The organism is Glycomyces mayteni, assembly GCF_042428885.1.
GTDB classification, from domain to species: domain Bacteria; phylum Actinomycetota; class Actinomycetes; order Mycobacteriales; family Micromonosporaceae; genus Glycomyces; species Glycomyces mayteni.
The window spans coordinates 56435-169543 of the sequence record NZ_JBHMBP010000003.1; the positions used below are offsets into that span (position 1 = coordinate 56435).

104 protein-coding genes and 2 tRNA genes (2 of these 106 only partly in view) are annotated in these 113109 nt (G+C 71.1%); 53 read left to right on the forward strand and 53 right to left on the reverse strand.

Features of this window, described 5'->3' with window-relative positions; translation table 11 throughout:
- Positions 1 to 313 carry the 5' portion of an oxidoreductase gene (locus tag ACFFXY_RS12810; RefSeq protein WP_382350782.1) on the reverse strand. 20 nt of this gene lie to the left of the window's left edge, so 313 of the gene's 333 nt are visible here — the first part of the coding sequence; it begins with the start codon at positions 311 to 313; its stop codon lies off the left edge, out of view.
- A gap of 220 nt (positions 314 to 533) precedes the next feature.
- On the opposite strand from ACFFXY_RS12810, the gene lpdA reads away from it, so the two are divergent.
- The 7 genes from lpdA (at position 534) to ACFFXY_RS12845 (ending at position 8534) form a co-directional block, all read left to right on the forward strand.
- Positions 534 to 1922 (forward strand): dihydrolipoyl dehydrogenase, encoded by a 1389-nt coding sequence (lpdA, locus tag ACFFXY_RS12815; RefSeq protein WP_382350785.1) that lies wholly within the window; start codon positions 534 to 536, stop codon positions 1920 to 1922.
- 27 nt (positions 1923 to 1949) lie between these two features.
- Positions 1950 to 3680 (forward strand): 2-oxoglutarate dehydrogenase, E2 component, dihydrolipoamide succinyltransferase, encoded by a 1731-nt coding sequence (sucB, locus tag ACFFXY_RS12820; RefSeq protein WP_382350788.1) that lies wholly within the window; start codon positions 1950 to 1952, stop codon positions 3678 to 3680.
- 193 nt (positions 3681 to 3873) lie between these two features.
- Complete coding sequence (locus tag ACFFXY_RS12825) at positions 3874 to 4305, forward strand: hypothetical protein (RefSeq protein WP_382350791.1); 432 nt, start codon at positions 3874 to 3876, stop codon at positions 4303 to 4305.
- Between the two features lie 101 nt (positions 4306 to 4406).
- On the forward strand, positions 4407 to 5375 hold the full coding sequence (locus ACFFXY_RS12830; RefSeq protein WP_382350794.1) for a phosphotransferase family protein: 969 nt from the start codon (positions 4407 to 4409) through the stop codon (positions 5373 to 5375).
- Positions 5376 to 5431: 56 nt separating this feature from the next.
- Positions 5432 to 6247 (forward strand): class I SAM-dependent methyltransferase, encoded by an 816-nt coding sequence (locus ACFFXY_RS12835; protein ID WP_382350796.1) that lies wholly within the window; start codon positions 5432 to 5434, stop codon positions 6245 to 6247.
- A gap of 206 nt (positions 6248 to 6453) precedes the next feature.
- Positions 6454 to 8085, forward strand: a complete 1632-nt coding sequence (locus ACFFXY_RS12840; RefSeq protein ID WP_382350799.1) for a carbohydrate-binding protein — start codon at positions 6454 to 6456, stop codon at positions 8083 to 8085.
- A gap of 167 nt (positions 8086 to 8252) precedes the next feature.
- Positions 8253 to 8534 (forward strand): hypothetical protein, encoded by a 282-nt coding sequence (locus ACFFXY_RS12845; RefSeq protein WP_382350801.1) that lies wholly within the window; start codon positions 8253 to 8255, stop codon positions 8532 to 8534.
- A gap of 13 nt (positions 8535 to 8547) precedes the next feature.
- Here the strand turns inward: ACFFXY_RS12845 and ACFFXY_RS12850 are convergent, their stop codons facing one another.
- Entirely contained in the window at positions 8548 to 9537 is a 990-nt protein-coding gene (locus ACFFXY_RS12850; protein ID WP_382350804.1) for an SRA domain-containing endonuclease, read from the reverse strand.
- An 81-nt stretch (positions 9538 to 9618) separates the two neighbouring features.
- Between ACFFXY_RS12850 and ACFFXY_RS12855 the strand changes: the two genes are divergently transcribed.
- A complete protein-coding gene (locus tag ACFFXY_RS12855; protein WP_382350807.1) occupies positions 9619 to 11259 on the forward strand; it encodes an FAD-binding dehydrogenase in 1641 nt (546 codons plus the stop codon).
- Between the two features lie 568 nt (positions 11260 to 11827).
- Positions 11828 to 14401 (forward strand): transglycosylase domain-containing protein, encoded by a 2574-nt coding sequence (locus tag ACFFXY_RS12860; RefSeq protein ID WP_382350809.1) that lies wholly within the window; start codon positions 11828 to 11830, stop codon positions 14399 to 14401.
- A 55-nt stretch (positions 14402 to 14456) separates the two neighbouring features.
- Here ACFFXY_RS12860 and ACFFXY_RS12865 read toward each other — a convergent pair whose 3' ends face one another.
- A complete protein-coding gene (locus ACFFXY_RS12865; RefSeq protein ID WP_382350812.1) occupies positions 14457 to 15713 on the reverse strand; it encodes an amino acid deaminase/aldolase in 1257 nt (418 codons plus the stop codon).
- A gap of 92 nt (positions 15714 to 15805) precedes the next feature.
- Between ACFFXY_RS12865 and ACFFXY_RS12870 the strand changes: the two genes are divergently transcribed.
- On the forward strand, positions 15806 to 17128 hold the full coding sequence (locus ACFFXY_RS12870; protein WP_382350815.1) for a D-arabinono-1,4-lactone oxidase: 1323 nt from the start codon (positions 15806 to 15808) through the stop codon (positions 17126 to 17128).
- On the opposite strand, the gene ACFFXY_RS12875 is transcribed toward ACFFXY_RS12870, so the two are convergent.
- The gene (locus ACFFXY_RS12875; protein WP_382350818.1) at positions 17125 to 17565 is read right to left on the reverse strand and encodes a type II toxin-antitoxin system VapC family toxin; all 441 of its coding nucleotides are present in this window, start codon (positions 17563 to 17565) and stop codon (positions 17125 to 17127) included. The two genes, ACFFXY_RS12870 and ACFFXY_RS12875, sit on opposite strands and share 4 nt — an antisense overlap.
- Positions 17562 to 17810: a ribbon-helix-helix domain-containing protein gene (locus tag ACFFXY_RS12880; RefSeq protein WP_382350821.1), complete on the reverse strand. Its 249-nt coding sequence runs from the start codon at positions 17808 to 17810 to the stop codon at positions 17562 to 17564. The genes ACFFXY_RS12875 and ACFFXY_RS12880 overlap by 4 nt, the downstream gene beginning before the upstream one ends.
- A gap of 67 nt (positions 17811 to 17877) precedes the next feature.
- Between ACFFXY_RS12880 and ACFFXY_RS12885 the strand changes: the two genes are divergently transcribed.
- The 7 genes from ACFFXY_RS12885 to ACFFXY_RS12915 all read left to right on the forward strand — a co-directional run bounded on the left by ACFFXY_RS12885 (position 17878) and on the right by ACFFXY_RS12915 (position 26372).
- A complete protein-coding gene (locus ACFFXY_RS12885; RefSeq protein ID WP_382350823.1) occupies positions 17878 to 18621 on the forward strand; it encodes a pyrimidine reductase family protein in 744 nt (247 codons plus the stop codon).
- A complete protein-coding gene (locus ACFFXY_RS12890; RefSeq protein ID WP_382350826.1) occupies positions 18614 to 20326 on the forward strand; it encodes an ATP-binding protein in 1713 nt (570 codons plus the stop codon). Before ACFFXY_RS12885 ends, ACFFXY_RS12890 begins: the two co-directional genes overlap by 8 nt.
- 8 nt (positions 20327 to 20334) lie before the next feature.
- Positions 20335 to 21489 carry an exonuclease SbcCD subunit D gene (locus ACFFXY_RS12895; protein WP_382350829.1) on the forward strand — a complete coding sequence of 385 codons (1155 nt, stop codon included), beginning with the start codon at positions 20335 to 20337 and terminating at the stop codon, positions 21487 to 21489.
- Positions 21489 to 23921, forward strand: a complete 2433-nt coding sequence (locus ACFFXY_RS12900) for an AAA family ATPase (protein WP_382350832.1) — start codon at positions 21489 to 21491, stop codon at positions 23919 to 23921. Before ACFFXY_RS12895 ends, ACFFXY_RS12900 begins: the two co-directional genes overlap by 1 nt.
- An 87-nt stretch (positions 23922 to 24008) precedes the next feature.
- Positions 24009 to 24788 carry a carbonic anhydrase gene (locus ACFFXY_RS12905; RefSeq protein ID WP_382350835.1) on the forward strand — a complete coding sequence of 260 codons (780 nt, stop codon included), beginning with the start codon at positions 24009 to 24011 and terminating at the stop codon, positions 24786 to 24788.
- A 104-nt stretch (positions 24789 to 24892) separates the two neighbouring features.
- Positions 24893 to 25822 carry a hypothetical protein gene (locus tag ACFFXY_RS12910; protein ID WP_382350838.1) on the forward strand — a complete coding sequence of 310 codons (930 nt, stop codon included), beginning with the start codon at positions 24893 to 24895 and terminating at the stop codon, positions 25820 to 25822.
- Between the two features lie 40 nt (positions 25823 to 25862).
- Positions 25863 to 26372, forward strand: a complete 510-nt coding sequence (locus ACFFXY_RS12915) for an SRPBCC domain-containing protein (protein WP_382350840.1) — start codon at positions 25863 to 25865, stop codon at positions 26370 to 26372.
- A gap of 57 nt (positions 26373 to 26429) precedes the next feature.
- On the opposite strand, the gene ACFFXY_RS12920 is transcribed toward ACFFXY_RS12915, so the two are convergent.
- The 6 genes from ACFFXY_RS12920 to ACFFXY_RS12945 all read right to left on the reverse strand — a co-directional run bounded on the left by ACFFXY_RS12920 (position 26430) and on the right by ACFFXY_RS12945 (position 31583).
- Entirely contained in the window at positions 26430 to 27128 is a 699-nt protein-coding gene (locus ACFFXY_RS12920; RefSeq protein ID WP_382350843.1) for an aggregation-promoting factor C-terminal-like domain-containing protein, read from the reverse strand.
- Positions 27129 to 27438: 310 nt separating this feature from the next.
- Entirely contained in the window at positions 27439 to 28467 is a 1029-nt protein-coding gene (locus ACFFXY_RS12925; RefSeq protein ID WP_382350846.1) for a DUF1700 domain-containing protein, read from the reverse strand.
- A gap of 2 nt (positions 28468 to 28469) precedes the next feature.
- Entirely contained in the window at positions 28470 to 28799 is a 330-nt protein-coding gene (locus tag ACFFXY_RS12930) for a PadR family transcriptional regulator (RefSeq protein WP_106362076.1), read from the reverse strand.
- Between the two features lie 103 nt (positions 28800 to 28902).
- Entirely contained in the window at positions 28903 to 30369 is a 1467-nt protein-coding gene (gene gltX, locus ACFFXY_RS12935; RefSeq protein WP_382350849.1) for a glutamate--tRNA ligase, read from the reverse strand.
- The gene (locus ACFFXY_RS12940) at positions 30362 to 31138 is read right to left on the reverse strand and encodes a fumarylacetoacetate hydrolase family protein (protein ID WP_382350852.1); all 777 of its coding nucleotides are present in this window, start codon (positions 31136 to 31138) and stop codon (positions 30362 to 30364) included. The genes gltX and ACFFXY_RS12940 overlap by 8 nt, the downstream gene beginning before the upstream one ends.
- Positions 31139 to 31241: 103 nt before the next feature.
- Complete coding sequence (locus ACFFXY_RS12945) at positions 31242 to 31583, reverse strand: hypothetical protein (RefSeq protein ID WP_382350855.1); 342 nt, start codon at positions 31581 to 31583, stop codon at positions 31242 to 31244.
- A 114-nt stretch (positions 31584 to 31697) separates the two neighbouring features.
- On the opposite strand from ACFFXY_RS12945, the gene ACFFXY_RS12950 reads away from it, so the two are divergent.
- On the forward strand, positions 31698 to 32840 hold the full coding sequence (locus ACFFXY_RS12950) for a PQQ-binding-like beta-propeller repeat protein (RefSeq protein ID WP_382350857.1): 1143 nt from the start codon (positions 31698 to 31700) through the stop codon (positions 32838 to 32840).
- A gap of 134 nt (positions 32841 to 32974) precedes the next feature.
- Here ACFFXY_RS12950 and cimA read toward each other — a convergent pair whose 3' ends face one another.
- The 7 genes from cimA to rimO all read right to left on the reverse strand — a co-directional run bounded on the left by cimA (position 32975) and on the right by rimO (position 39982).
- Positions 32975 to 34597 carry a citramalate synthase gene (gene cimA, locus ACFFXY_RS12955; protein WP_382350860.1) on the reverse strand — a complete coding sequence of 541 codons (1623 nt, stop codon included), beginning with the start codon at positions 34595 to 34597 and terminating at the stop codon, positions 32975 to 32977.
- Between the two features lie 285 nt (positions 34598 to 34882).
- Positions 34883 to 35596, reverse strand: a complete 714-nt coding sequence (locus tag ACFFXY_RS12960; protein ID WP_382350863.1) for an RICIN domain-containing protein — start codon at positions 35594 to 35596, stop codon at positions 34883 to 34885.
- A gap of 41 nt (positions 35597 to 35637) precedes the next feature.
- Positions 35638 to 36429, reverse strand: a complete 792-nt coding sequence (gene pspM, locus ACFFXY_RS12965; protein ID WP_382350866.1) for a phage shock envelope stress response protein PspM — start codon at positions 36427 to 36429, stop codon at positions 35638 to 35640.
- 9 nt (positions 36430 to 36438) lie between these two features.
- Positions 36439 to 37287, reverse strand: a complete 849-nt coding sequence (locus ACFFXY_RS12970) for a PspA/IM30 family protein (RefSeq protein ID WP_106362069.1) — start codon at positions 37285 to 37287, stop codon at positions 36439 to 36441.
- 166 nt (positions 37288 to 37453) lie between these two features.
- Positions 37454 to 37867 (reverse strand): helix-turn-helix domain-containing protein, encoded by a 414-nt coding sequence (locus ACFFXY_RS12975; RefSeq protein WP_382350869.1) that lies wholly within the window; start codon positions 37865 to 37867, stop codon positions 37454 to 37456.
- Positions 37868 to 37922: 55 nt separating this feature from the next.
- Complete coding sequence (pgsA, locus tag ACFFXY_RS12980) at positions 37923 to 38504, reverse strand: CDP-diacylglycerol--glycerol-3-phosphate 3-phosphatidyltransferase (RefSeq protein WP_382350872.1); 582 nt, start codon at positions 38502 to 38504, stop codon at positions 37923 to 37925.
- On the reverse strand, positions 38498 to 39982 hold the full coding sequence (gene rimO, locus ACFFXY_RS12985) for a 30S ribosomal protein S12 methylthiotransferase RimO (RefSeq protein WP_382350874.1): 1485 nt from the start codon (positions 39980 to 39982) through the stop codon (positions 38498 to 38500). The genes pgsA and rimO overlap by 7 nt, the downstream gene beginning before the upstream one ends.
- 223 nt (positions 39983 to 40205) lie before the next feature.
- Between rimO and ACFFXY_RS12990 the strand changes: the two genes are divergently transcribed.
- Positions 40206 to 41306, forward strand: coding sequence for a hypothetical protein (locus ACFFXY_RS12990; protein ID WP_382350876.1), 1101 nt, complete (start codon positions 40206 to 40208; stop codon positions 41304 to 41306).
- 16 nt (positions 41307 to 41322) lie between these two features.
- On the opposite strand, the gene ACFFXY_RS12995 is transcribed toward ACFFXY_RS12990, so the two are convergent.
- Positions 41323 to 43905, reverse strand: a complete 2583-nt coding sequence (locus ACFFXY_RS12995) for an FtsK/SpoIIIE family DNA translocase (protein ID WP_382350879.1) — start codon at positions 43903 to 43905, stop codon at positions 41323 to 41325.
- A 74-nt stretch (positions 43906 to 43979) separates the two neighbouring features.
- On the opposite strand from ACFFXY_RS12995, the gene ACFFXY_RS13000 reads away from it, so the two are divergent.
- The gene (locus tag ACFFXY_RS13000) at positions 43980 to 44681 is read left to right on the forward strand and encodes an SDR family oxidoreductase (protein ID WP_382350882.1); all 702 of its coding nucleotides are present in this window, start codon (positions 43980 to 43982) and stop codon (positions 44679 to 44681) included.
- Between the two features lie 286 nt (positions 44682 to 44967).
- On the opposite strand, the gene ACFFXY_RS13005 is transcribed toward ACFFXY_RS13000, so the two are convergent.
- The 3 genes from ACFFXY_RS13005 to thyX form a co-directional block, all read right to left on the reverse strand.
- A complete protein-coding gene (locus tag ACFFXY_RS13005; protein ID WP_382350885.1) occupies positions 44968 to 46659 on the reverse strand; it encodes a ribonuclease J in 1692 nt (563 codons plus the stop codon).
- On the reverse strand, positions 46650 to 47549 hold the full coding sequence (dapA, locus tag ACFFXY_RS13010) for a 4-hydroxy-tetrahydrodipicolinate synthase (protein WP_382350888.1): 900 nt from the start codon (positions 47547 to 47549) through the stop codon (positions 46650 to 46652). The genes ACFFXY_RS13005 and dapA overlap by 10 nt, the downstream gene beginning before the upstream one ends.
- Positions 47550 to 47699: 150 nt before the next feature.
- A complete protein-coding gene (gene thyX / locus ACFFXY_RS13015) occupies positions 47700 to 48452 on the reverse strand; it encodes an FAD-dependent thymidylate synthase (protein ID WP_382350891.1) in 753 nt (250 codons plus the stop codon).
- Positions 48453 to 48655: 203 nt separating this feature from the next.
- Between thyX and ACFFXY_RS13020 the strand changes: the two genes are divergently transcribed.
- Both ACFFXY_RS13020 and ACFFXY_RS13025 read left to right on the forward strand, forming a co-directional pair.
- Positions 48656 to 49147, forward strand: coding sequence for a hypothetical protein (locus ACFFXY_RS13020; protein WP_359953272.1), 492 nt, complete (start codon positions 48656 to 48658; stop codon positions 49145 to 49147).
- An 11-nt stretch (positions 49148 to 49158) separates the two neighbouring features.
- Positions 49159 to 49980, forward strand: coding sequence for a DUF4097 family beta strand repeat-containing protein (locus tag ACFFXY_RS13025; protein ID WP_382350894.1), 822 nt, complete (start codon positions 49159 to 49161; stop codon positions 49978 to 49980).
- Positions 49981 to 50039: 59 nt separating this feature from the next.
- Here ACFFXY_RS13025 and ACFFXY_RS13030 read toward each other — a convergent pair whose 3' ends face one another.
- The gene (locus ACFFXY_RS13030) at positions 50040 to 50549 is read right to left on the reverse strand and encodes a DUF2752 domain-containing protein (protein WP_382350896.1); all 510 of its coding nucleotides are present in this window, start codon (positions 50547 to 50549) and stop codon (positions 50040 to 50042) included.
- 243 nt (positions 50550 to 50792) lie between these two features.
- Between ACFFXY_RS13030 and ACFFXY_RS13035 the strand changes: the two genes are divergently transcribed.
- Both ACFFXY_RS13035 and ACFFXY_RS13040 read left to right on the forward strand, forming a co-directional pair.
- On the forward strand, positions 50793 to 51473 hold the full coding sequence (locus tag ACFFXY_RS13035; RefSeq protein ID WP_382350899.1) for an LppM family (lipo)protein: 681 nt from the start codon (positions 50793 to 50795) through the stop codon (positions 51471 to 51473).
- Between the two features lie 111 nt (positions 51474 to 51584).
- On the forward strand, positions 51585 to 52421 hold the full coding sequence (locus ACFFXY_RS13040; RefSeq protein ID WP_382350901.1) for a hypothetical protein: 837 nt from the start codon (positions 51585 to 51587) through the stop codon (positions 52419 to 52421).
- A gap of 63 nt (positions 52422 to 52484) precedes the next feature.
- Here ACFFXY_RS13040 and dapB read toward each other — a convergent pair whose 3' ends face one another.
- The 6 genes from dapB to ACFFXY_RS13070 all read right to left on the reverse strand — a co-directional run bounded on the left by dapB (position 52485) and on the right by ACFFXY_RS13070 (position 58904).
- A complete protein-coding gene (dapB, locus tag ACFFXY_RS13045) occupies positions 52485 to 53219 on the reverse strand; it encodes a 4-hydroxy-tetrahydrodipicolinate reductase (RefSeq protein ID WP_382350904.1) in 735 nt (244 codons plus the stop codon).
- The gene (locus ACFFXY_RS13050) at positions 53216 to 54514 is read right to left on the reverse strand and encodes a M16 family metallopeptidase (protein ID WP_382350907.1); all 1299 of its coding nucleotides are present in this window, start codon (positions 54512 to 54514) and stop codon (positions 53216 to 53218) included. The genes dapB and ACFFXY_RS13050 overlap by 4 nt, the downstream gene beginning before the upstream one ends.
- Positions 54515 to 56962: a polyribonucleotide nucleotidyltransferase gene (locus tag ACFFXY_RS13055; RefSeq protein ID WP_382350910.1), complete on the reverse strand. Its 2448-nt coding sequence runs from the start codon at positions 56960 to 56962 to the stop codon at positions 54515 to 54517.
- Between the two features lie 333 nt (positions 56963 to 57295).
- Entirely contained in the window at positions 57296 to 57571 is a 276-nt protein-coding gene (gene rpsO, locus ACFFXY_RS13060) for a 30S ribosomal protein S15 (protein ID WP_382350912.1), read from the reverse strand.
- An 87-nt stretch (positions 57572 to 57658) separates the two neighbouring features.
- Positions 57659 to 58588 carry a bifunctional riboflavin kinase/FAD synthetase gene (locus ACFFXY_RS13065; protein WP_382350915.1) on the reverse strand — a complete coding sequence of 310 codons (930 nt, stop codon included), beginning with the start codon at positions 58586 to 58588 and terminating at the stop codon, positions 57659 to 57661.
- A 76-nt stretch (positions 58589 to 58664) separates the two neighbouring features.
- The gene (locus ACFFXY_RS13070; protein WP_382350918.1) at positions 58665 to 58904 is read right to left on the reverse strand and encodes a hypothetical protein; all 240 of its coding nucleotides are present in this window, start codon (positions 58902 to 58904) and stop codon (positions 58665 to 58667) included.
- A 231-nt stretch (positions 58905 to 59135) separates the two neighbouring features.
- Between ACFFXY_RS13070 and ACFFXY_RS13075 the strand changes: the two genes are divergently transcribed.
- Positions 59136 to 60242 carry a phospholipase D-like domain-containing protein gene (locus ACFFXY_RS13075; RefSeq protein ID WP_382350920.1) on the forward strand — a complete coding sequence of 369 codons (1107 nt, stop codon included), beginning with the start codon at positions 59136 to 59138 and terminating at the stop codon, positions 60240 to 60242.
- Positions 60243 to 60287: 45 nt separating this feature from the next.
- Here the strand turns inward: ACFFXY_RS13075 and ACFFXY_RS13080 are convergent, their stop codons facing one another.
- The 3 genes from ACFFXY_RS13080 to ACFFXY_RS13090 form a co-directional block, all read right to left on the reverse strand.
- Positions 60288 to 61247, reverse strand: coding sequence for a carbohydrate ABC transporter permease (locus ACFFXY_RS13080; RefSeq protein ID WP_382350923.1), 960 nt, complete (start codon positions 61245 to 61247; stop codon positions 60288 to 60290).
- Complete coding sequence (locus ACFFXY_RS13085) at positions 61244 to 62221, reverse strand: carbohydrate ABC transporter permease (RefSeq protein WP_382350925.1); 978 nt, start codon at positions 62219 to 62221, stop codon at positions 61244 to 61246. The genes ACFFXY_RS13080 and ACFFXY_RS13085 overlap by 4 nt, the downstream gene beginning before the upstream one ends.
- A gap of 86 nt (positions 62222 to 62307) precedes the next feature.
- On the reverse strand, positions 62308 to 63639 hold the full coding sequence (locus ACFFXY_RS13090; RefSeq protein ID WP_382350928.1) for an ABC transporter substrate-binding protein: 1332 nt from the start codon (positions 63637 to 63639) through the stop codon (positions 62308 to 62310).
- Between the two features lie 336 nt (positions 63640 to 63975).
- Between ACFFXY_RS13090 and ACFFXY_RS13095 the strand changes: the two genes are divergently transcribed.
- Complete coding sequence (locus ACFFXY_RS13095) at positions 63976 to 65322, forward strand: GH1 family beta-glucosidase (protein WP_382350931.1); 1347 nt, start codon at positions 63976 to 63978, stop codon at positions 65320 to 65322.
- A gap of 18 nt (positions 65323 to 65340) precedes the next feature.
- Here the strand turns inward: ACFFXY_RS13095 and ACFFXY_RS13100 are convergent, their stop codons facing one another.
- Positions 65341 to 65910 (reverse strand): thiamine phosphate synthase, encoded by a 570-nt coding sequence (locus ACFFXY_RS13100; RefSeq protein WP_382350934.1) that lies wholly within the window; start codon positions 65908 to 65910, stop codon positions 65341 to 65343.
- Positions 65911 to 66068: 158 nt separating this feature from the next.
- On the opposite strand from ACFFXY_RS13100, the gene ACFFXY_RS13105 reads away from it, so the two are divergent.
- Both ACFFXY_RS13105 and ACFFXY_RS13110 read left to right on the forward strand, forming a co-directional pair.
- Entirely contained in the window at positions 66069 to 66851 is a 783-nt protein-coding gene (locus ACFFXY_RS13105; RefSeq protein ID WP_382350937.1) for a maleylpyruvate isomerase family mycothiol-dependent enzyme, read from the forward strand.
- A gap of 154 nt (positions 66852 to 67005) precedes the next feature.
- On the forward strand, positions 67006 to 68289 hold the full coding sequence (locus tag ACFFXY_RS13110) for a YibE/F family protein (RefSeq protein ID WP_382350940.1): 1284 nt from the start codon (positions 67006 to 67008) through the stop codon (positions 68287 to 68289).
- On the opposite strand, the gene ACFFXY_RS13115 is transcribed toward ACFFXY_RS13110, so the two are convergent.
- Positions 68286 to 69206 (reverse strand): LysR family transcriptional regulator, encoded by a 921-nt coding sequence (locus tag ACFFXY_RS13115; protein WP_382350943.1) that lies wholly within the window; start codon positions 69204 to 69206, stop codon positions 68286 to 68288. The two genes, ACFFXY_RS13110 and ACFFXY_RS13115, sit on opposite strands and share 4 nt — an antisense overlap.
- A 101-nt stretch (positions 69207 to 69307) precedes the next feature.
- On the opposite strand from ACFFXY_RS13115, the gene ACFFXY_RS13120 reads away from it, so the two are divergent.
- Complete coding sequence (locus ACFFXY_RS13120; RefSeq protein WP_382350945.1) at positions 69308 to 70561, forward strand: pyridoxal phosphate-dependent aminotransferase; 1254 nt, start codon at positions 69308 to 69310, stop codon at positions 70559 to 70561.
- Positions 70562 to 70621: 60 nt separating this feature from the next.
- On the opposite strand, the gene ACFFXY_RS13125 is transcribed toward ACFFXY_RS13120, so the two are convergent.
- The 3 genes from ACFFXY_RS13125 to ACFFXY_RS13135 all read right to left on the reverse strand — a co-directional run bounded on the left by ACFFXY_RS13125 (position 70622) and on the right by ACFFXY_RS13135 (position 72076).
- A complete protein-coding gene (locus tag ACFFXY_RS13125) occupies positions 70622 to 70981 on the reverse strand; it encodes a DUF1707 domain-containing protein (protein ID WP_382350947.1) in 360 nt (119 codons plus the stop codon).
- A 166-nt stretch (positions 70982 to 71147) separates the two neighbouring features.
- Complete coding sequence (locus ACFFXY_RS13130; RefSeq protein WP_382350949.1) at positions 71148 to 71438, reverse strand: 4a-hydroxytetrahydrobiopterin dehydratase; 291 nt, start codon at positions 71436 to 71438, stop codon at positions 71148 to 71150.
- A 26-nt stretch (positions 71439 to 71464) separates the two neighbouring features.
- Positions 71465 to 72076 carry a carbonic anhydrase gene (locus ACFFXY_RS13135; protein ID WP_382350952.1) on the reverse strand — a complete coding sequence of 204 codons (612 nt, stop codon included), beginning with the start codon at positions 72074 to 72076 and terminating at the stop codon, positions 71465 to 71467.
- A gap of 203 nt (positions 72077 to 72279) precedes the next feature.
- Between ACFFXY_RS13135 and ACFFXY_RS13140 the strand changes: the two genes are divergently transcribed.
- Positions 72280 to 72954, forward strand: coding sequence for a winged helix-turn-helix transcriptional regulator (locus ACFFXY_RS13140; protein WP_359953225.1), 675 nt, complete (start codon positions 72280 to 72282; stop codon positions 72952 to 72954).
- Between the two features lie 12 nt (positions 72955 to 72966).
- On the opposite strand, the gene ACFFXY_RS13145 is transcribed toward ACFFXY_RS13140, so the two are convergent.
- Positions 72967 to 73782 (reverse strand): putative hydro-lyase, encoded by an 816-nt coding sequence (locus ACFFXY_RS13145; protein ID WP_382350955.1) that lies wholly within the window; start codon positions 73780 to 73782, stop codon positions 72967 to 72969.
- 234 nt (positions 73783 to 74016) lie between these two features.
- Here ACFFXY_RS13145 and ACFFXY_RS13150 point away from each other — a divergent pair, with 234 nt between their 5' ends.
- Positions 74017 to 77049, forward strand: coding sequence for an AfsR/SARP family transcriptional regulator (locus ACFFXY_RS13150; RefSeq protein ID WP_382350958.1), 3033 nt, complete (start codon positions 74017 to 74019; stop codon positions 77047 to 77049).
- 86 nt (positions 77050 to 77135) lie between these two features.
- On the forward strand, positions 77136 to 78116 hold the full coding sequence (locus tag ACFFXY_RS13155; RefSeq protein ID WP_382350961.1) for a zinc-binding dehydrogenase: 981 nt from the start codon (positions 77136 to 77138) through the stop codon (positions 78114 to 78116).
- Between the two features lie 48 nt (positions 78117 to 78164).
- Here the strand turns inward: ACFFXY_RS13155 and ACFFXY_RS13160 are convergent, their stop codons facing one another.
- Positions 78165 to 79355, reverse strand: coding sequence for an MFS transporter (locus ACFFXY_RS13160; RefSeq protein ID WP_382350964.1), 1191 nt, complete (start codon positions 79353 to 79355; stop codon positions 78165 to 78167).
- Between the two features lie 187 nt (positions 79356 to 79542).
- Positions 79543 to 80391 carry a helix-turn-helix transcriptional regulator gene (locus tag ACFFXY_RS13165; protein ID WP_382350967.1) on the reverse strand — a complete coding sequence of 283 codons (849 nt, stop codon included), beginning with the start codon at positions 80389 to 80391 and terminating at the stop codon, positions 79543 to 79545.
- A 101-nt stretch (positions 80392 to 80492) separates the two neighbouring features.
- Here ACFFXY_RS13165 and ACFFXY_RS13170 point away from each other — a divergent pair, with 101 nt between their 5' ends.
- Positions 80493 to 81224: an SDR family oxidoreductase gene (locus ACFFXY_RS13170; protein WP_382350970.1), complete on the forward strand. Its 732-nt coding sequence runs from the start codon at positions 80493 to 80495 to the stop codon at positions 81222 to 81224.
- 67 nt (positions 81225 to 81291) lie between these two features.
- Here the strand turns inward: ACFFXY_RS13170 and ACFFXY_RS13175 are convergent.
- A tRNA-Ile gene (locus tag ACFFXY_RS13175) sits at positions 81292 to 81365 on the reverse strand.
- 380 nt (positions 81366 to 81745) lie between these two features.
- Between ACFFXY_RS13175 and ACFFXY_RS13180 the strand changes: the two genes are divergently transcribed.
- Genes ACFFXY_RS13180 through ACFFXY_RS13195 form a run of 4 tightly spaced genes read left to right on the forward strand, consistent with a single transcriptional unit; the run spans position 81746 to position 85824 of the window.
- On the forward strand, positions 81746 to 83080 hold the full coding sequence (locus ACFFXY_RS13180) for a branched-chain amino acid ABC transporter permease (protein WP_382350973.1): 1335 nt from the start codon (positions 81746 to 81748) through the stop codon (positions 83078 to 83080).
- A gap of 11 nt (positions 83081 to 83091) precedes the next feature.
- On the forward strand, positions 83092 to 84135 hold the full coding sequence (locus ACFFXY_RS13185; protein ID WP_382350975.1) for a branched-chain amino acid ABC transporter permease: 1044 nt from the start codon (positions 83092 to 83094) through the stop codon (positions 84133 to 84135).
- Entirely contained in the window at positions 84125 to 84982 is an 858-nt protein-coding gene (locus ACFFXY_RS13190; protein WP_382350978.1) for an ABC transporter ATP-binding protein, read from the forward strand. Before ACFFXY_RS13185 ends, ACFFXY_RS13190 begins: the two co-directional genes overlap by 11 nt.
- Positions 84983 to 84990: 8 nt before the next feature.
- A complete protein-coding gene (locus ACFFXY_RS13195) occupies positions 84991 to 85824 on the forward strand; it encodes an ABC transporter ATP-binding protein (RefSeq protein ID WP_382350981.1) in 834 nt (277 codons plus the stop codon).
- Positions 85825 to 85888: 64 nt separating this feature from the next.
- Here ACFFXY_RS13195 and ACFFXY_RS13200 read toward each other — a convergent pair whose 3' ends face one another.
- On the reverse strand, positions 85889 to 87145 hold the full coding sequence (locus ACFFXY_RS13200) for an ABC transporter substrate-binding protein (RefSeq protein WP_382350984.1): 1257 nt from the start codon (positions 87143 to 87145) through the stop codon (positions 85889 to 85891).
- Positions 87146 to 87432: 287 nt separating this feature from the next.
- On the opposite strand from ACFFXY_RS13200, the gene ACFFXY_RS13205 reads away from it, so the two are divergent.
- Complete coding sequence (locus ACFFXY_RS13205) at positions 87433 to 88539, forward strand: hypothetical protein (protein ID WP_382350987.1); 1107 nt, start codon at positions 87433 to 87435, stop codon at positions 88537 to 88539.
- A gap of 51 nt (positions 88540 to 88590) precedes the next feature.
- Here ACFFXY_RS13205 and wrbA read toward each other — a convergent pair whose 3' ends face one another.
- Positions 88591 to 89187, reverse strand: coding sequence for an NAD(P)H:quinone oxidoreductase (gene wrbA, locus ACFFXY_RS13210; RefSeq protein ID WP_382350990.1), 597 nt, complete (start codon positions 89185 to 89187; stop codon positions 88591 to 88593).
- Between the two features lie 114 nt (positions 89188 to 89301).
- Here wrbA and ACFFXY_RS13215 point away from each other — a divergent pair, with 114 nt between their 5' ends.
- Complete coding sequence (locus ACFFXY_RS13215; protein WP_382350994.1) at positions 89302 to 90231, forward strand: carbohydrate kinase family protein; 930 nt, start codon at positions 89302 to 89304, stop codon at positions 90229 to 90231.
- A 44-nt stretch (positions 90232 to 90275) separates the two neighbouring features.
- Here ACFFXY_RS13215 and ACFFXY_RS13220 read toward each other — a convergent pair whose 3' ends face one another.
- From ACFFXY_RS13220 to ACFFXY_RS13235, 4 genes are all read right to left on the reverse strand, one after another.
- Positions 90276 to 91445 carry a hypothetical protein gene (locus tag ACFFXY_RS13220; protein ID WP_382350997.1) on the reverse strand — a complete coding sequence of 390 codons (1170 nt, stop codon included), beginning with the start codon at positions 91443 to 91445 and terminating at the stop codon, positions 90276 to 90278.
- Between the two features lie 74 nt (positions 91446 to 91519).
- Positions 91520 to 92350, reverse strand: coding sequence for a glutaminyl-peptide cyclotransferase (locus tag ACFFXY_RS13225; protein WP_382350999.1), 831 nt, complete (start codon positions 92348 to 92350; stop codon positions 91520 to 91522).
- Between the two features lie 160 nt (positions 92351 to 92510).
- On the reverse strand, positions 92511 to 93401 hold the full coding sequence (locus ACFFXY_RS13230; RefSeq protein ID WP_382351001.1) for a putative RNA methyltransferase: 891 nt from the start codon (positions 93399 to 93401) through the stop codon (positions 92511 to 92513).
- The gene (locus tag ACFFXY_RS13235) at positions 93398 to 94003 is read right to left on the reverse strand and encodes a TetR/AcrR family transcriptional regulator (protein WP_382351004.1); all 606 of its coding nucleotides are present in this window, start codon (positions 94001 to 94003) and stop codon (positions 93398 to 93400) included. The genes ACFFXY_RS13230 and ACFFXY_RS13235 overlap by 4 nt, the downstream gene beginning before the upstream one ends.
- 143 nt (positions 94004 to 94146) lie before the next feature.
- Between ACFFXY_RS13235 and ACFFXY_RS13240 the strand changes: the two genes are divergently transcribed.
- Entirely contained in the window at positions 94147 to 96618 is a 2472-nt protein-coding gene (locus tag ACFFXY_RS13240) for a beta-glucosidase H (RefSeq protein WP_382351007.1), read from the forward strand.
- A 49-nt stretch (positions 96619 to 96667) separates the two neighbouring features.
- Here ACFFXY_RS13240 and ACFFXY_RS13245 read toward each other — a convergent pair whose 3' ends face one another.
- Positions 96668 to 97000 carry a hypothetical protein gene (locus ACFFXY_RS13245; RefSeq protein ID WP_382351010.1) on the reverse strand — a complete coding sequence of 111 codons (333 nt, stop codon included), beginning with the start codon at positions 96998 to 97000 and terminating at the stop codon, positions 96668 to 96670.
- A gap of 225 nt (positions 97001 to 97225) precedes the next feature.
- On the opposite strand from ACFFXY_RS13245, the gene ACFFXY_RS13250 reads away from it, so the two are divergent.
- Positions 97226 to 97301 (forward strand) — tRNA-Asn (locus tag ACFFXY_RS13250).
- Positions 97302 to 97417: 116 nt separating this feature from the next.
- Positions 97418 to 97678, forward strand: coding sequence for a hypothetical protein (locus tag ACFFXY_RS13255; protein WP_382351013.1), 261 nt, complete (start codon positions 97418 to 97420; stop codon positions 97676 to 97678).
- A gap of 9 nt (positions 97679 to 97687) precedes the next feature.
- Here the strand turns inward: ACFFXY_RS13255 and ACFFXY_RS13260 are convergent, their stop codons facing one another.
- Positions 97688 to 99040, reverse strand: a complete 1353-nt coding sequence (locus ACFFXY_RS13260) for a dihydrolipoyl dehydrogenase family protein (protein ID WP_382351016.1) — start codon at positions 99038 to 99040, stop codon at positions 97688 to 97690.
- Between the two features lie 163 nt (positions 99041 to 99203).
- On the opposite strand from ACFFXY_RS13260, the gene ACFFXY_RS13265 reads away from it, so the two are divergent.
- From ACFFXY_RS13265 to ACFFXY_RS13280, 4 genes are read left to right on the forward strand one after another with little or no spacing between them, the layout of a single operon-like run.
- The gene (locus ACFFXY_RS13265; protein ID WP_382351019.1) at positions 99204 to 100025 is read left to right on the forward strand and encodes an ABC transporter ATP-binding protein; all 822 of its coding nucleotides are present in this window, start codon (positions 99204 to 99206) and stop codon (positions 100023 to 100025) included.
- Positions 100026 to 100712 carry an ABC transporter permease gene (locus ACFFXY_RS13270; RefSeq protein ID WP_382351022.1) on the forward strand — a complete coding sequence of 229 codons (687 nt, stop codon included), beginning with the start codon at positions 100026 to 100028 and terminating at the stop codon, positions 100710 to 100712.
- A complete protein-coding gene (locus ACFFXY_RS13275; protein ID WP_382351025.1) occupies positions 100709 to 101419 on the forward strand; it encodes an ABC transporter permease in 711 nt (236 codons plus the stop codon). Before ACFFXY_RS13270 ends, ACFFXY_RS13275 begins: the two co-directional genes overlap by 4 nt.
- Positions 101420 to 101467: 48 nt before the next feature.
- A complete protein-coding gene (locus ACFFXY_RS13280) occupies positions 101468 to 102382 on the forward strand; it encodes an ABC transporter substrate-binding protein (RefSeq protein ID WP_382351028.1) in 915 nt (304 codons plus the stop codon).
- Between the two features lie 42 nt (positions 102383 to 102424).
- On the opposite strand, the gene ybiA is transcribed toward ACFFXY_RS13280, so the two are convergent.
- Positions 102425 to 102928, reverse strand: a complete 504-nt coding sequence (gene ybiA / locus ACFFXY_RS13285; protein ID WP_382351031.1) for a riboflavin biosynthesis intermediates N-glycosidase — start codon at positions 102926 to 102928, stop codon at positions 102425 to 102427.
- Between the two features lie 91 nt (positions 102929 to 103019).
- Here ybiA and ACFFXY_RS13290 point away from each other — a divergent pair, with 91 nt between their 5' ends.
- Positions 103020 to 103667: a TetR/AcrR family transcriptional regulator gene (locus tag ACFFXY_RS13290; protein ID WP_382351033.1), complete on the forward strand. Its 648-nt coding sequence runs from the start codon at positions 103020 to 103022 to the stop codon at positions 103665 to 103667.
- On the opposite strand, the gene ACFFXY_RS13295 is transcribed toward ACFFXY_RS13290, so the two are convergent.
- Both ACFFXY_RS13295 and ACFFXY_RS13300 read right to left on the reverse strand, forming a co-directional pair.
- Positions 103664 to 104329, reverse strand: coding sequence for a DsbA family oxidoreductase (locus ACFFXY_RS13295; RefSeq protein WP_382351997.1), 666 nt, complete (start codon positions 104327 to 104329; stop codon positions 103664 to 103666). The two genes, ACFFXY_RS13290 and ACFFXY_RS13295, sit on opposite strands and share 4 nt — an antisense overlap.
- Complete coding sequence (locus ACFFXY_RS13300) at positions 104329 to 104490, reverse strand: hypothetical protein (protein ID WP_382351036.1); 162 nt, start codon at positions 104488 to 104490, stop codon at positions 104329 to 104331. Before ACFFXY_RS13300 ends, ACFFXY_RS13295 begins: the two co-directional genes overlap by 1 nt.
- Positions 104491 to 104610: 120 nt before the next feature.
- Between ACFFXY_RS13300 and ACFFXY_RS13305 the strand changes: the two genes are divergently transcribed.
- From ACFFXY_RS13305 to ACFFXY_RS13330, 6 genes are all read left to right on the forward strand, one after another.
- Complete coding sequence (locus ACFFXY_RS13305; protein ID WP_382351039.1) at positions 104611 to 106287, forward strand: DUF885 domain-containing protein; 1677 nt, start codon at positions 104611 to 104613, stop codon at positions 106285 to 106287.
- A gap of 368 nt (positions 106288 to 106655) precedes the next feature.
- Complete coding sequence (locus tag ACFFXY_RS13310; RefSeq protein WP_382351042.1) at positions 106656 to 108149, forward strand: pyridoxal phosphate-dependent decarboxylase family protein; 1494 nt, start codon at positions 106656 to 106658, stop codon at positions 108147 to 108149.
- Positions 108146 to 109420, forward strand: coding sequence for a lysine N(6)-hydroxylase/L-ornithine N(5)-oxygenase family protein (locus ACFFXY_RS13315; RefSeq protein ID WP_382351045.1), 1275 nt, complete (start codon positions 108146 to 108148; stop codon positions 109418 to 109420). Before ACFFXY_RS13310 ends, ACFFXY_RS13315 begins: the two co-directional genes overlap by 4 nt.
- A complete protein-coding gene (locus ACFFXY_RS13320) occupies positions 109417 to 110004 on the forward strand; it encodes a GNAT family N-acetyltransferase (protein WP_382351047.1) in 588 nt (195 codons plus the stop codon). Before ACFFXY_RS13315 ends, ACFFXY_RS13320 begins: the two co-directional genes overlap by 4 nt.
- Complete coding sequence (locus ACFFXY_RS13325) at positions 110001 to 111761, forward strand: IucA/IucC family protein (RefSeq protein WP_382351050.1); 1761 nt, start codon at positions 110001 to 110003, stop codon at positions 111759 to 111761. Before ACFFXY_RS13320 ends, ACFFXY_RS13325 begins: the two co-directional genes overlap by 4 nt.
- A gap of 139 nt (positions 111762 to 111900) precedes the next feature.
- Complete coding sequence (locus ACFFXY_RS13330; protein ID WP_382351053.1) at positions 111901 to 112668, forward strand: SDR family NAD(P)-dependent oxidoreductase; 768 nt, start codon at positions 111901 to 111903, stop codon at positions 112666 to 112668.
- A gap of 40 nt (positions 112669 to 112708) precedes the next feature.
- Here ACFFXY_RS13330 and ACFFXY_RS13335 read toward each other — a convergent pair whose 3' ends face one another.
- Positions 112709 to 113109 carry the end of an MFS transporter gene (locus tag ACFFXY_RS13335; protein WP_382351055.1) on the reverse strand. The gene runs 871 nt beyond the window's last position, so 401 of the gene's 1272 nt are visible here — the last part of the coding sequence; its start codon lies off the right edge, out of view — the gene reads right to left on this strand; it ends in the stop codon at positions 112709 to 112711.

Consider the following 113109-nt stretch of genomic DNA (forward strand, 5'->3'; position numbering starts at 1 on the left):
CCAGCTTCTTGCGGGCGTCGTAGTCCCGCTTGCGCTGGGGGTAGCCGACCTTCGCGACCTCGTACACCGGCACGTTGTGCTTGCGGCCCAGGGCGAACGCGCCCGCGGGGCCGTCGACGCGGCGCCGCGTCCACTCGCCGTCGTGCGCGATGAGCATGACCGTGGTCTCCGTGACGGTGGTCTTCGGCTCGACGTACGCCTCGACGCCGGTGCGCGTGCCGATGAACTCGACCAGGTGGCGCTGGTCGCCGTTGTCCGAGGCGCGGTCCAGTGTCCCGTCGCCCTGCTTCTTCTTCCGTCCGAACCAGCCCACGACCGCTCCTCACGCACCCGCCGATGTCGACTTTCAAGCGTACACATGCGCTATGACGCCTGTGTCCAGCCGCACACGAACTTGACTTTCCGAAGCTCCCAGCAAGCGGTTGAATGGTGTTGCACACTCCAAGCACCGGGTCTGGGCGACCACGAGTACCGGCCGGTGGAAGGATGGGCAGCGAACCTAAGCATCCGTTAAGTGGCAAGTGGGGAGAGCAATGAGCGACCCGAACGCAGGATACGACGTCGTCATCCTGGGCGGCGGCAGCGGCGGCTACGCGGCGGCGTTCCGCTCCGCTGAGCTGGGCCTGAAGGTGGCCCTCATCGAGAAGGACAAGGTCGGCGGCACCTGCCTGCACCGCGGCTGCATCCCCACCAAGGCGCTCCTCCACGCCGGCGAGGTCGCCGACACCGCCCGCGAGTCCGAGCAGTTCGGCATCCTCGCGGAGTTCAAGGGCGTCGACATGCCCGCGGTGAAGAAGTACAAGGACGACGTCGTCTCCAAGCTGTACAAGGGCCTCCAGGGCCTGGTCAAGGCCCACAAGGTCGACTTCATCCAGGGCACCGGCAAGCTCGTCGGCCCGAACGCGGTCCAGGTCGACGGCGGGCAGACCGTCACCGGCAAGCACGTGATCCTCGCGACCGGCTCGTACTCCAAGACCCTCCCCGGCCTTGAGATCGACGGCGAGAAGATCATCGCCTCCGAGCACGCGCTGGAGCTCACCGAGCTGCCGAACAAGGCCATCGTCATCGGCGGCGGCGTCATCGGCGTCGAGTTCGCTTCCGCCTGGAAGTCCCTGGGCGTCGAGGTCGAGATCATCGAGGGCCTCCCCCGCCTCATCGCGGCCGAGGACGCCGACTCCTCCAAGCAGCTGGAGCGCGCGTTCCGCAAGCGCGGCATCAAGTTCCACACCGGCAAGTTCTTCGAGAAGGTCGAGAGGACCGCCTCGGGCGTCCAGGTGACCATCCAGGGCGGCACCGTCGTCGAAGGCGACCTCGTGCTCGTGGCCGTCGGCCGCGGCCCGGTCACCGCCGACCTCGGCTACGAGGAGCAGGGCATCGCCCTCGACCGCGGCTTCGTCCCGGTCGACGAGCACCTCCAGACCGCGGTCCCCGGCGTCTACGCCGTCGGCGACATCGTCCCCGGCATCCAGCTCGCCCACCGCGGCTTCCTCCAGGGCATCTTCGTCGCCGAGCACATCGCGGGCCTGAACCCGGCCGTCATCGACGAGACCGGCATCCCGCGCGTCACCTTCACCGAGCCCGAGGTGGCCTCCATGGGCCTCAACGAGGACAAGGCCAAGGAGAAGTACGGCGCCGACAAGATCAAGTCGGTCAACTACAACCTCGCGGGCAACGGCAAGTCGAACATCCTCAAGACCCAGGGCTTCGTCAAGCTCGTCGCGGTCGAGGACGGCCCGATCGTCGGCGTCCACATGGTCGGCGCGCGCATCTCCGAGCAGATCGGTGAAGCGGAGCTGATCTACAACTGGGAGGCGTACGCGAACGACGTCGCCCAGCTGATCCACATGCACCCCACCCAGAACGAGGCGATCGGCGAAGCGGCGATGCTGCTGGCCGGCAAGCCGCTGCACGCCCACGACTAATCCACAACCGCAGGAGTTGAACGAACGATGCCGACATCGGTAACGATGCCCGCTCTCGGTGAGTCGGTCACCGAGGGCACTGTCACCCAGTGGCTCAAGAAGGAAGGCGACACCGTCGAGGTCGACGAGCCGCTCCTGGAGGTCTCGACCGACAAGGTCGACACCGAGGTTCCTTCCCCGGTTGCCGGCGTGCTGCTGAAGATCGTGGTCCCCGAGGACACCGACGTCGAGGTCGGCGGCGAGCTCGCCATCATCGGCGACCCGTCCGAGGCCGGGGACGCCCCCGCGGCCCCCGCGCCCGCGCCCGCCCAGGAGCCGCTCCCCGAGCCCGAGGCCCCCAAGGCCGAGGCCGCTCCGGCCCCCGCCGCCGAGCCCGCCGCGGCCCCGGCTCCGGCCGCCGCCGCGTCCGGCACCGAGGTGAAGCTCCCCGAGCTGGGCGAGTCCGTCACCGAGGGCACCGTGACCACTTGGCTCAAGGCCGTCGGCGACACCGTCGAGGTCGACGAACCGCTGCTGGAGATCTCGACCGACAAGGTCGACACGGAGATCCCGTCCCCGGCCGCCGGGACGCTGCTGGAGATCCGCGTCGCCGAGGACGAGACCACCGAGGTCGGTTCCGTCCTGGCGATCATCGGCTCCGGCGACGCCGCTGCCGCCGCCCCGGCCCCGGCCGCCGAGCCGACCCCGGCCGTGAAGTCCGAGCCGGAGCCCGCTCCGGCCCCGGCGCAGGCCGAGTCCACGCCGACCGCCCCGGCCCCGGCCGCCCCCGAGGTCGCCGAGGCCCCGGTCGCGGCCGCCGCCGCTCCGGCCGCCGCGCCGTCCGCGTCGAAGCCCTCGGGCTCCTATGTGACGCCGCTGGTGCGCAAGCTCGCCGCCGACAACGGGGTGGACCTCGCGTCCGTCTCCGGGTCCGGTGTGGGCGGACGCATCCGCAAGGAGGACGTCCAGGCGCTCATCGACGCCAAGAAGGTCGAGGCCCCCGCGGCCGCTGCCGCCCCGGCGAAGGCCGCTCCGGCCCCCGCCGAGGTCAGCCCGCTGCGCGGCCGCACCGAGAAGATGTCGCGCCTGCGCCAGGCCGCCGCCAAGGCGCTGCTCCAGTCGATGCAGACCACGGCGCAGCTCACCACGGTGCGCGAAGTGGACGTCACGAAGGTGGCGAAGCTCCGCGCGGCCAAGAAGGACGAGTTCCTCGCCCGCCACGGCGTGAAGCTCTCCTTCCTGCCGTTCTTCTCGATCGCCGCGATCGAGGCGCTCCAGCAGTACCCGGTCGTCAACGCCACCATGAACATGGAGGAGAAGACGATCACCTACCCCGAGGCCGAGCACGTTGGCTTCGCGGTGGACACGCCCAAGGGCCTCATCGTCCCGGTCGTCAAGAACGCCGGCGACCTGAACATCCCGGGCCTGGCCAAGCGGATCGCCGAGATCGCCAAGAAGGCCCGCGACGGCGGCCTCGCGCCCGACGACCTGTTCGGCGCGACGTTCACCATCACCAACACCGGCTCGGTCGGCGCGCTGTTCGACACGCCGATCGTCCCCGTCGGGCAGTCCGCGATCCTCGGCACCGCCGCGATCGTCAAGCGCCCCCGCGTGATCAACGACCCCGAGCTGGGCGAAGTGATCGCGGTGCGCTCGGTCATGCACCTGACGCTGAGCTACGACCACCGCCTGATCGACGGCGCCGACGCGGCCCGCTACCTCGAAGCGGTCACCAAGCGCATCGAAGAAGGCAACTTCGAGCACCAGCTCGGCCTGTAAGAACGCTGCAACGGGGGCGCGGCGGGATCACTCCCGCCGCGCCCCTTGGCGTTTCAGGAGTTACCCGCGAGGAACATGACCCATCCGCAAGTTTCCTCCCCAAACCGCGTCGATTACCCGTAACCGGAATCTCGTGTCTTCGTTGTTCCTACAACCCACCTTTTGTGACCCCACGCGGAAGTTAGGAACTCGAATGTCGATCGAGTACAACGAACTCCTCGCCATGCTGATGGAGACCCGCCCCGAATTCGCCACGGACCTGTACCAGTTCACCGACGGCCCCGACCTCCCCGACTACGACCACATCGCCGTCAGCCGCAGGACCCTCACCCTTCCCGAGCAGCCGGGCCGCCTGCGCGTGTGCGTGGCCGCGGCCTACTCCAAGGACGGCGAGCGCGTCATCGCGCTCCTCTTCGACGCCGTCCTCGAACCCGATCCGGCGCAGGCGGACTCGTGGCTCCAGTTCATGACCGACGCGCAGCGCGCGCTCAGCTGCATGGTGGCGTTCGTGGTCCTGTGCCGCGACGCCCGCACCGCCAAGTGGGCCCTCACCCGAAGTGAGGTCGGCGACATCGGCTGCTATGTACTGCCCGTGGTCATTCCCTCATTGCTCGCGAGCGCCTAGAATAGACCCGGCCCTCGCTGCCGCCCCCACCACGGCCGCGAGGGCCGCTTCATGCGCCAAAACCGATTGCGGGCCTGGTGAACAGCGGTCAGACTCTCCACATGTCCCGATTCGGCGAGACCGTCCCGTACGACCGCACCGCCATCCGCACCGGCTGGGAGGCCCTCCCGGAAGCCGTGCGCGCCACCGTGGTCAAGGAGCTCGGCGGCCCGCCCGCCGACATCCGCATGGCCGGCGGCGGCTTCAGCGGCGGCTTCGCCGCCCGCCTGCGCACCGACTCCGGCGCCGAGCTCTTCGTCAAGGCCGCGGGCGCCGACCGCTCCTGGGCCCTCGCCGCCTACCGCCAGGAGGCCCGCGTCAACACGGCCCTCCCCGCCGAGGTCCCCGCCCCCCGGCTCGAATTCGCCGCCGACCTGGACGACTGGACCGTCCTCGGCTTCGAGTGCGTCGAGGGCAAGGCCCCGACGTTCCCCATGGTCCCCGGGGACCTCGACCTGATGCTGGAGGCGTGGGCCAAGGCGGCGGAGGCCCTGACTCCGGCCCCGCAGGCCCTGCTGGACCTGGGCGTCAGGGCCGACCCGATCGACGGGAAGCTCCGCCAGTTCACAGGAGTGGCGGAGGGCGCCCAGGAGCGCTTCTTCGTCCCGGGACCCCTGGAGCATCGGCTCGCTGAACTGGTCGAGCTGGAATCGGGCATCGACAAGGCGATGGAGTCCGACGCCGCCATGCACTTCGACCTGCGCCCGGACAACATGATCGTGGGCGCGTCCCAGGCATGGATCTGCGACTGGAACTGGGTCCAGGTCCACTCCCCCTGGTTCGACACCGCCTGCTTCCTCGTCGCCGCCCACGGCGACGGCCACGACGCCGACGCCCTCTTCTGGGCCCACCCCACCGCCGCCGGCGTCGCCCCCGACCAGTTGGACACCGCCCTCGCCTCCATCACCGGCTACTACCTCGGCGAGTCCGCCCTCCCTCCGATCCCCGACGTCTCCCCCTACCTCCGCCCCCACCAACGCTGGAGCGGCCTCGCAGCGGCCGACTGGCTCGCCCAGCGGCGCGGATGGTGACCATATGGTGAAATCCTTCTCCCACTGATTGATACGGCGGAGGTAGTCTCTGCGCCATGGCACACGAGACTGCGAAGTACATCCACGGTCACCACGAATCGGTCCTGCGCTCGCACGCGTGGCGCACCGCCGAGAACTCGGCGGCGTACCTGCTGCCGTACCTCAAGACCGACCACGTGATCCTCGACATCGGCTGCGGGCCCGGCACGATCACCGCGGACTTCGCCGAGATCGCCCATGACGGGCGCGTGACCGGGGTGGACTACGTCGCGGACGTCCTCGCGAAGGCCGAGGCCGCGGCGGCCGAGCGCGGGCTCACCAACGCCGTGTTCGAGCAGGCCGACGTCCACGGCCTCCGGTTCGCCGACGACACGTTCGACGTCGTCCACGCGCACCAGGTGCTCCAGCACGTGAGCGACCCCGTCCAGGCGCTGCGCGAGATGCGCCGCGTCGCGAAGCCCGGCGGGCTGATCGCGGTGCGCGACAGCGACTACGCGGCGTTCACCTGGTTCCCCGGGTCCGAGGGGCTCACCGCGTGGCTCGACCTGTACGAGACGGTCGCCCGCGCGGGCGGCGGCGAGCCCGACGCGGGCCGGCGCCTCAAGTCCTGGGCCCTCAAGGCCGGGTTCCCCGAGACGGCGATCGAGGCGACCTCCTCCACCTGGACCTTCTCCGACGAGCCGGACCGGGCCTGGTGGGGCGGCCTCTGGGCCGACCGCAGCCTCCACTCCGACTTCGCCAAGCAGGCCCTCGACGGCGGCCACGCGAACGCCGAAGACCTCCAGGCGATCTCCGAGGCGTGGAAGGCCTGGGGCGCCTCCGAGGAGTCGTGGCTGATGATCCCCCACGGCGAGCTCCTCTGCCGCGCCTGACTCCCCCGACGGGCCCGGACGCCTCACGGCGTCCGGGCCTTTCGCGTCCGCCGAGGAGCTACCGGCGGGTACCTGAGCCAGCGCGAACCTCCTCGGACACAAGGGACGAAAGAGGGTCAGATTTTTCTATATAGAAACTTTACAATCTATTAATTTGCTCCTAGGCTGGGCGCGTGGCCACACCACAGTTCTCATCGACCTTTCGCATGACCTGCGAGAAAGGCATGAACATGAGTCCTCGAAGGAGCATCGCCGCCGTCGCGGCGGCGGTGCTGACCGGAAGCGGAGCGCTCATCCTCAGCGCACCGTTCACCGCCAACGCACAGACCCCTCCCCCCTCGCCCAACGTCGACCCCGCCGTGCTCGCCGCGATGGAGACCGACCTCGGCCTCACCACCGAAGCAGCCCTCGAACGCCTCGCGGCCGAGGACGCGGCGGTCGAGATCGAACACCTCGCCACCGTGCGGCTCGGCGCCGACTACGCGGGCACCTGGATCGACGCCGACGGACAGATCGTCGTCGCCGCCACCGAACCCTTCGCCACGACCCTCGACGCAGCGGGCTACGAGGCCGCGGTCGTCGAGCGCTCCACCGCGGACCTGTCGGCCCTGGCGGCCGACGTGACCGCCGCGGTCGAGGCCCTCGCCGCCGAGGAGGTCTACAGCTGGTACGTCGACCTCCCCGCCAACCGGATCGCCATCGTCGCCTCCGACGCCGAAGCGGCCGAACGGGTCGCGGAGGAGGCGGGTCTCGACGCGGACGCCTGGAGCGTCTCGGTCGAGGCCGAGCAGCCGATCCCCTACCAGGGGTCGATCCGCGGCGGCGACGCCTACAACATCGCCGGGCAGTCCCGCTGCTCCGTCGGCTTCTCCGCCACCCATCCGACGTACGGGCAGGGGTTCGTCACCGCGGGCCACTGCGACATCGGGTCCGGCCAGATCACCGGCGGCACCGGCGCGGGCGGGCAGTTCCGCCTCTCGCAGTTCCCCGGCGAGGACTGGGCGTGGGTCCAGGCCGGGACCGGCTGGCAGGTCTCCCCGAACGTCAACCGCTACGACAACACCAACGTCCAGGTCGCGAACGCCACCGAAGCGGTCGTCGGCGCCTCTGTGTGCCGGTCCGGTTCGACCACGGGCTGGTACTGCGGCGTCATCGAGGCCAAGGGCGTGCAGATCAGCTACCCCGAGGGCTCGCTCTCGGGCATGACCCGCACGACCGTCTGCGCCGAGCCGGGCGACTCCGGCGGCTCGTACATCTCCGGCAGCAGCGCGCAGGGCATCACGTCCGGCGGCGCGGGCACCTGCCCGAGCGGCTGGACCGTGTTCGAGCCGCTGAACCGGGCCCTCCAGCGCACCGGCGCGACCCTCACCACCACGGGCGGCACCCAGCCCGGCTTCACCATGTCGGTCTCCCCCGGCACCGCCACGGTCCGGCCGGGCCAGTCCGCCACCGCCACCGTCGCCACCCAGACGACCTCCGGCAGCGCCCAGTCGGTGAACCTCACCGTCACCGGCGCCCCCACCGGCGTCCAGGCCGCGGTCACCCCGAGCCAGGTCACCACCGGCGGCTCGGCGACCCTGACCCTCAACGTGGCGGCCACGGCCGCCACGGGAACCCACACGATCACCGTCACCGCCCAGGGGACGGTGACCCGCACGGCGACCTTCACCCTCGTCATCGGCGACGGCGGAGGAAGCGGCACCTGGAGCGCCGGCACCGCGTACGCCGTCGGCGCGCTCGTCACCTACAACGGCGTCGGCTACCGCTGCGTCATCGCCCACACGTCCCAGTCCACCTGGACCCCGGACGTGACCCCGGCCTTGTGGGCCCGAACCTGACCTGACCGCTCCTGAAACCAGGGCCCGAGGCGACGATCGCGCCTCGGGCCCTGTCCCTTTGCGACCCGCGTCACTCGACAGCGAGAACTGTCGGTGGTCGCCTCTACACTTTCCGCGACATCGATCCTTCGACGACCTCGCCACTACCAGCGACGCAGGAGACGCCAATGTCGACACCAGAACTCGACGACCTCGCCGACGCGATCACCACCCTCGCCGGCGCCCGCCACCGCATCCCGCTCCCCCTCCTCCTCCGCGAGACCGCCCTCAACATCCTCATCCTCTCCCGCATCGCCTCCAACCGCCTCCCCGACAAGCTCCGCAAAGAAGACATCGAAACCGCAGCAGACCACCTGGTAACCCAACTACGCCACGCAGCCTGGGAACTCCCCCCGCCCCCACCGCTCGATTCCCCGTCACCTCCAGACCCCGCTCCACCACCGCAGTGACGAGGCATGGGTTTTAGGTCAGACTGGCCGGCCAGCCGATGAATGCGGCGCCCTGTTCATAGACGAGTCCAATGCCGACTTCCTTGAGAAGTTGCTGAAGGTCTTCGAGCGGGGCTTCCGGCAATAGAACTGCCAGGGTTGGTCTGGGCTCGATGGATCGTTGATAGTCGAGAAGTTGGCCGATAGCCATCCTGATCGAGTTGCGGTCTGCCTGACCCTTGGCCTCATAGAGAACATGGTCGGTGACATCAAAGATGTCCGTCTGGAAGCCCGATCGGATCCCGGCCGGACTGACCAGCCATCGCTTTGCCTCGTGGCTCTGGCTTTCAAGGAAGGCCTTGAACCGGTCAACCAAGGCACCTTCCCGGCGCTCGAACACTGCTTCAGCGGAGGGGTTCCGCACGAAGGTGATGCCTGAGTTTCGTTCCGTTTCAATCAGGCGGCTCGTGGCTGGATCCTGGATCTCGTGGACTGGCTCGTCATGAACCTCGGTGTACGTCGCCTGAACGGGCACCGTCATGTAGTCAATCGAAGGTTTCTTGATGGAGTTGACAGCTCGCAGTCGGAACACGATGACCGTCCGGCTATTGCCATCCTTGTCCGGGGAGGTGCGGGTGAAGTATGGCTTCACCGGGTCAATCTCGAACTGACCCACATACTGATGGAGCCGGGTGTCGCTGCCCTTGAGCTTGCCAACGGCCCAGAACAAATGCAGAGCCCGGCCATCTTTCACATGGTTCAGGATTGCTTTGTTGCCATTTGTCATCTTCTGGGGGCCAGTCCGTCCCTCACCTGTGTAGTGAAACAGGGGCCCATGATCGTCCTCGATCGCGAAGCTGTCGAAATAGCCGTTGGCCTCGCCTTTCGACGCGTCCGAGTACAGCAAGACGTTCGGAGTGGTGTTCGAGGGGACAATCCCGCTGTACAGCGCGCCCCCGAAGATTTTGGAGAGTTCTATTCGAGTGAAGGTCTGACCTGGGGCGAGCTTATTGTCCTCTGTCATCGAGTGCCGTAACCTCCTGGAACAGGGCCGTAAGGGGATGCTCCAGCTTAGGGCACCAGAGCGATCGAGAGGATTCGGACGATGGACAGTGACGTCGTTGTCGTCGGGGGTGGTTTGGCGGGGTTGGTGGCTGCCTCGGAGTTGGTGGGGCTTGGGAAGAGTGTGACGCTGGTTGATCAGGAGGGCGGGCAGTCGCTTGGGGGGCAGGCGTTCTGGTCGTTCGGGGGGTTGTTCCTGGTGGACTCGCCGGAGCAGCGGTTCATGGGGATCAAGGACTCGCATGAGCTGGCGTGGCAGGACTGGGTGGGGACGGCGGGGTTCGATCGGGACGAGGACGCGTGGCCGCGGCAGTGGGCCGAGGCGTATGTGGAGTTCGCGTCCGGGGAGAAGCGGGCGTGGCTGCACTCGCTGGGGGTGCGGTTCTTCCCGGTGGTGGGGTGGGCCGAGCGGGGCGGGTACACCGCGCAGGGGCACGGGAACTCGGTGCCGCGGTTCCACATCACCTGGGGGACGGGGCCGGGGATCATCGCGCCGTTCGTGCGGCAGGTCGAGGAGGCCGCGCGGGACGGGCGCCTGAAGCTGCGGTTCCGGCACCGGGTGGACCGGCTGGACATGACGGACGGGCGGGTCACCGGGGTGTCCGGGACCTTGCTGTCACCGGACGAGTCGGCCCGCGGGGTGTCGACGAGCCGGGAGGCGCTCGGGGAGTTCTCGATCAGCGCGGGGGCGGTGCTCATCGCCTCGGGCGGGATCGGCGGGAACTTCGACCTGGTGCGGGCCAACTGGCCCGAGCGGCTCGGGAAGGCGCCGAAGCGGCTCATCTCCGGGGTGCCCGCGCACGTGGACGGGCGGATGCTCGGGATCGCCGAGGACGCCGGGGCGGACCTGATCAACCGGGACCGCATGTGGCACTACACCGAGGGCATCGAGAACTGGGACCCGATCTGGCCCCACCACGGCATCCGGATCCTCCCCGGGCCCTCGTCGCTGTGGCTGGACGCGACCGGGAAGCGGCTGCCCGCTCCTTACTTCCCCGGGTTCGACACGCTCGGGACGCTGGAGCACATCATGACGACCGGGCACGAGTACACGTGGTTCGTGCTCACGCAGAAGATCCTGGAGAAGGAGTTCGCCCTCTCCGGGTCGGAGCAGAACCCCGACCTCACCGGGAAGGACGTGAAGCTGCTGCTCAAGCGGGTCCTGCCGGGCGCGCCGGGGCCGGTGGAGGCGTTCAAGAAGCACGGGGCGGACTTCGCGGTCGCCCAGACGCTGCCGGAGCTGGTGGCGAAGATGAACGCGATCACCGGGGAGGGCCTGCTGGAGTACGAGACCGTGCGGGCCGCGGTCGAGGCGCGGGACGCCGAGATGGGGAACAAGTTCACGAAGGACTTGCAGGTCACGGCGTTGCGGGGCGCAAGGAACTACCGGGGCGACAAGCTCATCCGGGTCGCCTCGCCGCACCGGCTGCTGGACCCCAAGGCCGGGCCGCTGATCGGGGTGCGGCTGAACCTGCTCACCCGGAAGACCCTCGGCGGGCTGCACACCGACCTCGACGGGCGGGTGCTGCGAGGCGACGGGACGCCGCTGCCGGGTCTGTTCGCGGCCGGGGAGGCCGCCGGGTTCGGCGGGGGCGGGATGCACGGGTACCGGTCGCTGGAGGGGACGTTCCTGGGCGGGTGCCTGTTCTCGGGACGCCAGGCCGCGAGGGGCGCCGCCCGGTAACGGGTGAAATAAGTCACGGGAGCGGGCGTCCGTGAACGCATGGGGTGTCCGGAATGTCGGCGCGGGTGCCCGGACCAGGCACGGTGGGACGGAAGGAGAGTCGCACCGGCGGTCTAAGGTGGGCGATAAGCGGTGTTCCTCACCCGCGAATCCGAGCACTCCTCGCCTACCGGGCGTGGTCCGCTAGCATCCAAGGTTCTGCGGGTGCCGGCCGGACCCACCACCCTTCGGCAGCGCTCGCCGAAGCCGGCTCGGACCGCGCGTCGAGGACCGGCACCTCACAACTCGTGGATGGTTGAGCATGAGCGACGTTTACCGCCCCGCCCAAGGCCCCTCGGCCGGACCTCCCGGATCTCCCGCAGGGCCTCCGGCAGGGCCGCGACCCGGCTTCCAGGCGAGCCCGCCACCCGGGCTCCCGCCGGGACACGGCGCACCGCCGCCTCCGATGGGCCCGCCCGCGGGCCCGCCGCCCGGACCGCCCGCAGGCGCCCCCGGTCACGGCCCCGTTCCCGGACCCGGCCCCGTCCCCGCCGCGGCGGGACGCGCGGGCGTCGGCCGCGCCTCGGTCGTGGGCGCCGCCAGGCCGAAGTCCGGCCCCGGCACTCCCCCGCCCGGCGGCAAGAAGCGCAAGAAGAAGATCTCCGTGCGCCGCCGCCGCGTCTACGCGGCCCTCATCATGGTCTGCCTGATGATGCTCGGCGCGGTGACGGTGGCCGGCTCCTGGTTCTTCCAGAACGTGCCCGCCCCGAAGGACCTCAAGTTCGGCGAGTCCACCTCGATCACCTACTCGGACGGCACGCTCATCGCCGGGTACGGCGAGTACACCCGCAAGCTCGTCGACTCCTACGACAAGCTGCCCCCGCAGGTCGTCTGGTCGCTGCTGGCCCTGGAGGACAAGGACTTCTTCGAGCACGACGGCGTCGACTACAAGGGCACCATGCGCGCCCTGGTCAACAACGTCACCGGCGGCGACACCCAGGGCGCGTCCACGATCAGCCAGCAGTACGCGGGCATGGTCATGGACATCCGCGACGACCTCTCTTACGGCCGCAAGGCCAAAGAGGCCGTCATGGCCATGAAGCTGGAGCAGCAGTACTCCAAGGAGGAGATCCTGCTGCACTACCTGAACCTGAACTTCTACGGCCGCGGCAGCTACGGCATCGCCGCCGCCTCCGAGGTCTGGTTCGGCGTGCCGCTTGAAGAGCTCACCTGGGGCCAGGCCACCATGCTCACCATGCAGGTCAAGGCCGGCGACGGCTCCTTCGACCCGCTGCTGGCCGCCGAGGGCAGCACCGCGCCGCTCGACCGGTGGACGCACGGCATGGAGTCCCTGCTGACCATGACCGGCGAGGGCGAGCTCAGCGACGAGGACGTCGCCGCGGTCCAGGCCGAACTGGACGCCGGGATGCCCGAGACCCGTGCGGCCCTGGAGAACCCGGGCACGTGGGGCCACAACGTCGCGACGGGCTTCATCACCAACCCCAACGACGGCTACATCTGGGACGAGCTGGAGAGCCGCTACGGGCTCACCCAGAACGACTTCTACGGCAAGGACGCGAACACCGGCGGCTACACCGTGCAGCTCACCCTCGACCCGCAGATCCAGGAGCTCGCGAAGTCGACCGCCAGCCGCGGCGAGCTCAAACGCGTCACCGACGACGACGGCAACTACCTCAACGCCGACGGCGAGGTCGTCACCGACATCAACGAGGCCGAGGTGTACGTCAACGGCGACGGCTTCTTCGAGTTCACGAACTCCAACGACGACGCCGCCCTCGCCGACCAGAACAAGTCGATGGCCGACGCCGTCGTCGCCGTCGAGCCCGGCACCGGCCGGGTCCTCGGCTACTACGGCGGCGAGAACGGCCTCGGCGTCGACAAGGCCGGCATGGAGAACCCGCACCCGCCGTCCTCGACGTTCAAGATGATCACCGCCGCGACGGCCATCGAGAACGGCGCCTCCATCGACTCCTGGTGGAACTCGGACTCGCCGCGCGAGTTCGACACCATGGAGGGCATCGGCGACGGCACCATCTCGAACGCGGGCCGCAACGAGAACACCGACATGACCCTCACCGAGGCGGTCCGCAACTCCCGCAACACGCCCATGTACGCGATCGCCGAGAAGTACGGCGCCACCGCGATCCTGGAGAACGCCATCCAGATGGGCCTGCGGACCATGAGCCAGAACGAGGACGGCGTCTCCGTCACGTACCGGTTCTACATCGAGGGCGACGGCACGATCACCTACACGCGCCACGGCACCAAGGAGAACGAGGACGGCTCCTTCGTGACGGACTCGAACGGCAACGTCGACCCGCTCGCGCCGCTCGACGAGGTCGACGCGAACGGCGTGCCCGTGCGCACCCCGCTCGACCTGGACTCGCCGAACTCGCCGTTCTACTACCACATCGCGTTCGGGCAGTACCCGACCTCGGTGCTGGACATGGCGTCGGTGTACGCGACCATCGCGAACGACGGCACCTACAACGAGACCCACTTCGTGGAGAAGGTCCTCGACCGCAACGGCAACGAGGTCCCGCCGGTCCGCGAGCTGGAGGAGACCGCGGCCCTGGACGCGAGCATCGCCCGCAACCTCCAGTGGGTCGGTTCCGAGATCGACGGCGACGGCGGCGCGATCGACCGCCCCTACACCGGCAAGACCGGTACGTGGGAGGCCACCGCCGACGGCTACGAGAACGCCAACGCCCACACCTGGTACGTCGGCGCCATCCCGCAGCTGAGCATCGCCGCGTGGGTCGGCAACGCGACCGCCGAGTCGGCGCCGCTGCTGAACAAGGACGGCGGCACCGACAACGTCTTCGGTGGCACCCTGAGCTATCCCGTGTGGAAGCAGTTCATGGAGGGGGCCATCGACGCGAAGGGGTACGAGACCGAGAACTGGACCGAGGCCGAGAAGGTCGGGTCCGCGATCATCGACGACATCCTCAACGACCAGGGCATGGTCGACGCGGACAGTCCGTTCTGCCAGCGCAACCCGGCCGACACGCACTGCGCCTCGCCGACGCCGCCCGGAGGCGGCGGGGACGAGGAGTGCACGCCGATCATGGAGTGGCTGGGCCAGTGCACGACCGAGGGCGGCGGGAACGGCAACGGCGGCGGCCGCGGCAACGACGATTAAGACGGGGTGAGGCAGGCCCGGCGGGATTCCCGCCGGGCCTGCCTCGCATTGCGGCTCAGGCGAACGCGCGGCCCTCGCCGCGGTAGGTCGGGACCTCGTCGACGACCTCGCCGCGCTGGATGAGGTGGATCGTGTTGACACGCTCGGCGAGCTCCCCGGCCTTGGCGTGGCGCATCCAGACGCGGTCGCCGATGGCGAGCGCGTCGGCGGCGCGGCCGCGCAGGGGCGTCTGGACCTCCCCGGCGCCCTCGGTCTTGGAGTAGCGGAGCCCGGCGGGGAACGCGGGCTTGGGGAGGCGGTCGGGGCCGGGGACGCCGGAGGCGATCCAGCCGCCGCCGAGGGCGGTGACGATGCCGCGCTTGGGCCTGCGGACGACGGGGAGCGCGAAGAACGCGGCCGGGAGCGGCCGGATCGAGCGGTAGCCGTCGAACAGGGCGGGCGAGTAGAGGCCGGACCCGGCGGCGATCTCGGTGACCGAGGGGTCGGCGGCGGTGGAGATGACCGAGCCGGTGCCGCCTCCGTTGACGAATTCGAGGTCGGTGACGCGGCGGACGGCGGCGACGGCCTCGGCGCGGCGCTCGGCGAGCTCGGCTTTGGAGACGGTCTGCATGAGCCGCACCAGGGGCGAGCGCAGCGCAGCGGCACTGAAGGCGTCCTGGACGCCCGCGATCTGGCCCTCGTAGCCCATGATGCCGACGAGGTGGACGCCCGGCCGCTTGTCGATCTCGTGGGCCATGTCGAGGGCCTGGTCGGGGGTGCGGACCGGGGACCGGTAGGCGCCGATGTGGACGCGGCCGCCGAGGAGTTCGAGCGAGACGTCGAGTTCGAGGCACAGCCGCAGGGGCCGCGAGGGGTTCGGCTCGACGTGGCGGGCGAGGAAGTCGAGGTGCTCGACGGAGTCGACCATGAGGGTGATGCGGTGGGCGAGGCGGTCGTCGGCGGCGAGCGCGCGGAGCGCGTCGGTGTCGGCGGTGGGGTAGGCGACGACGACGTCGTCGAACTCCCCGTGCTCGTCGGCACCGGCGAGCCAGAGGGCTTCGGGGAGCGTGAACCCGAGGACGCCTTTGAAGCCGGGCTGGGCGAGCGCGCGCCGCATGAGAGGGCGGCAGCGCAGGGATTTGCTGGCGAGGCGCAGCGGTTTGCCGATGGCGTTGCGGCGCAGGATGGCCGCGTTGGTGTCGAAGGCGTCCAGATCGACCGCGGCGAACGGCGGCTGCAAGCCGCGTGTCGCCCGGTCGAGGACGCCGAACCGCTGGTCGGCGGCGCCTTGTGCGGCGGCCCCTGGCGAGCCCGTTACTCCCTGATAGCCCATCCGACTTCCCTTCCGCAGGTCAAGTGGGGTTAGATGAAAGCTACCGTGAAGTACACCTCGTATTCAACAGAGTCGTTGGAAGGACCGCCGCCATGGGGACCCCCGTCGCCGAGAACGAACGCTGGCAGAACTGGTCGCGAACCGAGGGCGCCGAGCCGGTGCGGACGGTGCGCCCGGCGACGTCCGAGGAGCTGGCGGCCGCGGTGGCCGCCGCGGCGGAGGACGGGCTGCGGGTGAAGGCGGTCGGCTCGGGGCACTCGTTCAGCGCGATCGCGGTGCCCGAGGGCGTGCGGGTGGACATGGGCGGGCTCGACCAGGTCGTGGCGGTGGACCCGAAGTCGGGGCTGGTCACGGTCGAGGCGGGGATGCGGCTGGAGGCGCTGAACGCGGTCCTGGACGCGCACGGCCTGGCCTTGGAGAACATGGGCGACATCGACGCGCAGACGATCTCGGGGGCGATCTCGACGGGGACGCACGGCACGGGCGACCGGTACCGGGGGTTCGCGTGGCAGGTCAAGGGCTTGAAGCTGGTGCTGGCGAGCGGTGAGGCCGTGCAGTGCACGGAGTTCGAGCGGCCGGAGCTGTTCGCGGCGGCGCGGCTGGGGCTGGGCGCGGTCGGGGTGATCACGGAGGTGACGCTCCAGTGCGTGCCGGCGTTCCGGCTGCACGCGGTGGAGCGGCCCGAGCGGCTCGGGGCGGTCCTGGAGGGCCTGGACGAGCTGGTCGCGGAGAACGACCACTTCGAGTTCTACTGGTTCCCGCACACGGACCGCACGCTGACGAAGCGGAACAACCGGCACGCGATGTCGGAGCCGTCGCGCGCGCCGAGCCGCCTGTCGTACTGGTGGAACGAGACGTTCACGGAGAACGCGCTGTTCTCGGCGAGCAACCGGGTCGGGGTGCGGTTCCCGTCGATGGTGCCGCGGCTGAACCGGGTGGCGGGGCGGGTGTGGAGCGCGCGGGAGTACACGGACCGGTCGCACCGGATCTTCACGTCGCCGCGGACGGTGCGGTTCCGGGAGATGGAGTACGCGCTGCCGCGGGAGGCGCTGCCGTCGGTGCTGCGGGAGCTGCGGGCGCTGGTGGAGCGGGAGGGGCACACGGTGTCGTTCCCGGTGGAGGTGCGGTTCGCGGCGGCGGACGACATCTGGCTGTCGACGGCGCAGGGGCGGCGGACGGCGTACGTGGCGGTGCACCAGTTCCACCGGCACGACCACGTGCCGTACTTCCGGGACTGCGAGGCGGTGTTCGACGCGGCGGAGGGGCGCCCGCACTGGGGGAAGATGCACACGCTGGGCGCAGAGCAGCTGTCGCGGCGGTACAAGCACTTCGAGGACTTCCGGCGGGTGCGCGACGAGGTGGACCCGCAGCGGCGCTTCGCGAACGCGTACCTGGACAGGGTGCTGGGGGCCTAGCCGTCCCAGTCGAAGGGGAGGATCTCGAAGGCGTCGAAGCCCGGTGTGAGCGGTTTCAGTGCTCGGAAGTCCCGCTGGTCGAGGGTGAAGATCCGGTTGGTCTCATAGCGGCCGGCGAGCGCGACGCCCACCGTGTCGGCGAGGTCGAGTTCCAGGCCGCGGTAGTCGAGCCGGAGCCGGTTGGCGGTCGCGAGGTCCTCGAACTTGACGGAGGCGAGCTGGTAGCGGCCGCGCTCGAACCGCGCCAGCAGCGATTCGGCGACCGCGATCGCGAAGTCGAAGCCGCCTTGGCGGTGGGCCAGGTGGTCGAGCTCGGTCATGACGAGCGGAGAGACGAGCAGCGGCTCGGTCTCCATGATCCGTTCGGCCGCTTCGTGGTGCGGCTGGCTCTCGTCGAACGCGGCGAGCACCGCGGAGGTGTCGGCGACGATGATCATCGCTTCTCGGCGCGCCGCTTCATGCTCTGGTAGATCGCCTCGTCCATCTCCTCGACGGTCATGGCGCGACCGCTGCTGAACTTCGGCAGCGGCGGGAGCGGTTCGCGTTCGCCTGACCGCAGCAGCCCTTCGTCCAGGAAGATCCGCATCAGTTCGGCTTTGGACACCCCGCGACGCCGGGCCTCGGCTTCAAGCCGCAGGTCCGCTCGCTCATCGAGGTAGACGGTGCTCTTCTTCCGCGTCATGCCACCGATGGTACCACCCGTGCGGGTTCCGGAGGCCGCTGTCGGAGGGGTGGGCTAGGTTTCAGCGGTGGCAGACGTGCTGTACCGAAAACTCGATGAACTGACCGACGACGAGGTCTACGCGGCGTATGCGCCGCCGGAGCCGGATTGGCTGCGGGTGAACTTCGTGTCCAGCGCCGACGGGGCGGCGACCCTGGAGGGCCTGTCGGGGCCGCTCTCGGGGGCGGAGGACAAGCGGGTCTTCAAGGTCCTGCGGGCGCGGTGCGACGTGCTCCTGGCCGGGTCGGGGACCGTCCGGGCCGAGGGGTACGGGCCGCTGGTGCTCTCGGAGGACCGGATGGCGTGGCGGCGGGCGCAGGGTCTGCCGGAGGTGCCGGTCATGGCGGTCGCCTCGCGCACGGCGAGCCTGGACCCGAAGGCGGGGATCTTCACGGAGGCGCCGCGGCGGCCGATCCTCATCGTCCCGGCGGACCTGCCGGAGGCGGCGGTCGAGCCGTTCCGGGACGTGGCGGACGTGATCGCGGCCGGCACCGGGGAAGTGGACTTCGCGGCGGCCCTCGCGGCGCTGCGCTCGCGCGGGCTGCGGCAGGTCCTGTGCGAGGGCGGACCGCACGTGTTCGGTTCGCTCATCGCGGCGGGGCTCGCGGACGAGCTGGACCTGACGGTGTCGCCGCTGCTCGTCGGCGCGGGCCCGATCCGCATCGCCGAGGGCGAGCAGGCGGCCGAGGCGGTGCCGCTGCGGCTGCGACACGTCCTCGAAGCCGGGGGCAACCTCATCCTGCGCTATCTGCGAGGATCGACCGATGAGTGAATCGGTGGGCCGCGTGCTGGGCACGGAGGACGCGACGCCCCTGTCGTTCTGGGTCGGGGTCGGGCCGGAGGCGTACGCGCAGCTCGACGACGTGCTCACCACCGAGCGGCAGGTCCCGGGGGTGGGCACGGTCCGCATCTCCGGGGTGGTCACGTCGGTGCGCAGCCGCCACGAGGGCGCCCAGTTCGACTCGGACGTGTTCGACATCGCCGGGGGACTGCTCCCCGCGCAGGTGCAGGAGGCCGCCGAGGTCACGGTGACCCGCGTCGAGCCCGAGGTGTTCGTGCCGCCGCGCCCGGGCGCCGAGGTGCAGCGGGCCTCCGGCGAGGACCGCGACCGGGCCCTGTACTTCGACGGCATGGCCCGCCAAGTTCCCCTTGGGTTCTCGCGCGACGGCCAGCCGGTGTTCCTGAACCCGGACTTCCTCGACGGCACGCGCGGCGCGCACGTGTCGATCTCGGGCATCTCCGGCGTCGCCACGAAGACCTCGTTCGCGACGTGGATGCTGTACTCGCTGCTGCACTCCGGGGCCCTGGGCGCGGAGGCCGCGAACACGAAGGCGCTCATCTTCAACGTCAAGGGCGAGGACCTGCTGCTCCTCGACCACGACAACACGAAGATCGACGAGACGGTCCGCGACTCGTACCGGCGCCTGGGCATGGAGCCGGGCGCGTTCAAGTCCGTGGAGGTGCTCGCGCCCCCGCGCGAGGGCGACTCCAACGGCATCCCCGACGTGGCGTGCCGGTCCACTGGGGTCGACGCGTTCTACTGGACGCTCGCGGAGTTCTGCCAGCTGAACCTGCTGCCGTTCGTGTTCGCCGACGGCGACGACGACCGCCAGCAGTACACGATGGTCGTGCACCAGGTCGCGGCGCGGCTGCGCAAGGAGGCCCGCCCCAAGGACAACGGCGCGATCAGCGTCGACGGGCGGCTCCTCACCAGCTACCGGGACCTCGTGGACCTCATCTGCGAGCGGCTCGCCGACGACGACACCCGCACCGAGTGGGCCGGGTCGGCGATCGGCCTGGGCACGGTGAACGCGTTCATCCGGCGGCTCATCGCCTCCGGGCGCGACATCGGCCGGCTCATCCGCGGCGACCTGCCGCCCCGCGGCGCGGCGCTGTCCTCTGACGCGCAGGTCACCGTCGTGGACCTGCACAATCTGCCCGACCGGGCGCAGCGGTTCGTCGTCGGTGTGGTGCTGCGCAGCGAGTTCGAGCGCAAGGAGAAGGCGGGCACGGCCCGGCCGCTCCAGTTCGTGGTCCTCGACGAGCTGAACAAGTACGCGCCGCGCGAGGGCACCAGCCCGATCAAGGACATCCTGCTCGACATCGCCGAGCGCGGCCGCTCGCTGGGGGTCATCCTCATCGGCGCCCAGCAGACCGCGTCCGAAGTGGAGCGGCGCATCGCGTCGAACTCGGCGATCCGCGTCGTCGGCCGCCTCGACGCGGCCGAGGCCACGCGCCCCGAGTACGGGTTCCTCACCCAGGCGCAGCGCATGCGCGTGCTCATGGCCAAGCCCGGCACCATGTTCGTGGCCCAGCCCGAGCTCCCCGTCCCCCTCGTGGTGAACTTCCCGTTCCCCGCGTGGGCCACCCGCCCCGCCGAGGCCGGGTCCGCCCCGGCCGCCACCGCACGGTCGGTTACCGCCAAGGTCGACCCCTTCGACCTCGCCGGAGACGACGAAGACGACATTCCGTTCTAGGGGTAGCAATGCGGATTCTCCACACGTCCGACTGGCACGTCGGCGTCACGTTGAAGGGCCGCCCGCGGCTCGACGAGCAGCGCGCGGTCTTCAAGCAGATCGTCGACGTCGCCAAGGCCGAGGACGTGGACCTCGTGATCGTCGCCGGGGACCTGTTCGACACCGCCTCGCCCTCCAGCGAGGCGCAGAAGCTCCTGACCGCGGCCCTCTCGGCGCTGCGCCGCACCGGCGCCGAAGTGGTCGTCGTGGCCGGGAACCACGACAACGGCAAGGCCCTCGACGCCCTGCGCGAATGGGCGCACGCGGCGGGCATCCATCTGCGCGGCAGCCTCGGCAAGGCCGCCGACCACCTCATCACCGGCGAGACGAGGGACGGCGAGCGGTGGAAGTGCGCGGCCCTGCCGTTCATCGCCCAGCGCCACGCCGTGCGCGCCGCCGAGCTGTTCGAGCTGGGCGCGGCCGGGGCCGAGGCGAACTACGCCGACCACCTGCGGCGCCTGGTCGCCGCGCTCACCCAGGACTTCGGCGCCGACACCGTCAACCTGTTCACCGGTCACCTCACGGTCGTCGGGGGCAAAGTGGGAGGCGGCGAGCGCGAGGTCCACACCGTGGCCGACTACGCCGTGCCCGCCGCGATCTTCCCGCCCACCACCTCCTATGTGGCCCTGGGACACCTGCACCGGGCCCAGTCGATCGTCGGGCCCTGCCCGATCCGGTACTCCGGCGCGCCGATCGCCGTGGACTTCGGCGAGGAGGACCACACCCCGGGCGTGGCGATCGTCGAGGTCAGCGCCGGGGTCCCCGCGAAGGTCCGGACCGTGCCGCTCACCGAGGCCGTGCCGCTCCAGACCGTGCGCGGGAACCTGGAGACGCTCGCGAAGACCGAGGCCGACGAACGCGCGTGGCTGCGCGTGTTCGTCACCGAGCCCGCGCGGGCCGGACTGCGCGCCGAGGTCGCCGACCTGTTCCCGGCGGCCGTCCAGATCCACATCGACCCGGTCATGCGCCTGGAGCAGAAGACGCCGCGCGAACGGCGGTCCGGGCGCAGCCCCGGCGAGCTGTTCGGCACGTACCTGACCGAGAACGGGCACGACGACCCGGCGGTCGCCAAGCTGTTCTCGGCGCTGTACGAGGACACCCAGACCGTCTCCGAGGAGGCCTGATGCGCCCGATCCGGCTGGACCTCAACGGCTTCGCGTCCTACACGGGCTCGGAGACCTTCGACTTCACCGACGTGGACTTCTTCGCGCTCACCGGGCCCACCGGGGCCGGGAAGTCCACCGTGCTCGACGCGATCTGCTTCGCGCTCTACGGGCGCACCCCGCGGTGGCGCGTGAACACCACCCAGAACGCCCTCGCGCCGTCCGCGGTGGAGGGACGCGTGCGGCTCGTGTTCGCCGCCGCCGGGACCCACTACGTGGCGACCCGCATCCTGCGCCGCGACCGCAACGGCAAGGTCAAGACCACCACGGCCGCACTGGAGCAGCTCCCCGAAGGCGTCGACCCCGCCGACGACGAGTCGCTCGTGGAGGGCCTCGGCCGCGCGCTCGCGGGCAGCCCCAGCGAAGTCTCGAATGCGGCCGAGCGCGTCATCGGCCTGCCGTTCGAGCAGTTCACCAAGTGCGTGCTCCTCCCCCAGGGCGAGTTCGCGGAGTTCCTCCACGCCTCCCCCGCCGACCGCCGCAAGATCCTGGAGAACCTCCTCGGGCACAGCGTGTACCGGCGGGTCCAGCAGCTCGCGGGCGCCAAGCGCGACGCCGCCACGACCGCGATGAAGACCCTGGAGGCGCAGCTCGCGCGCGTCCCGGCCGTCGCCGACGCCGAACTGGCGGCCGCCGCCGAGCGCGTCGAGCAGCTGGAGAAGCTCACCGAGCCCGTGCGCGACAAGGCGAACGCCCTCGACGGCCTCGCCGCCGCCGTGGACGCCGCCCGCAGGCGCCTGGCCGAGGCCGAGGCGAACCTCGCGTCCCTCACCTACATCAAGCGGCCCGAGGGCGTCGCCGACATCGCCGCGCAGGTCGCCGACGCGAACGCCGCCGCGGCCGCCAAGGCGACCGAGGTGGAGGCCACCGAGGCCGAGGACGAGCGGCTCCGCGGCGAACTCGACGGCCTCGACCTCGCGCTCATCGAACGCCAGCTCAAGGCCTGGGCCGAACTCGCCGAGACCCAGTCGAAGCTGAAGACCGGCCTGGAGCTCACCGAGGAGCTGCGCGACCAGTTCGCCGAGGCGAAGGAGCTGGAGGAGGCCGCCGGGGAGGAGGTCGAGATCCAGCACGCGTCCCTCCACAAGGTCCGGATGGCCGAACTGGCGGGGACCCTCCGCGCCGGGCTCGCCGTCGGCGACGAGTGCCCCGTGTGCGACCGGCCCGTCGAGACCGTGCCCGAGCACGACCTCTCCGAGTCGATGCAGCAGGCCGAGGAGGCCTCCCGCACCGCCACGATCGAGCACCGCGACGCGCAGGCCGCCGTCGTCGCGCTCCAGACGAAGCTGGAGAACTACGAGGAGCGCCTCACCGAGCTGCGCCTCGCCGAAGGGCGCCTGAAGAAGCGCCTCGAAGGCGTCGACGAGCCGCCCGCGCTCCAAGCGAAGCGCGCGTCCTCTGAAGAAGCTCGCCAGCAGCTCGCGGGCACCGGCGCGGCCCTGAAGGCCGCCCGCAGGGCCCTGCGCGAGGCCGAGAAGCGCAAGCAGGCCGCCGACGAGCGCCAGCAGCGGGCCTGGAAGGAGTTCCAGCACGCCCGCGACCAGGTCGCCGCGCTGGCCCCGCCCGCCGCCGGGGACGAGCTGGCCGCGAGCTGGGAGGCCCTCGTCGGCTGGGCCGCGGCCTCGCTGGAGCGGGCCGGGACCGAGCGCGAGGCGGCCCGCACCGAACTGGCCGGGCTCGACGGCCGCGCCGCCACGCTCCGCGGGGAGCTGCGGCTCTCCTTGGGCGAGTTCGACATCGACGTGCCGCGCACCGGCACCGGCGGCGACTACGTCGGGAGGCACGCCGCGGCCGTCGAGTCCGCGAAGGCCGCGTCCGCGCGGCTGCGCGACGCCCGCGCCCAGCGCGTGGACCTGGAGGCCGAGACCCGCCGCTTCGCGCACGAGGCCGAGGTCGCGAAGGCCCTCGCGTCCCACCTGGAGGCGCGGCGGTTCATGGAGTGGCTCCTGTCGGAGGCGCTCGACGAGCTCGTGGCGGGCGCGACGGTGATGCTCAACCAGATCACCGCGGGCCAGTACGACCTCATCTACCGGGAGCAGGACTTCTGGGTCGTGGACCACCACGACGCCGACATGGCGCGCCCGGCGCGGAGCCTCTCGGGCGGCGAGACGTTCGCGGCCTCGCTGTCGCTGGCGCTCGCGCTGAGCGACCAGCTCGCGAGCCTCGCGCGGCACGGCGCGTGCCTGGAGTCGATCATCCTCGACGAGGGCTTCGGGACGCTCGACCCGGAGACCCTCGACGCGGTCGCCACGACCCTGGAGGCCCTGACGCTGTCGGCCGGGCGCACCGTGGGCCTGGTGACGCACGTGCCGGAGCTCGCCGAGCGGGTGCCCGTGCGGTTCCGGATCACCAAGGACGCCAAGGGGTCCCACGTCGAGAAGAGCTTCACCTAGACGCCGGTGCGCGGCCCCCGCGTGCCGGGGGCCACATCGGATTCGTTCACCTCCCGTTCGCCCGCGCGGCAGGAGTATCCCTGAATCGTGAAATCACTCCACGTTTCCGGCAATCGCCGCAAGCTGCTCACCGGCACCGCGTCCATCGGCGCCGCCTCCGCCCTCGTGCTCGCCCTCGACGCCTGCTCCACCGACACCGGCGGCGCCGCCGCCTCCGAGACCGCCTCCACCGCAACCGAAGCGCCCGACTTCAAGAGCCTGGAGACGGCCGAGGAGATCTGGGACGCCCTCCTCGAAGGGAACCGGCGCTGGGCCGCCGGGGAGTCCGCCCACCCCGGCGCCGACGCCGAGACCCGGCAGGCGCTCGTCGAGGGCCAGGCCCCGCGCGCCGCCGTGTTCACCTGCGTCGACTCCCGCGTCGCCCCCGAACTGGTCTTCGACACCGGCGTCGGCGACATCATGGTCACCCGCACCGCCGCGAACACCTTCGACCCGCTCGTGTCCGAGTCCGTCTCCTACGGGCCCGCGGCCCTGGACGCCCCGCTGCTGGTCGTCCTCGGCCACCAGAAGTGCGGCGCCGTCACCGCCGCCCACGACGCCCTCGCCGCCGCCGAAGACGGCGAGGAGGCCGAGGACCACGGGTACGAGCTGCCCGAGATCGTCGCGTCCCTCACGCCCGCCTACGAGGCCGCCGAGACCGAGTCCGGCGACCCGGTCGACGCGATGATCAGTGCGAACGTGGCCCTCACCGTGCAGGCGCTCAAGGAGCACCCGAACCTCGCCGAACTCGTCGCCGACGGCGCGCTCACCGTCGTCGGCGCCGTCTACTCCCTGGAGACCGGCGCCGTCACCGAGATCGAGGCCTGACCCGGGGCCGGGGCCGGGGCCCGCGCCCCGGCCCGCCCTGCGGCCCGCGCGCATCGACGGCGGGAAGTAGGCTGGGCCGCAATCGACCTGAAAGCAGGTGCGCCTTGCAGATCACCGTCGACGCGTGGGACCCGTCCTTCGCCGACAACCCCGAGTCGCCCTCGCGCACCGGGGGGACCGTGCGCACCGAGATCGAACTCGACCCCGAGGACTGGCGCCCCATCGACGCCCCCGCCAAGGGCCCGCGCCGCATCGTCGTGGTCGACGGCGTGCGCCGCATCGACGCCCGCGTGGAACTCCTCGACAGCACCCCAGAGCACCCCGGCGAGCGCTGGCCGGGCCTGTGCGTCTCCTGGGCCGCCGGAGCGGTCGCCTGCGACCTCGACGGGCACGTCGCCGCCGTGGCCGAGGCCGACGTGGAGCGCGGCCTGTTCGCGGCCGTCGACCCCGGCGCCGACTTCGGGCGCTACCCCTACCGCAAGGTCGAGTCCGCCGACCCCGGCGAGCTCATCTCCGCGGCCCAGCACGCGATGGCCGCACTGGAGGCCAAGGTCGCCTCCATGGTCGCGATGGACGCCGAACTCGCGGTCCTCGACGGGCCCCTGCGCGGGCGCGACCAGCTCTCCAACTCCGTGGGCTACATCAAGAGCCACTCCCGGTCCTACCTCAAGGGCGAGCAGAACGCCGTGGTCGAGAAGCTCGCCCCCGGCCAGCGCACCCCCGTGTTCCACCTCGTGTCGGGCTGGCCGCGCTACACGTGGTACCTGCGGCTGCCCGGGACGAGCTCGCGCGGCTGGTCGGGCGTGGCCCGCCTCGAAGCCTCCGACGACCTCACCGACGAGGCGGCCATCAGCCTCGCCGACGCCACCGCCGCGGCGCTCCCGCCGCTGGGCTCGGCGGCCCACAAGGACGCCCGCGCGCCCCAGAACCTCACGCCGATAGCGGGACTGGAGCGGCGCCTGAAGCGGATGCTCGGCGACCCGCGGCTGCTGCTGCGCTCGGTGCGCGCGGCGTCCCTGGAGACCGGGGCCTGAGCGCGGGAAGACGCAGGGCCCGTTCCGCGTTGGCGCTTCCATGACACCCGACGCACCCGGCGCGCCCGTCCACGGGACCGTGGCCGTCTCCCGCGACCTGGCCGCCCCGCCCGAGCGGGTGTGGGCCGCGTTCGCCGACTTCGACGTGCGCCACGGCTGGTTCCACGTCCCCGGCCGCGAGCAGACCCACGAACTGGACTTCCGCGTCGGCGGCGGCGAGCGCTCGACCGGGGTCTTCGACGCCTCCGGCGAGCCCGAACTCGTCGAGTGGCGGTCGCGGATCTTCGACCTGGCCGAGCCCCGGCGGATCGTCTACGGCTACGAGCTGGTCGTGGAGGGCCTGCGCCGCAACGTCTCGCTGGTGACGGTGGCGCTGGCCCCGGCGGGCGGCGGCACGCGCCTGGACTACACCGAGCAGTACGTCCTCACGGCGCTCACCGGGGAGCCGGGCCAGGACGAGGGGCACCTGCGCGGGTCGCTCCAGTTCCTGCTGAACCGGCTCGAAGGGGCGCTGGGAGAACGACGGGAGGCCCCGGCGCGGTTGCGCTAGGGCCTCCCTGGGTCAGCGAACTCCGGGTCCGCTCGGTGGTTGAAGCTTAGGCGGCGGCTAGTACCAGCCGTTGGACTCGCTGTGCGACCATGCGCCGCACGGGCTGCCGTAGCGGCCCTCGATGTAGTCGAGGCCCCAGGCGATCTGGGTGGCCGGGTTGTCCTCCCAGTCGTCGCCGTTGGCGGCCATCTTGTCGCCGGGGAGCGACTGCGGGATGCCGTACGCGCCCGAACCGGAGTTGTAGGCGTGCTCGTCCCAGCCGGACTCGCGGTTCCACAGGTTCACGAGGCACTGGAACTCGCCCATGTCCCAGCCGGCGTCGAGGGTCATGGTGCAGCCGACGGCCTGGTTGCCGGAGTAGTCGGAGCACTCGCCGGAGACCTCGACGCTGGGGCCGGAGGACTCGTCGGAGGACTCCTCCTCGGCGGCGGGCTCCTCTTCCTCTGCGGGGACCTCGACGGGGTCGGACTGCGCGGTCTCGGGGGCGGCCTCCGCCTTCTCGGGCAGGATGCTCGTCATCGTGTCCACGTCGTCCCACTGGCGGTCGGCGTCCCCGGCGTCGGCGACGATCTGCTCGGCGAGCCGCTCCTCGGCGGTGGGGTCGTCGGTCGCGATGATCGCGGCGCTCGCGCTGCTCGCCGAGCCGACTGCGAGCAGTACGGCCGCCGAGGACACGAACACCCGGGTGCGCACCACGTGCCGGAGGCCCCGCGGGCGGGGCTCGTCGGACCGGTGCTTGGCTCGGGTCGTCTTCATGCGGGTAAACATCGGGGGCAACCCTAAGAGGCCCCGCAGCCGCGGTCGTACCGCTCGGTAACGGCGACATTACGGCACATCGACGCCTGTACCGCAACGGTTTCCGTGCCCGTCTCGCCCGATAGCGCGGGTATCGCGGCACCCGCCCGAAAGGCCGGGAACCCCGGCCGCTCCGCTCGTCCGAACGGGCCATTGACACCGGCCGGGCCGCTCCCTCTTTCTTCCACTTAGGTCCACCGAGAGCAATGTCACACCAGGCAACGCACCGGCCCCGCCGCGATGCGGACGGGGCCGGTGTGGCGGGTGGGGACTACTCGGTGGTGGGCTCGGCCTCGCTCGGCGTGGCCTCTGCGGTCGTCGGCTCCTCGGTCGTGGCCGGGTCGGTCGGGTCCTCCTCGGAGGCGGACCCGTCGCCGGGCTCGGCGGTCGGCGCCGCGGTGTCGTCCGCGTCGGACGGGTTCTGGAGGGCCTCCTCGGGGGTCGCGCACAGGGGGTACAGGTAGCCGTGCTCGGCGTACGGGTCCGCGTACTGGTCCTCGCTCGACTCGCACAGGTACGGGTCGCCGAGGAGCACCGGGTCCCCGTTCTGGTCGAAGAGGTAGAACCCCTCGATCGGCTCGCCGTTCTCGTCGTAGGCGCGGAGGTCCTCGATCTCCAGGGAGCCGTCGTCGTAGGAGTAGGACGAGGACGGGACGTACCGGTCCGGCAGCCCGCCGGTGTAGATCCATGCGAACTGGTAGGCGGCCAGGACCACCAGGCCCGCGCCGAGCCAGGCGGTCCACAGCTGCGAGGCGCGGCCCCAGCGGGTCGAGGCGGTGCCGATCCGCAGGGAGATCCAGACGCCGAGGAGGACCGCCGCGAGCCCGAAGACCAGGCCCGGGATCGCGCCGAAGATCCAGAAGTCGGTGAAGCCGTACTGCATCGAGGAGATCCAGTAGAGCAGGAGCAGCGCGCCGATCGCGCCGCGCACGGCCCACCAGCCGGGCCTGACCTTCTCGCGGAACTCGGCGAAGTCCCCCATGCCGGCCGAGCGGGTGGCCGCGTCGGCGGTCCTGGCCACGGCGGCGCGGGCCTCCGCGATCCGGTCGCGGCGCGGGGCGGCGGGCTCGGAGTCGCCTTCGACGACGACGGTCTCCCGGAGCTCCGCGGCGTACGCCGCCGGGGCGCCGAGGCGTCCGGCGAGCGTGGCGTCCGGTTCGAGGTCGGCGGCGACCTCGTTCAGGTGGGCTTCGAGGTCGGCGAGCAGGTCCTCGCGGACCGCGGGCGGCAGGTCGGCGAGGTGGCGGCGGACCTCCGCGAGGTAGGTCGCCGCCTCGGTGCCGCGGGGTGAGTCGGTCATCGTCAGCCTTTCTCGGGGGAGTCGAGGAGGGCGCGCATCTTGCCGCTGACGTCCTCCCATGCTTCGCGCATGGCGCGCAGGCGGGTGCGGCCGGTCGCGGTGAGCGCGTAGTACTTCCGGTGCGGTCCGGCGTCGCTGGGCATCACGTAGGTGGACAGGTGTCCGGCCTTGAACAGCCGCCGGAGCGTCCCGTACACCGTGGCGTCCCCGAGCTCCTCGAACCCGGCCTTGCGCAGGCGGTGGAGGATCTCGTAGCCGTAGGCGTCCTCGTCGGCGAGGACGCGCAGCACGATGATGTCGAGCAGTCCTTTGAGCAGTTGCGATCGGTCCACGCATACGACAGTACCATGCATTGCACAGTAGTGCGCTAAGCGGAACCCCAGGGAACGGAACCGGCCCCGCACTGCTGCGCGGGGCCGGTTCTCGTTGCGGTGCTTACAAGGTGGCGCGGGCGGCGCGCAGGCGCGCGAGGCTCACGTCCTTGCCGAGGAGCTCCATGGACTCGTACAGCGGCGGCGAGACGGTCTTGCCGCTGATGGCGACGCGGACCGGGCCGAAGGCCTTGCGGGGCTTGAGGCCCATGCCGTCGACGAGGGCGGCCTTGAGGGCCTCCTCGATGCCCGCGACGGTCCACTCGATGCCGTCGAGCGCGGCGATGGAGGCGTCGAGGACCTGCCCGGCGTCGTCCTTGAAGGTCTTCTTCGCGGAGTCCTCGTCGATGGCGACCTCGGTGCCGCAGAACAGGAAGCGGAGCATCTCCACGGCCTGCGCGAGCGTCGAGCAGCGCTCCTGGACGAGCGGCACGGCCACGTCGAGGACGTGGGCCTCCTCCGGGGTCGGGGCCTCGCCGATGAGCCCGGCGCCGCGCAGGCGCGGCAGGAGCAGGCGGGTGAGCTCCGCGGGGTCGGTCATGCGGAAGTGCTCGGCGCAGATCGCGTCGAACTTCTTCTCGTCGAACCGCGCCGGGTTGGACTTGACGTCGTGGAGGTCGAACGCCGACAGGAACTCCGCGACGGTGAACGTGTCGCGGTCGCCCGAGATGGACCAGCCGAGGGTCGCCACGTAGTTGAGGACGCCCTCGGGCAGGTACCCGGCCTCCTTGTACTGCAGCAGGTTCGAGCGGGGGTCGCGCTTGGACATCTTCTTGCCGCGCTCGTCCACGATGAGCGGCAGGTGCGCGTACTCCGGCTCGGCGTCGGCCAGGCCCAGCTCGATGAGCGCGCGCCACATGACGATCTGGCGGGGCGTCGAGGGCATGAGGTCCTCGCCGCGGGTGACCATGTCGACCTTCATGAGCGCGTCGTCCACCGGGTTGGTGAGCGTGTACAGCGGCGAGCCGTCGCCGCGCGCGATCACGTAGTCGGGGACGGTGCCCGCGGGCGTGCGGACCTCGCCGCGCACCGCGTCCTGGAACACGATGTCCTCGTTCGGCATCCGCATGCGGAACACGGGCTTGCGGCCCTCGGCGCGGAAGGCGGCCTTCTGCTCCTCGGTGAGGTCGCGGTCGAAGTTGTCGTACCCGAGCTTCGGGTCGCGGCCCGCGGCCCGGTGCCGGGCCTCCACTTCCTCGTTGGTGGAGAACGCCTCGTAGGCGTAGCCGCCGTCGAGGAGCCGCTTGATGACGTCGGCGTACACGTCGAGGCGCTGCGACTGCCGGTACGGCGCGTAGGGGCCGCCGATGTCGGGGCCCTCGTCCCAGGTCATGCCGAGCCACGAGAGCGCTTCGAGGAGCTGCTCGTACGACTCCTCGGAGTCGCGGGCGGCGTCGGTGTCCTCGATGCGGAACACGAACGAGCCGCCCTTGGCGCGGGCGTAGCCCCACGAGAACAAGCAGGTGCGCACCAGGCCGACGTGCGGGGTGCCGGTCGGGCTGGGGCAGAAGCGGGTGCGGGTGTTACTCACTGGCGATCACCTTGTTGGTCAGCGTGCCGATGCCGGCGACGGAAACGGAGACGGTCTCGCCGGCCTGGAGCGGCCCGACGCCCGCGGGCGTCCCGGTGAGCACCACGTCCCCGGGCAGCAGGGTCATGATCTGCGAGACGTACGCGATGAGCTGGGGCACGTCGAAGATCATGTCCTTCGTGGAGCCGAGCTGGCGCACCTCGCCGTTGACCTCGCAGCGGACCTCCGCGTCGGCGACCTCGGCGTCGGTCTCGATCCACGGGCCCAGCGGGCAGAACGAGTCGAAGCCCTTGGCGCGCGTGAACTGCACGTCCTGCTTCTGGAGGTCGCGCGCGGTGACGTCGTTGGCGCACGTGTAGCCGTAGATCGCGGACTTCGCCGCCTCGCGGTCGAGGCCGCGCGCGCCGTGCAGGCCGATGACGACCGCGAGCTCGGCCTCGTGCTCGACCTGGTCGGACACGGCCGGGATGCGGATCACCTCGCTGGGGCCGATGACCGAGGTCGAGGGCTTGAGGAAGATCAGCGGCTCCTTGGGGACCTCGTTGCCGAGTTCGGCGGCGTGCTCGGCGTAGTTGCGGCCCACGCACACGACCTTCGACGGGAGGATCGGGGCGAGCAGCCGCACGTCGTCGAGCGCCCAGCGTTGGCCGGTGAGCTTGATCTGCGCGAACGGGTGCCCCTCGATCTCCGCGGCGGTGGCCCCGGGCCCCTCCCCTTCGAGGACTGCGAACGACATGCCGGTGGGGTGAGCGATCCGCGCGATCCGCACAGTCGGCCCCTCTCTAAGACTGGTGTGAAACCTGGCGGGACCAGCTTAGTTCGCGGGGCGTCGCAGGGCGCGCCGCATTAGCGCGCCGGACTCGCCGGTCACGCTAGCGCAGGAGCAGGAAGAGCCCCGCGATGACGACGGTGGCGACGAGCGCGCCCACGACGATGCCCATGCCCATGCGGCGGACGCGGCCGAACATGCCGACGAAGAAGCCCAGGACGCACGTGAGCGGCGCGGCGACCAGCAGCGACAGCGAGGTCGCGCCCAGTCGCACCTTGAGGGTCTCGCCGAGGCCGCCGACGAGCACGAAGCCCAGGGCGAAGGCGAGGACCACGACGATCACGAGGCCCAGGAAGAACCCGGCGCCGAAGCGGCGGCGTCCGTACACGGCCGAGTCCGCGGCGAGAGCTGCCGCGCGGGCGCGATCGGTCTTGTAGGAAGTCACACCTCAACTGTAGTACGGCGGGGCAATCCGGCGGGTCACCGCATTCGGGTGCTCCCTCGTGACGCGCCGTCACGAATCCGACGCGCGGCGCGGTACGCGTGCGAGACTGCCGCAATGCGCCGTCTGATCACCATCTCAGCACTGTTCGCGGCCCTGCTGTTCGTACAGGCCCCCGCCGGGGCGATCGACTCGAACCTGCCGCAGGCGACCGCCTCCTTCAACGACCAGGTCGTCAAGGTCGCCTACAACGGCGACACCGTCTACTCCGGCGGCCTGTTCACCCGGGCCAAGCAGACCGACGGGACCTTCGCGAACCGCACGTACCTGGCCGCGGTGAACTCGCGGACCGGGGCGCTGCTGCCGTTCGCGCCGGTCCTCAACGGCACCGTCCACGAGGTGAAGACCGGCGGCGGGTACCTGTACGTCGCCGGGAAGTTCACCGAGATCGACGGCGTCGCCATCTCCCGCGCCGCCAGGTTCAACCTGTCCACCGGGAAGCTCGACACCGCGTGGCGGCCGAACCCGAGCGCCACGGTCTACTCGATCGAGCCGGTCGGGTCCACCGTGTACCTCGGCGGGACGTTCTCGAAGGTCGGCTCGCTCGCGCAGCCGCGCCTCGCGGCCGTCGACGCCGCGACCGGCGCGCCGGTCACCGCGTTCAAGCCCGTCGTGTCCGAGGGCGGCGTGCGCGACGTCCAGGCCGGGCACGGCCGCCTCTACGTCGCGGGCGTCTTCTCCGAGCTGGGCGGCGACAAGAAGTTCGGGAAGCTCGGCGCGGTCGACCCGGTCACGGGCGCGGTCGACACCGGCTTCCAGGCCAAGGTGTACGTGCTCACCCGCGAGGTCGTCGTCGCCGGGGACCGCGTGTACGCGGCGCTCGACGGGCGCGGCGGCGAGATCCGGGCGTTCACGACCACCGGCGAGACGCTCTGGTACCAGGCCGTGGACGGCGGGATGCAGACCGTCGCGGTGTGGGGCAGCACCGTCATCGGCGGCGGCCACTTCGACGAGGCGTGCAACACCAACCACGCCGGGCCCTTGGGGCAGTGCGTGGACGGCATCAAGGCGCACCGCGGGAAGCTCCTGGCGGTGGACATGGACGGGAACCTGCTGCCGTGGAACCCGGGCGCGAACGGCGTCGTCGGCGCGTGGGACGCCACGGTCCACCCGTCGGGCGCGAACATGACCGTCGGCGGGTCGTTCACGACGTTCGGCGGCGGCACGATGGAGCAGAAGCGCTTCGCGGTCTTCAACTGACGCAAGGCGAGCGATAAGGGGCCCGATCCGCGGATCGGGCCCCTTTTCCTTCGCCCTCCCGCACGATCGGCGCGGGCCGGGCAAGGGGGCGGGTCTCGTGGACCGCCCCCGGTCTTCGTGCCGCTCGTGGCGGTCTAGCGGCGGTTGAGCCCGTAGGCGAGGCCGTCCGCGAGGGCGTTCCAGGACGCCTCGATGAGGTTGGGGGCGACGCCGACCGTGGTCCACTCGGCCTCGCCGTCGCTCATGGAGATGAGGACGCGCGTGACGGCGTCGGTGCCCTTGGACCCGGCGAGGATGCGGACCTTGAAGTCCGAGAGCGTGAGCTCGGCCAGGCGCGGGTGGCGGGCGGCCAGCGCGGAGCGCAGCGCGGCGTCGAGGGCGTTGACCGGGCCGTTGCCCTGGGCGGTGGAGATGACGCGCTCGCCGTCGACGTGGACGCGGACGGTGGCCTCGGCGACGGTGGTGCCGTTCGGGTCGTGGTCGACGATGACGCGGTAGGTGTCGAGGGCGAAGGGCCGGGGCAGGCCGCCTTCGACCTCGTCGCGCACGAGCAGCTCGAAGGACGCGTCGGCGGCCTCGAAGGACCAGCCCTTGGATTCGAGCTCCTTGACGCGCTTGGTGATCCGGTCGAGGGCGGCCTTGTCGCCGGCGAGGTCGATGCCGAGTTCGCGGCCCTTGAGCTCGACGGAGGCGCGCCCGGCCATCTCGGTGACGAGGATGCGCATGTCGTTGCCGACGCGCTCGGGCTCGATGTGGTTGTACAGGGCCGGGTCGGCCTTGATGGCGGAGGCGTGGATGCCCGCCTTGTGGGCGAACGCGGCGTGCCCGGTGTAGGGGGCGTGCTCGTCGGGGGTCATGTTGGCGATCTCGGCGATGGCGTGGGAGACGCGGGTGAGCTTCTCCAGGCCGCCGTCGGGGAGGACCTTGCGGCCGAGCTTGGTCTCCAGGTTCGCGATGACGGTGAAGAGGTTCGCGTTGCCGGGGCGCTCGCCGTAGCCGTTGGCGGTGCCCTGGACGTGCATGGCTCCGGCCTCGACGGCGGCGACGGTGTTGGCGACGGCGCAGCCGGTGTCGTTCTGGGCGTGCATGCCGAGGCGGATGCGCTCGGGGGCGAGCCCGGCGCCGAGGAGGCGGGCGCGCAGGTCGGTGACGGCGGCGGTGATGTCGGAGGGGATGGAGCCGCCGTTGGTGTCGCACAGGACGACCGCTTCGGCGCCGGCGTCGAGGGCGGTCTTGACGACGAGGGTCGCGTAGACCGGGTCGTGGCGGTAGCCGTCGAAGAAGTGCTCGCAGTCGATGAAGACCTGGCGGTCGTGCTCGCGTCCGGTGCGGACGGAGTCGGTGATCATGGCGAGGTTCTCTTCGGGGGTGGTGCGCAGGGCCTGCTCGACGTGGCGCATGTCGGACTTGGCGACGAGGCACAGGACGGGCGCGCGGGAGTCGAGGAGGGCGCCGAAGCCGGGGTCCTCGGCCGCGGTGGAGGCGGCGCGGCGGGTCATGCCGAAGGCGACCAGCTTGGCGTGCTTGAAGTTCAGCTCGTCCGCGGCGCGGGCGAAGAATTCGGTGTCCGAGGGGATCGCGCCGGGCCAGCCGCCCTCGATGTAGTCGACGCCGAGCTCGTCGAGGAGCTCGGCCACCGCGAGCTTGTCGGCGACGGAGTAGCGCAGGCCCTCCATCTGGGCGCCGTCGCGGAGCGTGGTGTCGAAGACGTGGAAGTCCCCGGCGCCGGTGTTGTCAGCGGAGTCTGCTTGCGTCACTTGGTGCTCCAAGTCGTGTATGCCGATGGGTCCTGTGCTGCGCGCTGGACCTGAACGTTCGTTTGCCCTGAACGAAAAAGACCCCCTGCGGGCGCAGGAGGTCTGGCGTTCGGCGATGGCATCTATGGCCTCGCGGAACGCCCGCAGCTAATCATGAGCTGAAAAGTCACGAGACGAAGTATGCCACCGGCGGGCGGACCCGCCCAGCATTTCCCGGATCGTGGGATTCACTGTGTCGATGGCGCTGCGTCGATGCTCTGCGTTGAGTCGCTGCGTCGAAGTGGACTACCAGTCGGACCGCAGGGCCCGGCGGCGCTGCCACCACAGGACGAGCGCGGCGCCCCCGGCGAGGGCGACGGCGCCCGCGCCGATCGCGGCGCCGAGTCCGGCGCCGGTGGTCGGGAGCTGCGGCTGCGCGGCGGGCGGCGTGGTCGACGGGGCCTCGGAGGAGACCTCCTCCGACGGGGACGGGGAGGGCGTCTCGGGCGGGACGGCGGCGAAGAGCCACTCCTGGAAGTGGCGGCTCGGGCTCGCGCCGTCGGCGAGGTCCACGGAGACGACCTCAGCGCCTTCGACGGCGTCGGCGTCGTGGGCCAGGCCCAGGTAGTAGTCGTCGGTGGTGATGAACCGGAAGTCCGAATTGGACGGCACGTCGTCGAAGACGACGGTCCACACGTCGGCGCTGTCGCACTCGGCGAGGAACACCGGGGCGGTCTCGCCGCCGCCGGAAACGTCCGTGGACAGGCACTTGCCGTCGCTCTCGTGGACGATCTGGTACTCGCCGAGGTCCTGGAGGGCCTCGACGGCGCGGAGCGTCCACAGGTCGCCCTCGGCGGTGAGGCGCACCGCGCCGTCCTTCTGGGCGAGCGGGAGGTCCTGGTGGTCCTTGAGGAACATGCGGACCGGGCCCTCGGGGACCGGGTCGGCGGCGTGAGCGGGGACGGCGGGCACGAGGGCGGCCGCCGCCGTAGCAAAGAAAGAGAGAATCAGGGCTTTCACCCAGAAATTACACCAAATTAGACATTCTCATGTTCGCGGCCTCAGGCGCGCTGCTCGCCGATCCGGCCGCGGATCTCGCTCGCCGCGTCCCCCGCGGCGCGCAGCCGGTCGGCCGCGTCGGTGAGGAGATCGAGGGTCTCGTCCGCGCGGTGCGCGGTCAGCTCGTGCTGGAGGCCGATCGACCCGGCCAGGCACTCCCCCGCCGCGGTCACCATGTCCTCGTAGGCGGTCACCCCGGATTCGAGCCGCTCGACCATGCGGTCCAGCCCGTCCTGGAGGCCCGTGCGCTTCATCGACGGCGAGACGGCGAGGGCCTGCTCGACGTCCTTGACGCTGAGCGCGAGCTGGTACAGCTCCTGCCCGGCCCGGCTCGCACCGGCCAGGATCGCCACCGCTTCCTCGTTGCCCTGCAAGCGGTTCGCCATCCGCTCGGCCGCGATCGAGGCCTGCTCCAGGCGCTCGTAGGGCCGCAGGGCGCGGCTGCGCTTGAACTGGTCCCTGATGCGGCCCCGGCGGATCGCCTCGGCGGCCTCGCCGAACAGGCCCTTCGCCTCGCTCGCGAGCTTCGCCGGGCCGTGCAGCTCCAGGGACGCGCGCTCCGACTCGGGCAGGGCCCGCGCCAGGCGCCGGTAGTCGAGCCAGCGGACCACCGCCATCGCGGTGGAGAACCCGGCCACGGTCACCCAGATCCCGTCGGGGGCGCCGAGACCCGCGTACGGGATGAAGAAGGCACTGCCGGCGACGGCGCCGCCGGCAGTGGTGGTCCAGGACTTGGCGGAGGCCAGCCTGGACCGCAGGCGCTTGAACGCGCGCTTGCGGTCCTTGGCGTCCACGGGGGTTCCTTAGCTGTTGGTCTTGTCCGCCTCCGCGGTGCCCTCGTCGAGGGACGCGCGGATGTCGGCGAGCCGGGCGTTCGTGACCGACTCCTTGGACTCGATCTGCGCCTTCTCCTTGCCGCCCGAGAGCTGGTCGCCCTCAAGGGAGGCGCGGATCTGCTCCAGACGGGACGCGCCCGCCATGTCGCGGGTGGCGCGGTTCACTTCGAGGAGGCGGCCCTCGACCGAGTTCGAGGCGAGCTCGGCGCGGCCCATCGCGTTCGAGTACCGGCCCTCGATCTTGTCGCGGATCTCGTCGAAGTTCGGGACGTTCCCGGGAGCGGCCGTCTGCGACATCTGCTCCAGGGACGAGGCGATCGTCTCCTGCATCTTCGCCTGCTCCAGCTGGCCGAGGAGCTTCGTGCGCTCCTGGAGCTTCTGCTGGAGGATCATCTGGTTGTTCTCGACGGCCTTCTTCGCCTGGTCGGCGGCGGTGAGCGCCTGGTCGTGCATCACCTTCATGTCCTCAAGGGACTGCTCGGTGGAGACCAGCTGCCCGGCGAGGATCTCGGCGGTCGACTCGAACTGCTGCGCCTTCGCCTCGTCGCCGTCGGCACGGGCCTTGTCCGCCAGCACCAGCGCCTGGCGCGCCTGCGCCTGGAGCCGCTCCACCTCGGACATCGAGCGGTTCAGCTTCATCTCCAGCTGCCGCTGGTTCCCGATCACCGAGGCGGCCTGCCCCACCAGAGCCTGGTGCTGCTTCTGCGCTTCCTCGATCGCCTGCTGGATCTGGATCTTCGGGTCGGCGTACTCGTCGATCTTCGCACCGAAGAGCGCCATCATGTATTTCCAGCCCTTGACGAACGGATTGGCCATTATCGGGGTCCTTCCGGTGCTCACTTGGCGAAGCTTGCGAGCCATAAGTTTTGCAACTGCAACGCCGACTTGCCTCTAGTGTCGGACATCGGCGCCACTCGTGCGGGACAGGGGTGACGCCTACACGGCAAAACTACATCATCGGGCACGACGTTCCGGTACGCAGTCAGGCGGCCGCGCGGACCACCGAATCGGACACCTCGCCACGGCGGTGCCGGGACCGGACCTGCGAGACCGCGCCGGCCGGACGGCGGCGCCGCGACTCCTCCGCGGCGGCCTGCTCGCGGGTCGGCAGCAGCACCGGGACCTGCCTGGCCTGCGGGTGCTGCGGGGCCTCGTCGCCGCGCTCGTGCGCCGCGACCTCACGGGACACCTCGGCCAGGACCTCCGACAGGCGCACCTGGAGCGCCCCGCACACGGACGCCAGCAGCTCGCTCGACGGCTCCTTGTGGCCGCGCTCGATCTCCGAGAGGTAGCCCAAGCTCACATTCGCCTGCTTCGACACGTCACGCAGCGTCCGCTTCTGGGCGCGGCGGCGACGACGCAGGGTCTCTCCCAGCAGTTCCCTCAACAACACCATAGGGTTCTCCTCCACGCCGCGGTCGCTCATATGAGCCTAAACGGGTCCTGCAAGCCTAGCTCGACCGGTTCGGCTCGCTCTCCCTAGATTTGAATGCTTTCCAGAGGTAATCCATTCCCGTCAGGACCGTGAGGATCAGCGCCGCGTACATCAGCCACAGCCCCACCGCGTCCAGCGGCGACGGCCACGGGAACAGCATCCACGACACCGCCGTGATCTGGAGGACCGTCTTCAGCTTCCCGCCGCGGTCCGCCGCCACCACCGTCCGGTTGCGGATCGCCATGCGCCACAACGTGATCCCCAACTCCCGCGCCAGGATCACCACCGTCACCCACCACGGCAGCGCGTCGTACCAGCTCAGCAGCACCAGCGCCGTCCCGATCAGCGCCTTGTCCGCGATCGGGTCCGCCAGCTTGCCGAAATCGGTCACCAGCCCGCGCGAGCGCGCCAGCCACCCGTCCACGAAGTCCGTCGCCGAGATGAACACGAACAGCAGGCAGGCCGCGACCCGCCACCCCGTGTGCTCCATCCCCGACAGGACCACGAACACGGCGAACACCGGCACCAGGAAGATCCGGGCCACGGTCACCACGTTCGCGATGTTCCACGGCGACACCGGGGGGTCGGCGGTCACCACGCCTCCTCGACGAGCTCCGCCACCAGGTCCACGCCGTGCGAGTCCACGACCTTCGCGGTCACGAAGTCCCCGGGCTCCAGGCCCTCGACCTCGCCGACCAGGGCCACCGTGCCGTCGACCTCCGGCGCCTGATGGGCGCCGCGGCCGTCCACGCCGTCGTCCTCCACGGACTCGACGAGCACGGTCATCGTCTCCCCGACGCGGTCGGCGGCGCGCTGGCTCACCAGCTCGTCGACGAGCATCGCGACGCGGGTGTGGCGGTCCTGGACCTCGTCCTCGGGGACGTGGCCGTCGAGGTCCACGGCCTCGGTGCCGTCCTCGTCGGAGTACGCGAACACGCCCGTGGAGTCGAGGCGGGCCGCTTCGAGGAAGCCCATGAGCTCCTCCACGTCCTCCTCGGTCTCGCCGGGGAAGCCGACGATCACGTTGGTGCGGGCGCCCGCGAGCGGGGAGACCTCGCGGATCTGGTCGAGCAGCGCCAGGAAGTTCTCGGTGGAGCCGAAGCGGCGCATGCGGCGCAGGACCTTCGCCGAGGAGTGCTGGAACGACAGGTCGAAGTACGGGACGACCTTCTCGGTGCGGTGCATCGCCTCGATGAGGCTGGGGCGCAGCTCCGCGGGCTGGAGGTACGACAGGCGGATCCACTCGATCCCGTCGATCGCGGCCATGCCTTCGAGGAGGTGCTCCAGGGCCTGCGTGTCGGGGAGGTCCTTGCCGTAGGAGGTGGTGTTCTCCGAGACGAGGTTGAGCTCCTTGACGCCTTCGGAGGCGAGCCACGCGGCCTCGGCGAGGATCTCCTCGGGCGTGCGGGACACGAACGAGCCGCGGAAGGTCGGGATCGCGCAGAACGTGCAGCGGCGGTCGCACCCGGACGCGAGCTTGAGGTTGGCGACGGGGCCGTCGGTGAGGCGCTTGCGCACGACCGCGAGGTGCTGCGGGGCGCCCGCGGCGAGCGCGGCGCCGTCGGCCTGCGCGGCGCGCGTGTGGCCGGGGACGACCGCGGCGGACCCTTGGCGGGCGGCCGGGGCGAGCGGCAGGAGCTTGCGGCGGTCGCCGGGCTGGTGCGACTCGATCTTGCGTCCCGAGAGGATGTCGTCGAGGCGCGCGGCCATGTCCGGGTAGTGGTCGAAGCCGAGGACGGCGTCGGCCTCCGGGAGGCTCTCGGCGAGCTCGCGGCCGTAGCGCTCGGCCATGCACCCGGTCGCGACGACCTTGGCGCCGGTGTTCGCGGCCTCCAGCAGGACGTCGATGGACTCGGTCTTGGCCTGCTCGATGAACCCGCAGGTGTTGACCATGACCACGTCGGCGTTCTCGCCGTCGTCGCTGATGCTCCAGCCGCCCGCGGCCAGGCGCGCGGCCAGCTCCTCGGAGTCGGTCTCGTTGCGGGCGCAGCCGAGGGTCAGGAGCGCGACGCTCTTGGCGGCGCTGCCCGCCCGGTCGGCGGAGGTCTGGTCGGCGGTCGAATGAGCTGATGACACCAGGAAAGCGTACCCAGGGGCGGCCGGTGAACGCCCGGGGCGGCGGGCAGCGTCACCGTCGTCCGGGGCGTAGAGTGGCCGACCCCACGTCCCGGGCCGTCCGGGGCCGATCACGGACGGTATGCGCCGATTGCACCGCGGACGAAACCGGCCATTCGCGGCCCTCCTGCGCTGGGGCAACATCGGTTCACCGGGCGTCGCACCCATACTTTAGGCTGGTTCCATGTCCCCCAAAGGCATCGCCCCAGCCGACAGGAACCCCGCAAGCAGCGCCGCCCGCAGGGCCGCGCTGACGGTGCTCGCGGCGGCGTCCGCGCTCACCGCCGCCGCGTGCGGCGCGGTGCCCACGGGCACGCTGAACACCCGCGCGGGCTACACCGTCGCCAGCGACGACGTGCCCGTCTCGATCTGCCCGAGCGAGGGCGAGACGCGCTTCGAAGGCGACGAGGGCCTGCTGCTCGGCGCGCACTTCGCGCTCCGCGTCGAGTGCGTGGCCTCGTTCGACGCCGTCCCCGAGGGCTTCCAGCTGGAGTACCTCGTGGGCGAGGCGAACCCCATCACGATGCCGCCGCCGCCCGGGTACGAGTTCACGCTCGTGCAGTTCGCGCCCGAGCCGGGCGTGGAGGCCCCGTACGCGGTGGACGACCTCACGGAGCTGACCGGGAAGCTCGCCATCGGCTCCGAGGAGTGGGATTTCGCGGGCACCTCGCCGGTCCCCGGCGCCGCGTACCTGGCGGTGGTCGAGAAGGACGCGCCGGTGACGCTGGAGATGACCGACTCCGAGCGGACCCAGACCATGGACCTGCGGTCGCGCACCCGCGACGGGCTCGTCCAGGCCCTGTACAACGCGTCCACGGACTCGGTGACCACCGACGTCGTGGAGAACTCCGTCGACGGGTACACCTCGACCGGGTCCTACGAGTACTGGTTCGACGACTGGGTCTACTCCACGGAGTTCACCCTCACGCGTGAGGTGTACCAGCCCGGCGAGGGCTGGGTGGCCGAGAACGACGGCGCGGTCCTGGCCCTCCAGTTCGGGTGGCTCCAGTCCGGCTCGGGCCTGGAGTGGGACATCGACCCGCAGGAGGCCCTCAAGGTCGCGGACGCCAACGGGGCGCTCACGGCGGCCTCGGTGGACCACACCGACGAGGAGTGGGGCGACGGGATCTGGCGCACGTACTTCCTGGAGTACGCCGTCCCCGCCGACAGCCTCGTGTTCACGCTGACGTTCCACCCCGAAGGCCCCGTCGAGTGGCCCGAGGAGGGCATCTCGATGCCGATCACCGGCGACAAGACCCACGAGCTGACCGCGAGCTTCGAGTAGGGGCCCGGCGGGTCCGCTACAACTGCTCGCCCTGTATGGAGGCGATCACCGAGTCGAGCTCGTCGGGCTTGACGAGGACGTCGCGGGCCTTCGTGCCCTCCGAGGGGCCGACCACGCCGCGCGTCTCCATGAGGTCCATGAGCCGCCCGGCCTTCGCGAAGCCCACGCGCAGCTTGCGCTGGAGCATCGACGTGGACCCGAACTGGGTGGTGACGACCTGCTCGATCGCCTGGATGAGCACTTCGAGGTCGTCGCCGATGTCCGGGTCGATCTCGCGGGTCGAGCCGGGCGCGGCGGTGACCTCCTCGATGTACTGGGCGTCCATCTGGGCCTTCGCGTGCTCCACGACCGCCTCGATCTCCGCGTCGGAGACCCACGCGCCCTGGATGCGCTCGGGCTTGGACGCGCCCATCGGCAGGAACAGGCCGTCGCCGCGGCCCACGAGCTTCTCGGCGCCGGGCTGGTCGAGGATGACCCGCGAGTCCGCGAGCGAGGACGTCGAGAACGCGAGCCGCGAGGGCACGTTGGCCTTGATGAGGCCCGTGACGACGTCCACCGAGGGCCGCTGCGTCGCGAGCACCAGGTGGATGCCGGCGGCGCGCGCGAGCTGCGTGATGCGCACGACCGAGTCCTCCACGTCCCGCGCGGCGACCATCATCAGGTCCGCCAGCTCGTCCACGATGACCAGCAGGTACGGGTGCGGGCGGAACTCGCGGCCCGAGGCCGGGTGCACCTTGATCTCCCCGGAGCGGACCTTCCGGTTGAAGTCGTCCACGTGCCGCACGCCCGCCGAGGCGAGGTCCTCGTACCGCATGTCCATCTCCTTGACGACCCACTGGAGGGCGTCGGACGCCTTCTTCGGGTTGGTCACGATCGGGTGGACCAGGTGCGGGATGCCCTCGTAGTTCGAGAGCTCCACGCGCTTGGGGTCGATGAGCAGCAGGCGCACCTGCTCGGGGGTGGACCGCACCAGGATCGAGGTGAGGAGCGTGTTGATGCACGAGGACTTGCCCGAGCCGGTGGCGCCCGCGATGAGCATGTGCGGGGTCTTCGTCAGGTTCGTGAGGACGTACCCGCCCTCGACGTCCTTGCCCAGGCCCACGATCATCGGGTGCGCGTCGGCCTGCGCGGTCGGCGAGCGCAGCACGTCGCCCAGGGCCACGTCGTCGCGGTCGGTGTTCGGGATCTCCACGCCGACCGCGCTCTTGCCGGGGATCGGGTTGATGATCCGGATCTCGGCGCTCTTGACGGCGTACGCGATGTTCTTCGAGAGCTGGATGATCCGCTCCACTTTGACCGCCGGGCCCAGCTCCACTTCGTACCTCGTTACGGTGGGGCCGCGCGTGAACCCGGTGACGGCGGCGTCCACGTTGAACTGCGCGAACACCTCCTGGAGGGCCGCGATGACGGTCTCGTTGGCCTTCGAGCGCTTCTTCGCGACCGGCCCGGTCGGGAGCATGTCGAGCGGCGGCAGGCGGTAGTCGCCGTCCATCGCGCCGTCCGAGAGGGTCGGCTGCTCGATCTTCTTCGGCGCGGGCGTGTGCTTCGGGGGCTCGCGGACCGGCTCGGGCGCGGGGATCGGCGCGGACCGGCGCGGCGGCGGGGGCTCCTCCTGGCCGAGCTCGGGGACCTCCTCGGGCGCGAGCCGCGGCAGGACGGTCGTGGGCCGGTGGACCCGGCGGGCCTCCTCCTCCTTGAGGCGCTTGGCCTCCCGGCTCTCGGCGCGGGTGAGGCGCGGCTCGCCGCCGTCCTCCTCCTCGTCGTCCTCATAGGTCTCCACCTTGCCGGTGGCCAGGCCCCACAGGTGCATGAGCTTCGTCGGCACCTGGTTCAGGGGCGTCGCGGTGGCGACGAGGACCCCGAACAGCAGGAGCAGCACCAGCAGCGGGAACGCGACGTACGCCGAGACCGCGAGAGCGAGCCCGCCGCCGACGAGCCAGCCGAGCTGGCCGCCCGCGACCATGCGCTCGCCCATGTCGGCGGGGAGACCGGAGATGAGGTGGAGGAGGCCGAGGCTGGCGGCCCAGATGGCGGTCCAGCCGACGAGCGAGCGGCCGTGCGCGCCTTCGGGGGGTTCGAGGCGCATGACGCGGATGCCCCACAGCACCAGCAGGACCGGGAGCGCGCGGGTGGCGAGGCCGAGGAGCCAGTCGAGGATGAACGCGAACCGTTCGCCGACGGGCCCGGCCACGTCGAACCAGACGGCGCACGCGAGGACGATCGCGGTGGCGACCAGGAGCAGCCCGAGGCCGTCGCGGCGGTGCGCGGGGTCGATCTCGCGGGCCGTGGCGGCCTCCTTTCCGACGGAGCGGGCCATCCAGCCGGTGGTGCGGGCCGTGCCGACCCACAGGCCGCGCAGGCCCATGCCGAGGGCTTCGAGGGGGCCGGGGATCGCGTCGGCGCGGGTGCGCTTCTTGACGGCCTTCTTCGCGGTGCGCTTGGCGGCGTTCGCGGTGGTCTTCTTGACCGCGCGCTTCGCCGTCGCCTTCTTGGCGGCGGTCTTCTTGGCGGCACCGGTCGAGGCGGCCGGCTTGCGCCGCGCCGCGGGCGCACCGGACCGGCGGGCCGTGCCGCCCTTGCCGCTCGTCCTGGCCATCATGGTGCATACGTTACCGCCCGCACGCCGGTCGGCGTTGACGCGAAGGGCTTCACGGGAGGGGCTAATGTGACGGCATGTCAAAAACGATCCTGGTCACCGGCGCGGGGCGCGGCCTCGGCCGGACGCTGGCCGAGCGGTTGAGCGCGCGCGGCGACACCGTGATCGCGCACGCCCGCAGCGAGGCCGCGCTCGCGGGGGTGCCGCACGCGAAGGCCCTGGTGGCGGACCTCGCGGAGCCGGGGAGCCTGGCGGAGGCGGTGGCGGCCGCGGGCATCGACCGGCTGGACGCGCTGGTCCACAATGCCGGTGTCCTCAATGTCAGCGCGGTGGCCGACGAGACGCTCGAATGGTGGCAGCGGACGCTCGCGGTGAACGTGGTCGCGGTCGCGGAGCTGACGCGGCTGCTGCTGCCGGCGCTGCGGGCGGCGCGGGGGCACGTGGTGTTCCTGAACTCGGGCGCGGGCCTGAACGCGGCGCCGAAGCTGGCGTCGTACGCGGCGAGCAAGCACGCGCTCAAGGCGATCGCGGACGCGCTGCGCGCGGAGGAGCGCGGGAACGGGCTGCGGGTGACGAGCCTCTACCCGTCGCATTTCGACACCGACATGCAGCGGGGCCTGCGGGACCAGTACGACTCGGACTACGACCCGGCGCGGGCGATGAGCCCGGAGTCGGTGGCGGCCCAGATCGCCGCGGTCCTCGACACCCCGGCGGACATGGTCGTGAACGACCTCCGCTCGGAGCCCCCGAACCCGCTCCCGATCATCCCCAAAACCTAGCAAATCCCGCTTTAAGCCGATAAATCCCCCTTAAGGGACCCCTGGCGCAACAGTAGCGCGGGGGTACGACAGCGAGACGGGGCCGCTCCCTCCCGGGAGCGGCCCCGCCGCTTACATGAGACTCACTCAGACATCGGGGCGGAGCGCCCCGGTCGTTCTCTCATATGCCGAGGCCCTGCGGCCTCAAGTCCGTTCGCGCCGCGCCGAATGCACCGCCGTGGACCCACCGCCGAGGGGGACGCCTGACCGCGTCCCCTCGGACTCCGAGGCCGAACCTCGCGCGCCCTCAGACTTCGAGGACGTGGGGAACGATCATAGGCCGTCGCCGGTACGTGTCGTTGACCCACTTCCCCACAGTGCGGCGCAGGATCTGCTGGAGCTGGTGCGGGTCGGTGATCCCGTCCTGCGCGGCGCGCTCCATGGCGTCGCCGATCAGCGGCAGGACCCCGTCGAACGCCTTCGGGTCCTCGGAGAACCCGCGCGCCGACACCGTCGGCCCGCCGACGACCTTGCCGTTCTCGGAGTCGATCACCACGGTCGCGGCGATGAACCCGCCGTCGCCGAGGACGCGGCGCTCGTTGAGCACCGGCTCGCCGACGTCGCCGACCGACAGGCCGTCCACGTAGATCAGGTTGTTCGGGATGTGCCCGACCAGGCGCGCGCGCCCGTCGACCAGGTCCACCACGTCGCCGTTCTCGATGACGATGACCTGGTCGGCCGGGACGCCCGACTCGATCGCGAGGCGCGCGTGCGCCTGGAGGTGCCGGGCCTCGCCGTGCACCGGGATCATGTTCGAGGGCTTCACGACGTTGAGCACGTACAGCAGCTCCCCCGCGGGGGCGTGCCCGGACACGTGGACCTTCGCGACGTCCTTGTGGATCACGGTCGCGCCGGTGCGCGCCAGGCGGTTGATCACGCCGTACACGGCGGTCTCGTTGCCGGGCACCAGCGACGACGCGAGGATCACCGTGTCGTCGGGCTCGACGGTGATGTGCCGGTGGTCGCCGGAGGCCATGCGGCCCAGGGCGCTCATCGGCTCGCCCTGGGAGCCGGTGGACATGTACACGACCTCGTCGTTGGGCAGGCGCACCGCCTCGTCCATGCTCACCAGCAGCCCCTCGGGGACGTGCATGAGGCCGAGGTCGCGGGCGATCGCCATGTTGCGGACCATGGAGCGGCCCACGAACGCGACCTTGCGCCCGTGCGCGTGCGAGGCGTCGAGGACCTGCTGCACGCGGTGCACGTGGCTCGCGAAGGACGCGACGATGATGCGGCCCTTGACGTCCTCGAAGAGCTTGTCGAGGACCGCGCCGATCTGGCGCTCGGAGGTCACGAACCCGGGGATCTCCGCGTTCGTGGAGTCCGACAGGAGCAGGTCCACGCCCTGGTCGCCCAGGCGCGCGAACCCCGCGAGGTCGGTGATGCGCCCGTCGAGCGGCAGCTGGTCCATCTTGAAGTCGCCGGTGTGGAGCACCAGGCCGGCCTCGGTGCGCACCGCCACGGCGAGCGCGTCCGGGATGGAGTGGTTGACGGCGAGGAACTCGCACCCGAACGGGCCGAGCTGGAGCGTCTCGTTCTCGGCGACGACGATCCCGGCGGGCTTGATGCGCCGCTCGCGCAGCTTGGCCTCGACGAGCGCGACGGAGAAGCGGGAGCCGACGACGGGGATGTCGTTCTTGTGCTCCAGCAGGAACGGGATGGCCCCGATGTGGTCCTCGTGGCCGTGGGTGACGACGATGGCCTCGATGTCGTCGAGGCGGTCGAGGATCGGCGTGAAGTCCGGCAGGATCAGGTCGACGCCGGGCTGGTCGACGTCGGGGAAGAGCACCCCGCAGTCGACGATGAGCAGGCGGCCCTCGTACTCGAAGAGGGTCATGTTGCGGCCGATGGCGCCGAGGCCGCCGAGCGGGATGACCCGGAGGGCCCCGTCGGGGAGGGCGCCGGGTTCGCCGAGGTTCTTGGGTCGGGTCAGGCCCATCGGGCCTCCTTCAGGTCGGCGAGTCGGGCGGCGATGAGGGCGGAGAGGTCGGCGTCGGCGGGGAGCAGCGGCAGGCGCGGCTCCCCCGCGGGCAGGCCCGCGGTGGTGAGGCCGGATTTGACGGCGACGAGGCCGGGCCCGCTGAAGACCGCGTCGGTCAGGGGCAGGAGGGCGTCGTTGATCGCCTGCGCCTTGGCGGTGTCGCCGTCGTCGTAGGCGTCGAACATCGCGTTGATGTGGCGGCCGACGAGGTGGGCGGTCACGGAGACGACGCCGACCTGGCCGGTGGCGTACGCGGCGAGGTTGAGCTCGTCGACGCCGCAGTAGGCGGCGAGGCCGGTGTTCACGCGGACGCGCTGGGACTTGACGACGTCGCCGGTGGCGTCCTTGAACGCGATGATGTTCTCGTGCTTCGCGAGTCGCGCGAAGGTGTCCTCGGCGATGCCGAGGACCGAGCGCGGCGGGATGTCGTAGAGCATCGCCGGGAGCGCGGCGGCGTCGGCGATGGCCTCGAAGTGGGCGGCGATGCCTGCCTGGGTGGGCTTGTTGTAGTACGGGGTGACGAGGAGGAGCCCGTGCGCGCCGGCCTTCTCGGCGGCCTGCGCGAGGCGCACCGAGTGGCGGGTGTCGTAGGTCGAGGCGCCCGCGACGACATGGGCGCGGTCGCCGACGGCTTCGAGGACGGTCTCGATGACCTGGGTCTTCTCGGCGTCGGTGGTGGTGGGCGACTCGCCGGTGGTGCCGTTGAGGACGAGGCCCTCGCAGCCCTGCTCGTCGACGAGGTGGCGCGCGAGGGCGGCCGTGCCGGGGACGTCGAGCTCCCCTGAGGGCGTGAACGGCGTGATCATCGCCGCGAGTGTGCGCCCGAAGGGGCGCGTTGCGTTGCGCATCTGCTTTCACCAATGCTGGTTGCGGCGGCGGGGGCGCTGCGCCCGCCGCTCGTTTCGTATAACTGTCTCAAGTTCATGGAGCCCGCGGCTCGGAACCGGACCCCGCGGTGGCGCGGGGGCCGGAAGCTGCGGGCGGTGCGCCCTGCGGCTCTACCCCTCGGTCACGTAGGGGCTGGAGGCGACCTCGGTGCCGTCGTCGAGCTTCGAGATCTGGAAGTCGGCGAAGACGTTCGCGGCCTTGTCCTTGAGCTGCTTGAGGCACTCGACTGCCAGCGCCCGGATCTCGACGTCGGCGTGCTCGGAGGCGCGCATGGCGATGAAGTGCCGCCAGGCGCGGTAGTTGCCGGTCACGACGATGCGGGTCTCGGTGGCGTTGGGGAGGACCGATCGCGCCGCTTGGCGCGCCTGCTTTCGGCGGAGGGTGCCGTTCTTGACGTCGGCGAACTTCTTCTCCAGGCCTTCGAGGAGGTCGTCGTAGGCGCTCTGGGCGGCGTCGGCCGCGGCGAGGAAGCGCTCGTGGAGTTCGGGGTCGTTCGCGATCACTTCTGGCTCGACCATGTGCGCGTCGCGCTCGGGGACGTAGCGCTGCGAGAGCTGGGAGTACGAGAAGTGGCGGTGGCGGATCAGCTCGTGGGTGAGGGAGCGGGAGATGCCGCTGAGGTAGAAGCTGACGGTGCCGTGTTCGAGGACGGAGAGGTGTCCGACTTGGAGGATGTGGTCGAGGTATCCGGCGTTGGTGGCGGTCTTGGGGTTGGGCTTGGTCCACGACTGGTAGCAGGCGCGGCCGGCGAACTCGGCGAGGGCCTGTCCGCCGTCGGCGTCGGTGTCCCAGGGGACGTCTGCGGGCGCCTCGAAGTGCGTCCAGGCGATGAGTCGGACGTCCATCGGTACGATTTCGGGCATCCCCGCTCCCCCTCGTTCGTGTTCGGTGGCTGTTAGTGCTGGTTCTCGACTCCCTGAGGGTACTCGGCGGGGGAGTGTGGTCCTGCACGCGCCCGGCCGCGGGTGCGTCCGGGTGTGCTCTGTGGGGCGGGCGTGGCGGGGCGCCGCGTCCCGGCTCCAGCGCGCCGCTTGACAGACGTCAGAAATGATGTCATCATGGTGTCATGGACTTGACGCCGTACATCGAATCGCTCCGCCGGAGCCTCACCGCCGCCGCCGCGCCGGGCGGGGAGGACGCCGCGCGGACCGCGGAACTGCTGTCAGAAGCGCTCGACGCGGGTGCGCGCCTGGCGCTCATGGAGGCCCTCTCGGAGGCCGCCGCCGAGATCACCGCCGGGCTGGACCAGGCCGGTTCCCCGGCGTCGGTCGATCTGCGGGTGCGCGGCAAGGAGGTCGACCTGCGCGTCAGCGGCGGCGAGACCGCCGAGGCCGCGCCGCCTCCGGCCCCGCCGGTGGACGACGACGTCGCCCGCATCACGCTGCGCCTGCCGGAGTCGCTCAAGGAGGACGTCGAGCGCGTCGCCTCCAAGGACGGCGCCTCGGTCAACGCCTGGCTGGTGCGCGCGATCAACAACGCGGTCCACGCCTCTCGCACGTCGGGGCAGCCCGCCGGCGCGAAGTACAGCCAGCGCATCACCGGCTACGCCCGGGCTTAGGAGCAGCAAGGATGAACGAGTACACCGAATTCACCCACGACGGGCCGGTCACGGCGGCGATCACCCTCGCCGACGGCTCGGTCACCGTCACCGCCCACGAGCTGGACACGGTCCTCGTGGAGGTGAAGCCCGCGCAGCGCCGTTCGGAAGGCGACTCGGACGCGGCCGACCTCGCGAGCGTGTCGTTCGAGAACGGGCACCTGCGCGTGGTGGCCCCGGAGAAGGCGCAGAACTGGTTCTTCCGCAAGGAGATCGGCGTGCACCTGTCGGTGCGGGTGCCGGTCCGCTCGGAGGTGTCGGTCAAGACGACGTCGGCGCCGATCAGCCTGCACGGCAAGCTGGGCGCGGTCTCGATCAACACGGTGGCCGGGTCGGCGACCGTGGAGAGCGCGACGAGCGTGAAGGCGAACACCGTGTCGGGTTCGATCAGCGTCATCGACGCGATCGAGGACTTCCGCGCGAACACCGCGTCGGGGCAGGTCAAGGCCGACCACGTCGGCGGGGACTTCTCGGCGAAGACGGTGGCGGGCTCGATCTCGGCCGAGCGGCTGGACTCGAACGCGAACGTGAACACCCTGTCGGGCGGGATCGAGCTTGGCGCGCTGCGCTCGGGCTCGGTCCGGGCGAACACGGTCTCGGGGCGCATCAGCCTCGGCGTGGTCCCGGGCACCGACATCTGGGTGGACCTGGACGCGAAGGCCGGTTCGGTGACCTCGGAGCTGGCGACTGGCGACACGTCCCCGGCGCCGTCGAGCGACGGGACGAGCCTGGAGGTGCGGGCGCGGTCGGTGTCGGGCGACATCTACCTGCACCGTGCGAGCGCGTTCGCTTAGGACTTCACTCAACACCCACTAGCGGGCCCGGCTGCTTCGGCGGCCGGGCCGCTTCGCGTTCAGACGTAGAAGAACGTGAAGGGCGGCCAGGGGAGGTTGCGGAGGATGAAGAACGCGCCCCAGGCGGAGAGGAAGACGGTGACGAGCCCGGGGGTGAGGTGGAAGGTCGGGAGGCGCCAGGTGAGGCGGGGGAAGAGGCGCGGGACGGCCCAGGCGAGGTACATCCAGGCGATGAACGGGGCAGCGAAGACGGCCATCATGTGGTGGCGGGCGGCTTCGGGCAGGTTGAGGGTGAGCACATAGTAGAACGCGCGGGTGCCGCCGCAGCCGGGGCAGTCGAAGCCGGTGGCGAGTTTGAACAGGCAGGTGGTGGTGCCGGTGTCGTCGGTGGGGTTCGTGGCGACGACGCCCGCCGCGGCGCCCGCGAAGCAGGTGAGGATGAGCAGCGGCGCGAACCAGGGGCGCACGACGGCGTCGGTGACCCACCGTTTGACGGGGTTGCCGCGCCGCCGCTGCGGCTGCTCGGGTTCGGGCCGCGACTCCAGGGTCGCCTCATCGACTGCGCACACGGGTCCTCCTCCCCCACAGACTAGCGCGCACGGCGAGAGGCCTCGGGCCCCGTTCTGCGGGCCCCCGGTGCAACACCCTGACACGGGGGTATGACATTCGGGGATGCAGCGGGCACGGCGAGAGCCTTGGAGCGCCGTTCGGAGCGCCCCACTCAAGGACCGTGACACGGGGGTATGACATTCCGGGGGTGCGGTGTGGGCGAAAGCGCGGCTTCGTCCGTTTCGCGGGCTTAGGCTCGGGTCATGCGTGGGATTGCTCGCCGGGTGCTGACCGGTGCCGCCGCGGCGGGTCTGGTGGTCGTGGCCTCCGGGTGCGTCAGGCTCGACCTGGGGCTGGAGGTGCGGCCGGACGACACGGTGGGCGGGGAGTTCACGGCCGCGTGGAGCGACGAGTTCCTGGAGCAGGCGCAGGACGAGGGGCTGGGGCGGTCGGAGCTCGACGCGTTCCTGGACGCGCTGCTCGACGGGGTGCCGGGGACCGAGCGGGTGCCGTACGAGCAGGACGGGTTCACGGGGCAGACGGCCTCGTTCACCGACCGGCCGCTGTCGGACTTCGCGGAGTTCGGCGGCGACGAGTGGGGGTACCTGCGCATCGGGCACGACGGGCGCGAGTACGGGCTCGAAGGTTACTGGGACCTGCGGGCGGCCGGGTTCATCGACCCGGAGGCGTTCGAGGACGCCGAGATCCTCATCAGCGTCAACTTCCCGGCCACGGTGACCGAGCACAACGGGGAGCTCGACGGGCGCACCGTCACGTGGCGGATGGTCCCGGGCGAGGACTACGACCTGCACGCGACCGCCGTGGAGAACAACGGCTGGGCGTTCCTCATCGCCGGGGTCGGCTCGGTGGTCGTCATCGGGGCGCTGCTGTGGCTGTGGCAGTGGTACGCGCTGCGGCGCCACTCCACGGGCCGCACCGCCTGACCTGCGGGCGGCCCCGTTAGTTCGCGCACAAACCGTAGTCGCTCCGTACACGGCCCGTATCCTGGTGAGTCCGTCCGCGTCGCGGAACGATCACGACCACGGGGAGGGCCGTTGACTCAGTACCGCTCGAAGAGCAAGGGCCGCAAGGACAAAGAGCCCGGACTGGAACTGAGCATCGGTCAGGTCCTGGCCGCCGCCGGCGCCACCGTCATCGGCGCGCTCCTTGCGAAAGTCCTCAACATCTGGGGCACCGTCGCGGGCACCGCGGTCCTCAGCATCTGCTCCTCGATCGGCGCGGTCCTCATCCTCCGGGCCATGCGCTCCACCGGCGAGCGCATCAAGTCGCAGATCGCGGCCATGGCCCCCACCGCCCGCGGCAAGGTCACCGCCGCGACGGTCGAGACCACGGTCGAGGACACCACAGCGGGCGCCAGCGCGACCGCGAAGATCCCCGAGGCCGCGCAGCTCCACTCGACGCAGGACGAGACCGTCCCCATGGAGGTCCCCGACCTCGAACCCGAGGGCCACGTCACGGACGTGAACTCCCGCAAGAAGACCGTCCTGGCGATCGCGATCTCCAGCGTCCTCGTCTTCGGCCTCACCGTTGGCACCCTGTTCCTCCTCGGGATCTTCACCGGCGACCCGGGCCGGTTCATCCACGACGACAACCAGGCCACCGTCTCCGACACCCCCGACGAGACCGCCGACCCCACCGAGACCGCCACCGGTGACGCGGACGAGAGCGCCTCCGAGGACCCCACGGACGGCGCGACCACCGACGCCCCCAGCGGCGACCCGACCCCCTCCGAGTCGACCTCCCCCAGCGAGGAGGCGACGACCCCCGGCGAGGAGACGACCACCGAGTCCGGGCAGGGCGGGTCCGAGCCGACCCCGAGCACGAGCCCCGAAGAGGAAGCGGCCTCCGAGAGCGCGGCAACGGGCGAATAGCAGACGACGCGAAAGGCGCCCGCCGGATCGGCGGGCGCCTTTTCGCTTGCGTTGCAGCGCGGTTCAGTCGAGCAGGTCGTCCAGGCCCACCGTCAGGCCCTGGCGCTTGACGACCTCGCGGATCGCCAGGAGCACGCCGGGCATGAACGACTCGCGGTCGAGCGAGTCGTGGGAGATGACGAACCGCTCGCCGGGGCCGCCGAAGCGGACCTCCTGGCTCGCCACGTACCCCGCGGAGCGGATCGCGTGGACGCGCACGCCCTCGACGTCGGCGCCGCGCGCGCCCATCGGGTCGGTCTCGGTCGCGTCGGGCATCCCGTCGAGGCCGGCCTCGGCGCGCGCCGCGGCGATGACCCGCGCCGTGTGCACGGCCGTGCCCGAAGGGGCGTCGACCTTGCGCGGGTGGTGCGCCTCGATGATCTCCGCGGAGTCGAAATGCTTCGCGGCCTTCGCCGCGAACTGCATCATCAGGACCGCGCCGATCCCGAAGTTCGGGGCGATGACCGACCCGACCTCGGGGTCGGCGGCGAGGATGCCGCGGGCCGCGTCCAGGCGCTGCGCGTCGAACCCGGAGACGCCGACCACGGTGTGGATGCCGCGGTCGGTGCACCAGGCGAGGTTGTCCATGACGACGCCGGGGAGCGTGAAGTCCACGACCACGTCGCACCCGGCGACCTTGTCGAGGCTCTCGTCCCGGGCCACCGTCGCCGTCAGCTCCAGGTCGTCGGCCGCGTCCACGGCCTCGCACGCGGCCCGGCCCATGCGGCCGCGGGCGCCGAGCACCCCCACCTTGATCATCGGAAGTCCTTCTCGTCGAACGGCCCCACGGCCGCGATCGTCATCGGCTGGGACAGGATCTCCGCGGACACGGCCCGGATCTGCTCCGACGTGACCGCCTCGATGTCCGCGAGCTCACGCTCCAGGGACAGGTGCTCGCCGTACAGCAGCTCCGCGCGTCCCAGGGCGTTCATGCGCGAACCCGAGTCCTCCATCGACAGGACCATGCCGCCGCGGCTCATGCCCTTGCCGCGCAGCAGCTCGTCGTCGGTGACGCCGTCGGTCGCCATCCGCTCCAGCTCCGCGAGCACCAGCTCGCGCACCTGGTGGACCTTGTCGGGGTTCGACCCTGCGTAGACGCCGAACGAGCCCGTGTCCGCGAAGTACGACGTGAACGAGTACACCGTGTACGCCAGGCCGCGCTTCTCGCGCACGGACTGGAACAGCCGCGAGGACATGCCGCCGCCGAGGATGTTGTTCATGACCTCGAAGGCGTCCTTGCGGGGGTCGTGCCGCGAGAACAGGCGGCAGCCGACCACCAGGTGCGCCTGCTCGGTGTCGTGGTGCTCCACCAGGAGCGGCCGCGGCTCGGGCAGGACCGCCTCGTCGTGGCGGCGCTGGCGCGGGACGGCCGCGCCGCCGAGCAGCGGCCGGAAGGCCTCCTGCACGAGCTTCACGGTCTCGGCGTGGTCGACGCCGCCCGCGGCGCACACCGTCAGGTTCGGGGCCTGGTAGTGGTGCCGGTAGAACTCGTTGATCTGCGCGCGCGTCAGGGCGCGCACGGTCTTCGGGTCGCCGGCGATGTCGCGCCCGAGCGGGCCGTCGCCGAACAGCGCCTGCGAGAACAGCTCGTGGACGACGTCCGCGGGCTCGTCCGCCGAGGCGGCGATCTCTTCGAGGATCACGTCCCGCTCGACCTCCACGTCGGCGGGCGTCACCAGCGACGCGCACATGGCGTCGCCGAGCACGTCCACCGCGATCGGCAGGTCGTCGTCGAGGACCCGCGCGTAGAAGCAGGTCAGCTCCCGCGCGGTGTACGCGTTGGACTCGCCGCCGACCGCTTCGATCGCCTCGGCGATCTCCGTGGCCGTGCGCTTCGCGGTCCCCTTGAACAGCAGGTGTTCGAGGAAGTGCGAGACGCCGGCGAGCTCGGGGGCCTCGTCGCGGGCCCCCACCCCGACCCACACGCCGACAGAGGCCGAGCGCATGGTCGGGACGGTTTCGGTGAGCACACGCAAACCGCCGGGCAGCACGGTCACACGGACCGTGCCGCCCAGCGGGTCGTCTATGAGCGTGCGAGTCTGGGGACGACTCATCTACTCTTCCGAGCCTCCGGCATCGTCAGTGCGGCGGGTGCGGCGGCGGCGGCGCTCGCCGTCCCCGCCCTCGGCGGAGCGCTCAGGACGCTCGGAGCGCTCGCCCCGGTCGCGGCGCTCGCCGCCGCCGGAACGCTCGCCGCCGCGCTCGCGGTCGCGGCGCGGGCCGCGGTCGTCGCGGTCGCGGCGCGGGCCGCGGGACTCCTTGCGCTCGGCCGGGCGGCCCTTCTTGTAGCCCTCGGGCTCCTCGCCCTCCGGGTAGACCTTGTCGAGGTAGATCTTCCCGCGGTTGTCGATGTCGCCGATCTCGACCTCGATCTTGTCGCCGACGCCCAGGACGTCCTCGACCCGCTCGACGCGCTTGCCGTCGCCGACCTTCGAGATGTGCAGGAGGCCGTCGCGGCCCGGCACCAGCGAGATGAACGCGCCGAAGTCGGTGGTCTTGACGACCGTGCCCAGGAACCGGTCGCCCACGTTCGGGAGCGTCGGGTTCGCGATGGCGTTGATCGTCTCGACCGCGGCCTGCGCGGCCTCGCCGTTCTCCGCCGACACGTAGATCGTGCCGTCGTCCTCGACGGTGATGTCCGCGCCCGTGTCGTCCTGGATCTGGTTGATCGTCTGGCCCTTCGGGCCGATGATCGCGCCGATCTTGTCGACCGGGATCTTCAGGGTCGTGATCCGCGGGGCGGACGCGGCCAGCTCGCCAGGCTCGCTGATCGCGTCGAGCATGACGTCGAGGATCGCGTGGCGGGCGTCGTTGGCCTGCTGGAGCGCCTGCGCCAGCACGTCCGACGGCAGGCCATCGAGCTTCGTGTCCAGCTGGAGGGCCGTCACGAACTCGGCGGTCCCGGCGACCTTGAAGTCCATGTCGCCGTAGGCGTCCTCGGCGCCGAGGATGTCGGTGAGGGTCACGTACTTGGTGCCCTCCTCGGTCTCCTCGGAGATGAGGCCCATCGCGATGCCCGCGACCGGCGCCTTGATCGGCACGCCCGCGTTCATCAGCGACATCGTGGACGCGCAGACCGAGCCCATCGAGGTCGAGCCGTTCGACGCGAGCGCCTCGGAGACCTGGCGGATCGCGTACGGGAACTCCTCGCGGCTCGGCAGCACCGGCACGAGCGCCCGCTCGGCGAGCGCGCCGTGGCCGATCTCGCGGCGCTTGGGCGAGCCCACGCGGCCGGTCTCACCGGTCGAGTACGGCGGGAAGTTGTAGTTGTGCATGTAGCGCTTCTTGCTGACCGGCGACAGCGTGTCGATGGCCTGCTCCATGCGCAGCATGTTCAGCGTGGTGACGCCCATGATCTGGGTCTCGCCGCGCTCGAACAGGGCCGAGCCGTGGACGCGCGGCAGGATGCCGGCCTCCGCGCCCAGCGGGCGGATGTACGCGGGCAGGCGGCCGTCGATGCGGACGCCCTCGTTGATGACGCGCTTGCGGACCAGCTTCTTGGTGAGCGAGCGCAGCGAAGCGGACAGCTCGCCCTCGCGGCCCTCGAAGTCGGCGCCGAGCTTCTCCAGCATGACGGACTTGACGCGGTCCAGCTCGTCCTGGCGGTCGGTCTTGTCGGCGATCTGGAGCGCCTGGTCGAGCTCCGCGGTGACCGCGGCCTCGACGGCGGCGTACGCGTCGTCCTGGTAGTCGAGGAAGCGCGGGTAGTCGGCGACCGGCTTGGCGGCGACCGCGGCCAGTTCCGCCTGGGCGCGGACCAGCTCGGCGATGACCGGCTTGACGGCTTCGAGGCCCTCGGCCACGACCTCTTCGGTCGGCTTGGTGCCGCCCGAGGCGATGAGGCTGAGCGTGTTGTCGGTGGCCTCGGCCTCGACCATCATGATCGCGACGTCGCCCGAGTCGAGGACCCGGCCGGTGACGACCATGTCGAACGTGGCCTTCTCGATCTGCTCCAGGGTCGGGAACGCGACCCAGGTGCCGTCGATGAGGACGACGCGGGTCGAGCCCAGCGGGCCCGAGAACGGCAGCCCGGCGAGCTGCGTCGACATGGACGCGCCGTTCATGGCGACCACGTCGTACTCGTCCTTGGCGTCCACGGCGAGGATCGTGCCGATGACCTGGACCTCGTTGCGCAGGCCCGACACGAACGACGGGCGCAGCCCGCGGTCGATGAGGCGGCAGATGAGGATCGCGTTCTCCGAGGGGCGGCCCTCGCGGCGGAAGAACGAGCCGGGGATGCGGCCCGCGGCGTACATCCGCTCCTCGATGTCGACGGTCAGCGGGAAGAAGTCGAAGTGGTCCTTCGGGTTCTTCGAGGCCGACGTGGTCGAGAGGACCACGGTGTCGTCCATCTGGACGATCGCGGAGCCCTGGGCGAGCTTCGCCAGGCGGCCGGTGCTGAAGTGGATCTTGCGAATGCCGTACTCGCCGTTGTCGATGACGGCGGTGGCGTGGTGATCCCCGAGGTTGAACGCCTCGGGTGTCCGGTCGTTATCGGACATAGAGTGTCGATCTCCTTGTCGTGCCGAAGCACTGTGTAGTTCGGAACAGCGCGTCTCCCGCCACGCTTTCCGGTCTTCGATCGAAGCACTCGGATGTCCTGCCCCGTACGGGGTGATCCGGATGCCACTACCGAGGACCGGTGCGGTCTCAGGCGGGCCGCGCCGCGCCCCGTGCGGGGCGCTGCGGTGGAGCGTGTTGCTCAACTGCCACCTTACGTTACCCGGCAGACGCGGCGGCAGCCGCGAAGCGAAAGTGAGCCGGGTTAACGGCGGCGCCGGGTACGGCGAAGGGAGCGTCCCGGTACGGGGCGCTCCCTGTCGTCAAGCCGTGTGCTAGGCGTTGTCGCGGATGCCGAGGCGCTCGATGAGGCCGCGGTAGCGCGCGATGTCTTCCTTCTTCAGGTACTTGAGGAGGCGGCGGCGCTTGCCGACCAGCAGCAGCAGGCCACGACGCGAGTGGTGGTCGTGCTTGTGCGTCTGGACGTGGGCCGTGAGCTCCTTGATGCGGTGGGTCAGGATCGCCACCTGCACCTCGGTCGAGCCGGAGTCGCCCTCGTTGACGGCGTACTCCTTGATGATCTCGGCCTTCTTGACAGCGTCGAGCGCCATAGTCGAACACCCTTTCATTTCGATTCAAGGCCAGTCCGCGGTGTCGTGCAGGCTGGTCGATTGCAACCTTGCCAGGTTAGCAGGGCGTTAGTCCAGCTCCAAGGCCCGGCGGGTGTCTGCGACGTCCGTCTCGATCTGCTCGATCAGCGGCTCCATGCCGGTGAAGGCGATCTGGTCGCGCAGGCGGACGGTGAAGTCCACGCGCACGTGCTCGCCGTAGAGGTCGCCCTCGAAGTCGAGGACGTGGGCCTCGACGGTGCGCTCCTTGCCGTCGAACGTCGGGTTCGTGCCGACGCTCACCGCGGTCGGGTGGCGCTGGGAGCCGCGCACGAACCAGCCCGCGTAGACGCCGTCCGCGGGGATCGCCGTCCCGGCGGGGACGTCGAGGTTCGCGGTGGGGAAGCCCAGGGCCGTGCCGCCGCGGCCCGCGCCGTGGACGACGGTGCCCTCGACGCCGAAGTCGCGGCCGAGGACTTCGGCGGCGGCGGCCACGTCCCCCTCGGCGACGAGCTTGCGCACGCGCGTCGAGGAGTACACCTCGTCATCGGCGGTGAGGGTCTGCGGGAGGACCTCGAAGCCGTACTCGGCGCCGAGTTCGGCGAGGGTCTCCACGTTCCCGGCGGCCTTGTGGCCGAAGCGCCAGTTCTCCCCCACCACGACGGCCTTCGCGTGGAGGCCGCCGACGAGGACGTGGCGCACGAAGTACTCGGGGCTGAGCTGCGACAGCTCCTTCGTGAACGGCAGGACGCAGACCGCGTCCACCCCGAGCGATTCGAGCAGTTCGATGCGGCGCTCCACGGACGCGAGGCGGGCCGGGACCGCGTGCGGCGCGACCACGGCCGTCGGGTGCGGGTCGAAGGTGACGACGACGCAGCGGGCCTCGCGCTCGGCGGCGGCCTTCGCGGCCGTGCGGACGAGCGCGGCGTGGCCGCGGTGCACGCCGTCGAACACGCCGATCGCGACGACGGAAGCGGGCCAGCCCTCGGGAGTCGCGTCTATTCCGCGCCAGGTTTCCACGTGGACGATCTTCTCACTGCCCGAAGGCGACGGCCATCCGGACGCGACGGCAGTGAGGGTTCTCGCTCGGCGCTCCTCAGAGCATCATCGACGAGTCGGCGTTGCCGCCGGACGCGAAGATGAGGAGCATCAGGACGCCGACCGCGACCAGGAGGAGGATGCCCAGCATCAGCCAGGCGTTGCCGGCCAGTTCCGGCTGTCGGGGCTGGTCCTCCGCGAGGACCTGGGGTTCGCCGTGTTCGGACTCCTGCTTCACCGACTCGGTGAGCGTCTGACGGAACTCCTCTGGCAGTTCGCTTGCCGCATACGAGCTCATGGGTCTCTCCTGACGACGAATTCCGGGTTGCCGTTCAATTGTCGAGAGACCGTCGGCTATCCGACCGACGTTTCCCAGAATCCGCCTGACAACAACGCGATTTCGCCCTGGTGGAAATTACACCGCCGTGACCGCCCTACCTCGCCGAACGTCCTATAGCCGACAGAAGTCTCCCCGCGTCACGTAAGACGTGACATCTTCATGTCCAGTACGACCGACGGGAGTCCTGGCATGAACCGCAAGCTCCTCGCGCTGGCCGCGGCCGGCGCCCTCCTCATGGCCGCCGTCGTGCCCGCCCCGGCCCAGGCCGGGGTCACCGGGTGCGTCCGCACGGGCAGCTACACGGTGTGCCGCGCGAACCCGGGCGGCGACCGCAAGGACAGCACGATCATCGACGAGATCGTCAAGCAGATCAACGCGACCGGCAAGGGCGACACCGTGCGGGCCGCGGTCTACCAGTGGTCCCTCGACAAGCCCGTGACGCCGCTGGCCGAGGCGATGGTCGCGGCCGAGGGGCGCGGCGTGGACGTGCGGGCCGTCGTCGGCCAGCTCAGCACCAAGCCCTCCGCGAACGACCCGGTCATCAGGAAGCTGAAGAACGCGGGCGTCAAGGTCAAGCAGTGCGAGGGCGGGTGCCTGCCGAACGCGGACGGGACCCGGGGCGGCCCCGACCACAACCGGTTCTTCCTCATCGACAAGGGCGGGCAGCCCACGGTCCTGGTGACGAGCCTCAGCTTCGTGCGCTCGCACACGACGCAGGCGAACAACATGCTCGGCGTCCACGGCGACCGCGAGCTGTTCGACTTCTACACGGGGTTCTGGAACCGCCTGTACTCCGGGAGCTGGGACGGGTGGACCGACAAGAACAAGGCGACCACCACCGACCTCGCGCGGGCGTGGGTGTTCCCGCGCGGGACCGACCCCGTCGCCGAGCAGCTCGGGGAGATCACCAAGTGCGGCGAGGGCGACCGGGTCCTGGTGGGGCACGCGAACTTCCAGTCCAACCGGCCCGCGGTCCGGTCCCAGCTCGACCGCGTCCAGGGGCTCGGCTGCCAGGTGCGGGTCGTGGTCCTCGACGCGGCCACGAGCAGCCCCGGATGGCTGGAGGACAAGCTCGGGGCGTCCAATGTGCGCGTCCACGACTCGATGCGCAGCAAGTTCATCGTCGCGGAGGCCACCTTCGGGGGCACGCACCGCGCGGTCGTGTGGACCGGGACGCACAACCTCCAGGGCAACGCGATGAAGCACGCCGACGACAACCTGCTGCGCGTGGCGAACCAGGACGTCGCGGACCTGTACGCGGAGTTCTTCCAGGAGCTGTGGCGGGGCGCGAGATGACGGAGCGGGGAGGGGCCGCGGCCCCTCCCCGCCCTCGATGCAGTGCTAGCCCTTGACCGAGCCCGCGAGCAGCCCGCGCACGAAGAAGCGCTGGAGCAGCAGGAACACGACCAGGGGCACGATGATCGCGATGAACGCCGCGGCCGGGAGCCGCGTCCAGCCGAAGCCCCACGTGCCGGCCATGTCGCCGAGGACGGCGGTCAGCGGCCGGGTGGCCTCGCCGGGGGCGAACGTGCGGCCCACCAGGAAGTCGTTCCACACCCACAGGAACTGGAAGATCGCGATCGACGCGATCGCCGGGGTCACCAGCGGGAGCACGACCTTGCGGAAGATCTGCGAGTGGCTCGCGCCGTCGATGCGCGCGGCCTCCATGACGTCCGAGGGCAGCTCCCGCATGAAGTTGTGCAGCAGGAACACCGCCAGCGGCAGGCCGAAGATCGAGTGCGCGATCCACACCTGGATGAGCGTGTTCACCCCTTCGAGGTCCCAGGCCGGGATGAGGGTGATCCCCCCGATGTGCAGGCCCGAGCTGAAGATCGACAGCAGCGGGATCAGCGCCATCTGGAGCGGCACCACCTGGAGCGCGAAGATGCCCACGTACAGGACGTTGCGGCCGCGGAACTTGATCCACGACAGCGCGTACGCCGCGAGGGCCGCGAACGCGACCGGCACGACCACGCCCGGGATGGTGATGACGACGGTGTTGATCAGGTTGATGATCAGCCCGCCGCCCTGCGAGTCCGAGTAGAGGACGTAGTTGTAGTTGTACAGCGAGATCGAGCCCGGGTCGGCGAAGAAGTTCCACCACCCGGAGGTGCGGATGTCGTCGTCGGGGCGCAGCGAGGAGATGAACAGCCCCGCCGTCGGGATCGTCCACAGCGCCGCGATGAGGACCGCGACGACGCTGGCGACGCGGCTGGACAGGACCCGCCGCAGGCGCTCCCCGCGGGTCTCGCCGATGCGGGCGGCGGACTGTGCGGCCGGTTCGGCCGTGCGGGTGCTCATCGGGTCTCCATTTCCTGGCGGCGCATGTTCCGCACCTGGTAGATGACGACGGGGACGACGAGCAGGAACAGCAGGACGGCGAGGGTGGCGCCGCGGCCGCGCTCGAAGAGGCGGAACGCCTGCTCGACCATGTTGTGCGCGAGGACGTCGGTGCCGTGGTGGCCCTGGGTCATGGCGCGGACGATGTCGAACAGCTTCAGCGTCGCGATGAAGACCGTGACCGCCACGACGATGATCGCCGAGCGGATCGACGGGACCGTCACGTTCCAGAAGATCTCGCGCGGGTTGGCGCCGTCGATGCGGGCGGCCTCCACGATCTCCAGCGGGACGCCCTTGAGGGCGGCCGACAGGACGACCGTCGCGAAGCCGACCTCGATCCACACCAGGACGACCATGAGCAGCAGGTTGTTCCACGGCTGGGCGTTGAGCCAGTTGACCGGGTCGCCGCCGAGCCACACGAGGATCTGGTTGAGCAGGCCGATCTGCTCGCCGCCCGTGCCGTTGTACTGGTAGACGAACTTCCAGATGATGGAGGCGCCCACGAAGGAGATGCCCATCGGGAGGAAGACCAGCGCCTTGTAGACCTTCTCGCCCGCGCGGCCGTCGATGAGGACGGCGTACACGAGGCCGAGGGCGGTCGACACCAGCGGGACGATGACGATCCACAGCGCGGTGTTGACGAGGATCTGGAGGGCGTCGGGGTCGGTGACGGCCCAGACGTAGTTGTCGAGTCCGACGAAGTTCTCGGTCTTCGCGTCGTAGAACGACATGACGACCGTGCGGATCGCCGGGTAGACGAGGCCGATGAGCAGGAAGAGCACGGCCGGGGCGAGGAAGACGAACGCGACCGCGCGGTTGCGGTCGCGTCGCGAGGCGAGTTCGGCGAGGCCGTAGAGGGCCAGGAGGACCGCCGCGAAGGCGACCAGGCCGATGCCGAGCAGGCCGAAACGGTCGAGGATGGCGGAGATGTTCACGTCGAGCGGCTCCAGTTGTGTCCGGGCAATGGGCCGAGCGGGGCCGGTGGACCCCGCTCGGCTACTCGTTCAGTTGCACGGGCCGGCTACGGCCAGGAGGCCTCGATGTCGTCGGCCATCTGCTGCGAGGTCTTGTCGCCGTCGACCCACTGGACGATGCCGGTCCAGAAGGAGGACGCGCCGACCGCGCCGGGCATGAGGTCCGAGCCGTCGAAGCGGACGGTGACGGCCGGGTCGGTCAGGATCTCGGTCGCGAACTGGTTGATCGGCGTGGTGGCGTTCGCCGGGTCCACGCCCTGGCGGGCGGTGCTCCACGGGCCGGTCTGGAGGCGGGCGTTGTGGTACAGCTCGGAGGCCAGGAACTGGCGGAACGCCTCAGTGGCCTCGGAGTCGGAGAACGCGGCCACGAACTCGCCGCCGACGAGCATGGTGTTGTCGCCCTCGTTGGTCTCCGGGAAGCGGAACGCGAACACGTCCCCGTCCTCGGCGACGTTCGTCCCGGCCGGCCACATCGCGCCGTAGAAGGACGCCTGGCGCATGAACGCGCAGTCGCCGGTCTGGATCGGGAAGCCCGCCTCCTGGAAGGCGGTGGAGCTGATCGTGTCGGTGCCGCCGTAGACGTAGTCCTCGTTCTTGAGGATGGAGCCGGCCTTGTCGATGGCCGCGACGATCTGCGCGTCGTTGAACGGGATCTCGTGGTTGACCCACTGGTCGTACAGGTCGGTGCCCTCGCGGAGGACGATGTCCTCGATCCAGTCGGTGCCCGGCCAGCCGGTGGCGCCGCCGGACTCGAAGCCGGCGCACCACGGGGTGGTGCCGTTCGCGGCGATCTCGTCCGAGAGGGTGATCAGCTCGTCCCAGGTCTTGGGGACCTCGTAGCCGTTGTCGGCGAAGAAGGTCGGCGAGTACCAGATGAAGGACTTCGCGTTCGAGGAGTGCGGCGAGGCGTAGAGCGTGCCGTCGATGGTGCCGTAGTTGACCCAGTCCTCGGTCCAGCCCTCGGTGGTGAGCGCGGTGAGCTCCTCGGAGGCCGGGACCAGCGTATCGGTGAAGTTCGACATGAGGCCGGGCTGCGGGAACAGGGCCACGTCGGGCGCGTTGCCGCCGTCGACGCGGACGGCCATGTCGGACTCGAACTCGCCGGTGCCCTCGTACTGGACGTCGGCGCCGGTGCAGGACTCGAAGTACTCCCACGCCTCGGTCATCTCGTCGGCCTCGGCGTCGCGGATGGAGCCGAGGACCGTGACGGTCTCGCCCTCCAGGTCGCCGTAGGACTCGTAGTTGGCGCAGTCGGTGGCGTCGTCGGGGACGGCCCCGCGGTCGTTGTCCTCCTCCTCGGGTGCGCCGCACGCCGCCGCGGCGAGCGCGAGGACGCTGGCGGCAGCCGCTAGACAGGAGATTCTTCGGGTCTTGCTCATCGGGGTTTCCCTCTCTTCGCAGGTTTCACGCGCCCGGCAGGCCGGCTGCCTCCCTGCCCCAGACCCTCGGTGAAACCGCTCTCATCGGTTCCACCCCAGGTAGGGGCTGCCTCACCCGCCGCTGTGGCGACGCTGGCAATGGTGCTCTGGGTAACAGTGAATGTCAAGTGTGCATTGCCGAATCGTTACCGGGCGCGATTGGATCGATATGTGTGGCTACCCGTTCGATGGGAGCGATTCCAATGGCGTATCATTCCGGAGCCCGGCAACTCGTTTCCATCCAGCGCCGCGCCGCGGAGGAACCCCCGGCTGCGCGGCGGAGAAAGGTGCCTTCCGATGACGCAGCTGACCTTCCCCGAAGGATTCCTGTGGGGGACCGCGACCGCCTCCTACCAGATCGAGGGGGCGGCGAACGAGGACGGCCGGGGCCCGTCCATCTGGGACACGTTCTCGGCCACGCCCGGGAAGACCTGGCGCGGGCAGTCCGGGGCCGTGGCCTGCGACCACTACCACCGGCTCGACGAGGACGTGGCGCTCATGGCCTCGCTCGGCGTCGACACCTACCGGTTCTCCATCGCGTGGCCGCGCATCCAGCCCGACGGCTCCGGCCCGGCCAACCCCGCCGGGCTCGACTTCTACGACCGCCTCGTCGACAAGCTCGTCGCGGCCGGGATCAAGCCCATGCCGACGCTCTACCACTGGGACCTCCCGCAGGGCCTGGAGGACCGCGGCGGCTGGCCCGAGCGCGCCACCGCCGAGCGGTTCGGCGAGTACGCCGCGATCGTCGGCGCCCGCCTCTCCGACCGCGTCCACACCTGGTGGACCCTGAACGAGCCGTGGTGCGCCGCGTACCTCGGCTACGGCAACGGCCACCACGCCCCCGGGCGCACCGAGCCCGCCGCCGCGCTCGCGGCCGTCCACCACCTCAACCTCGGCCACGGCCTCGCCGTGCAGGCGCTGCGCGCCGCCGGGGCGGGCCAGGTGTCGATCGTGCTCAACCCGACGCAGGTCCGCGGCGAGGAGGAGGCCGTGCACACCGTGGACGGCATCGCCAACCGCGTGTTCTTCGACCCGATCCTGCGCGGCGAGTACCCGGCCGAGGTCATCAGCCGGACGCAGCACCACACCGACTGGTCGTTCGTGCAGGGCGGCGACCTCCAGGCGATCAACCAGCCGATCGACCTGCTCGGCGTCAACTACTACAGCCCGACCTGGGTGCGCGCCAAGGCGGGCGAGCCGGAGAGCCCGGTCGGCCCCGGCACCGTGGACGTGGAGACGTACACGCCGGAGGGCCTGGACGCCACCGACATGGGCTGGGCGATCGACGCGACCGGCCTGACCGACCTGCTGGTGCGCATCCACAAGGACTACGGCGTCGCCACGATGGTCACCGAGAACGGCGCGGCCTACCCGACCGGTCCCGGCGAGGACGGCGAGGTCGACGACGTCGAGCGCGTCGCCTACCTGCGCTCCCACATCGCGGCCGTCCACGACGCGATCGGGGCGGGGGCCGACGTGCGCGGCTACACCGCCTGGTCGCTCATGGACAACTTCGAGTGGGCCTTCGGGTACGACAAGCGGTTCGGCATCGTCCACGTCGACTACGCGACGCAGAAGCGCACCCCGAAGTCCAGCGCGAAGTTCTACTCGAAGGTCATCGCCGCCAACGGCCTCGACCGCTAGCGGCCGCGTCCGGAAGGCTCAGACCAGGGCGCCCCGGAGCGCGCGGACCGCGTGCTCCGGGTCGTCGGCGCGCATGACCGCGCCCATGACCGCGACCCCCGCCGCGCCCGCCTCCCGCGCGGCGAGGGCCCGGTCGGGGCCGTTCACGCCGCCGAGCGCGTACACCGGGACGGGGGTCCCAGCGCAGACCCCGGCCAGCGCGGCGGTCCCGATCGCGGGCCCGTAGCCGGGTTTGGAGTCGCTGGCCCACACTGGGGAGTACGTGCAGTAGTCGAGGTCCGGGTCGATGTCCTCCCCCGCGTGGACGGAGCGGCCGACGAGGACCGGTCGGGGTGCGGGGACGGGCCGGGCGGCCGAGAGGTGGGCCGCGGCGACGGGCGCGCCGGGGTCGGCGACGATGAGGACGCCGCCGTACTCGGCGACGAGGAGGCCCAGCTCGGCGGCGAGTTCGTGCCGCTCCTCCCATGGGAGGTCCTTGTCGCGCAGGACGAGTGCGAAGGGTCCGCCGCGCAGCGCGAGCGCGACCTGGTCGGCCAGGGGGCGCGGGCACCCGTGCCGGTCGGTGACGACGATGAGCCGGTGCTGCATCCCCCGAACTTACGCCCCGCACGGGAGTGCCCGGGGGACTCCCGTGGTGAACGATCCCATTGATGTCCGACTCGCCAGTGCTGGGCCGGTTTAACGCTTCTGTATCGGTCCACCGCCGAACTTGCGTAATTCACGACACAGGTGCGAAACTTCAGGGGATGAACATCGGCGATCAAATCAACGTGCTGCGGACCGAAGGGGAGCGGATCGCTGTCGCTGGTGGGGAACTCGCATTGAACGCGCTCGTGCCCACCTGCCCGGGCTGGATCGTCAAGGATCTCTTGACCCATATCGGGACCGTCCATCGCTGGGCGGCGGCGATCGTGGGCGGAGCCCTGCCCTACGATCCCCGAAAGCAGGACTTCCAGCGGATCGTGGGGCCCACGCCCCATGACGACCTGCTGGTCGACTGGGTCCGGGAGGGTCTCCTGCGGCTCGCCGCCGCGCTGGAGGCGGCTCCCGACGACCTTCAATGCTGGCAGGTGTTCCCCGCTCAGTCCTCACGGCGCTTCTGGGTCCGCAGACAGGCCCACGAGACGACCATCCACCGCGTCGACGCCGAACAGGCGCGAGGCGACGAGATATCACCGGTCGGCCCCGATTTCGCGGCCGACGGCATCGACGAGCTGCTGCTGGGGTTCCACGGCCGCCCGTCGAGCAGGGTGCGGGCACTGCGGCCTTCAGTGCTCCACATCCACGCCACCGATCTGCCGCCGGGACGCGGCGACTGGTACGTCCACCCCACCGACACGGGTCCGCTCGTGACGTTCAGCGAGGTCGAGTCCCCGCACTGCGTCATCGAGGGCCCGGTGGAGCTGCTGTACCTGGCGCTGTGGAACCGGCTTCCCTTCGACGACCTCGCCGTACACGGAGACCCGGCACTGCTCCACTTGTGGCGCAATTACTCCGCGGTCCGGTGGGTCGACCCGGTGGACGTCTGAGGCTCTGGCGTCCGAGGCCCTCACCCTCGGCGGCTGGAGCGCTGCAGGACGGGTCCGCAGGTGACCGGGGCGGTTCACGGCGTTCGTCCGCTGTGGGCGGCTCCGGGCGCGCTGCTGCGCGCCCGGGAGGGGGCGGGACCGTAAGCTCTCGGACGTGAACGACGATCCTGAGAAGCACGGGCCTTCGGGGCACACTCACGGCCACGTCATCCCCAACGACGCCGTTCCCCGTGCGGCGCTGTGGATCCTGATCCCCGCGGCGATCGCCACGGTCATCGGGATGGTCCTGCTGTGGCCGCAGGGGGTCGAGGACGCGGCGATCGACGAGTACGGCACGGAGGTCGACGGCCGGGTCATCGCCGTCACCGAGACCGAGTGCAGCGCCGAGGAGGCGGAGGTCGTCGACGCGTGCGGCGAGGTGGTCGTGACGATCACCAGCGGCGACCTCGCGGGCGAGGAGGCGGTGGTGGACCTCCCGAGCGGGCCGGGCGCGCCGGTGGTGGCCGCGGGCGACGACGTCATCCTCATCTACACGCCGGAGTCGGTGTCGGGCCAGCAGTTCCACATCATCGACCACGACCGGGCCGGGGCGCTGTGGGCGCTGGTGATCGCGTTCGCGCTCGCGGTGGTGGCGTTCGGGCGGTGGAAGGGGCTGCGGTCGCTGGTGAGCCTGGGCCTGACGTTCGCGGTGGTGCTGCTGTTCATGGTGCCCGCGGTGCTCGACGGGTCCTCGCCCGTGCTGGTGGCGATCGTCGGCGCGGCCGCGATCATGCTGGTGTCGCTGTACCTGGCGCACGGGTGGAACCGGACGACGACGGTGGCGGTGGTGGGGACGCTGGCGTCGCTGGTGCTGACGGTGCTGCTCGCGGAGGCGGCGGTGCGGCTCGCGGAGTTGAACGGGGTGCTCGACGAGAGCACGACGAACCTGGCGCTCCAGTACCCGATCGACATGTCGGGGCTGCTGCTGGCGGGCATCCTCATCGGCGCGCTCGGCGTCATCGACGACGTGACGGTCTCGCAGGCGGCCACGGTCGACGAGGTGGCGAAGGCGAACCCGAAGTGGGGGCCGGCGCGGCTGTACAAGTCGGGGATGCGGGTCGGGCGCGACCACCTGACGTCGGTGGTGAACACGCTGGTGCTCGCTTATGCGGGCGCGTCGCTGCCGCTGCTGGTGCTCATCGCGGCGGCGAACCGGCCGCTGGAGCAGGTGCTCACGAGCCAGACGATCGCCACGGAGATCGTCAGGTCGGTGGCGGGCACGCTGGGCCTGATCGCGGCGGTGCCGATCACGACGTGGCTCGCCGCGTACCTGGTGCGGTGGAGGCCGAAGCCGAAGGGCCCGAAGGAGCCCAGGGAGAAGGAACCGAAGCGGCCCCGGCCGAGGCCGGACCAGGGGTGGGACGCGGAGGAGTCGCCGTACCCGCCGTCGCACCTTTAGAATCGCTCGGCGGCGGTCATGAGTTTGCGGGCCGCCTGGTGGAGGGCCTGGAGGACCGTCATGACGGCGGGGCGGCCGGTGGAGGCGGTGCGGTGGACGACGTAGACGTCGCGGCCGGGGAGCTCCTCGGCGATGGCGCGGACGGCGACGTCGCGGCGTTCGGCGGCGGCCATCCACGGGGCGACGGTGACGCCGAGGCCCTTGGCGACGAGGGTGAGGATCGTGTCGAGGCCCTCGAACTCCGAGACCGGCGCGGAGATGCCCTCGGCGCGCCAGAGCCGGTCGAGCGCCGTGCGCGAGGGCTCGCCCGCCGGGGAGGCGATCCAGGACTCCCCCGCCAGCTCGTGCGCAGACAGGACCTCCTTCGAGGCCAGCCGGTGCTTCGCGGGCAGGACCGCCACGAGCGGGTCCTTCACGAGGTGGTGGAAGGTCAAGGGCCCCACGGCGGCCGGGCGGCGCTGGCCCGACCAGTCGTCGATGAGCGCCAGGTCGATCTCCCCCGAGCGCACGCGCGCGAGCGACTCCGAGACCGTGTGCTGCTGGCGCAGGACCATCTGGAGCTCGGGGTGGCGGCGCAGGCGGCGCACGATCGGGCCCGCCAGCGCGACGGCGACCGTGGGGAACGCGGTGACGGTGACCCTCCCGCGCGGTTCGGCGGACTCGGCGGCGAGGTCGGTCTCGGCGGCGTCGATGGCCTCCAGGATGAGGGCGGTGTGCTCGACGAGGCGGCGGCCCGCGTCGGTGAGCTGAGCGGAGCGGGCGGTGCGTTCGAGGAGCGAGACGCCGGCCTCTTTCTCCAAGGCGGCCAACTGCTGTGAGACCGCGGAGGCGGTCTGGCCGGTCGCGACGGCAGTGGCGGATATCGATCCCTGGGCGGCGAACTCGTAGAGGAGTCGCAGGCGGCGAACATCGAGCATAAGACAATCTTATCCTCGGCGAAAGATAGAAATACTTGCGATGATGCTCCGGTTGGAGGAGTCTGGGTCCCGTTCAGACAGTCTCCAACGAGGAGTCACCCGTGACCGTCTCCGCCACCCTCGCCGCCAACGAAGCGATCGCCGCCCGCCGCGCCGCCGGGCAGGAGGTGCTCGCGCTCGGGTTCGGGGAGGCGGGAATCCCCGTGCACCCCTTGCTGAGGCAGCGCCTCGCGCAGGCCGCCGGCCAGATCGCGTACGGCCCCGTCGCCGGGACCGACGCGGCCCGCGAGGCCGCCGCCGGGTACTGGACCCGCCGCGCGATCCCCACCGCCAAGGAGCAGGTGCTCCTCGGCCCCGGATCCAAGCCGCTGCTGTTCGCGCTCCTCCACGCCGCCGGGGGCGACGTGGTCCTCCCCAAGCCCGCGTGGGTGTCGTACGGCGCGCAGGCCGAGATGCTCGGCCGCGAGCCGATCCGCGTCCCCGTCCCGCAGGGCGAGGGGGGCGTGCCCGACGCCGACGCCTTGGACGCGGCCGTGCGTGCAGCCCGCGCCGCCGGGCGCGACCCGCGGATCGTCGTGGTCACCCTGCCCGACAACCCGACCGGGCGGCTCGCCTCCGAGCAGTCGGTGAAGGCCCTGTGCGAGGCCGCGCGGGAGCTCGACCTCATCATCGCGGCCGACGAGATCTACCGCGACCTCGTGTTCGAGGCCGGGACGTTCCCCTCCCCCTCGGCGTGGGCGCCCGAGCGCACCGTGTCCACGACGTCCCTGTCCAAGAACTACGCGCTCGGCGGCTGGCGCATCGGGGCGGCGCGCTTCCCGGACTCGCCGCTGGGCGAGCGCCTGCGGGAGTCGGTGCGCGGCACGGCCTCCGAGCTGTGGTCCTCGACGCCGATGCCGATGCAGCACGCCGCCGCGTACGCGTGGTCGGACCCGCAGGAGCTGGTCGACCGGGTCGCACTGGCGCGGCGCCTGCACGGGTCGGTGGCGAACGCGGTCGCGGAGGTGTTCGCGGGCGCGGGGTGCGAGGTGATGCCGCCGCAGGGCGGGTTCTACGTGTGGCCTGACTTCGGGCCGCTGCGGGCCTCGCTCGCCGCCCGCTGGGGCGTGGCCACGAGCGCGGACCTCGCGGAGGTCCTGCTGGAGCGGTTCGGCGTGGTGGTCCTGCCGGGCAGCGCGTTCGGGGACGACCCGGAGGCGCTGACAGTGCGCGTGGCGGTGCCGGGCCTGTACGGCGAGAACGACTCTGAGCGGCTCGCGGCCCTCGTCTCGGACGAGCCCGCGTCGATGCCGTGGATCGGCGACGCCCTGGAGGGGCTCGCGCAGAAGCTTCGGACGCTCACCGCGCCCGAGTGATCGCCGGGCGGCGCTGCCGAGGCCGATGCGGCAGCGCTGCCCGGTTCAATTCGCGTTGTCTCAGTTCACGTTGTTCGCGATGGCGACGACGCCCCAGACGACGACCGAGACGGCGATGAGCGCGGCGACGAGGAACGCGATGCCGACGAACCGCTGGATCTCCAGTTCGTGGCCTTCGCGCACGGGCCTGCGCCAGCGCCCGTAGCGCCAGTGGTCGCGGCCCTGCTCGTAGTCGGTGGCGAAGTCCTCAAGGAGGGCTTGGAGGTCGGCGAGGGTCTCGGCGCGGCGCACGAGCTGGCGGCGGAGGCGGAACTCGGCGGTGTCGATCGCGCCGCGGCGCCTGGCCTGCGCGAGGCGGTAGAGGGCCATGCGGCGGTGGGCCCTGGTGGGGCGGATGGCGAAGGCGTCGACTGCTTCCATGGCGTGTGCTCCCGAACGGCCGGTGTCCGGCGGGGTTCCCCGCCGGACCGGTCCGTACACATCGGGACGTCGCCCGGATCTCGTTGCGCGCCAGGGGCCTCGGATCGAGATCGATCGAGCGCGGAAACTCAGTCGAGGAGGCCGCAGGCCGATCGAGCGCGGAGACTCAGTCCAGGAGCGCGTTCACGGCTTGGGCCAGGTCCGTGTCCTTCGCGGAGACCTTGCTGCCCGCCGAGTGGGTGGTGACCGAGACGGTGAGCTTGTTGTAGTTGATCGTCAGGTCCGCGTGGTGGTTGCGGCGCTCGGAGAGCAGGCCGACGCCGGTGGCGGCGGCGAGGGCCTGGAGGTGGCCGTCGAAGGTCCAGGTGCTCTCCAGGCGGTCGTGCTCGTGGCTCCAGCCGGGCAGTTCGGAGAGGGCGAGTTCGATCTCGGCCCCGGTCAAGGGTTGGTCGCTCATACCCCGATTGTGACAGCCCGGGGCGGTCAGTTCTCCTCGATGAGCGTCACGCGGCCGGTGTCCAGGTCGTAGACGGCCCCGGCGATGAGGACGCCTTCGAGGTTCTCGCGGCGGCCGAGGTCGGCGACGGTGCGGCGGACCTGGAGGCGCAGGGCCTTCGGGGCCGCGTCCTCGCCGTCCGCGGTCTCGGCGAGCGCCTGGGACGCGGGCTGCCAGAGCTGCTCGACGAGGTAGTCGGTGCGCGGGTCGTGGGTGTCGTCCTCGACGGCGTGGAGGGCGGCGTTGATCGCGCCGCAGCGCTCGTGGCCGAGGACGATCACGAGGGAGACGCCGAGCTCGGCGGCCGCGAACTCCAGGGAGCCGACGGCGGCGCGGTCGGGCACGTGCCCGGCGGTGCGCACGACCAGGAGCTGCCCGAAGTCGCAGTCGAACACGGACTCGGCGGTGACGCGGGAGTCGATGCACGTGAAGACGGCGGCGGTGGGCTTCTGCCCGAGGGCGTGCTGGCGCGCGGAGGTGATGTCGCGCTTGAAGCGGGGCTCGCCGGCGACGAATCGGCCGTTGCCCTCCAGGAGCGCGACGAGCGTCTTGGCGGCTTCGTGGTGCTCCATCAGCGAGGAGGCGGTCAGTTCAGGCACGCCCTGAATGGTGCCGCATGATCCGAGGAGGCGCAAGCGCGACGGGCGGGACGTCACGCACCTTTTACCGACCGCACGTTACCGTTCCGAGATCTTGTGGTCATTTCCCAGGACTTGTCGCTCGCGGAACGGGACCATAGGATGAACGGGAACTACCGCGTTGCCGTTCACCTGCGGGTTGATTCCCTTTCCTGGAGGCCACCGTGCGCACCTACGGCGAAGGCTGCCCCGCGGCCCACGCACTCGACCTCGTCGGCGAGCGCTGGTCGCTCCTCATCGTCCGCGAGCTGCTGCTCGGCCCCAAGCGCTTCACCGACCTCCGCTCGGGCCTGCACGGCGCGAGCGCGAACGTGCTGTCACAGCGGCTGCGCGAGCTCGAAGCGGCCGGGGTCGTGGGGAAGCGGCGGCTGCCGCCGCCCGCGGCCTCGAAGGTGTACGAGCTGACCGAGTGGGGCCGGGAGCTGGAGGGCCCGATCGTGCTGCTGCTGCGGTGGGGCGCGCGGTCGGCGGCGATCCCCCTCGATGCGCCGATGGGCGCGGACGCGCTCATCCTGTCGATGCGGTCGCTGTTCATGCCGCAGGCGGCGCAGGGCTTCGACGCGGCGTTCGAGCTGTGGGTCGGGGACAGGCCGTTCATCGCGGAGATCATCGACGCGCAGCTCATCCTCGCGCCGGGCCGGCCCGAGCATCCGCACGCGGTCATCAGGACCGACGCGGAGACGCTCAAGCGGCTGACCCTGGGCGGGCGCAGCCTCGACGTGTCGATGCACGCCGGACGCGTCACCGTCCAGGGAGACCAGGCGATGGCAGAGCGGTTCCTGGGAATGTTCCGCCTCCCGGAGCCGGCCGCGGCCTCGGCCTCGGCGGGCGCGGTGTGACCGTGCCGCCGCTCATCGGACGGTCCTGAACTCGCCGGTGTCCGTCGCGCGGGCGCGGCGGTCGGTGATGAGCATGTGCCCGGGCGCGTGGGTGATCGCGAAGGGCAGCTTGGCCTTCACCACGGCCTCCTGGAGGGTCACGCCGCAGGCCCAGAACACGGGGACGTCGCCGTCGTGGAGGCGCACGGGGTCGCCGAAGTCGGGCTTCGCGAGGTCCCGGACGCCGATCATCGCGGGGCTGCCGACGTGGACGGGGGCGCCGTGGGCGAACGGGAGCTCCATGGTGATCTGGGCGGCGCGGGCGACGAGGTCGGTGGGGACCGGGCGCATCGACACGACGACGGGGCCGCGGAAGCGCCTGGCGCCCAGGCATTTGCGGTCGGTGCGGTACATGGGGACGTTGACGCCCTGCTCCTGGTGGCGCAGCGGGATGCCGGCGCGCTCCAGGAGCGGCTCGAACGTGAAGCTGCACCCCAGCAGGAACGTGACCAGGTCGCGGTCCCACAGGTCCGCGACGTCGGTGCGCTCGGCGACCATCTGGCCGCGGCTCCACACCTGGTAGGCGGGCAGGTCCCGGCGCAGGTCGGCACCCTCGGCGAGGTCCGTGGTGAAGCGCCCGGCGCCCACCACGTCCAGGAGGGGGCAGGCCCGCGGGTTGCGCACCGCGAAGCGCCGCAGACTGATCGCGTACCGGCGGGGCACGCTCACCAGGTTCGCCTGGACGTACCCGTGCGACCAGCCGCTGGTGTGGGCCACCAGCCCGTCCCTGAACCTGGCGCGGGCCTCGCGGGGGCTGGTCTGCGCTTCGGGACGTTGTCTCGTGAACATCGCTCCTCCTCGTTCTGCTGCTCGATGTGTCGAGAATCCGATACAAGGAGGTCAACACGTTCACGAGTGCTTCACGAGCAGGGTGCGCATGCAGGCCGCGCCGTGTGCGGCACCGCTTGTCCGCTGAGCGGATCGGCTTGCGAGCGTTCCCAAATGATCAAGATATGCCCATAGACTGGAGCGAACCGCTAATACCGGCCGGCCGCACCTCGACTCCCCCTGGAGGTGGCGCCCTTGGACTTCGGCATCCTCGGCCCGCTGCAAGTGGCATGGGAAGGCCTGCCCGTGCCGCTGCCCGGCCGGACCCTGCCCAGGCTCTTCGCCGTGCTCCTGCTGGAGCCCGGCAGTGTGATCCCCCTGCACCGCCTGGTGGACGCGGTGTGGGACGACGACCCGCCCGCGACGGCGAGGCGGCAGATCCAGAACACCGTGGCGACCGCGCGCGGGCTGTTGCTGCGGGCCGGGACGAGCGAGCTGGAGACCGTCGGCGACGGCTACCGGCTGCGGGTCGGCCCCGAGAAGCTCGACTCGCTGCGGTTCCAGCGGGCCGCGCGCATCGCCCGCGAGCAGGTCGCCGCGTCCGAACCCGAAGCGGGCCTTGAGAGCCTGCGCGAGGCCCTGGACCTGTGGCGGGGCCCGGCCCTCGCGGGCCTGAACGGGCGGCTCATCGAGGCGGGGGCGCTCCGGTGGGACGAGGAGCGCGCCGCCGCCGAGGAGGCCCGCGCGGAACTGGAGCTGCGGCTCGCGACCGGCGCGCCCGTCGTCGCGGACCTGCGGCGGGTCCTGGAGCGGCACCCGTACCGCCAGCACGCGGCCGAGCTGCTCATGACCGCGCTGTTCCGCGAGGACCGGTCCGCGGAGGCCCTCGACGCGTACGACGCGATCCGCCGCCAGCTCGCCGACGAGCTCGGCATCGACCCCGGGCAGCGCCTCAAGGACCTGTACACGGCGATCCTCCGCGACGACGCGTCCCTCAGGGCCGCACCGAAGGCCGCGTCCGGGCGGTCGCTCCCGGCGCCCGCGCAGCTCCCCGCCGACTCGATCCACTTCACCGGCCGCGCCGGCCAGCTCGCGGCCCTCGACGCGCTCACCGGGCCCGGCCCGCACGTCGCGGTCCTCTCCGGGATCGGCGGCTCCGGGAAGACCACCCTCGCCCTGCACTGGGCGCACCGGGTGCGCGAGCGGTTCCCCGACGGGCAGCTGTACGTGAACCTCCGCGGCTGGGACCGGACCGCGCCGCTCACCCCGCTGGACGTGCTCGCGGGGTTCCTGCGGGCCCTCGGCGTGCCCACCGAGGCGATCCCCTCCGACGTGGACGAGGCGTCGGCGCTGCTGCGCTCGCGCCTGGCCGACACGAAGACCCTCGTCGTCCTCGACAACGCCCGCAACTCGCAGCAGGTCCTGCCGCTGCTCCCGGGCACCGACGGATGCGTCGCGGTCGTCACCAGCCGGTCGAGGCTCCCCGATCTGGCCGCGCTGCGGGACGTGCGGCAGGTGACCGTGGGGACCCTCGGCACCCCCGACGCCGTGCGGCTCCTGGAGAGCCTCATCGGGGCCGCGCGCGTCGCCGCCGAACCCGAAGCGGCCGAGCGGATCGCGGAGCTGTGCGACGGGCTCCCCCTCGCCCTGCGGATCGTCGGCACCAACCTCGCCGCCCAGCACCTGACGCTCGCCGAGACCGCCGCGGCCCTCGCCGGGCGCGACCGGCTCGCGCACCTCGCCGTCGAAGGCGACCCCACGACCACCGTCGCCGCCGCGTTCGACCTGTCGTTCCAGGCCCTGGACCCCGAGGAGGAGCTGCTGTACCTCAACCTCGCGTTCCTGCCCGGCGCGGACTTCTCCAAGGGCCTGGCGACGTCCCTCGTGTCGTGGGACCCGCCCGCCGCCGAGCGGCTCCTCGCGCGCCTCGTCACCGCCCACCGGATCGACGAGTACCGGCCCGGCCGCTACCGCTTCCACGACCTGGTCCGCGAGTACGCCCGCCGCAAGGCCGAGACGGTCTTCGACCCCGCCGCGCTGCAAGGGCTCCGGGAGCAGGTCGTGGAGTGGTACTGCCGCGGGTCGGCGCGGCTGCCGGTCGAGGAGTACCGGAACATCGTGGCGACGTTCCTCGAATGGAACGGGCACGCGAAGGTCTCGCGGCTCCTCGCGCGGCTCATCGCGTTCGCCGACGCCGGGTACCGCGAGGAGGGCCCCGACCGGCGCACCCTCACCGAGTCGCTGTACGAGCTGCCCGAACTCGCGCACGTCGCCGAGCGCGGCATCGAGAGCGGCGTCAAGTCCGACGACCCGATGGACGCGGTGCGCGCGTACGCGCTCGCCGACGCCGTCGCGTACGCCTCCGGGGAGCTGCACCAGTCGCTCGCGTACGCGCAGAAGACCCTCGAATACCTCAGCCGAACCCCGCACGGCGACCGCACCGGCAAGGCCCGCAACGACCTCGGGACGACCCTCACGCACCTGGGCCGGTACCGGGAGGCCGTGTCGCTCCTGCGCGAGGCCGTGGGCGCGGCCGAGCGGTCCGGGAAGTGGTACGTCCACGTGGAGGTCCTCACCTCGCTGGGGACCGTACTGCGGCGCATGGGGATCTTCGCCGAGGCCGAGACGCTCCTGCTCCGGGCCCGGGACCTCGACGCGGCGTCCCCCGAAGGCCCGACCAGCGTCTACCCGCTGCTGTCGCTCTCGGAGCTGTACATCGACCAGGGGCGCGTCTCGGCGGCCGAGGAGCTGTGCCGCGAGATCGCCGAGCTGCTGCGCGACCACCCGTCGAAGTACTACCGGGCGCGGCTGTACTTCCGGCAGTCGGCGGTCCACCGCGCCGACGCGGACTTCGCGCGCGCCGAGGCCGCCGTGCTCCACGGCCTCGAACTCGTCGAGCAGGCCAACGGGTGGCGGCACGTCCTGGTGTACACGTACTGGCTCGCGGAGATGCACGTCGACTCCGGCCGCCTCGACCAGGCCCGCGACGCGCTCGACCGGGTCGCGCGCCTCGACCGGTTCCACACCTCCGAGACCCTCGCCGTCAAGGCCCGCGTGCTGTGCAAGCTGCACACCGAGGACGGGAACCTGCGCATGGCCGTCAAGATGGGGCGGCAGGCGTGCGACGTGTTCGGGGCGATGCCCGACCCGCTGCGCCAGGCCCGGAGCCTGCGCGCGCTCGCCCGCGCGTACGAGGCGGCGGGGGCGTCGTACGAGGCCGCGCAGTGCGCCGTCGAGGCGAGGGAGCTGTTCGAGGCGCTCGGCGTCGACCCCTCGCGCCAGGCGTGAGGAGGCTCCAGTCGGTCGACGGATGCGATGCCAGTCGGCCCGTCCCTACTGTTGCGGCACACCCACCGACATGGAAGAGGCACGACATGCACGCGATCCGGCACCACGAATTCGGCGGCCCCGAAGTCCTCCGGTACGAGGAGGTCGCCGACCCCGAGCCCGGCCCCGGTCAGGTCCGCATCGACAGCCGGGCCGCGGGGGTGCACCTGCTCGACACGAGCTTCCGCAAGGGCGCCAAGGACAGCCCCTACCCGCTGCCGGACCTGCCCGCCGTTCCCGGGCGCGAGGCCGCCGGGATCGTCGACGCCGTCGGCGAGGGCGTGGACCCCTCGTGGCTCGGCAAGCGCGTGGTCGCGCACCTCGGGTTCGCCTCGGGCGGGTACGCCGAGAAGGCCGTGCGCGAGGTCGAGTCCGTGCACGAGCTGGCCGAGGGCGTGGACTTCGGGGAGGCAGTGGCGATGATCGGCACCGGCCGGACCGCGCTGCTCATCCTCGCCGTCGGGCCCGTGAAGGAGGACGACGTGGTCGTCGTCCCCGCCGCCGCGGGCGGGCTCGGGACGCTCCTGGTGCAGGCCGCGAAGAACGCGGGCGCGTACGTGATCGGCCTGGCGGGCGGGATCGACAAGGTCCGGCAGGTCGCCGCCAACGGCGCCGACGCCGCGATCGACTACAAGGCCGCCGACTGGACCGACGTCCTCGACCGGGCTTTGGAAGGGCGCGAGGCGTCCCTGTTCTTCGACTCCGTGGGCGGCGAGGTCGGCCGCGCGGTGTTCGAGCGGCTCGGGTTCGGCGCGCGGATGGTCGTGTTCGGCTGGTCCGCGGGGAAGGCCACCGAGGCGACGGTGGCGGAGATCGTCGGCCGCGGGCTCGCCGTCTCCGGCGCGCTCGGGCCGAAGCTCGTGCAGCGGATGGGCGGCATCCGGGCCCTCGAAGAGCGCTCGCTCGCCGAACTGGCCGCGGGGCGGCTGCGCCCGGCCGTGCACACCTTCAAGCTCGCCGAGGCCGCCGAAGCCCATCGCGCCCTGGAGAACCGGGGCACCACCGGCAAGGTCGTGCTGATCCCCTGAGACACGCGGAAGGCCCCCGGCAGATGCCGGGGGCCTTCGCCGTGCGGTCTAGGAGGCGGTGACCAGGTCCGCGGGCTCGATGTCCGGGACCTGCGCCTCGGCGTGCGCGCGGGCCAGCGGGAACGACAGCACCAGGCCCGCCAGCGCGAGGCCGACGCCGACGAGGATCGGCGCGGTCAGGCTCAGGCCCAGCGAGAGCGCGAGGCCGCCGAGCCAGGCGCCGTTGGCGTTCGCGAGGTTGAAGGCCGCGTGGTGCAGCGAGGACGCCAGCGACGGGGCCGAGTGGGCGCCGTCGAGGAGCAGCCGCTGCATGATCGGGCCGACCAGGGACGAGGACGTCGCCATGAGCAGGACCCCCAGGACCGCCAGGGCCGGGTTGGCCATGGAGAAGTACATCGCCAGGAGCACGGTCGCGATCGTGGCGAACGCGGCGAACAGGCCCTGGATCGGGGCGGCGTCGGCGATGCGGCCGCCGATGACGTTGCCGAGCGTGAGGCCGACGCCGAAGACCGCGAGGGTGATCGCGATGGCGAGGGCGTTCATGCCGGTGACGTCTTCGAGGATCGGCGTCAGGTAGGTGTAGGCGGCGAACATGCCGCCGAAGCCGACCGCGCCGGTCACGAGCGGGAGCACGACGCGCTTGGAGCGGATCGCGCGGATCTCGTCGGAGGCCTTGGTGGCCACGATGACCCCGCGCGTGTCGGGGACGGTCGCCCAGATCGCGGCGGCGGCGACGACGCCGAGCGCGGCGACGGCCGCGAAGATCCAGCGCCACGAGATCTGGCCGATGAGCAGGGCGCTCACGGGGACGCCGACGATCGTGGCGACGGTGAGGCCCGACATGATCCCGGAGATCGCGCGGGCGCGGCGGTCGTAGGACACGAGGCTGGCGCCGACGACGGCGGCGGCCCCGAAGAACGCGCCGTGCGGCAGGCCCGCGACGAAGCGCGAGCCGAGCAGGAATCCGAAGTCGGGGGCGAGCGCGGTCGCGACGTTCGCGCCCGCGAACGCCAGCATCAGGCCGATGAGCAGCGGCTTGCGGGGGACGCGGGTGGTGGCGACGGTGAGCAGGGGCGCGCCGAGGACGACGCCGACCGCGTAGGCGGAGACGGCGAGGCCGGCCTGGGCGAGGGAGACGCCCTGGGAGGCGGCGACCTGGGGCAGGATGCCCATGATCGCGAACTCGGCGGTGCCGATGCCGAACGCGCCGATGGACATGGCGAAGAGAGGCATGCGCATGGTGTGCAGCTCCGGTGGGATGAGAAGGAGGGTGAGAACGCTGAGGCTGTCACCGGCTGCTTCCTTGCCGAACCGGTCGCTGTCATAACGGGGAGGAGGGCTCCTCCGCGTCCAAGCGTAATAACACTCGCCGCACGAGTAAAAGTCCCTGGAGTGAAATCCCGGCGTGATGTCCGTCGCGGCCGGGTTACCGAGATGAAGCGGGGGTTGCGGGAGTGACCTCCGCCAATCGCAGGAACGCCGCCGCGGTGGGCGAACCCGGCTGCGGCACATACATGACCAGCCGCAGCCCCGTCCCGGGCACGTCCAGGACCTGGCAGTCGAACTCCAGCGGGCCCACCTGCGGGTGGACGACGCGCTTGGTCTGTGCCCGGCGCGGGGCCACGCGGTGGTCGGCCCACAGCTCCCCGAACTCGGGGCTGACGCGCAGCAGCTCGTCCACGAGGCCCTTGAGCTTCCTGTCGCCGGGGTTGCGGGCGAGCGAGGCGCGCAGGTCGGAGACGGAGTCGGCGAGGAACCGGCGCACGGACGGGTCGGCGAGGCGCGCGGCGACGTCGCCTTGGGTGAAGTTGGTGCGCAGCACGTTGCGCTGCTCCGGGGTGAGGTCGGCGAGGTAGCCCATGAGGCGCTCGGCCATGCCGTTCCAGGCGATCATGTCGTAGCAGGCATCCATGGCGTACGCGGGGAAGTCGTCGAGCCCGTCGAGGAGGTTCCGGATCGCGTCGGGGACCTCCTTGACGGCGGTGCGGCACTCCGACTCGGGGAGCTCGTCGACGAGGTGGAACAGGTGGGCGCGCTCGTCGTGGTCGAGGACCAGCGCGCGGGCGAGCGCGCCGAGGACCTGCCGCGAGGGCTTGGGGCCGCGGGCCTGCTCCAGCCGGATGTAGTACTCGACGGAGATCCCGGCGAGCTGCGCGACCTCCTGCCGCCTGAGCCCAGGGGTGCGCCTGCGCGTCCCCGCGGGCAGGCCCACGCCTTCGGGCTTGATGGCGGCGCGGCGGGTGCGGAGGAAGTCGGCGAGCTGCTGGCGGTCCATCCGTCCATCCTCCCCCGCTTCGCGGGCCGCAACCAGGTACCGGATGTACCACCATAAGCAGTGCTCTTTGCAGGTCGGCGAAACCGGCGCAGGCTCGTGGCATGGAACAGAGGACGGCGCTCGTCACGGGCGCGAACAAGGGAATCGGATACGAGATCGCCAAGGGCCTGGCCCAGAAGGGCGTCAAGGTGTGGGCGGCGGCCCGCTCGGAGGAGCGGGGCATGGAAGCGGTCGAGCGACTCCGCGGAGAAGGAGCAGAGGCGGATTTCCTCCAGCTCGACGTCACGGACGAGGGTTCGATCGCGAAGGCGGTGGCGCAGGTTCAGTCATTGGACATCCTGGTGAACAACGCGGGGATCGCGCTCGCCGACGGAGGCTGGAACACGAGCGAGCTCACTGTCGCCACCGCGCGCAAGGTCTTCGAGACGAACGTGATCGGGGTGATCGCGGTGACGAACGCGTTCCTCCCGCTCCTGCGCGAGTCAGGGGCCCCGCGGATCGTGAACGTCTCCAGCGAGGTCGGCTCGCTGACCTTCATGACCGGCGACCACGAGTTCGCGAAGATGCAGGGCGGCGCCTACGGCGCCTCCAAGTCCGCCCTCAACATGCTCACCGTCTCCTACGCCAAGGAGTTCAAGGACGGCCCCGTCAAGGTCAACGCCATGACCCCCGGCTACACCAAGACCGACCTCAACCACAACCAGGGCTGGCGCGACCCCGCCCTCTCCGCCAAGGTCGCCATCGACCTCGCCCTCCTCCCCGAAGACGGCCCCAACGGCGGCTTCTTCCAAGAGGGCCTCGAATACCACGAGGGCACCACGGTCCCCTGGTAAACGGAGTCCGTTGGCGGACAAAGGAAGAGGAATTACGAAAGGCCCCGCAGAAGCGGGGCCTTCTGCGTAGGGCAGGCAGGACTTGAACCCGCGACCCAGGGATTATGAGTCCCCTGCTCTAACCAGCTGAGCTACTGCCCCGAGCGGGCAATATCCTCTCACACCCCGTGTCGGCGCGGTGGCCCCAGGGCAGCGGAGGGGGATAAATCGGGGTGCGGCGGCGGGCCGGGAGGCGGGGAAGTGTTCACTGGTGCCGAACGAGACCGAAACGGACGTGTGGCACGGGTGCCGAGGCGCAGGCGACGCGGCGGTAACATTCGCGCCACATTTGCAACGGTTCTATAACGACCCGTGCTGTTGTCAGGCAGGTCTCTTTAAGATCCGACTCACTCCCGCCGTTCCGTGTTTCTCGAACGTTGCACCCGGCGGGTTCCGACGCCCAAACCTCCCGAGGGGGCCCATTGAGACGAGCATTGTTGCTGCTGTCGGCTGCGCTGGCCGGCCTGTCGCTGTGTCTGGGGGTGAGCAGCAGTGCCGCCGCACAGGACGCGTTCGGCATCCACGGCACACTCGACGACCAGCAGGACCAGCCCGTACCAGGCGTGTCGATCACCGTGTCCGACGCGTCGGGGGCGGAGATCGCCACCGTCACCACCGGGGACGACGGCACCTGGGCCGTTCCGCTGGAAGCGGAAGGCGACTACGTCGTCACCCTGGACGAGTCCACCCTGCCCGAGGGACTCGTCGTGCGCAACTGCAAACCGCAGCTCGAAGTCAACGTCACCGGCGACCGCACCGCCCTGTTCCCGCTCGACACCCAGGTGGACGGCTGCACCCCGGGCGAGAGCCCCGGCGGCGAGACGCCCTCCTCCGACGACGCGAGCGGCGAGCCCGGCGAGGAGACCTCCGAGAGCGAGGACGCCGCCGCGGACGACGCCGCCGCCGACGAGGTGGGCGAGATCGAAGGCGAGGGCGGGGCGACCCGCGCCATCAGCCTCCTGGTCTCCGGCCTCCACTTCGGCCTCATGATCGCCCTCGCGGCCGTGGGCCTGTCCATGGTCTTCGGCACGACGGGCCTCACCAACTTCGCCCACGGCGACCTGGTCACCTTCGGCGGCGTCATGGCGCTGCTGTTCAACGTCACGCTCGGCGTGCCCGTGTGGCTCGCGGCCGTCGCCGCGGTCGTCCTGGGCGCCGCGTTCGGCTGGGCGCAGGACTGGGGCCTGTGGGCCCCCTTGCGCCGCAGAGGGACCGGTCTGGTCTCGATGATGATCATCTCGATCGGCGTGGCACTGCTCATCCGCAACGCGACGCTGTTCTTCGTCGGCGGCGAGCGCCAGCGCTACACCGAGTACGTCGGGCAGAAGCCCTGGGACTTCGGCTGGCTGGTCATCACCCCGAAGGAGGTCGTCACCGGCGCGATCGCGCTCGCGGTCTGCATCCTCGTCGGGCTGGCGCTGGTGTACACCCGCCTGGGCAAGGCGACGCGCGCGGTGTCGGACAACCCGTCGCTCGCGGCCTCCACCGGCATCGACGTGAACAAGGTCATCCGCCTGGTGTGGACGATCGGCGGCGCCCTCGCCGCCATGTCGGGCGTGTTCCTGTCGATCAGCGACGGCGTCAAGTTCGACATGGGCCAGCACCTGCTGCTGCTCGTGTTCGCGGCCGTGGTCCTCGGCGGGCTCGGCACCGCGTTCGGCGCGTTCGTCGGCGCGATGCTCATCGGCGTCTTCGTGCAGATGTCGACCCTCGTGGTGGCGCCCGAACTGAAGTACGTCGGCGCGCTGGCCGTCCTCATCATCATCATGCTCACCCGTCCCCAGGGCATCCTGGGCCGCCGCGAGCGAATCGGTTAGGGGGCCACGCGATGGATTGGCAATTCGTATTCAGCCAGGCGCTCACGCAGGCCATCGGCCCGACGATGCTCATTTACGCCCTCGGCGCGATCGGCCTGAACCTCCAGTTCGGGTACACGGGCCTGCTCAACTTCGGCCAGGCGGCGTTCGCCGCCATGGGCGCGTACGGACTCGCGCTCAGCGTGGTCGCGTGGGGCCTGCCGTTCTGGTGGGGCATCGTGATCGGGCTCCTGGCGGCGTGCGTCATGGCGCTGCTGCTCGGTATTCCGACACTGCGGCTGCGGGCCGACTACCTCGCGATCGTGACGATCGCGGCGGCCGAGATCGTGCGGCGCATCATGCGCGCGACGGTCTGGTCGGACACCACCGGCGGCTCGGACGGCATGCGCGGCTTCTCGGAGCCGTTCTTCGAGATGATCCCGTGGGCCCGCGACACGACCTGGTCGTTCCTGTTCGTGTCGATGGACAACGGCCGCCTGGCCGTGGACTTCGGGATCGTCACGCTCCAGTACTCGTACCGGGACACGTGGGTCATGGTCGTGGGGTGGGCGCTGGTGGCGGTCATCCTCCTGGTCATGATGCTGCTCATCCACAGCCCGTGGGGCCGGGTCCTCAAGGGCATCCGCGAGGACGAGGAGGCCGTGCGCAGCCTCGGCAAGAACGTCTTCGCGTACAAGATGCAGGCGCTGGTCCTGGGCGGGATCATCGGCGCGGTCGCGGGCTTCGTGTTCGCGCTGAGCCGCGCGAACGTCCAGCCGGACGGGTTCACCACGGACTTCACGTTCTACTTCTACGTGGTGCTCATCCTCGGCGGCGCGGCCCGGATCTTCGGGCCCGTGCTCGGCGCGGCGCTGTTCTGGTTCCTGTACAACATCCTCGCGCAGGGGCTCATCCAGGCGATCCAGGCCGAGGTGATCCCGTCGAGCGTGATCGACTCGACGCAGGTGGGCCCGCTGGTGTTCTTCCTGCTCGGGCTGGGAATGGTCCTGCTGCTGATCTTCCGGCCGCAGGGGCTCATCGGCAACCGGAAGGAGCTGATGTTCGATGTCCGATAAGGAGAAGGCGGGGATCGCCGCCGCGCGCGCGGCCCTGGCCGGCGTCCCGGCCGAGCCGGGCGCGCCGAAGCAGGACGCGATCCTGTCGGCGACCGGGGTGCGGCGCGCGTTCGGCGGCCTCGTGGCCGTGGACGTCGAGCACATCGAGGTCCAGCGGGGCGCGATCACCGCGCTCATCGGCCCGAACGGGGCGGGGAAGACGACGTTCTTCAACCTGCTCACCGGGTTCGACCGGCCCTCGAAGGGCTCGTGGGACTTCGACGGGCACCGGGCCGACCGGATGCGGTCGTACCAGGTGGCCCGCTCGGGCATGGTCCGCACGTTCCAGCTCACGAAGGCGCTCTCGCGCATGACGGTCCTGGAGAACATGCTCATCGGCGCCGCGGACCAGCGGGGCGAGCGCATGTGGGCGGCGATGTTCCGGGGCCTGTGGCGCGGCCAGGAGTACGCGAACGCCGAGCGGGCCATGGAGCTGCTGGAGCGGTTCAAGCTCATCGACAAGCGCGAGCACTACGCCGGGGAGCTCTCCGGCGGGCAGCGCAAGCTCCTGGAGATGGCGCGGGCGCTCATGCTGCGGCCCAAGATGATCATGCTGGACGAGCCGATGGCCGGGGTGAACCCGGCGCTGAAGCAGTCGCTGCTGGAGCACATCAAGGGCCTGCGCGAAGAGGGCATGACCGTGCTGTTCGTCGAGCACGACATGGACATGGTCCACGAGATCGCGGACTGGGTGGCCGTGATGGCGGCCGGGCAGCTCATCACCGAGGGGACGCCGGACCAGATCTCGGCGGACCAGCGGGTGATCGACGCGTACCTGGGCGCCCACCACGACGCGGCCCAGCATTAGGAGGCGGTATGAGCGACAACGAGACCGAGGGGATCGGCCCGACGGGCGCCCCGATCGACGAGACCGCCGAGTCGTCCACCGAGGTGTGCAGCCGTGAAGGGCACCTCGCGGCCTCGGCCGACGCGCTGCTGCGCGCCGACGAGGTCACCGCGGGGTACATCCCGGGCGTGTCCATCCTGAACGGGACCGACCTGTACGCGAACGAGGGCGAGCTCGTCGGCATCATCGGCCCGAACGGGGCCGGGAAGTCGACGCTGCTCAAGGCCATGTTCGGGCTGGTGGGGATCTCGTCGGGGAAGGTCGTGCTGCGCGGCCAGGACATCACCAACCGCAAGGCGCACCAGCTGGTGCCGCTGGGGGTGGGGTTCGTGCCGCAGACGAACAACGTGTTCGCGGCGCTCACGGTCGAGGAGAACCTCGAAATGGGGGTGTTCCTGCGGCCCAAGGCGTTCAAGGAGCGGTTCGAGTTCGTGACGGACCTGTTCCCGGTGCTCGGGGACCGGCGCGCGCAGCGGGCCGGGTCGCTCTCGGGCGGCGAGCGGCAGATGGTGGCGATGGGCCGGGCGCTCATGATGGAGCCGTCGGTGCTGCTGCTGGACGAGCCGTCGGCGGGCCTGTCCCCCGCGATGCAGGACGAGGTCTTCTTCAACACGAAGCAGATCAACCAGACCGGCGTCACGGTGGTCATGGTCGAGCAGAACGCGCGGCGGTGCCTCCAGATCTGCGACCGCGGCTACGTGCTGGACCAGGGCCGCAGCGCCTACACCGGCCCCGGCGACGGCCTGATCGACGACCCGAAGGTCGTGGAGCTGTACCTCGGCACGCTCGGCCGGGCCAGCTAGAGAACGCAAGAAGTAGCCCCCCGGGTCCTGTGGTCCCGGGGGGCTTTCGCTTGCGCGGCTTCGGTTAGCTCAGCTCACCGAAGCTGTAGGTGAGGTTCTCGTAGGTGTTGTCGGGCAGGTACTGGTAGACGCCGATCGTCGCCGCGGTGACGTCGCCCTCGGGCGAGAACTCGATCGGGCCGGAGTAGCCGTCGTAGTCGATGTCCGCGGTGTTGTCCTCGGCGAGCAGTTCAGCGCACTCGGTGAAGCCGGTGCACTTGGTGCCGCCGCTGGAGACGGCGACCAGGTTGTCCTTGATCGTCTCGGAGTCGATGCTGTCGCCGGCGATCGCCGCGAGCGCGACGAGCGAGGTGGCGTCGTAGGACTCGGGGCCGTACGTGAAGTCGGTCAGCTCGGGGTCGACTTCGAGGAGGCGGTCGCGGATCTCGGCCGGGTCGGCGCCCGGGAAGGTGCCCTTGGCGCCCTCCATGAAGCCGGCCGGGAAGGTCTCGCTGTAGTCGGCCAGGTTGCCGTCCACGAGGTACCAGGGGATGTCCTGGGCGCTCAGGCCGCCTTCGGCGAGGGCCGGGCCGAGGTTGACGATCTCGTTGAACGTGACGAGGACGATCGCGTCGGCGCCGGAGTCGGCGACGGCGGAGACCTCGGCGGAGAACTCGGTCGCGGTCGGGTCGTAGATCGTCTTGAGGACGACCTCGCCGCCGAACTCGGTGAAGTTCTGCTCGACGGAGTCGGCCAGGCCGGTCCCGTACGCGTCCTGGAGCGCGAGGATCGCGATCTTCTCGTGGCCGTCCTGGATGATCGTGTCGGCGAGGACGCGGCCCTGGAGCACGTCCGAGGGCGCGGTGCGGAAGTAGTAGTCGCCGCGCTCGTACGTGGTGAAGTCAGGGGACGTGTTCGCCGGGGACACCTGGACGATGCCCTCTTCGTACAGCTTGTCGATGAACTGGAAGGAGACGCCCGAGGAGGCCGCGCCGATGACCGCGTGCACGCCCTGGTTGATGAGGGCGTCGGCGGACTGGCTGGCGATGTCGGTCGAGGTGTCGCCCGAGTCCTGGTCCAGGACGGTGACACAGCTGCCGAGCACGCCGCCGTACTCGTTGATCTCCTGCTGGGCAAGGTGGACGCCGGCGAACTCGGGCGGGCCGAGGAACGCGAGCGAACCGGTCTGCGGGAGGATCGTGCCGATCTTCAGCGCCTCGTCGCTCTCGGTGCATTCACCGCCGGACGACGAAGGGTCTTCGTCTTCACCGCAGGCGGCCAGCGAAAAGGCCGTGACACCGGCGGTGGCTACGGCGAGCAGTGCTCGGGGAAAGCGAGCCATGGTTTCTCCTATTGAGTGTTCGAGATGGATCCGCAGGTAGATATGGAGGTTGACGTGATCCGAGTTACAGCCTATGGCAGCGGAGGTGCCTCCGCCATGCGCCGTGACCGGACCCGTTCCTGTTTGTGATGGCTCCGTGACCTTCCCGATCCGGTATTGCAATCGCTTTGCGGGGAAGGGAAGCGCACGTTTCGCGCCGGGCTCCCCCGGGTGGTTCCCCCGCGAGGGGGAGGCGGTTCGCCCCCGCGCGGGAGGGAACCGGGCCCGCCCGCGGCGAGGCTGAAGGCATGACAACCCGCACCGACACCCAGCGCCCCGACACGCGGCGCCGCACCGGACGCACCGCCCTCGCGGCGTTCCTCTGGTCCCTCACCGTCATCCCCATCGGCCTGTGGCAGCTCCTCGACCCGGCCACCGGACCGTTCTCGCACGAGCTGTACGAGCCCACGATCCGCCTCCCCGAGGCCGTCCCCGACTGGGCCGGGCCCGCCGCGCTCATCGCCGCCGGGGTCCTCGGGCTCCTCGCGTCCCGCGCGACCCGGTGGGCCGTCCCGGCCCTGTTCGCCGTCGTCTTCGGCGTCCTCATGAGCACCACCGCCCCGATGTCCTTCGCCGGATACCTGTGCGCGCTCTTCATCCCGCTCCTGATCGCCGCCGGTCCGGTGCTCATCGCCCGCGGCCGCCTCGCCAAGACCGTCGCCGCGATCGCCGTCGTCGGCCTCCTCACGGCCCTCGGGTTCAGCGGGGTCGTGGACTACGCCGCGGCCGGGGACTTCCTGTCGATGCTCGGCGGGCGCTTCGCCGACATCGCCGCCTACATGCTCGTCCAGGTGTGGCTCACCGTCGGCGGCGGCATCTGGGCGGCCCTCGTCCTGCACCTGGTCCTCCACGACCGCGGCGACGGTCCCGCCCGCGCCTGGCTCGCCCCCGACCGCGCCGCCCGCTGGGGCCGCACCGCCGCGTGGATCGCGTTCGCCTGTTCGCTCCCCTACGGGCTCGTGCGCATGTCGTGGCTGACGCCCTGGGCGTGGATCGGCGGCCCCCTCGACAGCTCCATGATCGACCCGGCCACCCGCGTGTGGGGCCTGTGCCTGGGCCTGGCGGCCCTCGGCGGCGGCGTCCTGTGCCTGGGCATGAGCTACCGGTGGGGCACCCGCTGGCCCTTCTGGATGCCGGGCCTCAAGGGCCGCCCCGTCCCGCCGATGGTCGCGATCGTCCCCGCCTCGGTCATGGCCGCGATGTTCACGTTCATGGCGCTCCCCTTCGCGGCCTTGGCGATCCGCCAAGACGCCCTGGAGCTGATCTGGTCCTTCCCGTTCTACGTCTGGGGACCGGCCCTGGGCGCGGCGACCCTCGCCTACGCGATCCGCCGCGGCGTCGTCCGACCGGGCTAGCAGCACAGAGCAGGGCCCCGGGGTCTCCCCCCGGGGCCCTGCCGCGTGCGTTCAGCCGTGCAGGCGCCTCGCGATCGACACCACGCGCTTGGTCTGGATCGCCACCGCCACGCGGTTCTTCTCGCTCACCGGGCCGTTGAGCCCGATGTGGCTGGCGCCGTACGGGTTCCCGATCTCCACGTCGAACTGGAGCGGGTCCGTGTAGCCGGGCGAGACGATGATCGCCCCCCAGTGGTAGAACGTGTTGTTCAACGCGAGGATCGTCGACTCCTGGCCGCCGTGGCTCGTCTGCGTCGAGGTGAACGTCGACATCACCTTGTCGGCGAGCTTCCCCTGCTGCCACAGCGGACCGGTCGTGTCGATGAACTGCTTGATCTGCGCGGTCGGCAGCCCGTACCGCGTCGGCGTGCCCCACAGGACCGCGTCGGCCCAGTCGAGGTCGTCGAGCGTCGCCTCCAGGACGTCGGCGCTGGCCTCGAAGTGATTGGCCCACGCCTCGTTCGAGGCGACAGCCTCGGGCGGGGCGAGTTCGCGCACCTTCCGCAGGCGCACTTCGGCCCCGGCGTCCTGGCTCTCCCTCGCGGCGGTGCGCGCCATCTCGTAGACGTTCCCGGTCTGCGAATAGTGGATGACGGCCAGCTTGACCATGGTGCCTCCCCTTGCATGAGAATCGGTATTGACCCTGGCACAGTCGTTCCCATAGGGTTGCCCTCGCAACAGATTCCACACAATCCCGCAAAATCTTTCAAAGGAAGCAATCACATGCTGGACATCCTGGTCGTCGGCGGCGTCGGCGTCGACACCATCGTGCGCGTCCCGGAGATCGCGATCGGCGAAGGCGACTCGCTCGGCGTGGAGCCGATCCTCGACTACGTGGCGCACACCGGGAACGGGGTCGCGCTCGGGTGCCTCCACCTCGGGCTCGCGACCCGGTTCATCGACTACATCGGCGAGGACGAGCAGGGCGCGCTCGTCCGCCGCCACTACGACGCGCACGGCCTGGACTTCCGGTACCTGATCTCCCCGAACGGGACCTCGCGCTCGGTGAACCTCGTCGACGCCGGGGGCCGCCGCTACTCCTTCTACGACTACCGCCACGCCCCCGAGCTGCGGATGCCCGCGTCGTTCTTCGGACCCCATGTGGCCGAGGCGAAGCACGTCCACGTCTCGATCCCCAACCACACCCGCGACGTGCTGACGGCGATCCCCGAGGGCGTCACGGTCTCCACCGACCTGCACGGCTGGGACGGCGAGGCCGAGCACCAGAAGGACTTCGCGCGCCGCGCCGACCTCGTGACGCTCTCGGCGGCCCGCCTCGGCGGCGACCCGGAGAAGGCCATGCGCTGGATCATCGACAACGGCCGCGCCTCGGTCGTCATCGCGACCGACGGCGAGCACGGCGGGTACGTCCTCGAACGCGGCGGCTCGGTCGAGCGGTACCGGGCCATCCACCCGGTGGCCGAGCTCGGCGCGGTCGCGCCGGAGTGGGCCGAGTGGGCGCCGGTGGACTCCAACGGCGCGGGCGACGCGTTCGTGTCGGGCCTGCTGTGGGCCCGCGGCCGCGGCGAGGACCTCGCTGGCGCGCTCGCGGCGGGCCGGGTCGCGGGCGCCTACGCGTGCCGGTCGAAGGGCACGAGCACGGCGCTCATCACCGAGGCGCTCATGATCGAGAGCCTTGCGGCCCTGAAGTGATGCGAGCGGCCGCCGGCCCCCGGGGGGTCGGCGGCCCCGTCGCGCTACTGCTGCTCGGGCCCGCGGTTGGCCGTCATGGCCTTCGCGCGGGCGATCACGTCGTCGAACGGGGACGGCTCGGCCGGGTTCGGGCGCACCGCGTCGCGGTGCTCGGGCTGGACCACCAGCATGAACAGGCACCCGACCGCGGCGGCCACGACGGGCGCGCCGATGCCGATCTCGGCGACCGGCCAGTTCCCGGCGTGCGCGCCGGTCGCGATCATGAACGCCGCCCACACCGGGACCGCCCAGCCGCCCGCGAGGACCATGAGGTCGCGGCGGCGGCGCAGCTCGGGCCGGATGAGCCAGATGAGGAAGTCGAGCCACGCGCCCGACAGGAGCAGCACCCACACGTAGGCGCCGTTCTCGAAGCCGGTGAACGCCCCGGCCATGATGCACGGGTACGCGAACGCGACGGTGAAGAACCCGAGCGGCAGCCGGAACCGGCCGGTCGTGAACACCGCCAGCGCGAGCACCAGCACGGTCGTGAACACCATGCCCGCGACCGGGCCCGACTCGAAGCCGAAGCGGCCTTCGAGGGCCACGCCGGTGGCGAACGGGGTGTCGGTGAACGGGACCAGGTAGTTGAGGAACAGCACGAGGGTGGCGATCGCGAAGCCGAGGGACAGCGCGGGCGCGGCGAGTCGCGCTTCGAGCGGGATCGGCTCGGGTTCGACGGAGAGGACCTCGCGGCGCCACGCGGACAGCCACGGCGCCAGGGCGATGAGGCACCCGGCGACGGCGAGGCCGAGGTGGGAGGGGCTGAAGAAGATGTCGAGGTCGGCTTCGACGCCGAGCAGCTCGTGCCAGATCATGTCGGCGATCCCGGAGGCCAGGAACAGCGGCACGCCGACGATCGCGGGGCCGTAGCCGTGCGGCACGGCGGCCATGCCGGTGCGGCCGTCGGCGCGGTGCGCGCGCACGAGCATCCAGGCGATCCATGCGGCGGTGGCGGCGAACCCGGTGTAGAACGCCAGGTGCCACCAGGTGAAGAAGGACTCGGCCCAGCCTTGGGCGTGGGCGTTGACGTCGAGGATCAGCCCGCCGATGAACCACGCCGAGAACGCGGCGGTGGTGAGGTCCTGCCACCAGGCGGCGAAGACGCGGGGCTGCCGGGAGTCGGCCAAGAGGTGCATCTTGTACTCCAGCAATCGGTCAAGGGGTGTGAGGGCCATGAGGTCATCATGGCCCACCTCGACCAGCGGCGCAATCGCGGAATTGTCACGGTCTGCGCACTGTGCACACGGGATCAGACGAAGCGCACGAGGAACAGCTTCGGCCAAAGCTTCCCGGTGATGTAGAAGGTGCCCTCTTCTTCGGCGGCGGCGATGCCGTTGAGGACGTCGGCTCCGGCGGAGTCCTCGGGGGCGAGGAGGCCGGAGGCGTCGACGGTGGCCTGGACGGCCCCGGTCGCGGGGTCGATCGCGATGATCTGGTCGGTCTGCCAGACGTTCGCCCACACCGACCCGCCGCTGCATTCGAGCTCGTTGATCGAGTAGACCGGGGTGCCGCTCTCGTCCTTGACCTGGACGGTGCCGGTCTCCTCGAAGGTAGCCGGGTCGCGGAAGGTGAGGGTGTCGGAGCCGTCGCTCATGACGAGCCGCTCGCCGTCGTAGCAGATGCCCCAGCCCTCGCCCTCGTAGTCGACGGTCTCGATGACGTCGAGGGTGGCGGGGTCCCGCTTGTAGGCGTGGTGCTCCTGCCAGGTGATCTGCCAGACCGCGTCGTCGGTGAGGGTGAGGCCCTCGGCGAAGTCCTCGGCGGGGAGGTCCTGGGAGGCGAGGACGTCGCCGGTGGCGGGGTCGGTGATGCGCACGTCGGACTCGCCGTAGAGGCCCGCGGACTCGTAGAGGACGGTGCCGTACTCGGGGTGCTCGGCGAGTTCGAGGCCCTGGGTGAAGGAGCCGGGGTCGTGGTCGTAGGTCTCGACGACCTCGACGGTCAGGTTCCCTTCCGGGGCCGGGATCTCGTGGTCGCTCTCGTCGGCCGCGGCGTCGCCCGCCGAGCATCCGGCGAGCGCGAGGAGGCCCGCTGCCGTGAGGGCGAGGCCGTGCCGGGCCGCCCGCTTCTCATCGAACATTGAACTCGTCTCCAGGTCCCTCGGGGGTGATGCCTCGTACCGTATCGGTCATGGCAAACGAGGACAAGACTTCCGTGCGAAGCGTTTGCCGTGCAACGGGGCGCGCATCGGGGGCCGACCTCGTCCGCGGCACCGGAAGGGGTCGGCTCGCAGGCCGCTCTCAGCCCTTCGGGAGCCAGCGGGCGACGGTCGCCGCGACGGTGACGTCGATCCGCTCGGGGAGCGCGGCCACGGCCGCGTCGAGTTCGGCGGGGCCGTGGTGGCGGGCGCTCGGGCCCATGCCCACGAGCCGGCGCACGTCCTCGTGTCCGAGGCCAATCGAATAGGAGATCTCGTCGGCCCGCTCGGCCTCGAACGCCGAGCCGAGCTGGTCGGCGGTCCGCTGCGGTTTAGCGGGGTCGACGCTCAGCAAGTCCAAGGCGTCGACGAGTTCGCGGAGGTGGTCCAGCCGGGGGGTCAGGACCACTAGAGCGCCTCTTGGGTGGAGGACGCGTGCGAGCTCGTCGGCGTTGCGGGGGGCGAAGACGTTCAGCACCGCGGCGGCGGCGCCGTCGCGTACAGGGAGTCGATTCCACGCGTCGGCGAGCACCGCGGCGAGTCGCGCCTGAGTTCCGGCGGCTCGCCGCGGTTCGTCCGTCTCCGGCGCTTCCAGTTGCGGGACTTCGCGTTTCGCGCAGCGGCGCAGCGCGTACTTGGAGGTGTCGAGGCCGATGCCCTCGCGTGCGGGGTCGGCCGCGAGCGCGGCGGCGAGGTAGTGGCCGGTGCCGCAGCCGGGTTCGACCACGACGCCGGGGGCGTCGGTGAGCGAGGCGTCGGCGACGGCCTTCAGGAGCGGGTCGTAGAAGCCCGCGGAGAGGAACTCCTCGCGGGCGGCGACCTGGTCGGCGGTGTCGCCGGTGGTGGCGTTCGAGCCGGGGGCGAGCAGGGGCGCGTAGCCCTGCTTGGCGAGGTCGAAGGAGTGGCCGGACGGGCAGGAGAGGCGCCGGTCGGCCTGGTCGAGGGCCTGGCCGCAGTTGGGGCAGGCGAGCGCGTCGAGCGCGGGCAGCGTCACGCGGCGGCCTCGGGATCGATGAGGCGCAGGAACGCGCGGAATGATGCGGGCATGTCGACGCCTTCGGGTTCGTGGAGCCACTGGAACTGGAGACCGTCCATGATCGCGACGACCAGCGGCGCGGCCTCCTCCGGGGTGAGCCCGGAAGGGAGCCGGTCACCCCACTGCCCGCGCAGCGTGGAGGCCATCTCTCGGCGCACCCGCCGGTAGCGCTCGCGGAAGTAGGGCTCGGCGGGGTGGTCCTCGGTGACGGACTCGCCGAGCAGGGCAGAGAAGGTGCGGATGATCGCGGCCCGGTGCGCGTTGGCCTCGACGACGCCGATCGTCTGGGCCACGGTCATCGGGTTGCTGTCGCCGGTGCGGTCGCCGCGGTCCCACTCGTCGCGCATGGTGAGCACCGCGACCAGGAGGTCCTCTTTGGACGGGAAGTAGTGGAGGAGGCCCTGCTGGGTGAGGCCCACCTTCTCCGCGACGGCGGCGAGGCTGGCGCCGCGGTAGCCGCGTTCGGCGATGACCTCCATGGCGGCGCGCACGATCTCCTCGCGGCGGGCCTGCCCGCGGGCGCCGTGGCGGACGCCGTGCGGTCTCGGCGGGTTCGGCATGGCGTGGCCCCGATCCTGGGCTCGGTCTCGATGGCACTCCAGCATAGGTAATCACGATTCGGTAACAAGCACTACCGGTCGCTCGGTAGCGGTGTCAGACTCGACCACGGCGCACCGCCGCGCAGACCGAAGAGAGGCACGCCATGAGCGACTGGACCATCCCCGCCGACGGACCCGACTACGACGAGGCCGTCGAGGCGGCGCTCGCGAAGCTGGACCTGGAGACCAAGGCCGACCTGCTGGCCGGCATCGACATGTGGCGCACCCTCGCCGCCCCTGAAGCGGGCCTGCGCTCGATGACCGTCTCCGACGGCCCCATCGGCGTGCGCGGCCGCTTCTGGACCGCCGCCGACCCGTCCCTGGCGCTGCCCAGCCCCACTGCGCAGGCCGCCTCCTGGGACCCGGCCCTGGTGCGCCGCATCGGGAACCTCCTCGCCGCCGAGGCCCGCCGCAAGGACGTCGACGTGCTCCTGGCGCCCACGATCAACCTGCACCGCTCGCCCCTGGGCGGGCGCCACTTCGAGGCGTTCAGCGAGGACCCGTACCTGACCGGGCGCATCGCGGAGGCGTACGTCGCGGGCGTGCAGGAGCGCGGCGTGGGCACCACCATGAAGCACTACGTCGCCAACGACGCCGAGACCGACCGGTTCACCGTCGACAACGTCATCGGCGAGCGGGCCATGCGCGAGCTGTACCTGCGGCCCTTCGAGATGGTCGCCGCCGCGGTCAACCCGTGGGGGGTCATGACCGCGTACAACACCGTCAACGGCACCACCATGACCGCGCACCGGGAGCTCATGGACGTCCTCCGCGAGGAGTTCGGCTTCGACGGCTTCAACGTCTCCGACTGGGGCGCCGCGCGGCACACCGTCGAGGACGTCGAGGCGGGCCTGGACCTCGCGATGCCGGGGCCGCTCACCGTGTTCGGCAAGGCCCTGGTCGACGCGGTCCGCGAGGGCCGCACCACCGAGGCGGCCGTGGACGCGAACGTCCGCCGCATCCTCAAGCTCGCCGCCCGCGTGGGCGCCCTCGACGGCGTCGACGCCGCGGTCACCGGCCGCCTGGAGGCGATCGAGGACCCCGACGCGCTGCTCCGCGAGATCGCGCGCCGCTCCTTCGTCCTCGCCAAGAACGACGTCCCCGCCGGCGACGAGACGACAATCCTGCCGCTCCACAACGACGTCGTCCACAGCCTCGCCCTCATCGGCCCCGCCGCCGACGAGGCCCGCATCCTCGGCGGCGGCTCCGCGACGGTGTTCCCGCCGCACGTGGTCTCACCGCTCGACGGCCTGCGCGCCGAGCTCGGCGACCGCGTCGTCTACGCCCAGGGCGTCGACCTGTTCGAGCAGATCCAGGCCGCGAACCGCGGCTTCACGCTCACCGCGCGGCCCGTCAAGAAGGACGGGACGGCTCTGCCCGCCGAGCCGCTCGCCAACGGCGACGTCAAGTGGATGGGGTACGTCCCCGGCGGCCTCAGCGCCGACGAGTTCGACCACGCGCTCGTCGAGGGCGGCTACGTCGCGACCAAGACCGGCGAGCACGTCTTCGGCACCCGCGGCTTCGGGCACCACAAGCTCGTGATCGACGGCGAGACCGTGTTCGACCAGGACCAGGAGTTCACCGGCGACGACCCGTTCGAGGCGTTCTTCGGCCCCGGCGTCGAGCGGGTCCGCCTCCACCTCAAGGAGGGCCAGGAGGTCGCGCTCCGGCACGAGTTCACTCCGTTCGACTTCCCGCCCGGCTTCCCGCCCTCGGTCCTGTTCGGCCTCATGCACACCGAGCCCCGGCCCGACGAGCAGACCCTCATCGAGGAGGCCGTCGCCGCCGCGCGCGCCGCCGAGATCGCCGTGGTCGTCGTCTCCACCACCGCCCTCACCGAATCCGAGGGCTTCGACCGCGCCGACCTGCGCCTCCCCGGCCGCCAGGACGAACTCGTCGCCGCCGTCGCCGCCGCCAACCCCAACACGGTCGTCGTCGTCAACACCGGCTCCCCGGTCGAGATGCCCTGGGCCGACGACGTCGCGGGCATCCTCCTCACCTGGTTCCCCGGCCAGGAGGGCGGCAGCGCCCTCGCCGAAGTCCTCCTCGGCGCCGAACCCGGCGGCCGCCTCACGACCACCTGGCCGAAGACCCTCGCCGACGCCCCCGTCACCCAGGTCGTCCCCGACGACGCGGGCAGGCTCCACTACGACGAGGGCGTCTTCATCGGCTACCGCGCCTGGCAGCGCCGGGGCACCGTCGAGCCCGCGTTCTGGTTCGGCCACGGCCTCTCCTACGCCGAGTGGACGTACGAGTCGATCGAGGCGGTCGAGGGCGCGGTGAAGGTCACGGTGCGGAACACGGGGGCCGTGGCGGGCCGGGAAGTGGTCCAGGTCTACGTGTCCCCCGACGACGCCGCAAGCGTGAAGGGCGGCATCGAGCAGACCCGCCTCGCGGGCTTCGCGGCCGTCGAAGCCGCTCCCGGCGAACAGGTGGAAGTGGTCGTCCCCCTGGAGGAGCGCTCGTTCCAGTTCTGGAACGAGGAGGACCACGCCTGGGAAACCGTTCCGGGCGCCTGGACGGCGAAAGCCGGAAGGAACGTGGCGGACCTCCCGCTGGAGACCGTGCTGCCGTAGCGAAAGAGAAGGGCGGGACCCGGAGGCCCCGCCCTTCGTCATCGCATCGCTAGAAACCCGGTGAGTCCTCGCGAAGGGCCCGTTCACTCCGCGCAGGGGTGGTGACCCCGGCGGAGTCCCAGGGCTCGGCCTTCGGGGGCTCGTCGGCGCTCGTGGTGAAGTTCTCGATGATCTCGCCGAACTTCGTGTCCTTGATCTTGTCCTGCGCCGCGTTCACGGCCTTCCCCGCCTGGCTGCGCACCGACGAGGCGACCTGCTGCACCTTGTCGTTCCCGGTCACCCGGCGCGTGTAGTCGACGATCTGGTCGTACCGCTCCCGGCCCGCCTTCGCACCCAGGATGTACCCGACCGCGAACCCGGCCACGAGATACCACTTCCGCATATTTGCCTCCCCGGCCGGCCCTCGGGCCGGACGCTGCCTCGTCATCCGTGCGTCCCCCGCACACAGCGGCCATTCTGCCGCATTCCGGGGTGCCCCGCCTGCCCAAGCACGAAACGCACCCCCGATTCCACCCACCCGAGGACCCACACCACACCGACCCCGGTGGCACCCGCTCCCTCCCCTCCTGTAGTCTCGTATCCGGTTCGCCACCACGGCAGAACCCCTTCCCCAATAGCTCAATTGGCAGAGCAGCCGACTGTTAATCGGCAGGTTCTTGGTTCGAGTCCAAGTTGGGGAGCCATCCCAGAAAGGCCGGTCGTTTTCGACCGGCCTTTTTTGATGTCCTTTCCCTTCTCGACCCCGGCCGCCGGAAATCCGGGGACCCCGCCGGGTTCCCGGAGTCCATAGGCTGGGGTGATGAAGGACTTTGACGATGAGATCGAGAAGGCGGTCAAGCGGGCGGGGAGGGCCGCCGGGTGGATGTTCGCCTTCGGGGTGCTGACGCTGCTGCTGGGGCTCTTCACGAGCTTCGGACCGTTCGGCGTCGGGTTCCTGGTGGCGCTGCCGGGCGCCGGGCTGATGTTCGCCATGGGGGTCATCATCAATCTGCAAGGCATGCAGCTCATGGAGACCTGGCGTCAGGGCCGGCGCGACCGGGCGGGCACGCCGGAGGCGTGAGGACCGACCTCAGAGGCGGGAGAGGGCGTCTTCTACTGCTCGGTGGAAGGTCGGGTAGGCGTAGATCATTTGGCGGAGGCGGGTGATCGGGGTGCGTTCGTGGACGGCGAGGGTGAGCATGGAGAGGACTTCGCCGCCGGTGGGGCCCGCGGAGGTGGCGCCGACGAGGATGCCGCGGTCGGTGTCGGCGACGAGTTTGATGAAGCCCTCGTTGCCGGTCTTGTGGATCCAGCCCCTTGAGGACGACGGGATCTCGGAAACGGACGTCGCGATCTGGAGGCCCTGGTCCTTGGCCTGCTTTTCGGTGAGGCCGACCGCGCCGACCTCGGGGTCGGTGAAGGTCACACGCGGGACGGCGTGGTATTCGGCGCCCGGGTTGTCGTTGCCGAGGACGTGGTCGGTGGCGATCTTGGCCTGGTACATGGACATGTGGGTGAAGGCGCCGTGGCCCGCGATGTCGCCGATGGCGTAGACGCCGTCGGCGACGCGCATGTGCTCGTCCGGCGAGAGGGACCGGCCCGAGGCGTCGACGCCGACCGTGTCGAGTCCGAGGCCGCCGATGTTGGGCTTGCGGCCGGTGGCGACGAGGAGGCGGTCGGCCTCGACGGTCACGGTGCCGGCCTTGACGGCGAAGCGGCCGTCGTCGTGGGAGACGTGCTCCACGGCCGCGCCGGTGTGGAGGGCGATGCCCTCGGTGCGGAAGACCCCGGCGATCAGGTCGCCGGACTCGGGCTCTTCGAGGGCCAGGAGGCGGTCGGCGGCCTCGAAGACGGTGACCTGGGTGCCGAAGCGGGAGAACGCCTGGGCCATTTCGAGGCCGATGGCGCCGCCGCCGAGGACGATGAGCGAGTGGGGCGCCTCGGTGGCCGCGACGGCGTCGCGGTTGGTCCAGTAGGGGGTGTCGGCGAGGCCGGGGATCGGGGGGACGGCCGGTTCGGTGCCGGTGTTGAGGATGATCGCCTTGGCGACGGTGAAGTCCTGGTCGCCGACGCGGACGGCGCCGGGGCCGGTGACGACGGCCTCGCCGCGGACGAGGCGGCCGCCGGCGTCGGTGAAGCGGTCGGCGGCGACCTGGTCGTTCCAGTCGTCGGTGGCCTCGCCGCGGATGCGGGCGGCGACGGGCGCGAAGTCGGGGGTGACGTCGGCGGCGCCGGAGAGGGCGGGGACGCGGCGGGCCTCGGCGAGCGCGTCGGAGCCGCGGACCATCATCTTGGTGGGGATGCACCCGTAGTAGGGGCATTCGCCGCCGACGAGGCGCCGTTCGACGCCGACGACGGTCAGCCCGGCGCGGGCCAGCGTCGCCGCCGCCGATTCGCCTCCGGGGCCCATGCCCACGACGACCGCGTCCACTTGCTCCGCCATGTCCGGCTCCTCTCCGTTCGTTTGCGCCCCACCATACCGGCGCGGGCGAGCGAAGTATCCGAGTCGAACACTCTGTTTCGGAAAACGTAAGCGCGGAGGAAGGGTAGGGCTGGTGCAAATCGGGTAGTGTCGCGTGAGCGCCCGGACCCATAGGAGGAGCCCGATGATCGAGTTCCGCAACGTCACCAAGCGATTCCCCGACGGGACGGTCGCCGTCGACTCGTTCGACCTGGTGATCCCGTCGCGGAAGACCACGGTGTTCGTGGGCTCTTCGGGCTGCGGGAAGACGACGCTGCTGCGGATGATCAACCGGATGGTCGAGCCGACCTCCGGGACCGTCGAGATCGACGGCGAGGACGTCGCGGCCAAGAAGGCCGTCGCACTGCGCCGGAGCATCGGCTACGTCATGCAGAACAGCGGCCTCATGCCGCACTTCACCGTCGCCGAGAACATCGCGACCGTGCCGCGGCTCAACGGCGGGACGAGGCGGGCCGCGCGGGCCCGGGCCCTCGAACTCATGGAGACCGTCGGCCTCGACGCGACGATGGCCGACCGGTACCCCAGCCAGCTCTCGGGCGGGCAGCAGCAGCGCGTGGGCGTCGCCCGCGGGCTCGCCGCCGACCCGAACATCCTGCTCATGGACGAGCCGTTCGGCGCGGTCGACCCGATCGTGCGCGCCGAGCTCCAGACGGAGCTCATCCGGTTGCAGCAGGAGCTCGACAAGACCGTGGTGTTCGTGACGCACGACATCGACGAGGCGTTCCTCCTGGGCGACCAGGTCGCGATCCTCGCCGCGGGCGCGCAGCGGCTCCAGGTCGGCAGCCCCAGCGAGATCACCGAGAACCCCGCGGACGAGTTCGTGGCGGCGTTCATCGGCGCCGAGCGCGGCAAGAGGGCGCTGCGGGTCAAGCAGACCCCGCACGGGCCGGTGCTCGTGGACGCCGAGGGGCGCACGCAGGGCGTCCTCGTCGAAGGCGGGGCCTGAATGGACTGGGTGTCCGACAACCTCGACCTGATCGGCACCCTGACGCTCGACCACCTGCGGCAGAGCGTCATCGCGATCGTCGCCGGGTTCCTCCTGTCCCTGCCCCTGGGGTGGGTGGCGTGGCGGTACCGGCTCCTGCGCGGGTGGGTCATCACCGTGACCGGCCTGCTGTACACGATCCCGTCGCTGGCGCTGCTCATGATCCTCCCGGTCGTCGCGGGCTATCCGGCGACGAGCGAGACGAACCTGGTGATCGCCTTGACGATCTACGCCATCGCGATCATGGTCCGGGCCGTCACCGACGGCCTCGACTCGGTCGACCCCGCGGTGCGCCGCTCGGCCACCGCCGTCGGGTACGGCGACGGACGCCGGTTCTGGGCCGTGGACCTGCCGCTCGCCGGGCCCGTGATCCTCGCGGGCCTGCGGGTCACCGCGGTCAGCACGATCTCGCTGGCGACCGTGGGCATCCTCGTGGGCGTCACGAACCTCGGCTACCTGTTCACCAACGGCCTCCAGCGCCGCATCATCCCCGAGGTCCTCGCCGGAATCGTCGCGGTCGCGCTCATCGCGCTGCTCGTGGACCTCCTGCTCATGCTCGCCGGGCGGGCCCTGATGCCCTGGGCGCGAAGCAAAGCCCCGGCCAAGCGGAAGCCCGCCGCCGAACCGACCGCGGAGGCCGCCGCGTGAACCTCCTCTCCGAAGCCTTCAAGTGGCTCACCGACCCCGAGCAGTGGACCGGGCCCAACGCGCTGCAGCACCTGCTGCTCCAGCAGCTGTACTTCACCGCGATCGCCGTCGGCATCGCCGCGGTCCTCGCCGTCCCGCTCGGGTGGGCCATCGGCCACACCGGGAAGGGCCGCGAGGTCGCCGTGGCGTTCGCGGGCGCCGCGCGCGCCGTCCCCTCGTTCGGCCTGCTGGTCCTGCTCGTGCTCCTGTTCGGCGTGCTCCACAAGCCCGAAGCGGCGGTCGTGACGTTCGTGATCCTCGCGATCCCGCCGCTGCTCGCAGGGGCCTACGCGGGGTTCGAGGCCATCGACCGGCGCACCGTCGACGCCGCGCGCGCCGTCGGCATGACCGAGGCGCAGATCCTGTGGCGCGTGGAGGTCCCGCTCGGGCTGCCGCTGCTCGTCGGCGGGTTCCGCTCCGCGGTGCTGCAAGTGGTCGCCACGGTGACCATCGCGGCGTACGTCAACCTCGGCGGCCTGGGCCTGCCGATCATCACCGGACTGAGCCTGCGCCGGTACGAGGTCGTCCTCGGCGGAGCCGTGCTCGTCGCCGTCCTCGCACTCGTCCTCGACGCGCTCCTGGCCCTCGCCCAGTGGGCCGCCGTCCCGCACGGCGTGCTCGCCGCCCAGGGCCTCGCGCCCAGGCGCCGCGCCGAGAACGCCACCTGACCCGACACCCACCCACCCGAGCCAGACCCATCAGTGGAAGGAAGACCCATGTTCAGAATGCGGGGCATACGCACTGGACTCGCCGCCGCGGCGGTCCTCGGCACCGCCATCGCGATGACCGGCTGCTCCTCCGAGGACCCGCTCGGCGAGAACGAGTCGACCGGCGAGTCCGCGAACGGCGCCATCGTCATCGGCTCCCAGGCCTACTACTCCAACGAGATCGTCGCCGAGATCTACGCCCAGGCCCTCGAAGGGGCCGGGCAGGAGGTCGAGCGGCGCTTCAGCATCGGCCAGCGCGACGCCTACATCCCGGAGCTGGAGAGCGGCGCGATCACGCTGTTCCCCGAGTACACCGGGAACCTCCTCCAGTTCTTCGACGCCGAGACCGAGGCCCGCTCCCCCGAGGACGTCTACGCCGCGCTGCAAGGGGCCCTGCCCGAGGGCCTCACGGTGCTGGAGCAGTCGACCGCGAGCGACCAGGACTCCTACACCGTGACCAAGGCGTTCGCCGACGAGAACGGCCTCGCCTCGATCGCCGACCTCGCGAACGTCTCCGAGACGCTCACCCTCGGCGGCCCGCCCGAGCTCGCCGAGCGCCCCTACGGGCCGACCGGGCTCGAAGACGTCTACGGCGTGCAGGTCGAGTTCTCGGCGACCGGCGACACCACCGTGGAGGACCTGGTGGCCGGGACCGTGAACGTCGCGAACGTGTTCACCGCGGACCCGCGCATCCAGACCGACGACCTCGTGGTCCTGGAGGACCCCGAGTCGCTGTTCCTGGCGTCGAACGTGGTCCCGCTGGTCAGCGAGGACATCGCCGACGAGGTGTCCGAGGTGATCAACGCGGTGAGCGCCGCGCTCACCCCGGAGGGCCTGGTCGGGCTGAACGTGCAGAGCACGGTCGACCAGATGTCGACGCCCGACATCGCGAAGCAGTGGCTCGCCGACAACGGGCTGAGCTAGGACGCGAGGGGAAGGGCCGGTCGCGGTGCGACCGGCCCTTCCTCATGCGGTGAGCTGCGCGCGGGCCTCCATGAGGGCCCGGCCCAGGAGGTTCAGGCCGAGCCACGCGTCCGGGTCGGCCGCGCGCGGGTCGTCCCCGGCGAGGCCGATGCCCCAGATGCGGTCCTTGGGGCTCGCCTCGACCAGGACGCGGTCGCTGGTCGAGCGGAGGAATTCGAGGAGGTCGGGGTGCTGGCCGAACTTGAGCACGTTGCCGCGCACGACGATCGCGAGCCGCGCGGCCTCCCACCCGTCCTGGGTGTAGCCGCGGACCTGGCGGCCGAGCTTCTGGGCGTTGCGCGGGTGGCCGGAGGCGAGGATGCGGTCGGCGGCCTCGGTGTCGCCGAACAGCCATGCCTTGTGCGCCATCATGTAGTGCTCGGCGGTGTCGTACCGGTGGCCGTCGTCGGTGAACGCCGAGGGCCACCACTGGCTCAGGCAGCCGCGGCCGGGGCCGTCGGACTCGGGCTTCTCGTTCCAGAAGAACAGATGGTCGGGGGTCGGCATCGGGCCAGCTTCGCACGGGCGGGGGCCGCGCGCAACGCGGTAAAGTTGAGGCCGCTGTCAAGATGAGGCAGTCGAGATGAAGGGGGCGGCCGTGGGCGAGGCGCGGACGGTGCGGGCGGACGCCCGCCGGAACATCGAGAAGCTGCTGTGCGCCGCCGCCGAGGTCTTCGGCGAGCGCGGCCTGCACGCGCCCCTCGACGCGATCGCGCAGCGCGCCGGGGTGAGCACCGGGACGATCTACCACCGGTTCGGCAGCCGCGAGGGCCTCATCGACGCCGTGGTCCCCCAGTACGCGGAGGAGCGGCTCGACACCGCCGCGGGGCGGGCGCTGGCGTGCGCGGACCCGTGGGAGGGGTTCGCGCAGTACGTGGAGCGGGTGTGCGAGCTCCAGGTGCAGAACCTGGCGCTGAACGACGTGATCTCGCGGAGCCATCCGGGGACGGCGCGGCTCGCGGAGGTCTGCCACCGGTCGCAGGAGCAGGCGCGGCGGATCGCGGAGCGGGCGCAGGCCGACGGGTCGCTGCGGGCGGACTTCGCCGCGGAGGACCTGCTGTTCGTGTTCTGGTCCAACGCGATGCTGGTGCGGTTCACCAGGGGCGCGGCGCCGGACGCGTGGCGGCGGAACCTGGCGTTCACGCTGGACGGGCTCCGGTCGGAGGGGGCGCGCCCGCTGCCGACCGCGGCCCTGACGCCCGAGCAGGTCGAGCAGGTCATGGAGGGCCGCGGCCGGTCTGGCTAGCGGTTGGACCAGGCGGTGTCGAGGGCCTGGAGGAACGCCTCGACGGGCTGGGCGCCGGAGACGCCGTACTTGCCGTCGATCACGAAGAACGGGACGCCGGTGACGCGCAGCTCGCGGGCCTGGCGGATGTCGGCGTCCACGGCGTCGTCGTAGTCGCCGTTCTTGAGGGCGGTCAGGGCCGCGGCGCGGTCGAGGCCGGTGTCGGCGGCGAGGTCGGCGAGCACGTCGTGGTCGGCGACGTTGAGGCCGTCGGTGAAGAAGGCCTTGAACAGGCGGTGGACCACGTCGGTCTGGCTGCCGTGCTCGGCGGCGAAGTGGGAGAGCCGGTGGGCGTCGCGGGTGTTGACCGCGAGCGCGGTGTCGAAGCGGTAGTCGAGTCCCAGGGTCTTGCCGCGCTCGGCGACCTGCGCGTTCATGGCCGCGGCCTGCTCGCGCGGGAAGCCCTTCTCCTTCTCCAGGATGTCGAGCACGTTCGCTGGCTTGTCGCTCGGCAGGTCCGGCATGAGCTGGAACGCGTGGTAGCGGGTGACGGTCTCGTGGGGGAAGCGTTCGAGGGCCTGGCCCAGGAGCGCGTCGCCCATGTAGCAGAAGGGGCACATGACGTCGGACCAGACGTCGATGGTCACGGGTGCGGCGCCACGGCCGAAGACCTCGCCGGCCATCACTCGCACACTCCGTCCGCGCCGCACACGCCGTACGCCTCGTCGGAGGTCACGAGCAGGAGCGGTGCCTTGAGCGCGGCCGGCCGCTGCGGCTCGGGCGCGTCGGTCTCGGGAGCCTCGGGCTCCTCCGTCGCTGTTGCGTTCTCATAAGTTGACGCCATAGTCAAAAACGGTACCGCAACTTGAGGCCGCCGCCAAGTTAGCCGGGCCCGGAACGCTTGCTTGCCGGGCGGCTAGCGGGGGCAGTAGGGTCGGGGCACCTCAGAATCGGAAAGGTGCACATGGGCGATCCGCAGCTCGCTGCGCTGGCGCAGCGGTACTTCGACTTTCATCTGGCCGACAACCCCATGTCGGCGAGCTTCTACGGGATTCCCGGCTACGACCACCTCTTGGGCGACCCGAGCCGGGACGGCGACGCGGTGCGCCTCGCCCACCACGCGGAGGTCCGCGAGGGCCTCGCCGCGATCGACGCGGCGTCCCTGGAGGGCCAGGACCGGATCACGCACTCGATGCTCGGGCGGCTCGTCGACGACCAGTCCGCGGTGATCGAGGCGCGCCTGGGCGAGGTCGCGCTCAGCAACACCATCAGCGGGCCCGTCACCTCCATGCTGTCCTCGCTGCCGCGCCAGAGCCTCGACACCGAGCAGCGCAGCCGCGACTACCTCGTCAGGCTCGGGAAGCTCGGCGACCACTTCGACGCGGTTCTGGACCGGTACCGGCAGGCCGGGGCCGAAGGGCGGCACCAGACCCGGAGCGGCGTGCTCGGGGTCGTGGAGCAGGTGGGCGATTACCTTGCGACCGATATAGAACGAGACGTCCTCGCCGCGCCGGTGCCGTCCGGAGTGGACGCCGACGAGTGGCGCGCCGAGGCCCGCGCGCTCGTCGCGGAGCGGGTCCGGCCCGCGCTCGCGCGGTGGCGCGAGGCCCTGGAGTCGGAGTTCCTGCCCCTCGCCCGCGGCGACGAGGCCGTCGGCGTGTGCAACGTGCCGGGCGGCGAGGAGGGGTACCGGGCCGCCTCGCGGCAGTTCACCACCACCGACCTCGACCCCGAGGCGGTGCACCGGATCGGGCTCGAAGAGGTCGAGCGGAACCGGGCCGAGTTCGCCGAGATCGGGGCCCGCGAGCTGGGCACCGGGGACGTCGCCGAGGTCGTGGACCGGCTGCGCAGCGACGCCTCGCTGCGGTACGACACCGCGGAGGAGATCGTCGCGGACGTGACCGGGGCGCTGCGCCGGGCCGAGGCTGCGCTCCCGGCGGCGTTCCTGGAGTACGACTTCGCGCCGTGCTCGGTCGAGGTCATCCCCGAGCACGCGGCCAAGGGCTCGACCCTCGCGTACTACACCGTCCCGGCCTCCGACGGGTCGCGGCCGGGCACGCACTGGGTGAACACCTATGCGCCGCAGACGAGGTCGCGGTACGAGTACGAGGCGCTCGCATTCCACGAGAGCGTCCCCGGGCACCACCTCCAGTTCGCGCTGGGCCAGACCCTGAAGGACCTGCCGCAGTTCCGCCAGTTCGGGTACGTGACGGCGTTCGGCGAGGGCTGGGGCCTGTACACCGAGCGGCTGTGCGACGAGATCGGGCTCTACAGCGGCGATCTGGCGCGGCTCGGGATGGTCTCGTTCGACGCGTGGCGGGCCTGCCGGCTCGTGGTGGACACCGGGATGCACGCGTTCGGGTGGTCGCGGGAGAAGGCCGTGCAGTACATGCGCGACAACACCGCCCTGTCCGAGGTGAACATCGCCAACGAGGTCGACCGGTACATCGCCTGGCCCGGCCAGGCCCTCGCGTACATGATCGGCCGCAGGCACATCCAGGGCCTGCGCGCCAAGGCCGAGCGGGAGCTGGGGGACGGGTTCGACCTGCGGCACTTCCACGACCGCGTCCTCAGCAGCGGGTCGATCCCGCTGGAGACGATGACGGGCGTCGTGGACGCCTGGATCGCGGAGGGCCGGTAGTCCCCCGAGCGCTGTCGGATCGCTGACAGACAGCGACCGGACGGTCCTAGATGATGTGAACGCGGCGGCGACTCCCCCCGGGCGCCGCCGCGATCTTCTTCCACCGCCGCCGCGCGGACGGCGGACCGGCTGCGGCGCAGCATGTCCCGTCCCTCCACAATGGAGGTAAGACGGCGTTGGCCGCAATTTCACGCAAAAGCCGATTAGCGGCCGTTCCAGCAGAGAACCGTGGAGAACATCACCATTCGGGATGACCCCTTTCGCTCTTCGTGAGCTTAGGTTAGCCTAACCTACACGCTCCCCGGGTTCCCGTCCGCGTCGTTCCACAACGCCGCACTCCGCCGTCCCTCCAAGAAAGGTGACCCTCCGTGCCGACAAGCGCCGACCTCCGTCCGGCCCCCGCGCCGCTCGACCGCACCGCTCCCCCGGCCCTCCTCGGCCGCGACACGGCGACCGCCTACCGCGGCCTCGTCGCCGACGTCGCCGCCCGCCTGGCCGAGCGGTTCGCCGCCGTCGAGCGGCCCTGGACCGGAGCCGCACCGGCGGACCTCGCTCCCGCCGTCGCGGCCGTGGACCTCGACCGGCCCCTGGAGTCCTTCGAGGCCGCGTTCGAGGAGGTCGGCGGGCTCTACCTCGACGACGCCGTCTGGTTCCACCACCCGCGCTACCTCGCCCACCTCAACTGCCCCGTCGCGCTCCCGGCCGTCGCCGCCGAGACCGTCCTCGCGGCCGTGAACACCTCCGTGGACACCTGGGACCAGAGCGCCGGGGGCACCCTCATCGAGCAGCGGCTCATCGAGTGGACCGCGCGGCGGATCGGCTTCGGCGCGAGCGCCGACGGCGTGTTCACCTCCGGTGGGACGCAGTCGAACCTGCACGCGCTGCTCCTCGCCCGCGAAGAGGCCGTGGAGGCCGTGCTCCTCAAGCACCGCGTCGAGTCCGGGACCCCGCTGCGGGGCGTCGAGGTCCTGCCGCGCCTGCGGTTCTTCGCCTCCCCGCACTCGCACTTCTCGGTCGTCAAGGCCGCCAGGCTCCTCGGGCTCGGCGAGGAGGCGGTGGTGACCGTGCCCGCCGACGACTGGTTCCGCATGAACCCCGCGGCCCTCGACGCCGCGATCGAGACCTGCCGCGAGCAGGGGGACGTGCCCGCCGCGGTCGTCGCCACCGCCGGGACCACCGACTTCGGGTCCGTCGACCCCCTCGGGCCGATCGCGGAGATCGCCGCCGCGCACCGGGTCTGGCTGCACGTGGACGCCGCGTACGGGTGCGGCCTCCTCGTCTCGCTGGAGCACCGCGCGCTCCTCGACAGCGCCGCGCACGCGGACTCGGTCACCGTGGACTACCACAAGTCGTTCTTCCAGCCCGTCAGCTCCTCCGCGCTCATCGTCAAGGACCGGGCCGCGCTTCGCCACGTCACGCACCACGCCGACTACCTCAACCCCGCCGAGGGCGCGCTGCCGAACCAGGTGGACAAGAGCCTCCAGACCACGCGCCGCTTCGACGCGCTGAAGCTGTGGATGACACTGCGCACCTTGGGGCCCGACGCCGTCGGCGCCATGTTCGACCGGGTCTGCGCGCTCGCCGACGAGACCTGGGACTGGCTCGCCGCCGACCCGCGCTTCGAGGTCGCCGCGCCGCCCTCGCAGCTCTCGACCGTCCTGTTCCGGCTCGCGGGCGCCGACGACGACCGGCACCGCCTCGCCCGCGAGGCCCTCGCCGCCTCCGGGGAGGGCATGGTCGCCGCGACCCGCGTCGAGGGCCGCATCGCCCTCAAGCTCACCCTGCTCAACCCCGAGACGTCCCTTGAGGACGTCGTCCCGGTGCTGGAGGCGCTCGCGCGCCACGGCAAGGAGGCCAAGTGACCGTCCGCGACTTCATCGGCATCGGCCTCGGGCCGTTCAACCTCGGGCTCGCCGCGCTCACCGGCCCGCTCGACCTCGACGGGCTGTTCCTGGAGCGCAAGCCGAACGTCGACTGGCACCCCGGGATGCTCATCGAGGGCACCACCATGCAGGTCCCGTTCATGGCCGACCTCGTGACGCTCGCCGACCCGACCTCGCCGTACTCGTTCCTGAACTACCTCAAGGAGACCGGGCGGATCTACCCGTTCTACATCCGCGAGTCGTTCTTCCAGCTCCGCGCCGAGTTCCAGGACTACCTGCGCTGGGCCGCGAAGCGGATGGACGGCCTGGAGTTCGAGCGGGAGGTCACCGCCGTGGCCTGGGAGGAGGGCGCGTACGCCGTCACCTCCGAGGGGCCGGGCGGGACGCGCACCGACCGCGCCCGGCGCCTGGTGCTCGGCACCGGGACGCCGCCGTGGGTGCCGCCCGCGTGCCGGGAGCTGGAGTCCGGGACCGTATGCCACGCCTCGTCCTATCTGGAGCACCGCGAGAAGCTCAAGGGCTGCAAGTCGATCACCGTGGTCGGCTCGGGCCAGTCCGCGGCCGAGATCTACCGGGACCTCCTGGGCGGCATCGAGGAGGGCGGGTACGAGCTCAACTGGGTGACCCGCTCGCCCCGGTTCTTCCCGCTCGAATACACGAAGCTGACGCTGGAGATGACCAGCCCGGAGTACGTGGACTACTTCCACGGTCTCCCGGCGGCGAAGCGCGACGAGCTCAACCAGGCCCACAAGGGGCTCTACAAGGGCATCAACGCGGAGCTCATCGACGACATCTTCGACGTGCTGTACGAGAAGCGGTTCACCATGGGGTCGGTGCCCACGCGCCTGTTCACCAACTGCACCGTCGAGAAGGCAACCGGGAGCGGGAGCGTGCGGCTCGGTGTGCGCCAGCACGAGCAGGACCGGAGCTTCGAGCTGGTCACCGAGGGCCTGGTGCTCGCCACCGGCTACAGTTACCGCGTTCCGGCCTTCCTCGACCAGGTCCGGGACCGGCTCCGCTTCGACGCGACCGGCCGCCTGGAGCCCCGCCGCGACTACAGCGTCGACAAGGCGGGCGCGGGCGAGGTCTTCGTGCAGAACGCCGAACTCGCGACCCACGGGTTCACCGCCCCCGACCTGGGCATGGCCGCCCACCGCAACTCCTGGATCATCCGGTCGATGACCGGCCGGGAGGTCTACCCCATCGAGCAGCGAATCGGCTTCCAGGAGTTCGGAGCACCCACGCCATGATCACCGCGACCGCCCCCAAGTCCTTCTACCACCTGCATCCGAGCCTCGGCGACTTCGGGCTGCGCCCGGTCGACCCGCCGACCGACTCGCCGCTGCTGCACGAGTGGGTCACGCACCCCAAGGCGCGCTACTGGATGATGCAGGACGCCGCCGTGGCCGACGTGCTCGCCGAGCACGAGTCCATCCAGGACGATCCGCACCACTTCGCGTACATGGGGCTGTACCACTACCGGGCCCGGTTCCTCGTCGAGGTCTACGACCCGGCCCACTCGGAGCTGGCGTCGGTGTACGACCCGCTGCCGGGCGACGTCGGCATGCACGTGCTCACGGCCCCCACGGACAAGCCGATCCCCGGGTTCACGCGCGGCGTCATGACCGCGGTGATGCACCTGCTGTTCGACGGGTTCCGCGCCGAGCGCGTCGTGGTCGAGCCCGACTCCGGCAACGAGGCCATCCACCGGCTGAACGCGTTCGCCGGTTTCAGTCCCGAGAGGACGGTGGCGCTCAAGGACAAGGAGGCGCTGCTGAGCTTCTGCACCCGCATGGACTTCGAGCGGTCCGAAGCCAAAGGAGTGAACGCGTGAGCGCGATCGACCACCTGACCCCGGCCCTGTGGGGCCGGGCCACCCGCAACCTGCTGGCCAAGGCCATCGGCGAGTTCGCCCACGAGCGGCTGCTCGTGCCCGTCAGGGACGGGGAGGCTTACGTGCTCAACGCCTCCGGCGAGCGGTACCGGTTCACCGCGCGGCGGTTCAAGCTCGACCACTGGGTCGTGGACCCGGACTCGCTGGAGCGGACCGGCGCCGGCGGCGCGGCCCTCGAACCGGACGCGGCCGCGTTCTTCCTGGCGTTCAAGGGCGAGCTGGGCCTGAGCGACACCGTGCTGCCGGTGTACCTCGAAGAGGTCGCCGCCACCGTCAACCGCGGGGCGTTCCAGCTCGCGGAGGACCAGCCGACCGCCGCGGCGCTCGTGGGCGCGGGCTTCCAGGCGATCGAGGCGGCCATGACCGGCGGGCACCCGTGCTTCGTGGCCGGGTCGGGGCGGCTCGGGTTCACCTCGGAGGACTACCGGGCCTACGCGCCCGAGGCCGGGGCGGGCGTGCGGCTCATGTGGCTCGCCGCGAGGCGCGAGCACGCGATGTTCGCGGCCTCGCCGGAGCTGGACTTCCAGTGGCTCCTCGACACCCAGGTCGACGCCGACTCCCGCGAGTACTTCGCGTCGGTGCTCACCGACCGCGGACTGTCCTACGAGGACGTGTACCTGATCCCGGTGCACCCGTGGCAGTGGCGCAACAAGATCTCCGTGACGTTCGCGCCCGAGATCGCCGCCGGGCGGCTCATCCCCCTCGGCGAGGGCCACGACGAGTTCCAGGCGCAGCAGTCGATCCGCACGTTCTTCGACCGCACCGAGCCGGGCCGCGACTACGTCAAGACCGCCCTGTCGGTCCTGAACATGGGCTTCATGCGGGGCCTGTCGACCGAGTACATGGAGGTCACGCCCGCGATCTGCGACTGGGTGGCCGACCTCGTCCACGGCGACCCGACCCTGAAGCGCCACGGCGTCACGGTCCTGCGCGAGCGGGCCGCCGTCGGGTACCGGCACCCCGCCTACACGGCCGGGGCGCCGAAGGGCTCCCCGTACCGGAAGATGCTCGCGGCGCTGTGGCGCGAGAGCCCGGTCCCCAAGCTGGCCAAGGGGGAGCGCGCGGCGACGATGGCCTCGCTGCTGCACGTCGACCGCGACGGCAGGCCGTTCGCGTCGGCGCTCATCCGCCGCTCGGGCCTGCGCCCGGCCGACTGGCTGCGCGGGTACCTCGACGCGTACCTGGTGCCGCTCGTCCACTGCCTGTACCGGTACGGGCTGGTGTTCATGCCCCACGGCGAGAACATCATCCTGGTGCTCAAGGACGGGGCCGTGGAGCGGGTGTTCCTCAAGGACATCGGCGAGGAGTGCGCGGTCCTGGAACCGGCCACGGAGGTGCCCGAGGCGATCGGGCGCATCCGGGCCGAGGTGCCCGACGGGGTGCGGGCGCTGTCGATCCTCACCGACGTGGCCGACTGCTTCCTGCGGTTCCTCGCCGGAATCCTGCACATTGACGGGGTGCTCAGCGAGGACGAGTTCTGGCGGATCGCCGCGGAGGCGCTCAAGGACTATGAGAAGTCCCACCCCGAGCTGGAAGCAGCCTTCGCGCGGTTCCCGCTGTTCGAGGACGCGTTCCCGCTCTCGTGCCTGAACCGCTTGCAGCTCAAGGACAACCAGCAGATGGTGAACATCGAGAACCAGGAGGAGAGCCTGATCTACGCGGGCCGCCTGGACAATCCTCTATCCGCCTGGCGTTAGACGTGCTCGGCACCGCGGGCGGGGCGAAGTGCCGCGCCCGGTGGATCCGCGGTGCTCACCGCGGAAGGCCCGACCGGCGGGGCGGCCCCCGCCGGTCGGACGTGGACCGGACGAGACACGGCAGGTCAAAATGAACGGCATGCAACTCAACAGTCCTGTCCTCATCACCGGAGCGAGCCACGGCCTCGGCCAGGCCACGGCCGAACTCCTGGCCTCCCAAGGCGTCCCGCTGGCACTGTGCGCGAGGAACGCCGCCCCGCTCCACGAGTTCGCGGCGAAGCTGCGCGCCGAGTACGACGTGCAGGTCGCCTCGCGCGCGCTCGACGTCAACGACGCGGAGCTGCTGGTCGACTTCGTGCACGAGGCGGGCCGGCGCCTCGGGGACCTCGGCGGGGTCGTCGCGAACGTCGGCGGCGCCCGCGGCCGCAGCCTCGCCGACACCGAGCCCGACGACTGGGCCTACACGCTCAACGTCAACGTCGTGAACGCCATGACCGTGCTCAAGGCGGCCCTGCCGCAGCTGCGGCGCCGCGGCGGCGCGGCCGTGCTGGTCTCCTCGATCTCCGGGTCCAAGCCCTCCCCCGGCCTGGCGTACGGCTCCACGAAGGCCGCGCTCAACCACGCCGCGACGATCCTCGGCCGCGAGCTGGGGCCGACGGGCGTGCGCGTCAACGCGGTCGCGCCCGGGTCGATGCTCATCCCCGACCGCAACTGGGACCGGCTGCGCGTGGCGGACCCCGGCCGCTACGAGGCGTTCCTCGACGAGTTCCCCGCGAAGGAGCTGGTGGACCCCAAGGACGTGGCGGAGGTCATCTCGTTCCTCTTGTCGGACAAGGCGAGAGCGGTGAACGGCGCCGTCGTGCCGGTCGACGGCGGCCAGAACGCGCCCAGCGCCTACGGCTACTGAATGCTATATCCTATATCCTATATCCTATAGGATATAGGCCTTAAGCGGATTCCTCGGCGGGCTTCGGGCCAGCGAAGCCGCCCATGAGGAACGGGACGACGCACAGCGCCACGACGGCGCAGAAGACGCACAGGATGCCGTAGCCCCAGTACTCCACGATCGGGCCCGAGGCGATGCCCGCACCCATGGCCGCCAGGCCCATGACCAGGTCCGAGAAGCCCTGCGTGGACGGACGCTGCGCCGGGGTGACCGCGCCGGTGACGAGCGCGGCCGAGCCCACCGTCATCGCGGACCAGCCGAGGCCGAGCAGGACCAGCCCGATGCTGATGCGCACGTGGTCGTCCGCGGGCGCCGAGCCCGCGACCGCGCACGCCGCGACGAGGACCGCGGTGCCGCCCACCAGGACCGGGCGCGAGCCGTGGCGGTCCACGAGGCGCCCGA

Coding starts and splice junctions, on each gene's coding strand:
- lpdA (WP_382350785.1), top strand. CDS start 534: ATGAGCGACCCGAACGCAGGATACGACGTCGTCATCCTGGGCGGCGGC.
- sucB (WP_382350788.1), top strand. CDS start 1,950: ATGCCGACATCGGTAACGATGCCCGCTCTCGGTGAGTCGGTCACCGAG.
- ACFFXY_RS12825 (WP_382350791.1), top strand. CDS start 3,874: ATGTCGATCGAGTACAACGAACTCCTCGCCATGCTGATGGAGACCCGC.
- ACFFXY_RS12830 (WP_382350794.1), top strand. CDS start 4,407: ATGTCCCGATTCGGCGAGACCGTCCCGTACGACCGCACCGCCATCCGC.
- ACFFXY_RS12835 (WP_382350796.1), top strand. CDS start 5,432: ATGGCACACGAGACTGCGAAGTACATCCACGGTCACCACGAATCGGTC.
- ACFFXY_RS12840 (WP_382350799.1), top strand. CDS start 6,454: ATGACCTGCGAGAAAGGCATGAACATGAGTCCTCGAAGGAGCATCGCC.
- ACFFXY_RS12845 (WP_382350801.1), top strand. CDS start 8,253: ATGTCGACACCAGAACTCGACGACCTCGCCGACGCGATCACCACCCTC.
- ACFFXY_RS12850 (WP_382350804.1), bottom strand. CDS start 9,537: ATGACAGAGGACAATAAGCTCGCCCCAGGTCAGACCTTCACTCGAATA.
- ACFFXY_RS12855 (WP_382350807.1), top strand. CDS start 9,619: ATGGACAGTGACGTCGTTGTCGTCGGGGGTGGTTTGGCGGGGTTGGTG.
- ACFFXY_RS12865 (WP_382350812.1), bottom strand. CDS start 15,713: ATGGGCTATCAGGGAGTAACGGGCTCGCCAGGGGCCGCCGCACAAGGC.
- ACFFXY_RS12870 (WP_382350815.1), top strand. CDS start 15,806: ATGGGGACCCCCGTCGCCGAGAACGAACGCTGGCAGAACTGGTCGCGA.
- ACFFXY_RS12875 (WP_382350818.1), bottom strand. CDS start 17,565: ATGATCATCGTCGCCGACACCTCCGCGGTGCTCGCCGCGTTCGACGAG.
- ACFFXY_RS12880 (WP_382350821.1), bottom strand. CDS start 17,810: ATGACGCGGAAGAAGAGCACCGTCTACCTCGATGAGCGAGCGGACCTG.
- ACFFXY_RS12890 (WP_382350826.1), top strand. CDS start 18,614: ATGAGTGAATCGGTGGGCCGCGTGCTGGGCACGGAGGACGCGACGCCC.
- ACFFXY_RS12895 (WP_382350829.1), top strand. CDS start 20,335: ATGCGGATTCTCCACACGTCCGACTGGCACGTCGGCGTCACGTTGAAG.
- ACFFXY_RS12900 (WP_382350832.1), top strand. CDS start 21,489: ATGCGCCCGATCCGGCTGGACCTCAACGGCTTCGCGTCCTACACGGGC.
- ACFFXY_RS12915 (WP_382350840.1), top strand. CDS start 25,863: ATGACACCCGACGCACCCGGCGCGCCCGTCCACGGGACCGTGGCCGTC.
- ACFFXY_RS12920 (WP_382350843.1), bottom strand. CDS start 27,128: ATGAAGACGACCCGAGCCAAGCACCGGTCCGACGAGCCCCGCCCGCGG.
- ACFFXY_RS12925 (WP_382350846.1), bottom strand. CDS start 28,467: ATGACCGACTCACCCCGCGGCACCGAGGCGGCGACCTACCTCGCGGAG.
- ACFFXY_RS12950 (WP_382350857.1), top strand. CDS start 31,698: ATGCGCCGTCTGATCACCATCTCAGCACTGTTCGCGGCCCTGCTGTTC.
- ACFFXY_RS12970 (WP_106362069.1), bottom strand. CDS start 37,287: ATGGCCAATCCGTTCGTCAAGGGCTGGAAATACATGATGGCGCTCTTC.
- ACFFXY_RS12975 (WP_382350869.1), bottom strand. CDS start 37,867: ATGGTGTTGTTGAGGGAACTGCTGGGAGAGACCCTGCGTCGTCGCCGC.
- ACFFXY_RS12990 (WP_382350876.1), top strand. CDS start 40,206: ATGTCCCCCAAAGGCATCGCCCCAGCCGACAGGAACCCCGCAAGCAGC.
- ACFFXY_RS12995 (WP_382350879.1), bottom strand. CDS start 43,905: ATGATGGCCAGGACGAGCGGCAAGGGCGGCACGGCCCGCCGGTCCGGT.
- ACFFXY_RS13000 (WP_382350882.1), top strand. CDS start 43,980: ATGTCAAAAACGATCCTGGTCACCGGCGCGGGGCGCGGCCTCGGCCGG.
- ACFFXY_RS13005 (WP_382350885.1), bottom strand. CDS start 46,659: ATGGGCCTGACCCGACCCAAGAACCTCGGCGAACCCGGCGCCCTCCCC.
- dapA (WP_382350888.1), bottom strand. CDS start 47,549: ATGCGCAACGCAACGCGCCCCTTCGGGCGCACACTCGCGGCGATGATC.
- thyX (WP_382350891.1), bottom strand. CDS start 48,452: ATGCCCGAAATCGTACCGATGGACGTCCGACTCATCGCCTGGACGCAC.
- ACFFXY_RS13020 (WP_359953272.1), top strand. CDS start 48,656: ATGGACTTGACGCCGTACATCGAATCGCTCCGCCGGAGCCTCACCGCC.
- ACFFXY_RS13025 (WP_382350894.1), top strand. CDS start 49,159: ATGAACGAGTACACCGAATTCACCCACGACGGGCCGGTCACGGCGGCG.
- ACFFXY_RS13035 (WP_382350899.1), top strand. CDS start 50,793: ATGCGTGGGATTGCTCGCCGGGTGCTGACCGGTGCCGCCGCGGCGGGT.
- dapB (WP_382350904.1), bottom strand. CDS start 53,219: ATGATCAAGGTGGGGGTGCTCGGCGCCCGCGGCCGCATGGGCCGGGCC.
- ACFFXY_RS13050 (WP_382350907.1), bottom strand. CDS start 54,514: ATGAGTCGTCCCCAGACTCGCACGCTCATAGACGACCCGCTGGGCGGC.
- ACFFXY_RS13055 (WP_382350910.1), bottom strand. CDS start 56,962: ATGTCCGATAACGACCGGACACCCGAGGCGTTCAACCTCGGGGATCAC.
- rpsO (WP_382350912.1), bottom strand. CDS start 57,571: ATGGCGCTCGACGCTGTCAAGAAGGCCGAGATCATCAAGGAGTACGCC.
- ACFFXY_RS13070 (WP_382350918.1), bottom strand. CDS start 58,904: ATGAGCTCGTATGCGGCAAGCGAACTGCCAGAGGAGTTCCGTCAGACG.
- ACFFXY_RS13075 (WP_382350920.1), top strand. CDS start 59,136: ATGAACCGCAAGCTCCTCGCGCTGGCCGCGGCCGGCGCCCTCCTCATG.
- ACFFXY_RS13080 (WP_382350923.1), bottom strand. CDS start 61,247: ATGAGCACCCGCACGGCCGAACCGGCCGCACAGTCCGCCGCCCGCATC.
- ACFFXY_RS13090 (WP_382350928.1), bottom strand. CDS start 63,639: ATGAGCAAGACCCGAAGAATCTCCTGTCTAGCGGCTGCCGCCAGCGTC.
- ACFFXY_RS13095 (WP_382350931.1), top strand. CDS start 63,976: ATGACGCAGCTGACCTTCCCCGAAGGATTCCTGTGGGGGACCGCGACC.
- ACFFXY_RS13100 (WP_382350934.1), bottom strand. CDS start 65,910: ATGCAGCACCGGCTCATCGTCGTCACCGACCGGCACGGGTGCCCGCGC.
- ACFFXY_RS13105 (WP_382350937.1), top strand. CDS start 66,069: ATGAACATCGGCGATCAAATCAACGTGCTGCGGACCGAAGGGGAGCGG.
- ACFFXY_RS13115 (WP_382350943.1), bottom strand. CDS start 69,206: ATGCTCGATGTTCGCCGCCTGCGACTCCTCTACGAGTTCGCCGCCCAG.
- ACFFXY_RS13125 (WP_382350947.1), bottom strand. CDS start 70,981: ATGGAAGCAGTCGACGCCTTCGCCATCCGCCCCACCAGGGCCCACCGC.
- ACFFXY_RS13130 (WP_382350949.1), bottom strand. CDS start 71,438: ATGAGCGACCAACCCTTGACCGGGGCCGAGATCGAACTCGCCCTCTCC.
- ACFFXY_RS13145 (WP_382350955.1), bottom strand. CDS start 73,782: ATGTTCACGAGACAACGTCCCGAAGCGCAGACCAGCCCCCGCGAGGCC.
- ACFFXY_RS13155 (WP_382350961.1), top strand. CDS start 77,136: ATGCACGCGATCCGGCACCACGAATTCGGCGGCCCCGAAGTCCTCCGG.
- ACFFXY_RS13160 (WP_382350964.1), bottom strand. CDS start 79,355: ATGCGCATGCCTCTCTTCGCCATGTCCATCGGCGCGTTCGGCATCGGC.
- ACFFXY_RS13165 (WP_382350967.1), bottom strand. CDS start 80,391: ATGGACCGCCAGCAGCTCGCCGACTTCCTCCGCACCCGCCGCGCCGCC.
- ACFFXY_RS13170 (WP_382350970.1), top strand. CDS start 80,493: ATGGAACAGAGGACGGCGCTCGTCACGGGCGCGAACAAGGGAATCGGA.
- ACFFXY_RS13185 (WP_382350975.1), top strand. CDS start 83,092: ATGGATTGGCAATTCGTATTCAGCCAGGCGCTCACGCAGGCCATCGGC.
- ACFFXY_RS13190 (WP_382350978.1), top strand. CDS start 84,125: ATGTCCGATAAGGAGAAGGCGGGGATCGCCGCCGCGCGCGCGGCCCTG.
- ACFFXY_RS13195 (WP_382350981.1), top strand. CDS start 84,991: ATGAGCGACAACGAGACCGAGGGGATCGGCCCGACGGGCGCCCCGATC.
- ACFFXY_RS13200 (WP_382350984.1), bottom strand. CDS start 87,145: ATGGCTCGCTTTCCCCGAGCACTGCTCGCCGTAGCCACCGCCGGTGTC.
- ACFFXY_RS13205 (WP_382350987.1), top strand. CDS start 87,433: ATGACAACCCGCACCGACACCCAGCGCCCCGACACGCGGCGCCGCACC.
- wrbA (WP_382350990.1), bottom strand. CDS start 89,187: ATGGTCAAGCTGGCCGTCATCCACTATTCGCAGACCGGGAACGTCTAC.
- ACFFXY_RS13215 (WP_382350994.1), top strand. CDS start 89,302: ATGCTGGACATCCTGGTCGTCGGCGGCGTCGGCGTCGACACCATCGTG.
- ACFFXY_RS13220 (WP_382350997.1), bottom strand. CDS start 91,445: ATGGCCCTCACACCCCTTGACCGATTGCTGGAGTACAAGATGCACCTC.
- ACFFXY_RS13225 (WP_382350999.1), bottom strand. CDS start 92,350: ATGTTCGATGAGAAGCGGGCGGCCCGGCACGGCCTCGCCCTCACGGCA.
- ACFFXY_RS13235 (WP_382351004.1), bottom strand. CDS start 94,003: ATGCCGAACCCGCCGAGACCGCACGGCGTCCGCCACGGCGCCCGCGGG.
- ACFFXY_RS13240 (WP_382351007.1), top strand. CDS start 94,147: ATGAGCGACTGGACCATCCCCGCCGACGGACCCGACTACGACGAGGCC.
- ACFFXY_RS13245 (WP_382351010.1), bottom strand. CDS start 97,000: ATGCGGAAGTGGTATCTCGTGGCCGGGTTCGCGGTCGGGTACATCCTG.
- ACFFXY_RS13255 (WP_382351013.1), top strand. CDS start 97,418: ATGAAGGACTTTGACGATGAGATCGAGAAGGCGGTCAAGCGGGCGGGG.
- ACFFXY_RS13260 (WP_382351016.1), bottom strand. CDS start 99,040: ATGGCGGAGCAAGTGGACGCGGTCGTCGTGGGCATGGGCCCCGGAGGC.
- ACFFXY_RS13265 (WP_382351019.1), top strand. CDS start 99,204: ATGATCGAGTTCCGCAACGTCACCAAGCGATTCCCCGACGGGACGGTC.
- ACFFXY_RS13270 (WP_382351022.1), top strand. CDS start 100,026: ATGGACTGGGTGTCCGACAACCTCGACCTGATCGGCACCCTGACGCTC.
- ACFFXY_RS13280 (WP_382351028.1), top strand. CDS start 101,468: ATGTTCAGAATGCGGGGCATACGCACTGGACTCGCCGCCGCGGCGGTC.
- ybiA (WP_382351031.1), bottom strand. CDS start 102,928: ATGCCGACCCCCGACCATCTGTTCTTCTGGAACGAGAAGCCCGAGTCC.
- ACFFXY_RS13295 (WP_382351997.1), bottom strand. CDS start 104,329: ATGGCCGGCGAGGTCTTCGGCCGTGGCGCCGCACCCGTGACCATCGAC.
- ACFFXY_RS13300 (WP_382351036.1), bottom strand. CDS start 104,490: ATGGCGTCAACTTATGAGAACGCAACAGCGACGGAGGAGCCCGAGGCT.
- ACFFXY_RS13305 (WP_382351039.1), top strand. CDS start 104,611: ATGGGCGATCCGCAGCTCGCTGCGCTGGCGCAGCGGTACTTCGACTTT.
- ACFFXY_RS13320 (WP_382351047.1), top strand. CDS start 109,417: ATGATCACCGCGACCGCCCCCAAGTCCTTCTACCACCTGCATCCGAGC.
- ACFFXY_RS13330 (WP_382351053.1), top strand. CDS start 111,901: ATGCAACTCAACAGTCCTGTCCTCATCACCGGAGCGAGCCACGGCCTC.